Source organism: Mycolicibacterium cosmeticum (genome assembly GCF_000613185.1).
Taxonomy (GTDB): Bacteria; Actinomycetota; Actinomycetes; order Mycobacteriales; family Mycobacteriaceae; genus Mycobacterium; species Mycobacterium cosmeticum.
Window position 1 is genome coordinate 2,143,424 of sequence record NZ_CCBB010000003.1, and the last position, 113,875, is coordinate 2,257,298.

At 69.6% G+C, this 113,875-nt stretch carries 113 protein-coding genes (2 of these 113 cut by a window edge); 75 read left to right on the top strand and 38 right to left on the bottom strand.

Features of this window, described 5'->3' with window-relative positions:
* Positions 1-639: the beginning of a CocE/NonD family hydrolase gene (locus tag BN977_RS29640; protein WP_024455826.1), read on the bottom strand. Its footprint begins 1,089 nt before the window's first position; the window shows 639 of its 1,728 coding nt (coding positions 1-639); its start codon is at positions 637-639; its stop codon lies beyond the left edge, outside the window.
* Positions 640-700: 61 nt separating this feature from the next.
* Between BN977_RS29640 and BN977_RS29645 the strand changes: the two genes are divergently transcribed.
* A complete protein-coding gene (locus BN977_RS29645; protein WP_036403612.1) occupies positions 701-1,303 on the top strand; it encodes a TetR/AcrR family transcriptional regulator in 603 nt (200 codons plus the stop codon).
* A 41-nt stretch (positions 1,304-1,344) separates the two neighbouring features.
* Entirely contained in the window at positions 1,345-2,100 is a 756-nt protein-coding gene (locus BN977_RS29650) for a YebC/PmpR family DNA-binding transcriptional regulator (protein WP_024455828.1), read from the top strand.
* On the opposite strand, the gene BN977_RS29655 is transcribed toward BN977_RS29650, so the two are convergent.
* Positions 2,097-2,744: an NAD(P)H-binding protein gene (locus BN977_RS29655; RefSeq protein WP_036403614.1), complete on the bottom strand. Its 648-nt coding sequence runs from the start codon at positions 2,742-2,744 to the stop codon at positions 2,097-2,099. The genes BN977_RS29650 and BN977_RS29655 overlap by 4 nt on opposite strands.
* Positions 2,745-2,770: 26 nt before the next feature.
* On the opposite strand from BN977_RS29655, the gene BN977_RS29660 reads away from it, so the two are divergent.
* The 6 genes from BN977_RS29660 to BN977_RS29685 all read left to right on the top strand — a co-directional run bounded on the left by BN977_RS29660 (position 2,771) and on the right by BN977_RS29685 (position 6,428).
* On the top strand, positions 2,771-3,079 hold the full coding sequence (locus BN977_RS29660) for a hypothetical protein (RefSeq protein ID WP_036404898.1): 309 nt from the start codon (positions 2,771-2,773) through the stop codon (positions 3,077-3,079).
* Between the two features lie 80 nt (positions 3,080-3,159).
* Positions 3,160-3,717 carry a crossover junction endodeoxyribonuclease RuvC gene (gene ruvC, locus BN977_RS29665; RefSeq protein WP_024455831.1) on the top strand — a complete coding sequence of 186 codons (558 nt, stop codon included), beginning with the start codon at positions 3,160-3,162 and terminating at the stop codon, positions 3,715-3,717.
* On the top strand, positions 3,714-4,301 hold the full coding sequence (ruvA, locus tag BN977_RS29670) for a Holliday junction branch migration protein RuvA (RefSeq protein WP_024455832.1): 588 nt from the start codon (positions 3,714-3,716) through the stop codon (positions 4,299-4,301). The genes ruvC and ruvA overlap by 4 nt, the downstream gene beginning before the upstream one ends.
* Positions 4,298-5,353: a Holliday junction branch migration DNA helicase RuvB gene (gene ruvB / locus BN977_RS29675; protein ID WP_036403617.1), complete on the top strand. Its 1,056-nt coding sequence runs from the start codon at positions 4,298-4,300 to the stop codon at positions 5,351-5,353. The genes ruvA and ruvB overlap by 4 nt, the downstream gene beginning before the upstream one ends.
* Positions 5,354-5,358: 5 nt before the next feature.
* Entirely contained in the window at positions 5,359-5,742 is a 384-nt protein-coding gene (locus BN977_RS29680; RefSeq protein ID WP_036403619.1) for a DUF1304 domain-containing protein, read from the top strand.
* A gap of 62 nt (positions 5,743-5,804) precedes the next feature.
* Positions 5,805-6,428 carry a hypothetical protein gene (locus BN977_RS29685; protein ID WP_024455835.1) on the top strand — a complete coding sequence of 208 codons (624 nt, stop codon included), beginning with the start codon at positions 5,805-5,807 and terminating at the stop codon, positions 6,426-6,428.
* A gap of 3 nt (positions 6,429-6,431) precedes the next feature.
* Here the strand turns inward: BN977_RS29685 and BN977_RS29690 are convergent, their stop codons facing one another.
* Positions 6,432-7,865: an aminobutyraldehyde dehydrogenase gene (locus tag BN977_RS29690; RefSeq protein ID WP_036403621.1), complete on the bottom strand. Its 1,434-nt coding sequence runs from the start codon at positions 7,863-7,865 to the stop codon at positions 6,432-6,434.
* Positions 7,865-9,205 (bottom strand): 4-aminobutyrate--2-oxoglutarate transaminase, encoded by a 1,341-nt coding sequence (gene gabT / locus BN977_RS29695; protein ID WP_024455837.1) that lies wholly within the window; start codon positions 9,203-9,205, stop codon positions 7,865-7,867. Before gabT ends, BN977_RS29690 begins: the two co-directional genes overlap by 1 nt.
* Positions 9,206-9,519: 314 nt before the next feature.
* Here gabT and yajC point away from each other — a divergent pair, with 314 nt between their 5' ends.
* The 6 genes from yajC (at position 9,520) to BN977_RS29725 (ending at position 17,608) form a co-directional block, all read left to right on the top strand.
* The gene (gene yajC / locus BN977_RS29700) at positions 9,520-9,894 is read left to right on the top strand and encodes a preprotein translocase subunit YajC (RefSeq protein ID WP_036403625.1); all 375 of its coding nucleotides are present in this window, start codon (positions 9,520-9,522) and stop codon (positions 9,892-9,894) included.
* 81 nt (positions 9,895-9,975) lie between these two features.
* Positions 9,976-11,790, top strand: a complete 1,815-nt coding sequence (gene secD / locus BN977_RS29705; RefSeq protein ID WP_036403627.1) for a protein translocase subunit SecD — start codon at positions 9,976-9,978, stop codon at positions 11,788-11,790.
* Between the two features lie 3 nt (positions 11,791-11,793).
* The gene (secF, locus tag BN977_RS29710) at positions 11,794-13,047 is read left to right on the top strand and encodes a protein translocase subunit SecF (protein WP_036403630.1); all 1,254 of its coding nucleotides are present in this window, start codon (positions 11,794-11,796) and stop codon (positions 13,045-13,047) included.
* Complete coding sequence (locus BN977_RS29715) at positions 13,047-14,693, top strand: ABC transporter substrate-binding protein (RefSeq protein ID WP_036403633.1); 1,647 nt, start codon at positions 13,047-13,049, stop codon at positions 14,691-14,693. The genes secF and BN977_RS29715 overlap by 1 nt, the downstream gene beginning before the upstream one ends.
* 12 nt (positions 14,694-14,705) lie before the next feature.
* Complete coding sequence (locus tag BN977_RS29720) at positions 14,706-15,230, top strand: adenine phosphoribosyltransferase (RefSeq protein WP_036403635.1); 525 nt, start codon at positions 14,706-14,708, stop codon at positions 15,228-15,230.
* Positions 15,231-15,268: 38 nt separating this feature from the next.
* Entirely contained in the window at positions 15,269-17,608 is a 2,340-nt protein-coding gene (locus BN977_RS29725; RefSeq protein ID WP_036404903.1) for a RelA/SpoT family protein, read from the top strand.
* Between the two features lie 33 nt (positions 17,609-17,641).
* On the opposite strand, the gene BN977_RS29730 is transcribed toward BN977_RS29725, so the two are convergent.
* A complete protein-coding gene (locus BN977_RS29730) occupies positions 17,642-18,844 on the bottom strand; it encodes an MFS transporter (protein ID WP_036403637.1) in 1,203 nt (400 codons plus the stop codon).
* Positions 18,845-18,961: 117 nt separating this feature from the next.
* Between BN977_RS29730 and BN977_RS29735 the strand changes: the two genes are divergently transcribed.
* The gene (locus tag BN977_RS29735) at positions 18,962-19,246 is read left to right on the top strand and encodes a DUF4333 domain-containing protein (RefSeq protein ID WP_036403639.1); all 285 of its coding nucleotides are present in this window, start codon (positions 18,962-18,964) and stop codon (positions 19,244-19,246) included.
* Here the strand turns inward: BN977_RS29735 and BN977_RS29740 are convergent.
* The 3 genes from BN977_RS29740 to BN977_RS29750 all read right to left on the bottom strand — a co-directional run bounded on the left by BN977_RS29740 (position 19,243) and on the right by BN977_RS29750 (position 22,006).
* Positions 19,243-20,016, bottom strand: a complete 774-nt coding sequence (locus BN977_RS29740) for an HAD-IIA family hydrolase (RefSeq protein WP_024452909.1) — start codon at positions 20,014-20,016, stop codon at positions 19,243-19,245. The genes BN977_RS29735 and BN977_RS29740 overlap by 4 nt on opposite strands.
* A gap of 117 nt (positions 20,017-20,133) precedes the next feature.
* Positions 20,134-21,126 carry a peptidylprolyl isomerase gene (locus BN977_RS29745; RefSeq protein ID WP_036403642.1) on the bottom strand — a complete coding sequence of 331 codons (993 nt, stop codon included), beginning with the start codon at positions 21,124-21,126 and terminating at the stop codon, positions 20,134-20,136.
* Positions 21,127-21,130: 4 nt separating this feature from the next.
* Positions 21,131-22,006, bottom strand: a complete 876-nt coding sequence (locus BN977_RS29750) for a peptidylprolyl isomerase (protein WP_036403644.1) — start codon at positions 22,004-22,006, stop codon at positions 21,131-21,133.
* A 111-nt stretch (positions 22,007-22,117) separates the two neighbouring features.
* Here BN977_RS29750 and BN977_RS29755 point away from each other — a divergent pair, with 111 nt between their 5' ends.
* Both BN977_RS29755 and hisS read left to right on the top strand, forming a co-directional pair.
* Positions 22,118-22,783 carry an MBL fold metallo-hydrolase gene (locus BN977_RS29755; RefSeq protein WP_024452906.1) on the top strand — a complete coding sequence of 222 codons (666 nt, stop codon included), beginning with the start codon at positions 22,118-22,120 and terminating at the stop codon, positions 22,781-22,783.
* A gap of 9 nt (positions 22,784-22,792) precedes the next feature.
* The gene (gene hisS / locus BN977_RS29760; RefSeq protein WP_036404906.1) at positions 22,793-24,052 is read left to right on the top strand and encodes a histidine--tRNA ligase; all 1,260 of its coding nucleotides are present in this window, start codon (positions 22,793-22,795) and stop codon (positions 24,050-24,052) included.
* Here the strand turns inward: hisS and BN977_RS33410 are convergent.
* Positions 24,049-24,579, bottom strand: a complete 531-nt coding sequence (locus tag BN977_RS33410) for a hypothetical protein (protein WP_234709688.1) — start codon at positions 24,577-24,579, stop codon at positions 24,049-24,051. The genes hisS and BN977_RS33410 overlap by 4 nt on opposite strands.
* Before the next feature lie 23 nt (positions 24,580-24,602).
* On the opposite strand from BN977_RS33410, the gene dtd reads away from it, so the two are divergent.
* Positions 24,603-25,034: a D-aminoacyl-tRNA deacylase gene (gene dtd / locus BN977_RS29770; RefSeq protein WP_024452903.1), complete on the top strand. Its 432-nt coding sequence runs from the start codon at positions 24,603-24,605 to the stop codon at positions 25,032-25,034.
* 32 nt (positions 25,035-25,066) lie between these two features.
* Here dtd and urtE read toward each other — a convergent pair whose 3' ends face one another.
* From urtE to urtA, 5 genes are read right to left on the bottom strand one after another with little or no spacing between them, the layout of a single operon-like run.
* On the bottom strand, positions 25,067-25,759 hold the full coding sequence (gene urtE / locus BN977_RS29775) for an urea ABC transporter ATP-binding subunit UrtE (protein ID WP_024452902.1): 693 nt from the start codon (positions 25,757-25,759) through the stop codon (positions 25,067-25,069).
* On the bottom strand, positions 25,759-26,562 hold the full coding sequence (gene urtD / locus BN977_RS29780; RefSeq protein ID WP_036403647.1) for an urea ABC transporter ATP-binding protein UrtD: 804 nt from the start codon (positions 26,560-26,562) through the stop codon (positions 25,759-25,761). The genes urtE and urtD overlap by 1 nt, the downstream gene beginning before the upstream one ends.
* Entirely contained in the window at positions 26,559-27,689 is a 1,131-nt protein-coding gene (gene urtC / locus BN977_RS29785; RefSeq protein WP_234709689.1) for an urea ABC transporter permease subunit UrtC, read from the bottom strand. Before urtC ends, urtD begins: the two co-directional genes overlap by 4 nt.
* Positions 27,686-28,570 carry an urea ABC transporter permease subunit UrtB gene (urtB, locus tag BN977_RS29790; protein WP_024452899.1) on the bottom strand — a complete coding sequence of 295 codons (885 nt, stop codon included), beginning with the start codon at positions 28,568-28,570 and terminating at the stop codon, positions 27,686-27,688. Before urtB ends, urtC begins: the two co-directional genes overlap by 4 nt.
* Before the next feature lie 17 nt (positions 28,571-28,587).
* Positions 28,588-29,871 (bottom strand): urea ABC transporter substrate-binding protein, encoded by a 1,284-nt coding sequence (gene urtA / locus BN977_RS29795; RefSeq protein WP_036403652.1) that lies wholly within the window; start codon positions 29,869-29,871, stop codon positions 28,588-28,590.
* Between the two features lie 232 nt (positions 29,872-30,103).
* Here urtA and BN977_RS29800 point away from each other — a divergent pair, with 232 nt between their 5' ends.
* From BN977_RS29800 to BN977_RS29810, 3 genes are all read left to right on the top strand, one after another.
* Positions 30,104-30,535, top strand: a complete 432-nt coding sequence (locus tag BN977_RS29800) for an Rv2576c family protein (RefSeq protein WP_191262667.1) — start codon at positions 30,104-30,106, stop codon at positions 30,533-30,535.
* 97 nt (positions 30,536-30,632) lie between these two features.
* Complete coding sequence (locus BN977_RS29805) at positions 30,633-31,685, top strand: class I SAM-dependent methyltransferase (protein WP_036403657.1); 1,053 nt, start codon at positions 30,633-30,635, stop codon at positions 31,683-31,685.
* A 43-nt stretch (positions 31,686-31,728) separates the two neighbouring features.
* Positions 31,729-32,748 carry an Rv2578c family radical SAM protein gene (locus BN977_RS29810; RefSeq protein ID WP_024452895.1) on the top strand — a complete coding sequence of 340 codons (1,020 nt, stop codon included), beginning with the start codon at positions 31,729-31,731 and terminating at the stop codon, positions 32,746-32,748.
* 9 nt (positions 32,749-32,757) lie between these two features.
* Here the strand turns inward: BN977_RS29810 and BN977_RS29815 are convergent, their stop codons facing one another.
* From BN977_RS29815 to BN977_RS29825, 3 genes are all read right to left on the bottom strand, one after another.
* Positions 32,758-34,008, bottom strand: a complete 1,251-nt coding sequence (locus tag BN977_RS29815; RefSeq protein WP_036403659.1) for an acyl-CoA dehydrogenase family protein — start codon at positions 34,006-34,008, stop codon at positions 32,758-32,760.
* On the bottom strand, positions 34,005-35,141 hold the full coding sequence (locus BN977_RS29820) for an acyl-CoA dehydrogenase family protein (RefSeq protein WP_036403661.1): 1,137 nt from the start codon (positions 35,139-35,141) through the stop codon (positions 34,005-34,007). Before BN977_RS29820 ends, BN977_RS29815 begins: the two co-directional genes overlap by 4 nt.
* 88 nt (positions 35,142-35,229) lie before the next feature.
* Entirely contained in the window at positions 35,230-35,787 is a 558-nt protein-coding gene (locus BN977_RS29825; protein ID WP_234709732.1) for a TetR/AcrR family transcriptional regulator, read from the bottom strand.
* 139 nt (positions 35,788-35,926) lie between these two features.
* Between BN977_RS29825 and BN977_RS29830 the strand changes: the two genes are divergently transcribed.
* On the top strand, positions 35,927-36,826 hold the full coding sequence (locus BN977_RS29830; RefSeq protein ID WP_036403665.1) for an acyl-CoA thioesterase: 900 nt from the start codon (positions 35,927-35,929) through the stop codon (positions 36,824-36,826).
* Here the strand turns inward: BN977_RS29830 and BN977_RS29835 are convergent.
* Together BN977_RS29835 and ypfJ are read right to left on the bottom strand one after the other, a co-directional pair.
* Positions 36,804-37,361, bottom strand: coding sequence for a DinB family protein (locus tag BN977_RS29835; protein WP_036403668.1), 558 nt, complete (start codon positions 37,359-37,361; stop codon positions 36,804-36,806). The two genes, BN977_RS29830 and BN977_RS29835, sit on opposite strands and share 23 nt — an antisense overlap.
* On the bottom strand, positions 37,358-38,248 hold the full coding sequence (gene ypfJ, locus BN977_RS29840; protein WP_024452889.1) for a KPN_02809 family neutral zinc metallopeptidase: 891 nt from the start codon (positions 38,246-38,248) through the stop codon (positions 37,358-37,360). The genes BN977_RS29835 and ypfJ overlap by 4 nt, the downstream gene beginning before the upstream one ends.
* Before the next feature lie 68 nt (positions 38,249-38,316).
* On the opposite strand from ypfJ, the gene BN977_RS29845 reads away from it, so the two are divergent.
* Positions 38,317-39,792 (top strand): carboxylesterase/lipase family protein, encoded by a 1,476-nt coding sequence (locus BN977_RS29845; protein ID WP_036403670.1) that lies wholly within the window; start codon positions 38,317-38,319, stop codon positions 39,790-39,792.
* Positions 39,793-39,798: 6 nt separating this feature from the next.
* Here BN977_RS29845 and BN977_RS29850 read toward each other — a convergent pair whose 3' ends face one another.
* Complete coding sequence (locus BN977_RS29850) at positions 39,799-40,293, bottom strand: SRPBCC family protein (protein ID WP_036403672.1); 495 nt, start codon at positions 40,291-40,293, stop codon at positions 39,799-39,801.
* 30 nt (positions 40,294-40,323) lie between these two features.
* The gene (locus tag BN977_RS29855; RefSeq protein ID WP_036403674.1) at positions 40,324-41,205 is read right to left on the bottom strand and encodes an oxidoreductase; all 882 of its coding nucleotides are present in this window, start codon (positions 41,203-41,205) and stop codon (positions 40,324-40,326) included.
* Between the two features lie 61 nt (positions 41,206-41,266).
* Here BN977_RS29855 and aspS point away from each other — a divergent pair, with 61 nt between their 5' ends.
* Genes aspS through BN977_RS29870 form a run of 3 tightly spaced genes read left to right on the top strand, consistent with a single transcriptional unit; the run spans position 41,267 to position 44,891 of the window.
* Positions 41,267-43,048 (top strand): aspartate--tRNA ligase, encoded by a 1,782-nt coding sequence (gene aspS / locus BN977_RS29860; protein WP_036403676.1) that lies wholly within the window; start codon positions 41,267-41,269, stop codon positions 43,046-43,048.
* Entirely contained in the window at positions 43,041-43,487 is a 447-nt protein-coding gene (locus tag BN977_RS29865) for a nitroreductase family deazaflavin-dependent oxidoreductase (RefSeq protein WP_036403678.1), read from the top strand. The genes aspS and BN977_RS29865 overlap by 8 nt, the downstream gene beginning before the upstream one ends.
* Positions 43,488-43,532: 45 nt before the next feature.
* Entirely contained in the window at positions 43,533-44,891 is a 1,359-nt protein-coding gene (locus BN977_RS29870) for a hypothetical protein (protein WP_036404912.1), read from the top strand.
* A gap of 10 nt (positions 44,892-44,901) precedes the next feature.
* Here BN977_RS29870 and BN977_RS29875 read toward each other — a convergent pair whose 3' ends face one another.
* Together BN977_RS29875 and BN977_RS29880 are read right to left on the bottom strand one after the other, a co-directional pair.
* Entirely contained in the window at positions 44,902-45,765 is an 864-nt protein-coding gene (locus BN977_RS29875) for an NmrA family NAD(P)-binding protein (RefSeq protein WP_036403680.1), read from the bottom strand.
* 2 nt (positions 45,766-45,767) lie between these two features.
* Entirely contained in the window at positions 45,768-46,952 is a 1,185-nt protein-coding gene (locus tag BN977_RS29880) for a thiolase family protein (protein ID WP_024452881.1), read from the bottom strand.
* A gap of 104 nt (positions 46,953-47,056) precedes the next feature.
* Here BN977_RS29880 and BN977_RS29885 point away from each other — a divergent pair, with 104 nt between their 5' ends.
* From BN977_RS29885 to BN977_RS29905, 5 genes are read left to right on the top strand one after another with little or no spacing between them, the layout of a single operon-like run.
* Positions 47,057-47,527 (top strand): winged helix-turn-helix transcriptional regulator, encoded by a 471-nt coding sequence (locus BN977_RS29885; protein ID WP_024452880.1) that lies wholly within the window; start codon positions 47,057-47,059, stop codon positions 47,525-47,527.
* Positions 47,528-47,568: 41 nt separating this feature from the next.
* Positions 47,569-50,862 carry a transglutaminase family protein gene (locus BN977_RS29890; protein ID WP_036403682.1) on the top strand — a complete coding sequence of 1,098 codons (3,294 nt, stop codon included), beginning with the start codon at positions 47,569-47,571 and terminating at the stop codon, positions 50,860-50,862.
* Positions 50,862-53,552, top strand: a complete 2,691-nt coding sequence (locus BN977_RS29895) for a circularly permuted type 2 ATP-grasp protein (RefSeq protein ID WP_084172721.1) — start codon at positions 50,862-50,864, stop codon at positions 53,550-53,552. The genes BN977_RS29890 and BN977_RS29895 overlap by 1 nt, the downstream gene beginning before the upstream one ends.
* Positions 53,549-54,415, top strand: a complete 867-nt coding sequence (locus BN977_RS29900; protein WP_024452877.1) for a transglutaminase family protein — start codon at positions 53,549-53,551, stop codon at positions 54,413-54,415. The genes BN977_RS29895 and BN977_RS29900 overlap by 4 nt, the downstream gene beginning before the upstream one ends.
* A gap of 11 nt (positions 54,416-54,426) precedes the next feature.
* Positions 54,427-55,461: a zinc-binding metallopeptidase family protein gene (locus BN977_RS29905; RefSeq protein WP_036403684.1), complete on the top strand. Its 1,035-nt coding sequence runs from the start codon at positions 54,427-54,429 to the stop codon at positions 55,459-55,461.
* Here BN977_RS29905 and BN977_RS29910 read toward each other — a convergent pair.
* Together BN977_RS29910 and BN977_RS29915 are read right to left on the bottom strand one after the other, a co-directional pair.
* Entirely contained in the window at positions 55,439-56,470 is a 1,032-nt protein-coding gene (locus tag BN977_RS29910) for an SDR family oxidoreductase (protein WP_109790307.1), read from the bottom strand. The two genes, BN977_RS29905 and BN977_RS29910, sit on opposite strands and share 23 nt — an antisense overlap.
* On the bottom strand, positions 56,467-56,958 hold the full coding sequence (locus BN977_RS29915) for a MerR family transcriptional regulator (RefSeq protein WP_036403686.1): 492 nt from the start codon (positions 56,956-56,958) through the stop codon (positions 56,467-56,469). Before BN977_RS29915 ends, BN977_RS29910 begins: the two co-directional genes overlap by 4 nt.
* 112 nt (positions 56,959-57,070) lie before the next feature.
* Here BN977_RS29915 and BN977_RS29920 point away from each other — a divergent pair, with 112 nt between their 5' ends.
* The 3 genes from BN977_RS29920 to BN977_RS29930 are packed head-to-tail and all read left to right on the top strand — an operon-like array spanning position 57,071 to position 59,677.
* On the top strand, positions 57,071-57,913 hold the full coding sequence (locus tag BN977_RS29920) for a DUF3097 domain-containing protein (RefSeq protein WP_024452873.1): 843 nt from the start codon (positions 57,071-57,073) through the stop codon (positions 57,911-57,913).
* A gap of 20 nt (positions 57,914-57,933) precedes the next feature.
* On the top strand, positions 57,934-59,268 hold the full coding sequence (locus tag BN977_RS29925) for a replication-associated recombination protein A (RefSeq protein WP_036403688.1): 1,335 nt from the start codon (positions 57,934-57,936) through the stop codon (positions 59,266-59,268).
* A gap of 4 nt (positions 59,269-59,272) precedes the next feature.
* Complete coding sequence (locus BN977_RS29930; protein WP_024452871.1) at positions 59,273-59,677, top strand: secondary thiamine-phosphate synthase enzyme YjbQ; 405 nt, start codon at positions 59,273-59,275, stop codon at positions 59,675-59,677.
* Here BN977_RS29930 and BN977_RS29935 read toward each other — a convergent pair.
* Positions 59,674-60,294 (bottom strand): hypothetical protein, encoded by a 621-nt coding sequence (locus tag BN977_RS29935; RefSeq protein ID WP_036403690.1) that lies wholly within the window; start codon positions 60,292-60,294, stop codon positions 59,674-59,676. The two genes, BN977_RS29930 and BN977_RS29935, sit on opposite strands and share 4 nt — an antisense overlap.
* A 163-nt stretch (positions 60,295-60,457) precedes the next feature.
* Between BN977_RS29935 and alaS the strand changes: the two genes are divergently transcribed.
* Genes alaS through aroB form a run of 9 tightly spaced genes read left to right on the top strand, consistent with a single transcriptional unit; the run spans position 60,458 to position 69,599 of the window.
* The gene (gene alaS, locus BN977_RS29940) at positions 60,458-63,163 is read left to right on the top strand and encodes an alanine--tRNA ligase (RefSeq protein WP_036403692.1); all 2,706 of its coding nucleotides are present in this window, start codon (positions 60,458-60,460) and stop codon (positions 63,161-63,163) included.
* 4 nt (positions 63,164-63,167) lie between these two features.
* Positions 63,168-63,659 (top strand): Holliday junction resolvase RuvX, encoded by a 492-nt coding sequence (gene ruvX / locus BN977_RS29945; RefSeq protein ID WP_036403694.1) that lies wholly within the window; start codon positions 63,168-63,170, stop codon positions 63,657-63,659.
* Complete coding sequence (gene mltG, locus BN977_RS29950; RefSeq protein ID WP_036403696.1) at positions 63,652-64,893, top strand: endolytic transglycosylase MltG; 1,242 nt, start codon at positions 63,652-63,654, stop codon at positions 64,891-64,893. The genes ruvX and mltG overlap by 8 nt, the downstream gene beginning before the upstream one ends.
* Positions 64,883-65,686 carry a shikimate dehydrogenase gene (locus tag BN977_RS29955; protein WP_036403698.1) on the top strand — a complete coding sequence of 268 codons (804 nt, stop codon included), beginning with the start codon at positions 64,883-64,885 and terminating at the stop codon, positions 65,684-65,686. The genes mltG and BN977_RS29955 overlap by 11 nt, the downstream gene beginning before the upstream one ends.
* Positions 65,687-65,695: 9 nt before the next feature.
* Complete coding sequence (locus BN977_RS29960) at positions 65,696-66,127, top strand: prepilin peptidase (protein ID WP_036403700.1); 432 nt, start codon at positions 65,696-65,698, stop codon at positions 66,125-66,127.
* A gap of 16 nt (positions 66,128-66,143) precedes the next feature.
* Entirely contained in the window at positions 66,144-66,677 is a 534-nt protein-coding gene (locus tag BN977_RS29965; protein ID WP_051562055.1) for a GNAT family N-acetyltransferase, read from the top strand.
* Positions 66,678-66,682: 5 nt separating this feature from the next.
* On the top strand, positions 66,683-67,888 hold the full coding sequence (aroC, locus tag BN977_RS29970; protein WP_036404924.1) for a chorismate synthase: 1,206 nt from the start codon (positions 66,683-66,685) through the stop codon (positions 67,886-67,888).
* A 3-nt stretch (positions 67,889-67,891) separates the two neighbouring features.
* A complete protein-coding gene (locus tag BN977_RS29975; protein WP_024452863.1) occupies positions 67,892-68,527 on the top strand; it encodes a shikimate kinase in 636 nt (211 codons plus the stop codon).
* Positions 68,520-69,599, top strand: a complete 1,080-nt coding sequence (gene aroB, locus BN977_RS29980; protein ID WP_036403702.1) for a 3-dehydroquinate synthase — start codon at positions 68,520-68,522, stop codon at positions 69,597-69,599. Before BN977_RS29975 ends, aroB begins: the two co-directional genes overlap by 8 nt.
* A 3-nt stretch (positions 69,600-69,602) precedes the next feature.
* On the opposite strand, the gene BN977_RS29985 is transcribed toward aroB, so the two are convergent.
* Positions 69,603-70,106, bottom strand: coding sequence for a B-4DMT family transporter (locus tag BN977_RS29985; protein WP_024452861.1), 504 nt, complete (start codon positions 70,104-70,106; stop codon positions 69,603-69,605).
* A gap of 33 nt (positions 70,107-70,139) precedes the next feature.
* Here BN977_RS29985 and BN977_RS29990 point away from each other — a divergent pair, with 33 nt between their 5' ends.
* The 13 genes from BN977_RS29990 (at position 70,140) to BN977_RS30045 (ending at position 82,625) form a co-directional block, all read left to right on the top strand.
* Positions 70,140-71,234, top strand: a complete 1,095-nt coding sequence (locus BN977_RS29990; protein ID WP_036403704.1) for an aminopeptidase P family protein — start codon at positions 70,140-70,142, stop codon at positions 71,232-71,234.
* A 19-nt stretch (positions 71,235-71,253) separates the two neighbouring features.
* A complete protein-coding gene (efp, locus tag BN977_RS29995; RefSeq protein ID WP_024452859.1) occupies positions 71,254-71,817 on the top strand; it encodes an elongation factor P in 564 nt (187 codons plus the stop codon).
* A gap of 2 nt (positions 71,818-71,819) precedes the next feature.
* A complete protein-coding gene (gene nusB / locus BN977_RS30000; protein WP_036403706.1) occupies positions 71,820-72,296 on the top strand; it encodes a transcription antitermination factor NusB in 477 nt (158 codons plus the stop codon).
* Positions 72,296-72,823 (top strand): hypothetical protein, encoded by a 528-nt coding sequence (locus BN977_RS30005; RefSeq protein WP_024452857.1) that lies wholly within the window; start codon positions 72,296-72,298, stop codon positions 72,821-72,823. The genes nusB and BN977_RS30005 overlap by 1 nt, the downstream gene beginning before the upstream one ends.
* Before the next feature lie 179 nt (positions 72,824-73,002).
* On the top strand, positions 73,003-73,746 hold the full coding sequence (locus tag BN977_RS30010) for a GntR family transcriptional regulator (protein ID WP_024452856.1): 744 nt from the start codon (positions 73,003-73,005) through the stop codon (positions 73,744-73,746).
* Positions 73,747-73,758: 12 nt separating this feature from the next.
* Positions 73,759-73,986: a 4Fe-4S dicluster domain-containing protein gene (locus BN977_RS30015; protein ID WP_024452855.1), complete on the top strand. Its 228-nt coding sequence runs from the start codon at positions 73,759-73,761 to the stop codon at positions 73,984-73,986.
* Between the two features lie 8 nt (positions 73,987-73,994).
* Positions 73,995-75,353 (top strand): ABC transporter substrate-binding protein, encoded by a 1,359-nt coding sequence (locus BN977_RS30020; RefSeq protein ID WP_036403708.1) that lies wholly within the window; start codon positions 73,995-73,997, stop codon positions 75,351-75,353.
* Positions 75,350-76,192 (top strand): ABC transporter permease, encoded by an 843-nt coding sequence (locus BN977_RS30025; RefSeq protein WP_036403710.1) that lies wholly within the window; start codon positions 75,350-75,352, stop codon positions 76,190-76,192. Before BN977_RS30020 ends, BN977_RS30025 begins: the two co-directional genes overlap by 4 nt.
* Positions 76,189-76,929, top strand: coding sequence for an ABC transporter ATP-binding protein (locus BN977_RS30030; RefSeq protein ID WP_036403712.1), 741 nt, complete (start codon positions 76,189-76,191; stop codon positions 76,927-76,929). The genes BN977_RS30025 and BN977_RS30030 overlap by 4 nt, the downstream gene beginning before the upstream one ends.
* Positions 76,926-79,607, top strand: coding sequence for a fumarate reductase/succinate dehydrogenase flavoprotein subunit (locus BN977_RS30035; RefSeq protein ID WP_036403714.1), 2,682 nt, complete (start codon positions 76,926-76,928; stop codon positions 79,605-79,607). Before BN977_RS30030 ends, BN977_RS30035 begins: the two co-directional genes overlap by 4 nt.
* A gap of 214 nt (positions 79,608-79,821) precedes the next feature.
* On the top strand, positions 79,822-80,166 hold the full coding sequence (locus BN977_RS32125; protein ID WP_081664607.1) for a helix-turn-helix domain-containing protein: 345 nt from the start codon (positions 79,822-79,824) through the stop codon (positions 80,164-80,166).
* A 125-nt stretch (positions 80,167-80,291) separates the two neighbouring features.
* Positions 80,292-81,116, top strand: a complete 825-nt coding sequence (locus BN977_RS30040; protein WP_051562056.1) for an integrase core domain-containing protein — start codon at positions 80,292-80,294, stop codon at positions 81,114-81,116.
* A 21-nt stretch (positions 81,117-81,137) separates the two neighbouring features.
* On the top strand, positions 81,138-82,625 hold the full coding sequence (locus tag BN977_RS30045; protein WP_036403717.1) for an HNH endonuclease signature motif containing protein: 1,488 nt from the start codon (positions 81,138-81,140) through the stop codon (positions 82,623-82,625).
* A 9-nt stretch (positions 82,626-82,634) separates the two neighbouring features.
* On the opposite strand, the gene BN977_RS30050 is transcribed toward BN977_RS30045, so the two are convergent.
* From BN977_RS30050 to BN977_RS30060, 3 genes are read right to left on the bottom strand one after another with little or no spacing between them, the layout of a single operon-like run.
* Positions 82,635-83,825: an FAD-dependent monooxygenase gene (locus tag BN977_RS30050; protein WP_084172722.1), complete on the bottom strand. Its 1,191-nt coding sequence runs from the start codon at positions 83,823-83,825 to the stop codon at positions 82,635-82,637.
* Positions 83,822-85,021, bottom strand: coding sequence for a serine hydrolase domain-containing protein (locus BN977_RS30055; RefSeq protein ID WP_036404927.1), 1,200 nt, complete (start codon positions 85,019-85,021; stop codon positions 83,822-83,824). The genes BN977_RS30050 and BN977_RS30055 overlap by 4 nt, the downstream gene beginning before the upstream one ends.
* Positions 85,022-85,066: 45 nt before the next feature.
* Positions 85,067-86,737 (bottom strand): alpha-keto acid decarboxylase family protein, encoded by a 1,671-nt coding sequence (locus BN977_RS30060; RefSeq protein WP_036403722.1) that lies wholly within the window; start codon positions 86,735-86,737, stop codon positions 85,067-85,069.
* Positions 86,738-86,796: 59 nt separating this feature from the next.
* Here BN977_RS30060 and BN977_RS30065 point away from each other — a divergent pair, with 59 nt between their 5' ends.
* The 8 genes from BN977_RS30065 (at position 86,797) to pyrF (ending at position 96,749) form a co-directional block, all read left to right on the top strand.
* Positions 86,797-88,080, top strand: a complete 1,284-nt coding sequence (locus tag BN977_RS30065) for an MFS transporter (protein ID WP_036403724.1) — start codon at positions 86,797-86,799, stop codon at positions 88,078-88,080.
* A gap of 68 nt (positions 88,081-88,148) precedes the next feature.
* Complete coding sequence (gene pyrR / locus BN977_RS30070) at positions 88,149-88,730, top strand: bifunctional pyr operon transcriptional regulator/uracil phosphoribosyltransferase PyrR (protein ID WP_036403726.1); 582 nt, start codon at positions 88,149-88,151, stop codon at positions 88,728-88,730.
* Positions 88,730-89,686, top strand: a complete 957-nt coding sequence (locus BN977_RS30075) for an aspartate carbamoyltransferase catalytic subunit (protein WP_036403728.1) — start codon at positions 88,730-88,732, stop codon at positions 89,684-89,686. Before pyrR ends, BN977_RS30075 begins: the two co-directional genes overlap by 1 nt.
* Entirely contained in the window at positions 89,683-90,966 is a 1,284-nt protein-coding gene (locus BN977_RS30080; RefSeq protein WP_036403730.1) for a dihydroorotase, read from the top strand. The genes BN977_RS30075 and BN977_RS30080 overlap by 4 nt, the downstream gene beginning before the upstream one ends.
* The gene (locus tag BN977_RS30085; protein WP_024452842.1) at positions 90,963-91,466 is read left to right on the top strand and encodes a PH-like domain-containing protein; all 504 of its coding nucleotides are present in this window, start codon (positions 90,963-90,965) and stop codon (positions 91,464-91,466) included. The genes BN977_RS30080 and BN977_RS30085 overlap by 4 nt, the downstream gene beginning before the upstream one ends.
* Positions 91,463-92,587: a glutamine-hydrolyzing carbamoyl-phosphate synthase small subunit gene (carA, locus tag BN977_RS30090; protein ID WP_234709690.1), complete on the top strand. Its 1,125-nt coding sequence runs from the start codon at positions 91,463-91,465 to the stop codon at positions 92,585-92,587. Before BN977_RS30085 ends, carA begins: the two co-directional genes overlap by 4 nt.
* A complete protein-coding gene (gene carB / locus BN977_RS30095) occupies positions 92,587-95,931 on the top strand; it encodes a carbamoyl-phosphate synthase large subunit (protein WP_036403734.1) in 3,345 nt (1,114 codons plus the stop codon). The genes carA and carB overlap by 1 nt, the downstream gene beginning before the upstream one ends.
* The gene (gene pyrF / locus BN977_RS30100; RefSeq protein ID WP_024452839.1) at positions 95,928-96,749 is read left to right on the top strand and encodes an orotidine-5'-phosphate decarboxylase; all 822 of its coding nucleotides are present in this window, start codon (positions 95,928-95,930) and stop codon (positions 96,747-96,749) included. The genes carB and pyrF overlap by 4 nt, the downstream gene beginning before the upstream one ends.
* On the opposite strand, the gene BN977_RS30105 is transcribed toward pyrF, so the two are convergent.
* A complete protein-coding gene (locus BN977_RS30105; protein WP_036404930.1) occupies positions 96,737-97,792 on the bottom strand; it encodes a DUF2330 domain-containing protein in 1,056 nt (351 codons plus the stop codon). The genes pyrF and BN977_RS30105 overlap by 13 nt on opposite strands.
* Before the next feature lie 426 nt (positions 97,793-98,218).
* On the opposite strand from BN977_RS30105, the gene mihF reads away from it, so the two are divergent.
* The 8 genes from mihF to BN977_RS30145 all read left to right on the top strand — a co-directional run bounded on the left by mihF (position 98,219) and on the right by BN977_RS30145 (position 104,736).
* Complete coding sequence (gene mihF, locus BN977_RS30110) at positions 98,219-98,536, top strand: integration host factor, actinobacterial type (protein ID WP_011894593.1); 318 nt, start codon at positions 98,219-98,221, stop codon at positions 98,534-98,536.
* Between the two features lie 19 nt (positions 98,537-98,555).
* On the top strand, positions 98,556-99,134 hold the full coding sequence (gene gmk / locus BN977_RS30115) for a guanylate kinase (RefSeq protein WP_024452837.1): 579 nt from the start codon (positions 98,556-98,558) through the stop codon (positions 99,132-99,134).
* Positions 99,135-99,189: 55 nt separating this feature from the next.
* The gene (rpoZ, locus tag BN977_RS30120; protein WP_036403737.1) at positions 99,190-99,498 is read left to right on the top strand and encodes a DNA-directed RNA polymerase subunit omega; all 309 of its coding nucleotides are present in this window, start codon (positions 99,190-99,192) and stop codon (positions 99,496-99,498) included.
* Between the two features lie 22 nt (positions 99,499-99,520).
* Positions 99,521-100,759 (top strand): bifunctional phosphopantothenoylcysteine decarboxylase/phosphopantothenate--cysteine ligase CoaBC, encoded by a 1,239-nt coding sequence (coaBC, locus tag BN977_RS30125; RefSeq protein ID WP_036403739.1) that lies wholly within the window; start codon positions 99,521-99,523, stop codon positions 100,757-100,759.
* 112 nt (positions 100,760-100,871) lie between these two features.
* The gene (gene metK, locus BN977_RS30130; protein WP_036403741.1) at positions 100,872-102,080 is read left to right on the top strand and encodes a methionine adenosyltransferase; all 1,209 of its coding nucleotides are present in this window, start codon (positions 100,872-100,874) and stop codon (positions 102,078-102,080) included.
* Between the two features lie 135 nt (positions 102,081-102,215).
* Positions 102,216-103,208, top strand: a complete 993-nt coding sequence (locus BN977_RS30135; RefSeq protein ID WP_234709691.1) for a methionine ABC transporter ATP-binding protein — start codon at positions 102,216-102,218, stop codon at positions 103,206-103,208.
* The gene (locus tag BN977_RS30140; protein WP_036403744.1) at positions 103,205-103,906 is read left to right on the top strand and encodes a methionine ABC transporter permease; all 702 of its coding nucleotides are present in this window, start codon (positions 103,205-103,207) and stop codon (positions 103,904-103,906) included. The genes BN977_RS30135 and BN977_RS30140 overlap by 4 nt, the downstream gene beginning before the upstream one ends.
* Complete coding sequence (locus tag BN977_RS30145) at positions 103,903-104,736, top strand: MetQ/NlpA family ABC transporter substrate-binding protein (protein ID WP_036403746.1); 834 nt, start codon at positions 103,903-103,905, stop codon at positions 104,734-104,736. Before BN977_RS30140 ends, BN977_RS30145 begins: the two co-directional genes overlap by 4 nt.
* Here the strand turns inward: BN977_RS30145 and BN977_RS30150 are convergent.
* Genes BN977_RS30150 through BN977_RS30160 form a run of 3 tightly spaced genes read right to left on the bottom strand, consistent with a single transcriptional unit; the run spans position 104,722 to position 108,105 of the window.
* A complete protein-coding gene (locus BN977_RS30150) occupies positions 104,722-106,206 on the bottom strand; it encodes a flavin-containing monooxygenase (RefSeq protein WP_036403748.1) in 1,485 nt (494 codons plus the stop codon). The genes BN977_RS30145 and BN977_RS30150 overlap by 15 nt on opposite strands.
* A gap of 9 nt (positions 106,207-106,215) precedes the next feature.
* On the bottom strand, positions 106,216-107,172 hold the full coding sequence (locus BN977_RS30155) for an alpha/beta hydrolase (RefSeq protein ID WP_024452829.1): 957 nt from the start codon (positions 107,170-107,172) through the stop codon (positions 106,216-106,218).
* 3 nt (positions 107,173-107,175) lie between these two features.
* Positions 107,176-108,105 carry an alpha/beta hydrolase gene (locus BN977_RS30160; protein ID WP_036403750.1) on the bottom strand — a complete coding sequence of 310 codons (930 nt, stop codon included), beginning with the start codon at positions 108,103-108,105 and terminating at the stop codon, positions 107,176-107,178.
* Here BN977_RS30160 and BN977_RS30165 point away from each other — a divergent pair.
* Together BN977_RS30165 and BN977_RS30170 are read left to right on the top strand one after the other, a co-directional pair.
* Positions 108,104-108,802, top strand: coding sequence for a lysoplasmalogenase (locus tag BN977_RS30165; RefSeq protein ID WP_191262665.1), 699 nt, complete (start codon positions 108,104-108,106; stop codon positions 108,800-108,802). The two genes, BN977_RS30160 and BN977_RS30165, sit on opposite strands and share 2 nt — an antisense overlap.
* 50 nt (positions 108,803-108,852) lie before the next feature.
* Complete coding sequence (locus tag BN977_RS30170; protein WP_084172788.1) at positions 108,853-110,799, top strand: primosomal protein N'; 1,947 nt, start codon at positions 108,853-108,855, stop codon at positions 110,797-110,799.
* A gap of 3 nt (positions 110,800-110,802) precedes the next feature.
* Here the strand turns inward: BN977_RS30170 and BN977_RS30175 are convergent, their stop codons facing one another.
* From BN977_RS30175 to BN977_RS30190, 4 genes are all read right to left on the bottom strand, one after another.
* Positions 110,803-111,093 (bottom strand): DUF202 domain-containing protein, encoded by a 291-nt coding sequence (locus tag BN977_RS30175; RefSeq protein WP_024452825.1) that lies wholly within the window; start codon positions 111,091-111,093, stop codon positions 110,803-110,805.
* Positions 111,090-111,464, bottom strand: coding sequence for a YidH family protein (locus tag BN977_RS30180; protein ID WP_234709692.1), 375 nt, complete (start codon positions 111,462-111,464; stop codon positions 111,090-111,092). The genes BN977_RS30175 and BN977_RS30180 overlap by 4 nt, the downstream gene beginning before the upstream one ends.
* The gene (locus BN977_RS30185) at positions 111,461-112,501 is read right to left on the bottom strand and encodes an FAD/NAD(P)-binding protein (RefSeq protein ID WP_024452823.1); all 1,041 of its coding nucleotides are present in this window, start codon (positions 112,499-112,501) and stop codon (positions 111,461-111,463) included. Before BN977_RS30185 ends, BN977_RS30180 begins: the two co-directional genes overlap by 4 nt.
* Before the next feature lie 131 nt (positions 112,502-112,632).
* Positions 112,633-113,577, bottom strand: coding sequence for a LysR family transcriptional regulator (locus tag BN977_RS30190; protein WP_024452822.1), 945 nt, complete (start codon positions 113,575-113,577; stop codon positions 112,633-112,635).
* Between the two features lie 163 nt (positions 113,578-113,740).
* On the opposite strand from BN977_RS30190, the gene BN977_RS30195 reads away from it, so the two are divergent.
* Positions 113,741-113,875, top strand: the 5' portion of a protein-coding gene (locus BN977_RS30195; RefSeq protein ID WP_036403756.1) for a hypothetical protein. 72 nt of this gene lie beyond the right edge of the window; 135 of the gene's 207 nt are visible here — the first part of the coding sequence; its start codon is at positions 113,741-113,743; its stop codon lies off the right edge, out of view.

Here is a 113,875-nt window from a genome sequence, read left to right on the forward strand (position 1 = left end):
GAGCGGCACGCTGCGCCAGAAGTCGTCGCTGCGGGCGGCGGTCAACCCCATCATCGACAGGAACGGCGTGATGAAGGCCGAACTCACCAGGCCGTGGTGTGAGGCCGCCTCGAACAGGTCCGCGGTGACGGCCAGCGGGAAGATGGCCTTGAGGTGCGGAGGCCGCTCGACCGCGGCTTCCAGCTGGGTCATCGCGAAGTAGCTGATGCCGATCATCCCCACATTGCCGTCACACCACGGTTGGGCCGCGGCCCATTCGACGAGGTCGTGCATATCGCGCCGTTCTTGCCCGTCGAAGAAACCGAATTCGCCGCCCGATCCGCCTGTCCCGCGGAGGTTGGCGATCACGTGCGCGTAGCCGCGCGATACCCAGAACGGGGTGCTGCCGGCCTCGATGAAACCCATCGGTGCGCCGAGGTCCTGGATCTGTCGAGGGTAGGGCGACGCCGCGATCAGGGCGGGGAAGCGGCCGTCGGCGTCGGGCCGGTGTACGTCGGCCATCAACGAGACGCCGTCACGGACCGGCACGCCGACGTTGATGTCGCGCCGTATGTCGTACTGCGGCTCGCTCAGATTGCTGAAGGTGCGGCCGGTGGTCTGCGGCCCGTTGAGCGAGGTTTTCAGGGGGGACGTTGCCATAGTTTCACGCTACGTTGAAACTAGTCTCAACGCAACGTGAAAATATTGCTAGGGTGTGTCCATGGTGAAGAACGCGGTGCCCCCTGGGCCTCGAGATGAGCGGGGCGTCCTGCAGGCGCGCATCCTCGCCGCCGCCCGCGACGCGTTCGCGGACACCGGATACGCCGGGACGACGATCAGGTCGGTGGCCCGGGCGGCCGACGTGGATCCGGCGCTGGTCTACCACTACTTCGGGTCCAAGGATGGGCTGCTGGACGCGGCGACGACACCGCCTCCGCGCTGGTTGGACAACGTCGCCACGACCTGGACGACACCGCTGCCCGAGCTGGGCGCAGCGCTGCTACGGCTGATGCTCGGCGCCTGGGCCGACGACGAGATCGGGCCCGTACTGCGCTCGGTGCTCCAGACCGCGGCCCACGATCAGAGCACCCGGGAGAAGTTGCGCCGCGTGGTCGAGGGTCAGCTGATGGGGGTGGCGCAGCTGGGTGCCGACGAGCGCGATCGCAAGGTGCGCAGTGGCCTGGTGTCCTCGCAGATCATGGGTTTGGCGATGATGCGCTACATCTGGCAGATCGAGCCGGTGGCCACCATGACCGAGGAGGAACTGGTCGCTGCCGTGGCGCCGAACCTCCAGCGTTATATCGAAGGGGATCTGGCCACGTAGAATGGACAGCCGGAGTTTGATCAGAAAGAGGGCGTACCTGCATGAGCGGCCATTCCAAGTGGGCCACCACGAAGCACAAGAAGGCGATCATCGACGCCCGCCGGGGCAAGAACTTCGCCAAGCTGATCAAGAACATCGAGGTGGCGGCCCGCACCGGTGGTGGTGACCCGGGTGGTAACCCGACGCTGTACGACGCCATCCAGAAGGCCAAGAAGTCCTCGGTCCCCAACGACAACATCGAGCGCGCGCGCAAGCGCGGCGCCGGTGAAGAGGCGGGCGGCGCCGACTGGCAGACCATCACCTACGAGGGCTACGGACCGAACGGTGTCGCGGTGCTCATCGAGTGTCTGACCGACAACAAGAACCGGGCCGCCGGTGAGGTCCGCGTGGCGATGACGCGCAACGGCGGCAACATGGCCGACCCCGGTTCGGTGGCGTACCTGTTCTCCCGCAAGGGCATCATCACCCTGGAGAAGAACGGTCTGTCCGAGGACGATGTGCTGGCTGCGGTGCTCGAAGCCGGTGCCGAGGAGATCAACGACCTGGGCGAGAGCTTCGAGATCATCTCCGAGCCCACCGATCTGGTTGCCGTGCGCACCGCGCTGCAGGACGCCGGGATCGACTACGACTCGGCCGAGGCCAGCTTCCAGCCGTCGGTCAGCGTGCAGGTGGACCTGGAGGGCGCCCGCAAGGTGCTCAAGCTCGTCGACGCCCTGGAGGACAGCGACGACGTGCAAGAGGTCTACACCAACGTCGACATCCCCGAGGACGTCGCCGCCGCCCTCGAAGAGGACTAGAGCGCAGCGCCGATCGGCGTATCCCCGCCTATCAGCTCGAAGGTCCGGCCGGCGGTGTCCGGCCGGTCCAGCACGGCCAGCAGCACGCCCGCGACATCGGCGCGGGGGATGGTGCCGCGTCCCGTCGACTCCGCGACGGTCACCTTTCCGGTGCCCGGTTCGTCGGTCAGGCCGCCCGGCCGCACGATCGTGGCACGCAGGCCGGCACGTGCCCGCACATTCGCGTCCGCCTCGGACTTGGCCCGGATATAGGCGCGGAACACCTCGTCGTACCCCGCGTCCAGGCTGCGGTCGTCGGCGGCGATGGCCGACACCATGACATAGCGCCCGACACCGGCGGCCTCGGCCGCGTCGGCGAGCAGCACGGCAGCGTCACGGTCGACGGTCTGTTTGCGGGCCACCCCGCTGCCCGGCCCGGCGCCCGCGGCGAACACCACCGCGTCGGCGCCGCGGATGACCTCGGCGACCTGCTGCACCGACGCCCGCTCCAGATCGAGCACGACGGGCGCGGCGCCGGCGGCCTCCAGATCGGCGGCCTGGGCGGGATTGCGGATGATGCCGGTGACCGTGTCCCCGCGCGCGGCGAGCAGGCGTTCCAGCAGCAGGGCGATCTTGCCGTGGCCGCCGGCGATGACGATGTGCATGCCACCAGCGTGCCAGGATGTCCGTCATGGCTGTGGTCACGGACCCCAACGGCACGCAATGGTCGGTGCACCGGCGATGGTGGCCGTTCCCGGACCTCAGTGATGTCGTCGATCTCGATTGGTTCACCTGGTTGCTCGCCGCACCGTTCCTGCTGCTGTGGCCGTTCTGGCTGATGACCAAGGTGCTGGGCGCGCGGTGGCGGATTGTGATCCAACGCGGTGGGCAGGAAATGGAGACCGAACTGGTGCGCGGCTGGCGGCGCTCGGGTGCGCGCATCAACGAGCAGGCACTGCGGTTGGCCCAGGGCTGGCGGTCCGGGCACTACCAACTGTGAGCGAGCGTGTCCCTACCAGGCGGTGACGGACCGGGCCGCTAGGCTGATCGAACACGTGTTCTGTCGGTGAAGGGGTTGGCGTGCGGGTAATGGGAGTCGATCCCGGGCTGACGCGTTGTGGTCTGTCGGTGATCGAGACCGGGCGCGGCCGCCACGTCATCGCGCTGGACGTCGACGTGGTGCGCACACCCGCCGACACGCCGCTGCACCGGCGGCTGCTCACCATCAGTGACACCGTCGAGCACTGGATGGACACCCACCTTCCCGACGTCATCGCCATCGAGCGGGTGTTCGCCAACCAGAACGCCAACACCGCGATGGGCACCGCCCAGGCCGGCGGTGTCATCGCGCTGGCCGCGGCCAAGCGCGATATCGACGTGCACTTCCACACCCCCAGTGAGGTCAAGGCCGCGGTGACCGGCAACGGCAGGGCCGACAAGGCACAGGTCACCACCATGGTGACGAAAATCCTTGCCTTGCAACAGAAACCGACACCAGCGGACGCCGCCGACGCCCTGGCGTTGGCCATCTGTCACTGCTGGCGCGCCCCGATGATCGCGCGGATGGCCCAGGCCGAGGCCAAGGCCGCCGAAGCCAAACGTGCCTACCAGGCCCGGTTGAAGGCGGCCCGGGCATGATCGCCTCGGTACGCGGCGAGGTCGTCGACATCGCGCTGGACCACGCCGTCATCGAAGCGGCCGGTGTCGGCTACAAGGTGATGGCCACCCCGACCACGCTGGCGACGCTGCGCCGCGGCGAGGACGCCCGGCTGATCACCGCGATGATCGTCCGCGAGGACTCCATGACGTTGTACGGCTTCGCCGACGGCGAGGCCAGGGACCTGTTCACCACGCTGCTCGGGGTGTCCGGAGTTGGGCCCAAGATCGCGCTGGCCACCCTGGCGGTGTACGACGCGCAGGCGTTGCGCCAGGCGCTGGCCGACGGTGATGTCACCGCACTGACCCGGGTGCCCGGCATCGGCAAGCGTGGCGCCGAGCGCATGGTGCTCGAACTACGCGACAAGATCGGCGCCGTCGCCGGCGCGGGCCAGGCCGCCGCCGGTGGCTTCGGCGTTCGCGGACCCGTCGTGGAAGCCCTCGTCGGGCTTGGCTTTCCGGCCAAACAGGCGGAGGAGGCCACCGACAAGGTGCTGGCCGGTGATCCGGAGGCCAGCACGTCGGGCGCCCTGCGTGCCGCGCTGTCGATGTTGGGTAAGAAATGAGCCGGTTCGACGAGGACGCCGAAGCCCAGGAGCGCGAGGTCTCGCCCGCGCTGACCGTCGGTGAAGGCGACATCGACGCCAGCCTGCGGCCCCGCTCGCTGGGTGAATTCATCGGCCAGCACCGGGTCCGCGAGCAGCTGCAGCTGGTCATCGAGGGTGCCAAGAACCGCGGCGGCACCCCCGATCACATCCTGTTGTCCGGTCCGCCCGGCCTTGGCAAGACGTCGCTGGCGATGATCATCGCCGCCGAACTGGGCTCCGCGCTGCGCGTCACCTCCGGTCCCGCCCTGGAGCGGGCCGGCGATCTGGCCGCCATGCTGTCCAATCTGGTCGAGGGCGACGTGTTGTTCATCGACGAGATCCACCGGATCGCCCGGCCCGCGGAGGAGATGCTCTACCTCGCGATGGAGGACTTCCGGGTGGACGTCGTGGTGGGCAAGGGCCCCGGCGCCACATCGATCCCGCTGGACGTCGCCCCGTTCACCCTGGTCGGCGCCACCACGCGGTCCGGCGCGCTGACCGGCCCCCTGCGCGACCGGTTCGGCTTCACCGCGCACATGGACTTCTACGAACCCGGCGACCTGGAACGGGTGCTGGCCCGCTCGGCCGGCATCCTCGGCATCGAATTGGGTGCCGAGGCCGGCGCCGAGGTGGCCCGGCGCTCCCGCGGGACACCCCGCATCGCCAACCGGCTGCTGCGCCGGGTGCGCGATTACGCCGAGGTGCGCGCCGACGGTGTCATCACCCGCGATATCGCCAAGGCCGCCCTGGAGGTCTACGACGTCGACGAGCTCGGCCTGGACCGGCTGGACCGCGCCGTGCTGTCGGCGTTGACCCGCAGCTTCGGTGGCGGACCGGTCGGGGTGTCCACCCTTGCTGTCGCGGTCGGTGAGGAAGCCACCACCGTGGAGGAGGTCTGCGAACCGTTCCTGGTGCGGGCCGGCATGATCGCCCGCACCCCGCGCGGCCGCGTCGCCACACCACAGGCCTGGACACACCTGGGCCTGCAGCCCCCGGTCACCGGTCTGGGCCAGGCCGGGCTGTTTGAATAGACGGCATGCTGACCGCCGGTGTGACCGTCGCGGCCCTTGCCGCGCTGCTGCACGTGTACATCTTCGTGATGGAGTCGTTGACCTGGACGTCGGCCCGGACCCGGGCGACGTTCGGCACCTCCGCCGAAGAGGCCGCCGCCACCAAGGAGCTCGCCTTCAACCAGGGGTTCTACAACCTGTTCCTGGCCATCGTGTCCGGCATCGGCATCGCGGCGCTGCTGTCCGGCCATGACGCGGTCGGCGCGGCACTGATCTTCGCCGGCGTCGGATCGATGCTGGCCGCGGCGCTGGTGCTGCTGCTGTCGTCGCCGGACAAGGCGCGCGCCGCCATCACCCAGGGCGTGCTGCCGCTGATCGCGGTGGTCCTGGTGGCGGTGGGGCTGGCCTGAACCCGGCTCGGATTGGCCAGGCCGGCCAGCGGGTACCTCATGCCCAGGCATGAGGAGGAAACATGACTGAGAGCACTGCGACCACTGGGGCCCCGGCCCGCACCGGGCGATTGGCCATCCCGCGCAGCCGCGGCGCGGCAAGCGGATTCCTGGTGATGATCTTGGGGGCGTGGGGTGCACTCGCCCCGTTCATCGGCCCCTATCTGCACTTCGCGTACACCCCGGACCAGGCCTGGACCTGGACCGCGGCGCGCGGCTGGCTGGAGGTGCTGCCGGGTGCGGTGGCCGTCCTCGGCGGCCTGTTGCTGCTGACGTCGGGTAACCGGGCCACCGCCATGCTGGGCGGCTGGCTCGCCGTGGCCGCCGGCGCATGGTTCGTGATCGGCAGGTCCTTCACCGCCACGCTGGCGCTCGGCGATATCGGCGCCCCCGCGACCGGGTTGGACTCCCAGCAGGTGCTGCTGCTGGAGCTGACGTTCTTCACCGGGCTCGGCACGCTCATCGCCGTGCTCGGCGGCATGGCCGTGGGCCGGCTCTCGGTGCGCAGCGTCCGGGATATGAGCTACGCCCGCCGGCCGCTGACCACCTCGGCGCAGGTCGCCGACCCCGCCGAGGTCGGCGAGGTCAGGGACACCACCCCACGCCGCCGCGCGTTCTGGCACCGGCACACACCGGTGCCGCACTAGGCGTCAGCCGGTGTACACCATCACGTGCTTGATCCGGGTGTAGTCCTCGAGCCCGTACATCGACAGATCCTTGCCGTGGCCCGATGACTTGTAGCCACCGTGCGGCATCTCGGCCACCAGCGGGATGTGGGTGTTGATCCACACGCAGCCGAAATCCAGCGCGTTGGACATCCGGATGGCGCGGGAGACGTCCTTGGTCCACACCGAGGACGCCAGCCCGTACTCGACGCCGTTGGCCCAGTCCAGCGCCTGCTCCTCGGAGGCGAACTCCTGCACGGTGATGACGGGTCCGAAGATCTCGTTCTGGATCATCCGGTCGTCCTGGCGCAGGCCGCCCACCACCGTCGGCTCGACGTAGAAACCCTTGTCGCCCTGCCGCTTTCCGCCGGTTGCGACGGTGGCGTGGGCCGGCACGTCCTCGAAGAAACCGAGCACCCGCTGCATCTGGTCGACGTTGTTCACCGGCGGCACCCAGGCGTCCTCGTCACCGGCCGCCCGGCCGAACGTGGTGGTCGCCGCCTTGGCCTGCTCGGCCAGCGCGGCGGTCAGGTCGGCGACGATCGACGCCGGTGCCAGCACCCGGGTGGCGGCCGTGCAGTCCTGCCCGGCGTTGAAATAGCCCGCGGTGGCAATGCCTTCCGCGGCGGCGGCGATATCGGCGTCCTCGAAGACGATGACCGGCGCCTTGCCGCCCAGCTCGAGGTGGGTGCGCTTGAGGTGGCCGCCGGCGCTCACCGCGACGGCGCGACCGGCCGCCACCGACCCGGTGATCGACACCATCTCGGGCGTCGGGTGCGCGACGACGGCCGCGCCGGTGACGCGGTCACCGGTGACGACGTTGAGCACGCCGGCGGGGAAGTGCCGGGCGGCGATCTCGGCCAGCATCACGGTGGTCACCGGGGTGGTGTCACTGGGCTTGAGCACGACGGTGTTGCCCGCCGCGATCGCCGGGCAGAACTTCCAGATCGCCATCATCATCGGGTAGTTCCACGGAGCCACCTGGCCGATCACGCCGACCGGTTCCCGGCGGATCCACGATGTGTGGTCGGCCATGTACTCGCCCGCCGACTTGCCCTCCAGAACCCGGGCCGCACCGGCGAAGAACCGGATCTGGTCCAGCATCGGCGGGATCTCCTCGGCCGCCGTGACATGGTTGGGCTTGCCGGTGTTGCGGCCCTCGGCCGCCACCAGTTCGTCGGCGTGGCGTTCGACGTCGTCGGCGAAGTCCAGCAGCGCCTTCTGCCGTTGCGACGGGGTGGTGCGCTTCCACTCCTGGAACGCGTGCGCGGCCGCCGCGTACGCGTTGTCGACATCGGCCTCGGTGGAGATCGGGGCGGTGCCGTACTGCTGCCCGGTGGACGGATCGACCAGGGGCATGGTGGCCCCGCCGACGGAGTCGACCAGTTCGCCGCCGATGAAATTGCGGACGGTGGTCATCACAACGCCTTGAGGGCAGCCGCCAGGATGTCGAGCCCCTCGATGAGCAGCTCGTCGGAGATGGCCAGCGGCGGCAGGAAGCGCAGCACGTTTCCGTAGGTGCCGCACGACAACACGATCACGCCCTGGGCGTGGGCCGCCGCGCACAGCGCCTTGGTCAGGTCGGCGTCGGGTTCGGTGGTGCCCGGCTTGACCAGTTCCACGGCGATCATCGCGCCGCGGCCGCGGACATCGCCGATGCGGTCGTCGTCGGCCTGCATGCGGCCGAGGCGTTCCTTCATCAGCGTCTCGATCTCGGCGGCGCGGGCCACCATGTTGTCCGACTCGATGGTCGCGATGGTGGCCAGGGCGGCCGCGCAGGCCACCGGGTTGCCGCCGTAGGTGCCGCCCAGCCCGGAGACGTGCGGGGCGTCCATGATCTCGGCGCGGCCGGTGACCGCCGACAACGGCAGGCCGTCGGCGATGCCCTTGGCGGTGACGATCAGATCCGGCTCGATGCCCTCGTGCTCGCAGGCGAACATTCTGCCGGTGCGGGCGAACCCGGTCTGCACCTCGTCGGCGATGAAGACGACGTTGTTCTTGCGACACCAGTCCAGCAGCGTGGGCAGGAAGCCCTCGGCCGGGACGATGAAACCGCCCTCGCCCTGGATCGGTTCGATGATGACGGCGGCCAGGTTGTCCGCGCCGACCTGCTTGTCGATCACGCTGATCGCCCGCTTGGCGGCCAGTTCGCCGTCGGTGGCCAGTTCCTTGCCGAACTCCGCGTCGCGGAACGGGTAGGACAGGGGAGCGCGGTACACCTCGGGGGCGAACGGGCCGAAGCCGTGCTTGTAGGGCATCGACTTGGCGGTCAGCGCCATGGTGAGGTTGGTGCGGCCGTGATAGGCGTGATCGAAGGAGACGACGGCCTGTTTACGGGTATAGGACCGGGCGATCTTGACGGCGTTCTCGACGGCTTCGGAACCGGAGTTGAACAGCGCCGAACGCTTGTCGCCGGCGACGGGGGTCAGCCGGTTGAGCTGTTCGCAGACCGCGACGTACTCCTCGTAGGGAGTGACCATGAAGCAGGTGTGGGTGAACCGCCCGGCCTGGGCGGCGACGGCCTCCACGACCCGCGGTGACGCGTTGCCGATGGTGGTCACCGCGATGCCCGAGCCGAGGTCGATCAGCCGGTTCCCGTCGATGTCCTCGACGATGCCGCCGGCGGCCCGCGCGGCGTAGACCGGCATGGTGGTGCCGACGCCGCGCGAGACTGCGGCGGTCTTACGCTCGATCAGCGCCGACGATTTCGGGCCGGGGATGGTGGTGGCGAGATGACGGGTCTGCTCGACGGCAGTCACAGTTGACTCCTGATCGGTGTGCACAGCGGGGATGACACGCGATCCGAGCCTAATCGGCTACCCACATACGCGGGTGAAAACAGAAGTTGAACAGCTGTCTGACTTCGAATCGAGTGTTGCAGCGAGTATCTTGCCACGATTTCCGTCGCCGTGAATACATCCTGGGGGCGGATCCCCGCCCACCCGGAACTCGCCGCCGGCTCCGGGGCGGATCGGCGGGCAACCAGGGTGATGGCACACTGGTCTGCGACGAGGCACCGCGACCGAGTTCGCACCGCCATGCCCGCGTAACAACCACGAAAGACAGCCGTCCCATGGATTTGGTCGTATTCCTGCCGCTCATCATCATCATGGGCGCGTTCATGTTCTTCGCCTCGCGCCGCCAGAAGAAGGCCATGCAGGCCACCATCGACCTGCACGAATCGCTGCGGATCGGCGACCGCATCCACACCACCTCGGGCCTGCAGGGCACCATCACCGGCATCACCGACGACAACGTCGAACTGGAGATCGCGCCGGGAGTCATCACCACGTGGATGAAGCTCGCGGTCCGCGACCGCATCGAGGACACCGCCGACGACGACGCGGTCGATGACTCCGCCGACGACAGCGAGGTGGGCTACGCCGACGAGCAGTCCGGTGCCGTGGAACTCACGGATCGTCCGGCGCCCAAGACTGACGGCAACTGACCGCAACCGGTTCAGGCTGACCGCGTACCCTCCCGGTAACGCTCGTACTGTGTAGACCCCTTCCAAGGAGACCCAACAACCGTGGCATCGACTTCGGCGCCGGTGCATCCTGCCCGCTACCTGGCGCTCTTTCTGATCCTTCTGGTCGGCGTCTACCTTCTCGTCTTTCTCACCGGTGACAAGCAGGCCAAGCCCAAGCTGGGCATCGACCTGCAGGGCGGCACCCGCGTCACGCTGACCGCCCGCACCCCGGACGGCTCCCGGCCGACCCGGGAATCGCTGATGCAAGCGCAGGAGATCATCAGCTCCCGTGTGAACGGGCTCGGCGTGTCCGGATCCGAGGTCGTCATCGACGGGGACAACCTGGTCATCACCGTGCCGGGTAGCGATGGCAGCGAAGCCCGCAACCTCGGCCAGACCGCACGCCTCTACATCCGCCCGGTGATCCACGCGATCCCCGCGCAGGGACAGGGGCAGCAGCCGCCGCAGGGCGCCCCGGGCGCCCCACCGGGGGCGCCACCCGGCTTGCCGCCGGGTGGGCCGCCACTGCTGGCGCCCGCCGAGCCGGAGGCGCCGATCAAACCACCCACGCAGCCGGGAGCGCAGACCCCGGCGCCGCCGGCCGCACCCGCCCCGCCGGCCCAACCCCGGCCGTACCCGCAGGAGCCCGCCCCGACGCCGCCGCCGGCGCCCGGCACCCCCGCACCCGGCGCGCCCGCTCCCGGCGCACCGGCGCCCGCACCCGGTGCACCGGCGCCCGCGCCGCCGGGCGCCCCGGATGCCAAAGCCGATCTGGCCCAGCGCATCTCGGACGAAAAGCAGCTGCGGCAGAGCACCGATCAGAGCATCCAGCTGCTGGCACTGCAGTTCCAGGCCACCCGCTGCAACGACGAGGACGTACTCGCCGGCAACGACGACCCGAACCTGCCCCTGGTGACCTGCTCGACCGACCACTCCACGGTCTACCTGCTGGACAAGTCGATCATGAGCGGTGAGCAGATCGAGAGCGCCAGCTCGGGCCTGGACCAGCAGCGCGGCGACTACGTCGTCGACCTGCAGTTCAAGAGTGAGGGCGCCAAGATCTGGGCGGACTTCACCGCCGCCAACGTCGGCACCCAGACCGCGTTCACGCTGGACTCGCAGGTGGTCAGCGCCCCGGAGATCCAGGAGGCGATTCCCGGCGGCCGCACCCAGATCACCGGGCGGTTCACCCAGGACTCGGCGCGTGAGCTGGCCAACGTGCTCAAGTACGGTTCGCTGCCGCTGTCGTTCGAATCGTCGGAGGCCGAAACCGTTTCGGCCACACTCGGATTGACCTCATTGCGGGCCGGCCTGATCGCCGGAGCGGTCGGTCTGGCGCTGGTGCTGGCCTACGCACTGCTGTATTACCGCGTGCTGGGGCTGTTGACGGCGCTGTCCTTGGTGGCGTCCGGGGCCATGGTGTTCGCGCTGCTGGTGTTGCTGGGCAGATACATCAACTACACCCTGGATCTGGCCGGTATCGCCGGTCTGATCATCGGCATCGGCACCACCGCCGACTCGTTCGTGGTGTTCTTCGAACGCATCAAGGACGAGATCCGGGAGGGCCGGTCCTACCGGTCGGCGGTGCCCCGCGGCTGGGCCCGCGCCCGCAAGACCATCCTTTCGGGTAACGCGGTGACGTTCCTGGCCGCGGCGGTGCTCTACGTGCTGGCGGTCGGTCAGGTCAAGGGCTTCGCGTTCACCCTCGGCCTGACGACCATCCTCGACGTGCTGGTGGTCTTCCTGGTCACGTGGCCGCTGGTGTACCTGTCGACCAAATCCGCGACGCTGTCCAAGCCGGCGTTCAACGGCCTCGGCGCGGTCCAGCAGATCGCTCGCGAGCGGCGTGCCGCGCACACCACGGGACGGGGATGACAGATGGCTGCCAAACACAGCACTGACAGCAGCGACGTGGAGACCGGCGCCGTCGAGGCGCCGGCCCTGGACGCGGCCGAATCGTCGAACCTGCCGCACCACAGCTTCTTCGTCCGGCTCTACACGGGCACCGGTGCCTTCGAGGTCATCGGCAAGCGCAAGATGTGGTTCATCATCAGCGGCCTCATCGTCGCCGTCGCGCTCGCCGCGATCCTGCTGCGCGGCTTCACCTTCGGCATCGACTTCGAGGGCGGCACCAAGGTGTCCATGCCCGTCGACGGCGCCAAGGGACAGGCGACCGCCGAGCAGGTCGAAACGGTGTACGGCAAGGCGCTGGGCCACGCCCCGGAATCGGTGGTGCTCGTCGGCAACGGCGCGTCGGCCACCGTGCAGATCCGCACCGAGACGCTGAGCAATGCCGACACCGAGAAGCTGCGGGTGGCGCTGTTCGACGCGTTCGAGCCCAAGGGTTCCGACGGCAAGCCCAGCAAGCAGGCCATCAGTGATTCGGCCGTGTCGTCGACCTGGGGCGGCCAGATCACCAAGAAGGCGCTGATCGCGCTGGTGGTGTTCCTGGTGATCGTCTCCATCTACATCACCGTGCGCTACGAGAGGTACATGGCCATCTCGGCGCTGGCGGCCATGTTCTTCGACATCATCGTCACCGCGGGCGTGTACGCGCTGGTCGGTTTCGAGGTCACACCGGCCACCGTCATCGGTCTGCTCACCATCCTGGGCTTCTCGATCTACGACACCGTCATCGTGTTCGACAAGGTCGAGGAGAACACCCACGGGTTCGAGCACACCACCCGGCGCACGTTCGCCGAGCAGGCCAACCTCGCGGTGAACCAGACCTTCATGCGGTCGATCAACACCAGCCTCATCTCGCTGCTGCCGATCCTCGCCCTCATCGTGGTGGCGGTCTGGCTGCTCGGTGTCGGCACGCTGAAGGACCTGGCGCTGGTGCAGCTGGTCGGCATCATCGTCGGTACCTACTCGTCGATCTACTTCGCCACCCCGCTGCTGGTGACGATGCGGGAGCGCACCGATCTGGTGCGCACCCACACCAGGCGCGTGCTGCGCCGGCGTGCCGCGGCCGCCGGTGGTGGGCCCGCCAAGGGTGTCGTCGAGGACTCCGTCAGCGCCGTCGAGGACGCCGACGACACGGCCACCGTGACCACCCCGGCACCGGACAAGCCCGTTCCCGGGGCACGTCCGGCCCGGCCGAACCGACCGTCGGGCAAGCGGCGTCGCTAGTGCGTGGGCGGGCGATCACCCGGACCGGTGCGGCGCTGGCCGCGCTGACGCTGGTGGCATCCGCATGCTCGAGCGGGTCCGATCACGTCATCGACTACGCCGTCGACGGCACGCTGATCACCTACAACACCAACACGGTGGCCGGTGCGGCCTCGGGAGGACCGCAGGCCTTCGCGCGTGTGCTCACCGGTTTCACCTACCGGGGGCCCGACGGGCAGATCATCGGCGACCGCGACTACGGCAGCGTCGCGGTGGTGGGCCGGGCGCCGCTGGTGCTGGACTACGAGATCAACGCCAACGCGGTGTACTCCGACGGCAAACCGATCACCTGCGATGACATGGTGCTGGCCTGGGCCGCACAGTCCGGGCGCAATCCCGGCTTCGACGCCGCCAGCACCGCGGGGTACCGCGACGTCGCCACGGTGGACTGTGCCCCGGGCCAGAAGAAGGCCAGGGTCACGTTCGCACCGGACCGCGGCGTCCTCGACTACGGTCAACTGTTCGGCGCCACGTCGTTGATGCCCTCGCATGTGATCGCCGATCAGCTCGGCCTCGGCGACGGTGCGGTCACCACCGCCCTGCAGACCGGGGACGCCCCGCTGATCGACCGGATAGCGCAGACCTGGAACACGCTGTGGAACCTCGGGCCCGATATCGACCGCAAGCGCTTCCCGTCGTCGGGTCCGTACCAGATCGAGTCGGTGACCAAGGACGGTGCGGTGGTGCTCACCGCCAACGACAAGTGGTGGGGTGCCAAACCGCTCGCGCAGCGGGTGACGGTGTGGCCCAGGGGTGCCGACATCCAGGACCGGGTCAACCGCGGGGAGTTCGACATCGTCGACATCGCCGCCGGGTCGTCGGGAACGCTGAACCTGCCCGCCGGGTACAGCCGCGCCGACAGCGCGTCGGCCGGGATCGAGCAGTTGATCTTCTCGGCGCAGGGACCGATGGCCGCCCCGCCGGCCCGGCGTGCGCTGGCGCTGTGCACCCCGCGCGACACCATCGCCCGCAATGCCGGGGTGCAGATTGCCAACGCCCGGCTCAGCCCGACCGCCGACGACGCGCTCTCGGCGGCCGAAAGCGCTGGGGAGGCAGGTCAATTCGCGGTGGCCAACGCCGACGCGGCCCGGGCCGCGCTGAACAACCAGCCGCTCACGGTGCGGATCGGCTACCAGAGCCCCAACGCCCGCCTGGCCGCGACGGTCGGCGCGATCGCGCAGTCCTGCGCGGCGGCCGGGATCACCGTCACCGACGCATCCGGCGCCTCGGTGGGCCCGCAGAGCTTGCGGGACAACAACATCGACGTGCTGATCGGTAGCACCGGTGGCGCCGTCGGCAGTGGATCCACCGGATCGTCGGCGCTGGACGCCTACGATCTGCGGTTCGGCAACGGCAACAATCTGTCCGGGTATGCCAACGGGCGTATCGACGGGATCATCGACGCACTGGCGGTGACCGCCGATCCCAAGGAGCTGAGCCGGCTGCTCGGCGAGGCCGGCCCGATCCTGTGGGGCGATATCCCGACCCTGCCGCTGTACCGTCAACAGCGCACGCTGCTCACGTCGAAGCGGGTGTCGGCGGTGCAGTCCAATCCGACCCGATGGGGCGCCGGCTGGAACATGGACCGCTGGGTCCTGGGAGGATGAAAACGGTGAGCCATGTCTGACGCCGCGGCCGTGATCGCCGAGTTGACCCGCAACGTCGCCGACTTCCCACAGCCGGGCATCCAATTCAAGGACCTCACCCCGGTGCTGGCCGATGCGCGCGGGCTGGCCGTGGTCACCGACGCGCTGGCCGAGGCGGCCGACGGCGCCGACCTGATCGCCGGTATCGACGCCCGCGGATTCCTGCTCGGTGCCGCGGTGGCGCTGAAGCTGGGTACCGGCGTGCTGGCGGTGCGCAAGGGCGGGAAGCTACCGCCGCCGGTGCACGCCGAGCGCTACGACCTGGAGTACGGTTCGGCCACCCTGGAGATTCCGGCCGACGGTATCGACATGACCGGCCGGCGCGTGCTGGTGATCGACGACGTGCTGGCGACCGGCGGGACGCTGGCCGCGGCGGCCCGGCTGCTGGAACGCAGCGGGGCGCACGTCACCGGGGCCGCGGTGGTGCTGGAACTCTCGGGGCTCGATGGACGTTGCGCGGTACAGCCGTTGAGGGTCACCAGCCTGACCACGGTGTGAACGGCGTGAGGGATATCCTTTAACTCCAGGAGGTGAACATGGCCGACGAACCCGTCACGGGGCAGACCGTCGCGGTCCCGCCACAGCCGGGGGACACCGCGGCGCTGGACACCTCCAAGATCAGTGCCTCACGCCGGGTGCGGGCCCGGCTGGCCCGCCGGATGACCGCGCAGCGCAGCCTGGTGAACCCGGTGCTGGAGCCGCTGGTCGCCGTGCACCGGGAGTTCCACCCGAAGGCCGACCTGGCAATCCTGCAGCGCGCCTACGATGTCGCCGAGCAGCGGCACGCCAGCCAGATGCGAAAGTCCGGCGACCCGTACATCACCCACCCGCTGGCCGTGGCGAACATCCTGGCCGAGCTCGGCATGGACACCACCACGCTGGTGGCCGCGCTGTTGCACGACACCGTGGAGGACACCGGCTACTCGCTGGAGGCGCTGACCGCCGACTTCGGCAGTGAGGTCGGCCATCTCGTCGACGGGGTGACCAAGCTGGACAAGGTGGCGCTGGGCACCGCCGCCGAGGGCGAGACCATCCGGAAGATGATCATCGCGATGGCCCGTGACCCGCGGGTGCTGGTGATCAAGGTCGCCGACCGGCTGCACAACATGCGCACGATGCGTTTCCTGCCGCCGGAGAAGCAGGCGCGCAAGGCCCGCGAGACGTTGGAAGTCATTGCCCCCCTTGCTCATCGACTGGGCATGGCCACGGTGAAATGGGAACTGGAGGATCTGTCGTTCGCGATCCTGCATCCCAAGCGCTACGAGGAGATCGTCCGGCTGGTGGCCGACCGGGCACCGTCGCGGGACACCTACCTGGCCAAGGTGCGGGCCGAGATCGGCGCGGCGCTGAGCGCGATGAAGATCAGCGCGAAGGTCGAGGGCCGGCCCAAGCACTACTGGTCGATCTACCAGAAGATGATCGTCAAGGGCCGCGACTTCGACGATATCCACGACCTGGTGGGTGTGCGGATCCTGTGCGACGACATGCGTGACTGTTACGCGGCCGTCGGGGTGGTGCACTCGCTGTGGCAGCCGATGGCGGGCCGGTTCAAGGACTACATCGCCCAGCCGCGCTACGGGGTGTACCAGTCGCTGCACACCACGGTGGTCGGCCCGGAGGGCAAGCCGCTGGAGGTGCAGATCCGCACCAACGAGATGCACGACACCGCGGAGTTCGGTATCGCGGCGCACTGGCGGTACAAGGAGGCCAAGGGCCGCAACGGTTTACCGGCCGGCCACACCGCCGCCGAGATCGACGAGATGGCCTGGATGCGCCAACTCCTGGACTGGCAGCGGGAAGCCGCGGACCCGGGGGAGTTCCTGGAGTCGCTGCGCTACGACCTGGCCGTCCAGGAGATCTTCGTGTTCACCCCGAAGGGGGACGTCGTCACACTGCCCACCGGGTCCACCCCGGTGGACTTCGCCTACGCGGTGCACACCGAGGTCGGGCACCGCTGCATCGGTGCGCGGGTCAACGGCCGGCTGGTGGCGCTGGAACGCAAGCTCGAAAACGGGGACCAGGTCGAGGTTTTCACCTCCAAGGCCACCACGGCGGGTCCGTCGCGGGACTGGCAGACGTTCGTGGTGTCCCCGCGCGCCAAGGCCAAGATCCGGCAGTGGTTCGCCAAGGAACGCCGCGAGGAGGCACTGGAGGCCGGTAAGGACGCCATCGCCCGCGAGGTGCGCCGCGGCGGACTTCCGTTGCAGCGCCTGCTCAATGCCGAGTCGATGACGGCGCTGGCGCGCGAGCTGCACTACGCCGACGTGTCGGCGCTGTACACCGCCGTCGGTGAGGGCCACATCTCGGCGCGGCACGTGGTGCAACGCCTGGTGGCCCAGCTGGGCGGCGACGACGAGGCCGAGGACGAGATCGCCGAGCGGTCCACGCCGGCCACCATGCCGGTGCGGCAGCGCACCTCCGACGACGTCGGCGTCTCGGTGCCGGGCGCGGTCGGGGTGCTGACCAAACTGGCCAAGTGCTGCACGCCGGTGCCCGGCGACAGCATCCTCGGGTTCGTCACTCGCGGCGGCGGGGTGAGCGTGCACCGCACCGACTGCACCAATGCGGCGTCGCTGCAGCAGCAGTCCGAGCGCATCATCGAGGTGCACTGGGCGCCGTCACCGTCGTCGGTGTTCCTGGTGGCCATCCAGGTGGAGGCGCTCGACCGGCACCGGCTGCTGTCCGATGTCACCCGGGTGCTCGCCGACGAGAAGGTGAACATCCTGTCGGCGTCGGTGACGACGTCCAACGACCGGGTGGCGATCAGCCGGTTCACCTTCGAGATGGGCGATCCCAAGCACCTGGGTCACGTGCTGAACGTGGTGCGCAACGTGGAGGGTGTGTACGACGTCTACCGGGTGACGTCAGCGGCCTGAGCCGCAATCAAGCCTGAGCGGCGTGAGCCGCAATCAAGCCTGAGCGGCGCGACGGGTGCTCCATGCACCGACCCCCGCGGCCCCCAGGCAGGCCAGCGCCACCGCGCCGGCGAACCACGGGAAGACCGCGTGCAGCTCCCACTGCGTGGCGGCCCAGCCGGCGACGATGGTGGGCACCGCCATGGCGGTGTAGGCGAGCAGATAGAACGCCGACATCGTCTCGCCGCGGCGGTCGGCGGGCACCACGTCGGACAGGTGGCGCAGGGAGCCGCCGAACCCGAGTCCGAAGGTGGCGCCCAGCAATGCGGCGGCGGCGAACACCAGCCATTGGTTGTGGGTGGCCAGCACCGGGATGGTGACCAGCAGGGCCACCGCCATCCCGATATCCCCGTAGATGGCGGCCCGGTGGGCGGGCACCCGGGTGGACCACAGCTGGGCCAGCGCGGCCGCGAACGCCGTGGTGCCCACCACGATGCCGCCGAACACCAGGTTGTGCACGTGGGTCTGCTGGGCGGCCAGCGACGGGTAGAGCGAGAGCAGCACGCCGAGCACCGACCAGGAGGCGGCCGCACCCAGGGCGGCGAACCAGAAGTCGCCGCGGATGTGTGCGGGCACGGCGGGCCGGGCGATCCGGATGGGGCCGCGGGTGCGGGCTTGGTGCGGTTCGCGCAGGGCGACCACGCCGATGCCGACCACGGCGACGATGGCCGCCACCACCGCGTACGGCGTGCGCATGGGGTGCGGGGCGTACTGGGCCAGGATGGCCGAGCCCACGATGGCGACCGTCATGCCGATGTTGAACGCGACGCCGGACAGCTGACCGGAGCGCACCCGGTGGTGCGGCCGCAGATCCAGCAGTGCCGCGGCACCGGCGACCACGATGGACCCGACGGCCGCGCCGTGGATGACGCGGGCGAGCAGCAGCATGCCCATGCTGTCGGCGATCAGGAACACCCCGAGGCCGACGATCATGGCGACCAGCGCGCCGAGCAGCACCGGTTTGCGGCCGATCGCGTCGGAGATCCGGCCCGACACCAGCACGGCGCCGAGGGCGGCAAGCGCGTAGACGGCGAAGATGATCGTGGTGGCCAGCGGGGTGAGGTGCCAGACCTTCTCGTACATCCCGTACAGCGGCGCGGGGACGCCGGAGACACCCAGGGCGACGCCGCTCAGCACCAACAGCAGGGTGTAGGCACCCCGCTGAACCTCGACGGGGGCGGCCACGTCAGCCGTCACGTTGTCTCCTCACCCGGGTGTGGTTTCGACACAAGTTCTCCTGGCAACGCCCGCCGCGGCCGCGATCATCTCAACACGGCGGGTGACACGGGTCTCACCGGCTGCGATACTGCGACGATGCGTGCAGCCCTCGCAGTCGTCGTCGCCGGCCTGGCCGTTCTGCTGGCCGGTTGCGGCGCCACCATCAAGCCCGAGGGCGCCGCCGAGCAGGTGGTCAAGGTGGTGTCCAAGACCGGGTTCAAGCCGACCGACGTGAGCTGCCCGTCCGGTGTCAAAGCGGAGGTCGGGACCGAGTTCGACTGCCATTTCACCGGGCCCGACGGCTACTACACGGCCCATCTGAAGATCACCAAGGTCAACGGCGACGACGTCGAGTTCTACATCCAGTCCAAGCGCAACTAGATCAGCTCGATCGCCTCGGCGATGGACGGCAGCACCCGGCCCGGCCGGAACGGATAGCTGGTGATGTCGGCCTCGGTGGTGGAGCCGGTGAGCACCAGGATGGTGTCCAGGCCGGCTTCGATACCGGCGACCACATCGGTGTCCATCCGGTCGCCGACCATGACCGTCGTCTCGGAGTGCGCCGCGATGCGGTTGAGCGCGCTGCGGAACATCATCGGGTTCGGCTTGCCGACGAAATACGGCTCCCGTCCGGTGGCCTTGGTGATCATGGCCGCCACCGAACCGGTGGCCGGCAGCGGGCCCTGCGCGGACGGGCCGGTCACGTCGGGATTGGTGGCGATGAACCGGGCGCCGTCCCCGATGAGGCGGACGGCCTTGGTGATCGCCTCGAACGAGTACGTCCGGGTCTCACCGAGCACGACGAAATCGGGCTCGGTGTCGGTCAGGGTGTAGCCGATCTCGTGGAGCGCGGTGGTGAGGCCGGCCTCGCCGATGACGTATGCCGAGCCGCCGGACAGCTGGTCGTCCAGGAACGCCGCGGTGGCCAGCGCCGAGGTCCAGATGGCTTCCTCGGGCACGCTCAGTCCGGACCGGCTGAGCCGGGCGGCCAGATCGCGCGGGGTGAAGATCGAGTTGTTGGTCAGCACCAGGAACGGCCGGTCCTTCTCGGTGAGCCGGGCCAGGAACTCGGCGGCACCGGGCAAGGCGTGCTCCTCGCGCACCAGGACGCCGTCCATGTCGGTCAGCCAGCACTGCGCGGGCAGTCGCATCCGTGTCGACGCGTCGGCGGCAGCCGTAGTGGGCATGAGAATGGTTCTCCCGGTTGATGTTTCACTCGTAACGTCGGATGACGGGACGGTCCGGACACCAGCCTAGTCGCCGTCGCGCTACTGCACCCGCACTGTCGAGATGTTCACCGGGTCGGCCGGCTTGCCGTCGTCCCCGCCGCCGCCGACACCGCCGGCGGCGATCTGATCGAGCACCGCCAGTCCCGTCTCGTCGACGGTGCCGAACGCGGTGTAGGTGGGCGGCAGCTGCGAGTCCCGGTAGACCAGGAAGAACTGGCTGCCGTTGGTGCCGGGCCCGGAATTGGCCATCGCGAGCGTGCCGCGCGGATAGATCACCGGTGTCTTCACGGCCGGATCGGTCAGCCGGTACTGGTTGGTCGGGTACTCGTTGGGGAACTGGTAGCCGGGACCGCCCTTGCCGGTGCCGGTCGGGTCACCGCACTGCAGCACGCTCAGGTCGCTGCCGGTGGTCAGCCGGTGGCACGGCGTCCCGTCGAAGAAGCCCTGCGCGGCCAGGCTGGCGAAATTGTTCACCGTGCACGGTGCCTTGGCGTTGTCGAGTTCGACCGGAATGGCGCCGCGGTCGGTGGCGATCACGCCGGCCACCGTCGCGGGGGCGGTCGGCACCTTGCCCATCCGCGGCGGGGTCACCGGCCGGGCGGCCTTCTCGGTGGTGGGCAGGTACTGGCAGTTGCCACCCAGGTTCACCGGCGGCTTGAACGACGGCAGCGGGTTGCCGGCCGCTGGTGTGGCGGGGTTGACGGGATCCCAGTCGTAGCGGTCCAGCCCGTTGCGGAAGTCCTCCAGCACCAGCCGGGTGAGCACGATGCCGACCACCAGCGCCAGGGTGCCCAGCACCGTCACCACGTAGCCGATGATCAGGCCGGCCAGCGCCATGCCGCGGCCCTCCTCGCCGGTGCGCTTGATCTGCGACAGGGAGATGTGGCCGAACACGATGCCCAGCGGGGCGATCAGGAACGCACAGACGAGCGAGGCGATCGCCAGCGCGTTGGTGGGCCGGCCGGGCGGCGGGGGATACCCGGGCGGCGGGTAGCCGACCGGAGGTGGGCCGTACGGCGGGGGAACCGTCACCGACTCAGTCCAGCTGGATCGACTTCACCGTGACCTCTTGTGCGGGCTTGCCGTCCTGGCCTCCGCCCGCGACACCGGCCTTGGCGATCTTGTCCAGCGTCTCCAGGCCGGTCTTGTCGATGGTGCCGAACACGGTGTAGTTCGGCGGCAGCTGCGAATCCTGGTAGACGAGGAAGAACTGGCTGCCGTTGGTGCCCGGCCCGGCGTTGGCCATGGCCAACGTGCCGCGCGGGTAGAGCACCGGCTGCTGCAGCGCCGGGTTGTCGGGCTGGTACTGGTTGGTCGGGTACTCGTTGGCGAACTGGTAGCCCGGGCCGCCGGTGCCGGTGCCGGTCGGGTCACCGCACTGCAGCACCGCGAGCCCGCCGGTGGTCAGCCGGTGGCATTGCGTGTCGTTGAAGTAACCCTGCTGGGCCAGGCTGGCGAAGCTGTTGACCGTGCAGGGAGCCTTGGCGTTGTCCAGCTGCAGGCCGATATTGCCCTGGTTGGTCGCCATGCTGACGCTGATCTGCGGCGGGTCCGTCGGCACCTTGCCCGTCCGCGGCGGGTTGACCTTCTTGCTGGCGGCTTCGGTGGTCGCCGGGTACTGGCAGTTGGAGCCGAGGTCGGCGGGTGCGGCGAAGGCGGGCAGCTTGCCGTCGGCGGCCGGCTGCGGTGCGCCGGAGGTGGACGAACTGGGCGAGGCCGACGCCGTCGCGCTGCCGGAATCCTTGTTGGTGTAGATGACGGTGAACACCGCGGCGCCGGCAACCACGATCACGCCGACCACCGAGGCGATGATGGTGAAGAGCCGCCGCCTGCGGGCCTGTGCCGCCCGGCGCTCCAGCTGCCGGTCGAGCTTGCGCTTGGCCGTTTCCCGTCGCTGTTTGTTGGTCGGCACCGCCGCTGTCCTCCTACGTCAGGGTCATACTCGGCACCGAGTGTGCCAGGCGTTACTGGATGCGCGTGCCGCGACCCGCGGTCGCCCGAACGCGCATGGGAAAATGGCGCGGTGTTGATCACCGGATTCCCGGCCGGCGTGCTGGCGTGCAATTGCTACGTCATCGCGCCGCACGACGGTGCCGACGCGATCATCGTCGATCCGGGGCAGCGGGCCTCCGGACCGTTGCAGCGGATCCTGGACCGGCACCGGCTCACCCCGGCGGCGGTGCTGCTCACCCACGGGCACATCGACCACATGTGGTCGGCGCAGAAGGTGGCCGACACCTACGGCTGCCCGGTGTTCATCCATCCCGAGGACCGCGCGATGCTGACCGATCCGATCATGGACCTCGGTTCGGGACTCATGATGGGGATCGGGAAGCGGCTGGTGGGCGCGTTCTTCACCGAGCCCAAACAGGTGGTCGAACTCACCGGCGACGGCGAACTGCTCGACCTCGGTGGCATCCCCGTCACCGTCGACCACACGCCCGGGCACACGCCCGGGTCGGTGGTGTTCCGCATCGGCCAGAGCGCCTTCACCGGGGACACCCTGTTCAAGGGCGCGATCGGCCGCAGCGACCTGCTGGGCGGCAGCGGCCGGGCGCTGCTGACGTCCATCGTCAACAAATTGTTGGTGCTCGACGACGACACCGTGGTACTACCTGGGCACGGCCCGAAGTCCACCATCGGCATCGAGCGCCGCACCAACCCCTTTCTCGAAGGTCTGACCCTGTGAGTGAACGCCGTGCCTGAATTCAAAGCACCCAAAGGGGTGCCCGACTACCTTCCGCCGGACTCCGCGCAGTTCGTCGCGGTTCGCGACGGCCTGCTCGGCGCCGCCCGGCGAGCCGGCTACGGCGATATCGAGTTGCCGATCTTCGAGGACACCTCGTTGTTCGCCCGCGGCGTCGGGGAATCCACCGACGTGGTGAGCAAGGAGATGTACACGTTCGCCGACCGCGGTGAGCGGTCGGTGACGCTGCGTCCGGAGGGCACCGCGGGTGTCATGCGTGCGGTCATCGAGCACGGTCTGGACCGCGGTCAGCTGCCGGTGAAACTGTGCTACGCCGGGCCGTTCTTCCGGTACGAGCGCCCGCAGGCCGGCAGGTACCGCCAGCTGCAGCAGGTCGGCGTCGAGGCCATCGGCATCGACGACCCGGCGCTGGATGCCGAGGTGATCGCCATCGCCGATGCCGGGTTCCGCTCGCTGGGGCTGGACGGTTTCCGGTTGGAGATCACCTCGCTGGGCGACGACACCTGCCGGCCGCAGTACCGGGAGTTGTTGCAGGAGTTCCTGTTCAAGCTCGACCTCGACGAAGAGACCCGGCGCCGTGCCGAGATCAACCCGTTGCGCGTGCTCGACGACAAGCGCCCCGCCGTGCGGGAGATGACCGCCGATGCGCCGCTGATGCTCGACCACCTCTCCGATGTGGCCAAGGCCCACTTCGAGACGGTGCTGGCGCACCTGGATGCGCTCGGCGTGCCCTATGTGGTCAATCCCCGGATGGTGCGCGGCCTGGACTACTACACCAAGACGACGTTCGAGTTCGTGCACGACGGGCTGGGTGCCCAGTCCGGGATCGGTGGCGGTGGGCGTTACGACGGGCTGATGCGCCAGCTCGGCGGGCAGGACCTGTCCGGTATCGGCTTCGGTCTCGGCGTGGACCGCACCCTGCTGGCGCTGCGGGCCGAAGGCAAGACGGTCGGTGCGGCCGGTCGCGTCGACGTGTACGGGGTGCCGTTGGGGGAGGCGGCCAAGCTCGAACTGGCCAAGATCGCCGCGGCCTTGCGCGCCGCGGGCGCCCGGGTCGACCTGGCCTACGGTGATCGCAGCCTCAAGGGTGCGATGAAGGGTGCCGACCGCTCCGGGGCGCGCCTGGCCCTGGTGGCCGGTGACCGCGATATCGAGGCGGGGACGATCGGCGTGAAGGATCTGTCCAACGGCGAGCAGACCGATGTCCCGGCCGCGGATGTGGTGTCCGAGGTGCTGGCCCGGCTGGGCTAGCGTGCGGCGATGGCCGCGGTGAGCACCTGGTCCAGGTTACCGATACCTCCGCCGAACGGGTTGCCGCGCTTGAGGATCCGGGTTCCCGACGGGGTGACCGCGACCAGCATCGCCGAGCTCGAGGCGACCTGCATCCGGCGTTCGATCCGCACCTGGTCCAGCGCCACCACCGATCCTCGGGTCCCGCCCCGGTAGGTACCACGAGCCCGGTCGAACACCGCGACGGGCGTGAAGGTGTTCAGCGGCGCGGCGCGGCGCCGCCGGATCGACCGGACCAGGAACACCACCTCGGTCCCGAAGGCCAGACCCAGGCCCAGAAAACCGATGCCCACGCCGACGGGCAACTCGGGGGTGAACAACGCCACCACCCCGAAGCCGGCGCACACCAGCGCCAGTACCGCCACCACGAACGTCGCGATCTCCGTCGCGCCGCCGCCGCGGTCGATCACCAGAACCTCGGGACCGCGTTCGGCGATCACCAGCCCACCGTGCTCGGCCAGCACCCGTGGCTGCGGCGGTTCGGTCATCACCACACTCTAGGGTCGGGTTCATGCGAGTTCTGGTGCAACGGGTGACTTCGGCCCGGGTGGTGGTCGACGGCGAGACCGTCGGGCGGATCGAGCCCGACGGGCAGGGCCTGCTGGCACTCGTCGGCATCACGCATACCGACGATGCCGCTCTCGCGGCGAAGATGGCCGAAAAGCTGTGGCGGCTGAGGATTCTCGATGACGAGTTGGCGGCCGCCGATGTCGGCGCACCGATCCTGGTGGTCAGTCAGTTCACCCTGTATGCCAACACGGTGAAGGGGCGCAGGCCGTCGTGGAACGCCGCGGCGCCCCGCCCGGTCGCCGAACCGCTGGTCGACGCCTTCGCCGGTGCGCTGCGCAACCTCGGCGCGACGGTCGCCACCGGCGTGTTCGGGGCCGACATGGCGGTGGAACTGGTGAACGACGGACCGGTGACGGTGCTGCTGGAATTGTGACCGACGGGTAGATGGCGACGACGGCGGTGCCGTCAGATGGCAAGCGCCTCGCGGACCTGCGCCTCCGAGGCCGACCCGCCGGTCCCCGACGAGGTGACCCGCCCGGATTCCAGGATGTAGTACTGCTGTGCGGATTCCAGTGCGAAGCCGATGTGCTGCTCGACCAGCAGCACGCCCAGGTCACCCCGGTTGGTCAGGGCGGTGATGGCGGCCTCGATCTCGGCGACCACCGATGGCTGGATACCTTCGGTGGGTTCGTCGAGGATCAGGCATTTCGGGCCGGTGATCAGCGCGCGGGCGATGGCCAGCTGTTGGCGCTGCCCGCCGGAGAGCAACCCGGCCCGCCGGGTGAGCAGCTCCTTGAGCGCGGGGAACAGGTCCAGTTGTTCGTCGATGAGCGCTTTGGCGTTCTTGCGGCCATCGGCGACGACTTGCAGATTCTCCGCCGTGGTCAGCTGCCCGAACGACTGCTGCCCCTGTGGCACGTAGGCAAGGCCCCGGGCCACCCGCGCGCTGGGCCGCAGTTTGGTGATGTCGGCGCCGTCGAAAAGAACTTTGCCCGCAGTGCATTTCAGCAGACCCACCGCCGCCCGCAACAGGGTGGTCTTGCCTGCGCCGTTGTGGCCCATGACCGCGGCCACGCCGTCCGACGGCACCTCCAGGCTGACGCCGTGGATGACCTCGGAGCGGCCGTAACCACTGCGCACATCGACCAGTTGGAGCATCAGACCTCCTCGGAGTTTCCGGCCGCCGCGGTGCCGAGGTAGACCTCCTGGACCTTCGGGTTGGCCTGCACCTCGGCCACCGAACCCTCGGCGATCACCTGGCCGCGGGCCAGCACCGTCACCGAGGTCGCGAAGGCCCGCATGAAGTCCATGTCGTGCTCGACGACCACCACGGTGCGTTCACTACCGATGCGCCGCAACAGGTTTCCGGTCTCTTCTCGTTCCTCGTGGCTCATGCCCGCCACCGGCTCGTCGAGCAGCAGCACGTCGGCGTTCTGCACCAGCAGCATGCCGATCTCCAACCACTGCTTCTGGCCGTGCGCCAGCACGCCGGCGGGTTTGTCGGCCAGCGCCGACAGACCCGTCGTCTCCAGGGCCTCCTCGATCGAGGGCAGCACGCCCGAGCGTCGCCGCAACAACGTCCACGGCGAGCGGCCGGCGCCGGCCGCGATGTCCAGGTTCTGCAGCACGGTCAGCTGTTCGAAGACGGTGGCGGTCTGGAAGGTGCGGCCCACACCCTGGCGTGCGATCTGGTGCACCTTGCGGCCCAACAACTCCTTGCCGGACTTGCTCACCGACCCGGTGGCCGCGACCAGGCCGGTGATCGCGTCGATCACCGTCGTCTTTCCGGCCCCGTTGGGGCCGATCAGGAATCGCAGGTCGCCCTGGAACAGGGTCAGGTCGACATCGCTGACGGCCTTGAAGCCGTCGAAATCGACGGTCAGGCCCCGCACTTCGAGGTATTGCGTGCCCATGCCGACGTTGCCGCCGGCCACCGGCTGCGTGGTCTCGGCCTCGGTCATGTGGTGCTGCCCACCTTCTCGGGTTCTGGGTCCGGGTCCGGCGCGGCCTGGGGTTCCGCTTTGGTGCGTCGCCGTTTGAGGAACACCCCGAGCCCGGCCAGGCCGGCCGGGAAGAACCCGACGACCACGATGAACAGCAGGCCCTGGGCGTAGGTCCACGCCGACGGGAACTGTTCGGAGAAGGCGGTTTGCGCCCATGCGACGCCGATGGCGCCGAGCACCGGGCCCAACAGGGTGGTGCGGCCGCCGATCGCGACACCGATCAGGAAGGCGATGGACGGCACGATGCCGACCTGCGCGGGGGTGATGAATCCGATGATCGGCGCGAACAGGGCGCCGGCGATGCTCGCGAACAGCGCCGCCGTCGTGTAGGCCACCACCTTGATGTTGGCGGGGTCGTAACCCAAGAACCGCACCCGCTCCTCACCGTCGCGGACGGCCACCAGCAGTTCGCCGTACCGGCTCTGCATCAGCTGGCGCACCACGGCCACCACGACCAGCAGGACCCCTGCCGCGATGAAATACAGCATCTGCCGGTTGACCGGGTCGGACAACCGGAAGCCGAAGAAGGTCCGGAAACCGTTGAGCCCGTTGCTGCCGCCCAGGGTGGCCTGCCCCACGAGCAGGATGGCCAGCGCGGCCGCCAAGGCCTGGGACAGGATCGCGAAGTAGGCACCCTTGACCCGGCGCTTGAACACGCCGAGCCCGAGCAGGGCGGCGATCGCCGTCGGCACGATGACGATCGCCAGCAAGGTGAAGGCGGGGGAGGCGAACGGCTCCCAGTAGGCGGGCAGTTTCGGGATGCCGGCGATCTGCATGAAGTCCGGCACCGCCTGCTTGCGGATCTCGGCGTCGGCGATCTTGAGGTGCATGCCCATCATGTAGGCGCCCAGGCCGAAGAACACGCCCTGACCGAGCGTGAGCATTCCGCCACGGCCCCAGGCCAATCCGATACCCGCGGCGACGATGGCGTAACACAGGTACTGGCCGAGCAGGCCCAGCCGGAAACTGGACAGCACCGCAGGGGCGACGCCGAACAGCACCACTGCGGCCACCGCGAAACCGGCCCAGGTCTGCCAGCGGCCGACCCAGGCCGTTCGTGCTCCCCGCGTCCGCATCGCCCTCATACGAGACTCCTTGTCCGCACGGTGAACAGGCCCTGCGGCCGCGCCTGCAGGAAGACCACGATGATGACGAATACGATCACCTTCGCCAGCGATGCGGTGGTGCTGTACTCGATGAAGGAGTTGAGCAAGCCGAGGCCGAACGCGGCGATCACGGTGCCCTTGATCTGGCCGAGGCCGCCGACGACGACCACCAGGAACGCGTCGATCAGATAACTCTGACCGGTGGTGGGACTGGTTGAGCCGATCAGCGTCAGCGCCACCCCGGCCACCCCGGCCAGCCCCGAGCCGATGAAGAACGTGGTGATATCCGTTCTGCGCGAAGAGATCCCGCTGGTCTCGGCGAGGTCCCGGTTCTGCACGACGGCCCTGATCCGGCGGCCCATCGGGCTGGCCTTGAGCACGACGGCCAGCACCGTCACACACAGCACGGCCAGCACCAGGATGAAGATGCGGGTCTTCGGGACGACGGCGCCGAGAATCTCGATGCCGCCGGACAGCCAGGCCGGTGCGGTGACGTTGACCGCCGGTGCGCCGAAGATGTCGCGGGCCACCTGCTGCAGGATCAGGCCGACGCCGAAGGTGACCAGCAGCGTGTCCAGCGGGCGGTGGTACATCCGCTGGATCAGCGTCATCTCCAGCAGCACGCCCAGCAGGCCACCGACACCGAAGCCGACCACGAGTGAGATGAGCAGGGACGCACCGGCGTTGGCGATCAGCTGCTGCACCAGGTAGGCGGTGTAGCAGCCGGCCATGATGAATTCGCCGTGCGCCATGTTGATGACGCCCATCTGACCGAAGGTCAGCGACAGACCCAGCGCGGCGAGCAACAGGATCGAGCCGAGGCTCAATCCTGTTGCCAGCTGTCCGATCAGGACATCCACGTGTCAGTTACCCGTCGTCAGCCCGACAGGCCGGCGGCCCACGGGTAGGACTTCAGGTACGGGTCCGGGGTGATCGGGCCCTTGGACTCCCAGATCGTGTAGATCAGCCCGTCGGGATGGATCTCGCCGATGCGGGCGGTCTTGGTGATGTGGTGGTTCTCGCCGTCGATGGTGACCAGGCCCTCCGGGGCGTCGAAGGTGACCCCGCCGGCATTGTCCTGAATGGCCTTGGTGTCGAAGGCTTTCGCCTTCTCGGCGGTGTTCTTCCACAGGTACACCGAGACGTAGGCGGCCTCCATCGGGTCCGAGGTCGGCTTGTTCGCGCCGTAGGCCTTCTTGTAGGCGGCGACGAACGCCTTGTTCACCGGGTTGTCCACCGTCTGGTAGTAGTTCCATGCGGTGAGCTGGCCGGCGATGTTCTGTGCGCCGATCCCGGTGACCTCTTCCTCGGCGATGGACACCGACACCACCGGCATCTTCTGCGCGGTCAACCCGGCATTGGTGTACTCCTTGAAGAACGCCACGTTGGAGTCGCCGTTGAGGGTGTTGAACACCGCCCCGGCGCCCGAGGCGCGCACCTTGTTGACGATGGTGGAGAAATCGGTGGAGCCCAGCGGGGTGTAGTCCTCACCCTTGATCTCGATACCATTGGCGCCGGCGTAGGCCTTGATGATGCGGTTGGCGGTCTGCGGGAAGACGTAGTCACTGCCCACCAGGTAGAGCGACTTGACGCCCTTCTCCTTCAGGTAGTCCAGCGCCGGCACGATCTGCTGGTTGGTGGTGGCACCGGTGTAGAAGATGTTCTTGCTGGACTCCAGGCCCTCGTATTGCACCGGGTAGTAGAGCAGCGAGTCGTTGCTCTCGAAGACGGGGAGCATGGCCTTGCGGCTGGACGAGGTCCACCCGCCGAACACCGCGGCGACGCAGTCGTCCTTGATCAGCTTCTCGGCCTTCTGGGCGAACACCGCCGGATCCGATGCGCCGTCCTCACCGACAATCTGGATCTGCTTACCCAGCACCCCGCCTTTGGCGTTGATCTCGTCGACGGCCAGTTTGATGGCGTCGCGCACCGTCACCTCGGAGATCGCCATGGTGCCCGACAGTGAGTTCAGCGAGCCGACCTTGATGGTGGAGCCCGAGGTGTCCACACAGGACGCGGCCGCGGCCGCGGCCGTGCTGTCGCTCTCGCTGGCCTTGCTGCCACATCCGGCCAACACCAGGGCGGCCGCGGCGACCATACTCCCGGCTGCCAGGACGGACCTGTTGGCGCCTCTGCTGAGGGCGGGGCGTCGAAGTCGCATCTATTGCCTTTCCGTCGATTTCGCGTCGTGCGAGGGAATCGGGGAGAAATCGGTCACACGGGGACGTGTGTCGAATCGGCACGTTAGAGCTGGCAAGTTTCTGTGAAATTTCTGTATGTGACGAACAAATTAACCTGTTGGTCGATCGGTATTGGTCCGTTGTTCGCCGGCGCCGCCGAGGCGCGGATCCGGCCGGTGTAACGATCGGGTAGCGTCCGGCGATGTGACGGACATGCGAAAAGGTATGAGCAAGGTCGGGGCGACGGTTTCAGCGGTGCTGGTTTCGGGAGCGGCGCTCGCGCTGGGAACCGGCGTGGCCCAGGCCGAGCCGGCTGCGGGTCACCAAGTTCGCTACACGCTGACGTCGACGGCCCCGTACGACTTCCAGGTGCTGTATCTGACGGCCCAGCCGGCCGACAAGGCGGCGTACAACGCCGACGCGTACTCGTATGTGAAGCGCGAGACCATCAACGTCGCGCCGGACCGGCCCTTCGTCTTCGAGACCACGCTGGCCGATCCGCAGTGGGCGATCCTGCAGGTGAGCAGCACCACCAAGGGTGGTGTCGGCGCGCCGAACCCGCATTGTGAGGTCGCCGTGGACAACCAGGTCATCGTCGCGCAGGACGCGCCGTACAGCGTGGTGTGCCAGGGCTCGCAGTGGTAACTGCGCATTGAGCGAAATCTTTGCTCGAACTGCTCCGTCGGGGCACGCACGCGCGTAGCTTCGAAGGCGTCCATACCCATGGGCGAAGGAGCCGGCGATGGCCATCGACGAAGACAAACTCCAGGCGTTCCTGGGCCGGGCGATCGGTGATCTGGGTGCGGCGATGAGTGCCACGCTCGTTCTCATCGGGGATGAGCTCGGGCTTTACCGGGCACTCGCACGGGGACGGTTGACGGCCGGCGAGCTGGCCGCGGAAACCAGCACCGACGAACGGTACGTGCGGGAGTGGCTGGCCAATCAGGCCGCAGGCGGCTACGTCGAGTACGACGAATCCGGCGACCGCTATCACCTGAGCGAGGAACAGGCGCTGTGCCTGGCCGATCCGAACGGTCCGGTGGACCTGCCCGGTGGCTATGCGGTGGTGGAGGACCTCTTCCATGTGAAGGCGCGGGCGGTGCAGAACTTCCGCACCGGCGCGGGCATGGAATGGGGTGAGCACGATCCGTGCCTGTTCCGCGGCACCGAGCGTTTCTTCCGGGCCGGGTACCAGGCCAGCCTGCTGGACTCCTGGTTGCCCGCCCTGGACGGCGTCGTCGACAAGCTGACCGCCGGCGCCACCGTCGCCGACGTCGGCTGCGGGCACGGTGTCACCACAATCCTGATGGCGCAAGCCTTTCCGGCATCACGGTTCGTCGGCGTCGACTACCACGACGCGTCGATCGAGACGGCGCGCGAGCACGCGACGCAGGCGGGGTTGACCAACGTCACCTTCGAGGTGGCGGATGCGACGACCTACGGCGGTGCGGACTACGACCTGATCGCCTTCTTCGACTGTCTGCACGATATGGCCGATCCGGGCGGAGCGGCCCGGCATGCCCGCCAGGCGCTCGGACCGGACGGGCACTGCCTGCTCGTGGAGCCGTTCGCCGGTGACAGCGTCGCCGACAACCTCAACCCGGTCGGCCGGGTGTTCTACGGGGCGTCCTCGATGATCTGTGTCCCGGTGTCGCTGGCCCAGCACGGCCCGGCCCTGGGCGCGCAGGCCGGCGAGCGCCGGCTCAGGGAGGTGATGGTCGCCGACGGCGGCTTCACCCGGTTCCGGCGCGCCACCGAGACCCCGTTCAACCTGGTGTTCGAGGCGAGGCCGTAGCCGCCGCTTGACAATTCGTATCGAACAGTTGTTCGATATACCCATGCGGTGGGACGGGCAAAGCGTACGCGTCGATGACGGCGCCCTGCCCGGCCTGCAGCGCCTGGGGTTCGTCCGCAGCGTGCGCACCCCGCAGTTCGAGGGCATGACGTTTCACGAGGTGCTGTGCAAATCGGCGCTGAACAAGGTGCCCGATGCGTCGATGCTGCCGTTCCGCTACACCGTCAACGGGTACCGCGGGTGCTCACACGCCTGCCGCTACTGCTTCGCCAGGCCCACACACGAATACCTGGATTTCGATCCCGGTGCCGATTTCGACTCACAGGTCGTGGTGAAGACCAATGTCGTCGACGTCCTGGAACGTGAATTGGCCCGGCGGTCGTGGACGCGGGAGACGGTGGCACTGGGCACCAACACCGACCCGTATCAGCGGGCCGAGGGGCGGTACGCGTTGATGCCGGGCATCCTGCGGGCCCTGACGGCCTCCGGCACACCGTTCTCGATCCTCACCAAAGGCACCCTGTTGCGGCGGGACCTGCCGCTGATTTCCGAAGCGGCACAGACCGTTCCGGTGAGCGTGTCGATCTCGTTGGCGATCGGGGACCCCGACCTGCACCGCGAGGTGGAGCCGGGCACCCCGTCGCCGCAGGCGCGGCTCGGGCTGATCAGCGCGATCCGCGAGGCCGGGCTGAACTGCCATGTGATGGTGGCCCCGGTGCTGCCGCGGCTGACCGATTCCACCGAGCACCTGGACGACCTGCTCGGCCGGATCGCGGCGGCCGGCGCCACCGGGGTGACGGTGTTCGGCCTGCACCTGCGCGGCTCCACCCGTGGCTGGTTCATGCAGTGGCTGCAGGCCACGCATCCCGAACTCGTCTTCGAATACCGGCGGTTGTACCGGCGCGGCGCCTACCTGCCCGCCGACTACCGCGATGAACTCCGTACCCGGGTGGCGCCGTTGGTGGCCCGGTACGGCCTGACTGGGCGCGCAACGCCGCCCATGGCGGGCGCCGGTGCCGTTTCCTCCGAAGTCGCGGCACCGGCGCACCCCACCTTGTTCTGAGACGGGTTGCTAGCGACCGCGTTTCACCTGATTGAACGGCACCCCCCGGTCGGCGGCGTATTCACGCGGGAAGCCGAGCACCCGCTCGGCGATGACGTTGCGGGCCATCTCCGAACTGCCGCCGCCCAGCGAACCGGTCTGCCGGGACAGATACCGCACACCGATGTCCAGCAGCCCCGACCCGTCGTCCACCACCCCGGCCGTCCCGGCGATGGCCAACGCGGTGTCCACCTCGAGCTCGGTGGTCTCGGCGTGGAACAGCCGGATCAGCGTGCCGGCGTTGGGTGGCAGGCCGCCGTCGGCGATGGACGCCGAGACATGGTCGATCAGTTGCTCTTTGACGATGCGCCGGGCCAGGGCGCGTCCGGCGAGATCCTGTACCCGCGGATCGGACCCCTGGCCGGTTGCCTCGGCCAGGCCGATGTGGTCGGGCGGCATCTCGCTGGCGTTCTCGGCCCCGGTGCCACTGGCGAACTCGGATCCGCCCCCGACCGCGCGCCGTTCGTGGTGTAGCTGCCGGGTGGCCACCGTCCAGCCGTCGTTGACGGCGCCTACCACGGCGTCGTCGTCGAGCACCAGACCGTCGAAGAACTCTTCGCAGAACTCCTCGTTACCGTTGATCTCCTTGATGCGGCGCATCGTGATGCCCGGCGCGGCCAGCGGTACCAGGAACATGGTGAGGCCCTCGTGTTTGGGCACGGTCCAGTCGGTGCGGGCCAGCATCAGGCCGTAGTCGGCGGCGAACGCGCTGGTGCTCCAGGTCTTGGCGCCGTTGATGATCCACGTGTCGCCGACCCGGTCGGCGCGGGTGATGACACCCGCCAGGTCCGAGCCGCCGTTGGGTTCGGACAGCAACTGGCACAGCACCTCCTCACCGCGGATGGCCGCCGCGATGCGTGACCGTTTCTGCTCCTCGCTCCCGACGTCCAGGATGGTGGCCGCACAGATGGTGAACGACGGGGTGTTCAGGATCAGCGGCATCTCGTAGTTTCGGCATTCGACGTTGAACGCCTTCTGGTACGCGAGATCCAGGCCGAGGCCGCCGTATTCGCGGGGGAAGCAGATACCGGCGAAGCCGCCGGCGTACAGGCGCTGCTGCAGATCCTTGGCTCGATCCCAGGACTGCTGATCGGCGCGCACCATGAAGGGCGGATGGTCGGGATCGATGGGCGGCATGTTCTGTGCCAGCCAGGTTTTGGCGCGTGCGGCGAAGTCGGCCACCGACTCGTCGGTGCCGGTGGAGACGGCGGCGTCGGTCATGCGGGCACCTTTCGGCTCATGGCGTAGACGGCGCGGTGGTGGTCCTCGGGTGAGCCGTACATGGCCCGGTTGAGCACCGCCCGCCGCAGGTACAGATGCAGATCGTGTTCCCAGGTGACTCCGATGCCGCCGTGCAGTTGCACGCAGTCCTGCAGCATCACCGGAGCCCGTTCGGCGACATAGGCTTTGGCGACACTCACCAGCAGCGGAGCGTCCGTCGAACGGGCGCCGACGGCGGCTGCCGCACCGGCGGTGGTCGCCCGGCAGGCCTCGAACCACATCTTCATGTCGGCGTACCGGTGCTTGAGCGCCTGGTAGGACGCCAGCGGCCGGCCGAAGCTGTGCCGGTCGAGCAGCCACTGACGGGTGAAGGCCAGCACCGTGTCGAGGATCCCGACGGTCTCGGCGCATTGCAGCAGCAGCGCGATCTGGCGCTGGCGTTCGAGCACCGCGGCGGTCTGCTCGGCACTGCCCACCACCGCCGACGCGTCGATCTGCACCCCGTCGAAGCGCACGCGGGCGTGCTTCTTCACCAGGTCGACCGTCCGCTGCTCCGTCACGTCGACGCCCGGGATGCCGGCCGGGACCAGGAATTGCCGTGGCGTTCCGTCGCAGTCGGCGACCACCAGGAACACATCGGCCCGATCGCCGGCCTCGACACGGTCCTTCACCCCGTCGATGCGGTAACCGTTCGGGGTGCGGGTTGCGGTGGTACGGGGCGAAGTCGGATCGAACGGACGGCCCGGTTCGTACGTGGCCCAGGAGCCCACCGACCGGCCGGCGACGAGCGCTTCGATGGTCTCCTCGTGGCCGCCGGGGGTGTCTGCCAGACCGGCGAGCACCACGCTGACCGGGTGCAGGGGGCCGGGTGCGACGGTGCGTCCGGCTTGCTCGGCGATGAGCGCCAGGTCGGCCACCCCGTCACCGGACACGCTTCCGCCGCCCAGGTCTTCGGGGACCAGCAGGCCGGACCAGCCCAGTTCGGCGGCTCGCTGCCACCACGCCGATTCGAACGAGGCGTCGCGGGCGTGCAGGTCGCGCACGACGCCCAGCGACGCCTCCTTCTCCAGGAATGCCTGCGCGGTCGTGGCGAACAGCATCTGCTCGGGCACGTCGAGGATGCGTAAGGGCATACCCGCCTCCTGGAAATCTCATTACCGAATGACGGTAATGAAGTTACCACCTCACTGCGACGGAGGACACCATCGCGATCGACGCAGGTCAATCCGTGCCGCGCAGGCTGCGGACGCAGAAGGTGAAGATGTGCTCCCCGGTGATCGGGGTGCCGTTGAGTTCGGCGCCCAGGACCCGCAACCGCAAGGCCCCCAGCGCCACCTGCATGATCAGGGTGGCGGTGACATCGGTGTCCGCATCCGCCCGGAACACGCCCTCGGCGACACCGCGATCGATGATGTCGGCGATCAGCGTGTGCAGCGGGCTGAGCACCCGCGCGTACTCCCGCGGCAGGCTCTCGGCCAGGTGATCGTTGTAGAACGTCAACCCACGATTGATGCTGTCCTGCTTGCTCGACGCCGCCGGCACACTGATCGCGTCGACCAGGGCCCGCAACGCCGCGGCCGCGTCCAGGTCGTCGGTGTCGGCGCGCCAGCGGGCGGCCGACTCGGACATGATGGTGTCCACGAGTGCCAGCAGGAGTTCGTCCTTGGTGGAGAAGTGTTGGTAGAACGACCGCAACGAGGTCTTGGACCGCTCGACGACCTCCAGGACGGTGAAGTCGGTCCGGCCCGTCTCGCCGAGAATCGCCAGCGCCGACCTCATGAAGCGGGCAGGGCGGGATTCGGGTTCGGGGGAGTCGGCCACCGAGATCACCTTCCTCGAACATGTTGTGCGTCGCGCGAGAATGACGTTACCGTTTTTGCAGAGCGGGTAGCGGGGACTCCGGTGCCGGAAAGGACACATGACCAACTCGGGAACGACGACGGGGCAGGCCGCCGATCAAGTGGAGTGGACGCTGGAGGGTCTACTGGACCTCTTCGAACCCGAGCCGCACGGCGACGGATTCCTCGCCCAGACCGGCCTCGCCGGCGCCGACGACCGTCAGGTGGTGGAGGGTACGCAGGTGCTGGCGCAAGCGATCGTCGCTGCGGCCAGACGTTTCCCGGACAAATCGGTGCGCTCGGCGTACGCCGTGTTCGCCCGGGCGGTGCTGGTCGGTCCGCCGGTGCATCTCGATCTCGACGTGGTGTCGCAGGGCCGCACCACCGCGACGGTCGTCGTCTCGGCATCGCAGCACGGCAAGCGCTGCATCACCATCACCGTGCTGCTCGACGTACCGTCGGCTGACGTCATCCGCCATCAGCTGCCCAAGCCCGACGTGGTGGCGCCCGCCGGGGCGAACGTCGCGCACATGCCGATGACGGGCCGCGAATTGCGGCTGGTCGACATCGTCGACGTCAACAGTCCCGACGAGGTCGGGCCGCCGGAGATCCACGCCTGGCTGCGCTACGATCCCATTCCACAGCGCGCGGACCTTGCCAAGGCACTCATCGCGTATTTCACCGGACACCTGGGGATTTCGACGACCATGCGGGCACACGAAGGAATCGGCACGGCGCAGGCGCACCTCACCGTGTCCACCGCGCCGATGACCGTTTCGGTCAGCTTCCACGAACCCGTGCAATGGAACGGCTGGCTGCTGTACGGCCATGAGAGCACCCAGGTTGGCGCCGGGATGTCCTACGTCCGCGGTACCGTGCACACCGAGGAGGGGGAGTTGCTCGCGTCGTTCACCCAGGACGCACTGATCCGGCCGCTGCGCACCACCGACACCGACATCAACCACCAGTCGCGGTTGTAGCCGCACCCGCCGGGCCGACATCCCAGGCGTGGTGCACGATATCGTGCAAATGATAGACGGCGATCGTCGCGACGGTGAATTCGCTTCCGTTGCTGCGTAATCCGCGCCGGGACCAGGCGTCGTCGGGCACGGACCGGTAGGTGTCGGCCACCGTGGTGGCCGCCTCGAACAACTCCCGTGCCACCACCGCCGGATCCTGCGACGGGTAGTCGTCGGTCAGCGCGGTCGCGTCCTGATCCCAGTTCGGGAACCGCGGTTCGTCCTCGGAGAGCATCAACCGCACCCGTTGGTCGAAGATTCGGTGCACATCGCGGACGTGGCAGCCGTACTCCAGGATCGACCACACGTCGGGTGCCGGCCGGTCGCGAACCCCGGCCCGGGTGAGCCGGTCGACCCACTCGGTGGCGTCGGTGGCGATCCGGTCGGCGACCTCGGTGTGTCCCGTGCTCGCAGGGTCGAATCCGCAGTCCGGGCATGGTCGGGTGAGCACCCAGGTCCAGTCCTTGGTGTCCGGCACGATGGGGTCGGTGCTCATCCCAGATCGCGGGCGGCGAAGGTGTCGCACTTCTTCGGGTCGCCGGTCTGGTAACCGGTGGTGAACCACTTCTGCCGTTCGGCCGACGAACCGTGCGTCCACTGCTCCGGGTTGATCCGGCCGGTGGCGGCCTTCTGGATGCGGTCGTCGCCCACCGACGAGGCCGCCGACAACGCGTCGGCAATATCCTTGTCGCTCAACGGTTCCAGGAACGGAACGCCGGTGCTCTCCTGCTTGGTGACCGACGCGTAGTGCGCCCACACGCCGGCGTAGCAGTCGGCCTGCAACTCGGTGCGTACCCCGTTGCCCTCGGCGCCGCCGGGGCCCTGCTGGGCCCGGCCCAACACGCCGAGCAGGTTCTGCACGTGGTGGCCGAACTCGTGAGCCACCACGTACTCCTGGGCCAGCGGGCCGCCGCTGGAGCCGAACTGGTCGACCAGCACCCCGAAGAAGTCGGTGTCGAAATAGGCCGTCTGGTCCACCGGGCAGTAGAACGGGCCGACGTCGGTGGTGGCCGGGCCGCACCCGGTGTTCACCTGACCGGTGAACAACCGCACCTGCGGCCGGGTGTAGCCCTTGAGCAGCTGGCTCCACACCCCGTCCACCGAATTTCCGGTGGCGATGATGCGGCAGCCAAGGATGTCGTTGGCGTCGCGGCCCGTCTTGCACTGGGACACGTCGAATCCCGGGGTGACCGACTCCTGGTTCTGCGCGACCTCGTTCTGCCCGAGCACGGTGTTGGGGTCGACGCCGAGGAACATCGCCACCACCACGATCAGCAGACCGCCCAATCCACCGCCGATGGCGATACCGCGGCCGGGCCCGCGCCCACCGCCGCTGCTGGAGGCGGTGCTCGTATCGATCTGCATGCCTTCGTTGAAGGTCATTGCCCCCACCACCCCCATCTGCATGTCGGCACCCGGCTGGGCTCAGCTTTCCACACTACGATTGCGGTGTGTCCATCGTCGCCGAACTCCCGACGATCGTGACGACCTCGCATGGCCGGCTGCGCGGCGACACCGAAGGGGGTGTCGGGGTGTGGCGCGGGGTCGCCTACGCCGAACAGCCGTTAGGCGAACTGCGCTTCCGGGGACCCCAGCCGTTACGGCCCTGGTCCGGCGTGCGCGATGCGCTGGAGCACGGACCGCTGCCGCCGCAGGGGCGATCCTTCGTCGGCGGCGGCCGCGACGACCCCAAGATGCGGGACGAGGCCTGCCTCACCGTCACCGTGTGGTCGCCCGACGTGTCGGGCGCACTGCCGGTCATGGTGTGGATCCCCGGCGGCGCGTTCGTCTACGGAGCCGGGCAGTTGCAGCTGTACAACGGATCCCGACTGGCCCGCAACGGGGACGTGGTCGTGGTGAACGTCACCTACCGGCTCGGCGTGTTCGGCGGATTCGAGCTCGGTGATCTGGGCGAGGGGTTCGACGACAACCTGTGCCTGCGAGACCAGATCGCGGCATTGCAGTGGGTGCGCGACAACATCGCCGCATTCGGTGGCGACCCGCAGCGTGTCACCGTGTTCGGTGAATCAGCCGGGGCCACATCGGTATTGGCGTTGCTGGCCAGCCCGGCCGCCGAAGGGCTGTTCACCCGCGCCATCGCGCAGAGTCCCGCGCTGCCGCTGATCGCCGACCGGCAGACCAGGGCCCGGCAGGCGCGCGCCTTCCTCGCCGAACTCGGCGCCGACCCGCGCCACCTCAAGCAGTTGCCGCAACGGAGGTTGCGCCGGGCCGCGGGCATGATCCAGGCGGCCAGTGCCGCCGACACCCCGACGCTGGCATACGGACTCACCCATGGCGTGGACCTGCTGCCGCACCATCCCATCGAGGCGGCCAGGGCCGGTGCGGTGCACCGGATCCCGCTGATCATCGGAACCAACAGTCATGAGGCGTCGATGTTCGCCTGGGGAAAGCCGCCGATGCTGCCCACCACGCCGGCCGGTGTCGACGGCTTCTTCGCCCGCCGGGCACCGCAGGCCCGGGACCGGGTGCTGGCCGCCTACCCGTCCTACCCGCGCCGGCGGGCGCTGGTCGATTTCGGCTCCGATGCCATGTTCGGCGCGCCGACCTGGGCGTTCGCCGACGCCTACAGCGCCTGGGCACCCACCCACATGTATCGCTTCGACCACACCACCTGGACGCTGCGGGCGCTCGGCCTGGGCGCCACCCACGGCAGTGAGATCGTGCACGTCCAACACAGCTACGGCTCCTATCTGGGCCGCAAACTGCATCCGCTGGGCCGGCGCGTGCAACCGGGTGTGGGCAGGCGCATGCAGCGCACCTGGCTGGAGTTCGCCAGGGGCGGCCTGCAGGAGTGGCCCTACTACGACGCGCAGCGCCGGGCCACCCGGCTGATCGGCAGTGCGCGCGATGTCACCGTCGCCGACCCCGACGAGCGCCGGCGCGCGGCCTGGGCCGGGATCTACTAGCGCGCCTCAGGCGGTGAAGCGCCGGTCGGTGTACCGGCGCAGGTTGTGCAGGAAACGCTGGAACATCCAGGCCATCACCGGCCGGCCCACCGTCATGCCGAGCCGGGCGGCGATGCCGTTCGGTTTCATCGCCATCACCCAGGTGAGGTTGCAGCCATCCCCGGTGGGCACCACCCAGTAATCCTCGGCGAACGCCGCGATGCTGTTGGTGGAGGCCTGGTTGAACCGGAAAGCCATGTGGCTGTGCGGTTCCCAGGACAGGAATTCCTCGTCCCCGACGATGTGGCCGCGCATGTGCACGGTGCGGGTGGTGCCCACGCCGTAGGGCTGCGGGCTGGTCCAGGTGACCTTGGTGATCACCGACGCCCACTGCGGCCAGGAGTCGGCGTCGGCCAGCACCTCGAAGACCTGTTCGGGGGTGATGGCCAAGTCGACGGTGCTGACGAATCGGAACGGTGCCTCGGAGATGAAGTCCAGATCAACGGGTTCGCACGGATACATTCTCGGCACCCGTCGACCTTAGCCGTGGCGTTATCCGGGGCCGTCGCCCGCCGCCGCGAGCAGTGGCACCAACACCTCGCCGATCGGGGTCGGCAGCCCGAACCGGCGGGCCTTGCGCAGCACGACGCCGTTGCGGATATCCCATTCCAGCGGCCGGCCTGCCGCGCGGTCGGTGAGTATCGACGTGGTGAGATCGGGCGGGGCCTGGGCCAGCATGTCGACGATCTCGTCGACCACACGGTCGGCCAGCGCGGCGCCGTCGGCGCGGGCCACCGCCAGGCACTCGATCAGGTAGCGGCGCGCCAGCGCGGCGATATCGGCGCGGCCGAACATGCCGGCCCGGCGTCCGGTGAGCACCATCAAGCCCGCCACCGCGTTCATCAGCAGCTTGCGCCAGGCCGCCGTGACGAAATCGGCGTCCAGTTCGACGGTGCCGTCCGGGAACAGCCCGGCCACGGTGGCCGCGGCGGGGTCGTCCGGCAGCACCAGCCGCAGCGGATTCTTCAGCTGTATCCAGCCCTGCGGCATGGCCTCGGCGGAGAGCCAGACGGCGGCGGGCAGCACCGTGGACGACGGGCAGTACCGGCCCACCCGCTCGACCTGTTCGACACCGTTCTGCAGCACACACACGACGGTGTCTGCGTCGCACAGGCGGTCCAGCCACGGCGCGGCCTGTGCGGTCTGGGTGTCCTTGACCGCCAGGAAGACGATGCGGGCCGGCCCGGTGACCACTGCGGGGTCGGTGTGCACCGGGCCGGGGACGATGATCGGCGGCGCGTCGGTCGGGCGCACCTCGATCGACGCGCGCGGGGACCGTCCGTACACGCTGACGGGGTGACCGGCCCGGTACAGGTCGGCGGCGATCGCCGAACCGATGGCACCGGGCCCGACGACTGCGATCGGCACGTTCACAAGCGTCAAACCTACCGACGTAAACTGGCCACTCGTTCCACCCGACTTCAGAGGAGTTTTTGTGCTGCGCAGCCATGCCGCCGGTTCGTTGCGGTCCACCGACGCCGGTCAGACGGTGACCCTGGCGGGTTGGGTGGCGCGCCGGCGCGACCACGGCGGCGTCATCTTCATCGACCTGCGCGACGCTTCCGGGGTGTCGCAGGTGGTGTTCCGGGATGCGGCCGTGCTGGAGCAGGCGCACCGGCTGCGTGCGGAATTCTGCGTCGCCGTCACCGGCGTCGTCGAGATCCGGCCGGAGGGCAACGCCAACTCCGAGATCGCCACCGGTGAGATCGAGGTCAACGCCACCACGCTGACGGTGCTGGGGGAGAGCGCCCCGCTGCCGTTCCAGCTCGACGAGACCGCCGGTGAGGAAGCCCGGTTGAAATACCGCTACCTGGATCTGCGCCGCGAGGGCCCCGGTAACGCAATCCGGCTGCGCTCCAAGATCAATGCCGCGGCGCGGGGAGTGCTGGCCGAGCACGATTTCGTCGAGATCGAGACGCCGACGCTGACCCGGTCCACCCCGGAGGGCGCCCGTGATTTCCTGGTCCCGGCCCGGCTGCAGCCCGGGTCGTTCTATGCGCTGCCGCAGAGCCCGCAGCTGTTCAAGCAGCTGCTGATGGTCGCCGGGATGGAGCGGTACTACCAGATCGCCCGGTGCTACCGGGACGAGGATTTCCGGGCCGATCGTCAGCCCGAGTTCACCCAGCTCGACATGGAGCTCAGCTTCGTGGAGGCCGACGATGTCATCGCCGTCTCCGAGCAGGTGCTCAAGGCGGTCTGGGCGCTGGTGGGATACGACCTGCCGTTGCCGTTGCCGCGCATCAGCTACGACGAGGCGATGCGCCGGTTCGGATCCGACAAGCCGGATCTGCGTTTCGGCGTCGAGTTGGTCGAGTGCACCGACTACTTCTCCGACACCCCGTTCCGGGTGTTCCAGGCACCGTACGTCGGTGCGGTGGTGATGCCGGGCGGCGCGTCGCAGCCACGCCGCACGCTGGACGGCTGGCAGGAGTTCGCCAAGCAGCGCGGCCACAAGGGCCTGGCCTATGTGCTGGTCGGCGAGGACGGCACGCTGAGTGGTCCGGTCGCCAAGAACCTCACCGACGCCGAGCGTGACGGGTTGGCCGCGCACGTCGGCGCGCAGCCGGGTGACTGTGTCTTCTTCGCCGCGGGCACGCCCAAGGCGGGCCGGGCCCTGCTCGGCGCCACCCGGATCGAGATCGCCAAACGGCTGAACCTGATCGACCCGGCGGCGTGGGCGTTCACCTGGGTGGTGGATTGGCCGCTGTTCGAACCGGCCGACGATGCGACCGCCTCGGGTGACGTGGCGGTCGGTTCGGGGGCCTGGACGGCGGTGCATCACGCGTTCACCGCGCCGCAGCCGCAGTCGGTGGACACCTTCGACACCGATCCGGCAACCGCGCTGGCCGACGCCTACGACATCGTGTGCAACGGCAACGAGATCGGCGGCGGGTCGATCCGTATCCACCGCCGCGACGTCCAGGAACGGGTGTTCGCGATGATGGGCATCGACCACGCCGAGGCCCAGGACAAGTTCGGATTCCTGTTGGACGCCTTCACTTTCGGCGCCCCGCCGCACGGCGGTATCGCCTTCGGCTGGGACCGCATCACCGCCCTGCTGGCCGGGGTCGACTCCATCCGCGAGGTCATCGCGTTCCCCAAGTCCGGTGGCGGCGTGGACCCGTTGACCGACGCGCCCGCGCCCATCACCGCGGCCCAGCGCAAGGAATCGGGAATAGATGCCAAGCCCAAGGTCGCTGACAGCAAGCATGACTGACATCGACAAGGACAAGCTGCTCGCCGACACCGCGGCCCTCGACGAATTCAACCGCAATGTGGTCTCCGAATTCCGGGCCAACGGCGGCAAGGTCGCGGCCTTCGAGGGCGGCACGCTGTTGTTGCTGCACACCACGGGGGCGAAATCCGGTCAGCCGCGGCTGTCGCCGCTGGCGTCGTTGGAGGTGGACGGCAAGATCCTGATCGTCGGCTCGTACGCCGGTGCGCCCAAGGATCCGGCCTGGGTGCACAACCTGCGCGTCAATCCGCGGGCCCGCATCGAGATCGGCACCGACGCGTACGACGTCGTCGCGCGCGAGCTGCCGGCCGACGAGCGGGCCGCCGCCTACCCGAAGATCGTCGAACTGGCCCCGGTGTTCGCGGAGTACCAGGCCAAGACCAGTCGGGCCATCCCGCTGTTCGAGCTGCAGCGCGCCTGATCCCTTACGCTGGCGCAAGCAAGCCAGGGGGAATTGTGGGGGATCGTGTCAGACCGCGTCACCGACCGTAGCCATGGGGACAACACCGTCGCCTATATCGACCAGGCGTCCTACACCGCGCTGCGGGCGCTGGGCCGTGGGCCGGTCATCCAGTTCACCTGGATCTATGAACGGGGCGCCGATCTGGACGGCCTGCGGCGGCTGAGCCGCAATCTGGGCCGCACCATGCTGGGGCGCCGGCTGGAACGCTCGCCCTTGCCGTTCGGCAGGCACCGCTGGGTGGCCGGCCCCGGTGCGGCGACCATCGAGGTGATCGCCGCTGCGTGCCCCCGCAGCGATGTTTGGAAGTGGGTGACCGCGCGTTCGGCCGTGCCGGTCGATCCCGAGCGCGGCCCGGTGTGGCACCTGGCGGTGCAGCCCCTGGTGGGTGGCGGTGACGCGGTGTCACTCGTGGTGTCGCACACCGTATCCGATGCCGGCGGCATCATCGGGGCGATCGCGGACGCGGTAGAGGGCAGCGGGCGCGGTCTGGTGTATCCGCCGCCGCGATCGCGCAGCCTGGCCTCCGCGTTGCGGCAGGACCTCGGCGCCACGGTGCGAACACTGCGGCAGGCGCCGTCGGCGGTGCTCGGTGCCGCACGCATCGCCCGCGAGCAGAAGAGCGAGTCCGCCGATCCGGCGCCGGCGCCATCCCCGGCCCGGGCGCCCGCCGATCAGGTCGCCGTGGTGCCGACGCTGGCGGTGCGGGCCGACCTCGTCGAATTCGACCGGGTGGCGGCGGCCCTCGGCGGCACCCGCAACGTGCTGTTCGCCGCGGTGGCCGCACGGCTGGGACACATCATGGGGCGGGTCGACGCCGCCGGCCGGGCCATGCTGTCGTTCCCGGTCAGCGAACGGACCGACGGCGACACCACCGGTAACGCGCTCAACACCATCACCGTGCTGGCCGACCCGGAGGCGGTGCTCGCCGACCTCGGCGGGTTGCGCCGTGACCTGAAGCAAGCCCTGGTCGACATGGCCGAGACCCGGGACGCGTTGTTGGCGCCGCTGCCGTTGACGCCGTTCGTCCCGCGGCTGCTGGTGCGCCGGCTGGAGAAGATGGTGCTCAAGGTGGGTCAGCCGATCGGCTGCTCGAACATCGGTGAGCTGCCGCCCGCGGTGAACCGTCCGGACGGCACCGACGCGGACTACTTCGACGCCCGGATGGCCGAACCGGGTGTGACCGCTGCCGAATTCGCCGGGCGCGGCGGCCACCTCTGGTTGGCCGTCGCCTTCTTGCCGGACCGGATGTCGCTCAGTGTCGCGTCGTGGCGGGTGGCCGGGCCCAATTCCGCCGCGACGCTCGCGGACGCGGTCAGCGCGGCGTTCGCGGACTTCGGATTGTCCGCGACCGTCGAGTACTGACCGCGCCCGGTCACGCGAACAATGGGCGGTTCTGTGCGACGAACTCCTCGATCGTGGTGAGGCGGTGCCCGGTGATGGTGGCGGCCGCATCGCTGACCCCGGCCAGGCGGCCCTCGCGCAGGTCGATCAGCACCGCCTGGAAGTGGCCCGATTTGGCGGCGTCGCCCGGTATCCCGAGGAGCTCCACAAACGTTGTGGCGCTGACCTGTTCGAAGGCGAGGTCCTTCGACAGCAGGTGGCCGACGAGTGCGGACAGCTCGCGGTGGCTGTATTCGACCGGCCCGGTCAGCGTGTAGGTGCGGCCGGCGTGCCGCTGCGGCTCGGCCAGGATGGTGGCGGCCGTCGAGGCGATGTCCCGGGCAGTGATGGGCGCGAACCGGCTGTCCGGGTCGAACGGCATGACGTAGCGGCCATGCCGGATCAGCCCGGCGATGTAGGTCAGCCATTCCATGAAGAACGTGACGCGCAGGGTGGTGGCCGGGATCCCCGACCACGCGAAGACCTGCTCGGAAAGCCAGTGGTTCTGGGTGGCCTTGCTGCGTGCTGCCGGGCGCGACTGGATCTGCGACATGTTGACCACCGCTTCCAGGCCCTGTTCCTTGCCGGCCTGTGCGAACATGACGGCAGCTTCGACCAGGCCTTCGCCCACCGGGAAGTTGAAGTAGGCGCGTTGCACTCCGTCGAGTGCGGCGCGCACATCGCGCAGGCTGAGCAGGTCACCGACGACGACTTCGGCGCCGCTGTCGCGGAGCCGGTCGGCGCGCGCGTCGTCGGTGCGGACCAGGGCCCTGACCCGCAATCCCTTCCCGAGTGCGTGCTCCACCAGCGGGCGGCCGGTGTCGCCGCCCGCTGTGGTCACGAGGACCGTCGTCACGCCTACAGCCGTTCGATGATGGTGGCGTTGGCCATGCCGCCGCCCTCACACATCGTCTGCAGGCCGTAGCGGCCGCCGCGTTGTTCGAGCGCGTTCACCAGCGTGGTCATGATGCGGGCGCCGCTGGCACCCAACGGGTGGCCGATGGCGATGGCGCCACCGTTGACGTTCACCTTCGTCAGGTCGGCTCCCGTGTCGGCCGCCCAGCTCAGCACCACCGGCGCGAACGCCTCGTTCACCTCGAACAGGTCGATATCGGCCAGCGTCAAACCGGCACGGGCCAAGACCTTTTCGGTTGCCGGGATGACACCGGTCAGCATGTACAGCGGATCCGAGCCGACGACGGTGGTGGTGTGGATGCGGGCCAGCGGCCGCAGGCCCAGCCGGGTGGCCGTCGCACCGCTGGTGATCATCACCGCCGCGCTGCCGTCCGACAGCGGCGACGAGTTGCCCGGTGTGATCTCCCAGTTGATCTGCGGGAAGCGGGCCGCATACGCCTCGTTGTAGAACGCCGGCCGCAGCCCGGCCAGCGTCTCGACGGTGGTTCCTGGCCGGATGATCTCGTCGGTGCTCAGACCGGCGATGGGCGCCAGCTCGTTGTCGAACAACCCGGCCTTGGTGGCCGCGGCCGCCTTCTCGTGGCTGGCTGCGGAGAACTCGTCGAGCTGGGCGCGGGACAGCTTCCACCTGGCGGCGATCAACTCGGCGCTGATGCCCTGGGGGACAAGGCCTTCCGGGTAGCGGGCGGCCATGTCGCGGCCGAACGGATCGCTGCCGGGCAGCACCGAGGTGCCCATCGGCACCCGCGACATGGATTCCACGCCGGCGGCGATGACGATGTCGTAGGCGCCGGCCAGCACGCCCTGGGCGGCGAAGCTGACGGCCTGTTGGCTGCTGCCGCACTGACGGTCCACCGTCGTGCCCGGCACGGTCTCGGGGAAGCCCGCGCCGAGCAGCGCGTTGCGGGCGATGTTCACGGCCTGGTCACCGACCTGGGTGACGGCGCCGGCGATCACGTCGTCGACGAGGGCGGGATCGACACCGGTGCGTGCGGTCAGCTCCCGCAGGCTGTGCGCCAGCAGGTCGGCGGGCAGGACGTCGTGCAACGCACCGTTGGCCTTGCCCTTGCCGATCGGGGTGCGCACCGCACCGACGATGACCGCGTCACGACCTGAGTATCCGGACATGTGTGCTCTCCTCTGAGCCGGGCAACCTCTGCTGAGTATTGCAACCTATACTCAGATGTAACACCTGAGTATATTCACATCAACCCAGAGGTAGAGTGATGTGTATGACAGTTCTGCAAGGAGCGCTGGCGGACCGGGATGCCTGGTCGGCCGTGGGGCACTGCCCGATCGAGAAAGCCATGGGGCTGATCGGCACCAAATCGGCCATGCTCATCATGCGGGAGGCGTTCTACGGCACCACCCGGTTCGACGATTTCGCCCGCCGCGTCGGGATCACCAAGGCGGCCGCTTCCACGCGGCTGTCCGAACTGGTGGAGGCCGGCCTGCTGACCAAGCGGCCCTACCAGGAACCCGGGCAGCGCAGCCGCGACGAGTACGTGCTGACGGAGGCCGGTGCCGACCTGATGCCCGTGGTGTGGGCGATGTTCGAATGGGGCCGCAAACACGTCAAAGACAGCCCCCTGCGGCTCACCCATCTGGACTGCGGCGCGGAGGTGGCCGTCGAACTGCACTGCGCCGAGGGGCACCGGGTGCCGGCCGAGGAACTCGGCATCCGCATGAAGCCGCGGCGCTGACAGCGCTGCGAGGTCACCCACGGTGTGGTGGGATTCCCGTCATGGGAATCAAGGTGGCGCTGGAGCATCGCACCAGCTACACGTTCGACCGGCTGGTGGAGGTGTACCCGCACGTGGTGCGACTGCGCCCGGCACCGCATTCCCGCACCCCGATCGAGGCCTACTCGTTGCAGGTGGAGCCGGCCGACCATTTCATCAACTGGCAACAGGATGCCTTCGGAAACTACCTGGCGCGGTTGGTCTTTCCGAACCGGGCCAGCAGCCTGACCATCACGGTCGGCCTGATCGCCGATCTCAAGGTGATCAACCCCTTCGACTTCTTCATCGAGGACTGGGCCGAGACGGTTCCGTTCGCCTACCCGGCGGCGCTGGCCGAGGATCTCAAGCCCTACCTGCGGCCCGTCGAGGGATCCGACGAGCTGACCGCGGCGTGGGTGAAGAACTTCACCGTCGAGCCCAACTGCCGGACCATCGACTTCCTGGTGGCGCTCAACCGTGCGGTCAACGCCGACGTCGGCTACAGCGTGCGGATGGAACCCGGCGTGCAGGCACCGGATTTCACGTTGCGCACCGCGATCGGCTCGTGCCGGGATTCGGCGTGGCTGCTGGTCGCGATCCTGCGCAAGCTGGGCTACGCCGCGCGGTTCGTGTCCGGCTACCTGGTCCAGCTGACCTCCGACGTGGAAGCGCTCGACGGACCGTCCGGCCCGGCCGCCGACTTCACCGATCTGCACGCCTGGACCGAGGTCTACGTTCCCGGTGCCGGCTGGATCGGGTTGGACCCCACCTCCGGATTGTTCGCCGGCGAGGGACACATCCCGCTGTCGGCCACCCCGCACCCGGAGTCGGCCGCGCCGATCACCGGCGCCACCGGCCCGTGTGAGACCACCCTGGAATTCACCAATGTGGTGACCCGGGTGCACGAGGACCCGCGGGTCACGCTGCCCTACACGCCGGCCGCCTGGTCGGCCATCGTGGATCTGGGGGAGAAGGTCGACGCCCGGCTGGCGGCCGGCGATGTCCGGCTGACCGTCGGCGGAGAGCCGACCTTCGTGTCCATCGACAATCAGACCGACCCGGAGTGGACCACCGAGGCCGACGGTCCGCACAAACGGCAGCGCGCCTCCGCGCTGACCGCCCGGCTGAAGAAGGTGTGGGCCCCGCACGGCCTGGTGCAGCGTAGCCAAGGCAAGTGGTATCCCGGAGAACCGTTGCCGCGCTGGCAGATCGGATTGTTCTGGCGACCGGACGGCGAGCCGGTGTGGAGCGACCCGACACTGCTGGCCGACCCGTGGGCCGAAAGCCTGCCGACACCGGTTCCCGACGGATCCGACGGCCGGTTGCTCGCCGCCGTCGCGGCCGGACTGGGGTTGCCGCCGACCCAGGTGCGCCCCGCCTACGAGGACGCCCTGGGCCGGCTGGCTGCCGCGGTGCGCAGGCCGGCCGGGGATCCGGTGGTGGCCGCGGACGACCTGGCCGACGACGACGCGGACCGGCGCGGTGCCCTGCTGGCCCGGCTCGACGAGCCCGTCGTCGAGGCCGCCGCGTATGTGCTGCCCCTGCATCGCCGCGAGGACGATTCGGGTTGGGCCAGCGCGGACTGGAAACTGCGCCGCGGCAGGATCGTGCTGCTGGAGGGTGATTCGCCGGCCGGCCTGCGGCTGCCGCTCAACTCGATCAGCTGGCAGCCACCGCGCCGCACCTTCGAGGCGGACCCGCTGACGTCCCGCGGCGCGTTGCGGCGCGGTCCCGCACCGCAGCAGGCGCCCGTCGAGCAGACCGAGGACGCGCCCACCACGGCGCTGGTGGCCGAGATCCGCGCCGGCTTCCTCCACGTCTTCCTGCCGCCCACCGACACCCTGGACGATTTCACCGACCTGGTGTCGCGCATCGAGGCCGCCGCCGCGGAGATCGACACGCCGGTGGTGATCGAGGGGTACGGGCCGCCGCACGACGCCCGGCTGACGTCCATGACCGTGACGCCCGACCCCGGCGTCATCGAGGTCAACGTCGCACCGACGGGCACCTTCGCCGAGCAGCTGGTGCAGCTGGAGACGCTGTACGAACAGGCCCGGCTGGCCCGGCTGTCCACCGAGTCGTTCGACGTGGACGGCACCCACGGCGGCACCGGCGGCGGCAACCACATCACCCTCGGTGGGGTCACCCCGGCCGATTCACCACTGCTGCGCCGGCCCGACCTGCTGGTGTCGCTGCTGACCTACTGGCAGCGTCACCCGTCGCTGTCCTATCTGTTCGCCGGCCGGTTCGTCGGCACCACCTCGCAGGCCCCGCGGGTCGACGAGGGCCGCTCGGAGTCGTTGTACGAGTTGGAGATCGCCTTCGCCGAGATCGCGCGGCTCAACGAGATCGGCGCGTCGAAACCCTGGGTGACGGACCGGGCCCTGCGGCACCTGCTCACCGACATCACCGGCAACACCCACCGCGCCGAGTTCTGCATCGACAAGCTCTACAGCCCCGACAGCCCGCGGGGCCGGCTCGGCCTGCTGGAACTGCGCGGCTTCGAGATGCCGCCGCACCACCAGATGGCGATGGTGCAATCGCTGCTGGTGCGATCGCTGGTGGCATGGTTCTGGGACGAGCCCCTGCGCGCCCCGCTGATCCGGCACGGCGAGAACCTGCACGGCCGATACCTGTTGCCGCACTTCCTGATCCAGGACATCGCCGACGTCGCCGCCGACCTGCGGGCGCACGGCGTCGACTTCGACACCAGCTGGCTGGACCCGTTCACCGAGTTCCGCTTCCCGCGGATCGGTACCGCGGTGTTCGACGGGGTCGAGCTCGAACTGCGCGGGGGCATCGAACCGTGGAATGTGCTCGGTGAGGAATCCACCGCGGGCGGCACCGCGCGCTACGTCGACTCGTCGGTGGAACGGGTGCAGGTGCGCCTGATCGGGGCCGACCGGCACCGCTACGTCGTCACCGCCAACGACCACCCGGTCCCGTTGCTGGCCACCGACAAGGCCGACGTCCAGGTCGGCGGGGTGCGGTACCGGGCGTGGCAGCCGCCCAGCGCGCTGCACCCGACCATCACCGTCGACGCCCCGCTGCGGTTCGAGCTCGTCGACGTCCTGACCGGCACGTCCAAGGGCGGCTGCACCTACCACGTCGCGCACCCGGGCGGGCGGGCGTATGACACCCCGCCGGTCAACGCCGTCGAGGCCGAATCCCGCCGCGGGCGCCGGTTCGAAGTGGCCGGGTTCACACCGGGCCGGGTGGACCTGTCCGATATCCGGGAGAAGCAGGCCCGTCAGTCCACCGATATGGGCGCGCCGGGCATCCTCGATTTGCGCCGGGTGCGTACCGTTCTGCGGTAATGGTCCTTCGCACGAACGGCTCACCGGAGCCGAACATCGGTGTGACCGCCACCGCCCCGGGCTCCACCGAGGATGTGCTGGTGGGGTATCGCGCTGCCCGCGCGCAGCAGGCCCTCTTCGACATCCGCGGGATGGCGGGCAGTGGCTACGACGAATTCGTCGACCCCGCCGGCGGCATCCGCCCCACCTGGCAGGAGCTCGCCGAGTGCGTCGCCGACCGCGGCCGCGGCGGCCTGGACCAGCTGCGCGCGACGGTGCGCGGCCTGGTCGACGACGACGGCATCACCTACGTCCACGTGGACCCGTCCGCACCGGCCAGCAACGGTGTCGCGGTGCCCTGGCACCTCGACGCGCTGCCCCTGCTGGTGTCGGCGGGCGACTGGAACACCCTGGAAACGGGTCTGGTGCAGCGGTCCCGGCTGCTGGACGCCGTGCTGACCGACCTGTACGGCGACCGCCGGTCCATCACCAGCGGGGTGCTGCCACCACAATTGCTGTTCGCCCATCCCGGCTATGTCCGGGCCGCGCACGGTATCGAGGTGCCCGGTCACCATCAACTGTTCCTGCACGCGTGCGATATCAGCCGCGCCGCCGACGGCACCTTCCGGGTGAACGCCGACTGGACGCAGGCGCCGTCGGGCGCCGGATACGCGATGGCCGGCCGCCGCGTCATCACCCACGCCGTCCCCGAACTGTACGAGCGGGTGGGCCCGCGCCCGGCCTCACCGTGGGCGCAGGCCCTGCGGCTGGCCCTCATCGACGCCGCCCCGGACACCGCCGAGGAACCCGTCGTCGTGGTGCTCAGCCCGGGCGCGCATTCCGAGACCGCGTTCGACCAGGCCTATCTGGCTACCGTGCTGGGCTTCCCACTGGTGGAGAGCGCCGATCTGGTGGTGCGCGACGGCCGGTTGTGGATGCGCTCGCTGGGCACCCTGAAACGGGTCGACGTGGTGCTGCGCCGTGTCGACGCCGAATACGTCGACCCGCTCGACCTGCGCGCCGACTCCCGGCTCGGGGTGGTGGGGCTGGTCGAGGTGCTCCGCCGCGGCGGGGTGACGGTGGTCAACACCCTGGGCAGCGGCATCCTGGAAAGCCCTGCGCTGCTTCGCTTCCTGCCCGAGCTGGCCGAGCTGCTGGTGGGTGAGACACCGCAGCTGCACAGCGGCGGGGTGTATTGGGCCGGCTACCCGAACGAGCTCTCGCACATCCGGGCCAACCTGGCCGCCTTGCTCATCAAACCGGTCGACGGTGGGCGCACCATCGTCGGGCCGACCCTGTCGCCGGCCCGGCGTGAGGAACTCGGCGCCCAGATCGCGGCCACCCCGTGGCGCTGGGTGGCCCAGGAGTTGCCCGAATTCTCTTCGGCGCCCACCGATTACTACAAGGGCGGGCTGTCGGCGGCCAGCGTGGGCATGCGGTTGTTCACGGTCGCCCAGCGTGGCGGCTACGCACCCATGATCGGCGGCCTGGGATTCCTTCCCGCTCAGGGCAGTTCGGCGTACACCCTGAACACGGTCGCCGCCAAGGACATCTGGGTGCGCACCCCGGAGCGGGTCAGGGCGGTGCCGACACCGTCGGTGGAACCGGCTCCGACCTATGTCGCCGCCGAAGCGGCTCCGGTGATGACCCCGAGCCCGACCCGGGCGGTCAGCTCGCCGCGCGTGCTGTCGGACCTGTTCTGGATGGGCCGGTACGCCGAGCGCGCCGAGCACATGGCGCGGTTGCTGACCGTCACCCGCGAGCGCTACCACGAATACCGGTACCGCCAGGACATGGCGGGCAGCCAATGCGTGCCGGTGCTGCTCGCGGCGATCGGATGGATCACCGGCACCGACACCGGCGGCGGCGACGACCACGAGATGATCGCCGTCGCACCGAGCACGCTGTGGGCGGTGACCGCCGACCGGCGCCGGCCCGGCTCACTGGCGCAGTCGGTGGAACGGCTCGGCCTGGCGGCCCGCGGCGTGCGTGACCAGATGTCGAACGACACCTGGATGGTGCTGGCCGCGGTGGAGCGCGCCATCGGGCACCGGGCCGCCACCCCGCCGGAGTCGCAGACCGAAGGTGACGCCTATCTGGCGGCCGCGCACAGCCAGACGCTGGCGGGCATGCTGGCGCTGTCCGGGATGGCCGCCGAGTCGATGGTGCAGGACGTCGGCTGGACGATGATGGACATCGGCAAGCGCATCGAGCGGGGCCTCGGGCTGACCGCCCTGCTGCGCGCCACACTGACCGAGGTGCGCAGCCCCGACGCCGAACAGACCGTCACCGAATCCACCCTGGTGGCCTGCGAATCGTCGGTGATCTACCGCCGCCGGACCCTCGGTAAGGTCAGCCTGGCCGCGCTGGCCGACCTGGTGCTGTTCGAGGGTGAGAACCCGCGGTCGCTGGCCTATCAACTGGAGCGGCTGCGGGCGGGGCTCAAGCGGTTGCCGTCGGCCTCCGGCGCGTCCCGCCCGGAACGGCTCGTCGACGAGATCGCCGCCCGGCTGCGCCGCACCGACCCGCAGGACCTGGAGTTGGTCGCCGCGGACGCGGGTGGTGAGACCCGCGCCGAACTGGCCGACCTGCTCGACGGTATTCATGCCGGCCTGCGCGACCTGTCGGGCCTGATTACCGCGTCGCACCTGTCCCTGCCCGGCGGCATGCAGCCGCTGTGGGGACCCGACGAGAGGCGGGAGCTGCCGTGAGCTCACGCGGATACGAGATCACCCACCGCACCACGTACCGGTATTCCGACGTGGTCACCAGCTCCTACGGCCGCGGCTTCCTCATCCCGCGCAGCTCGTCCCGGCAGCGGTGCCTGGCCCACGACCTGCTGGTGGATCCCGAGCCGGCCGACAGCTCCACCGGTCGCGACGCGTACGGCAACATCAGCTCCTATTTCCACGTCACCCAACACCACCGCATGCTGACGGTGACCAGCCGTTCGGTCGTCGAGGTCGACGTGCCGTCACCCGACCAGTACGACGACGCCGAGCTGCGGCTGCCGTGGGAACGGGCCCGGCCGGCCGGGCTGGCCTGCGAATTCGCCATGGACCTGGTGCCGCCGGAGATCGACGACGCCGTCATCGCCTACGCCGCACCGACTTTCACGCCGGGGCGGCCCCTGATCGACGTCGTGCGCGAACTCACCACCCGCATCTACACCGACTTCAACTATCTGCCGGGATCCACCACCGTCTCCACCGGCGTTGCGGAGGTGCTGGCCGCCCGTGAGGGTGTGTGCCAGGACTTCGCCCGGCTGGCCATCGCTTGCCTGCGGGCCAACGGGCTGGCGGCCAGTTATGTCTCCGGATACCTGGCCACCGACCCGCCGCCCGGCAAGGAGCGCATGGTCGGCGTCGACGCCACCCACGCCTGGGCGTCGGTGTGGACGCCGGGGGACCGCTGGGTGGCCTTCGACCCGACCAACGACCAATTGATCGACGAACGCTACGTCGTCGTCGGGTTCGGCCGGGATTACGCCGACGTGCCCCCGTTGCGCGGCATCATCTACACCGACTCGGAGAGTAGCGTGATAGACGTCGCGGTCGACGTCGCGCCGTACTAGGGGGAGTGTGCATGCGGGACTTCACGTGTCCGACCTGTGGTCAGCGGCTCGCCTTCGAGAATTCGGTGTGCCTGTCCTGTGGTGCGGCGCTGGGCTTTTCGCTCGACGACATGGCGCTGCTGGTGATCACCAGCGGCGAGGCGAGTGCGAACGCCGGCGCGGTGCACCACGCCGAATACCAGCTTTGTGCCAATCTGCATCTGGCCGAATGTAATTGGCTGGTGCGGACCGCGGATCAACGACTCTGCGTGTCCTGCGCGCTGACCCGCACCCGGCCGGGTGACGATGACGCCAAGGCGCTGGCCGCCTTTGCGATCGCCGAGAAGGCCAAGCGGCGCCTGATCGCCGAACTGCATGAGTTGCGGCTGCCGATCGTCGGGCGTGACCTGGATCCCGACTATGGGCTGGCGTTCGACCTGCTCTCCAGTGAGCATCAGCAGGTGCTGACCGGACACGTCAACGGCGTGATCACCCTGGATCTCGCCGAGGGCGACGACGTGCACCGCGAACAGCTGCGGGTCGAGATGTCCGAGCCGTATCGCACCCTGCTCGGGCATTTCCGCCATGAGATCGGCCATTACTACTACTACCGGCTGGTCGAGGCGGTGCCCGATTACCGCAAGCGGTTCGAGGAGCTGTTCGGCGACCCGGATGCCGACTATCAGGCCGCGCTGGACCGGCACTACCGCGACGGCGCGCCCGCGGGCTGGGATGAGGACTACGTGTCGTCCTACGCCACCATGCACCCGGCCGAGGACTGGGCCGAGACCTTCGCGCACTACCTGCACATCCGCGACACCCTGGACACCTCGGCGGCGTTCGGGTTCGCCCCGGCCAGCGCCACCCTCGACCGGAAAGTCCTGGGGCCCAGCGGGTTCGATACCATCATCGAGATGTGGTTGCCGCTGGCGTGGGCGCTGAACATGGAGAACCGCTCGATGGGCAAGGACGACCTGTACCCGTTCGTGCTACCCCCGGCCGTCCTGGAGAAGATGCGCTTCATCCACACCGTCATCGACGAGGTCACGACGGCGGCGGCAGCGTGAGCAGGCTCTCCGCGGTGGCGGTCACGGCGTCGGCGGCCGAGCGTGGCTGCCAGCCCAGCTCGGCGGCCGCCTTGGCGCTGCTGACCCGTTTCGGTTCGCCGAGCAGCCCGGCGAACACCTCCAGCTCCGGCCGCTGCGCCGCGACGGCGCGGAACTCGTCGTCGTCGGCCACCCGGTCGGGGACCTGCGCGGCGCGCGCACCGAGGCGGTCGCGCAGGGTGGCCGCGATCTGCGGCAGGGTGACCGCCTCGCCGGCACTGGCCAGATAACGCTGCCCCGCCGCGCGCGGCGCCGTCATGGCTCGCAGGTGCAGATCGGCCACATCCCGCACGTCGACGACGGCGAAAGACGCCCGCGGCAACGGTGCGGGCTGGCCACGGAGCAGCGCCGCGATGATGCCCACCGAGCTGGACAGGTCGGGCCCGAGCACCGGGCCGAACACACCGACGGGATTGATCACCGTCAACTCCGGTGCGCCCGGATGGTCGGCCGCGAAGTCCCACGCCGCGCGTTCGGCGAACGTCTTGGACAGCACGTACGGGCTGTTCTCGTCGGAGGTGTCGGTCCAGTCCGCCTCGTCGTAGACCCAGCCCGAGGGCCGCGGGCTGTAACCGACGGCGGCGAACGACGAGGTGAGCACCACCCGCCGGACGCCGCACGCGGCGGCGGCGCGCAGCACCCGCAGGGTGCCCTCGCGGGCCGGCGCGATGAGCTCGTCGGGATCGTCGGGCTGCCGCGGCGGGAACGGCGACGCCATGTGCAAGACGTAGGTGGTGCCGGCCACGGCGTCGGCCCAGCCGGCGTCCTGCGCCAGGTCGGCGATGGCGAAGCTCAACCGGTGAGTGTCGGCGCCGGCCCGGCCCAAGGTGTCACGCACCTCGGCGACCCGGGCCGCGGAGCGCACCGTGGTGCGAACCGGGTGGCCCGCCGCGAGCAACTGCGTGATGGTATGTCCGGCAAGGAATCCCGAGCCGCCCGTGACGAGTACCAGCTGCTTGTCGTCGGTCAACGTTGTGCGCCTTCCTGCTGTAGTAGTCGATCCCCGAGCGCGACGAGTTCGGGGATCAGGCGTTCTTCGGTGTCGCGGTCACCGCGGTGGCGGGCCGCCCACATCTGCGCCTTGGCCGCGACGTAGCGCCGCCGCAGCTCCAAGCGGGCGATCTCGTCACCGAGCCGCCGTGCGTGCTCGGCGAACAGTCGGTGCTGGTCGGCCGCGGCTGCGCCGGCGTCGTCGTCGGGGCCGCCGCGCATGTTCTGGACGTAGCTGCGCATGTCCCGCACCGACATGCCGGTGCCGCGCAGGCAGGCCAGTGCCTCGGCCGCCGCGACGGCGTCCGGCGGGTATCTGCGGTGGCCGCTGCTCTCGTCCCTGGGCACCGGTTCCAGCAGGCCGACGCGTTCGTAATACCGCAACGCCGACTCCGCCAGCCCGGTGCGCCTGGACACCTGCGCGATGGTGAGGTCACCGGTGGTCCGCCCGGCCAGGTCGATCGCCATGCCACCACTCTGCCGAACTTGAAGCGCTTCAAGTCAAGCTCGTGTGTCACGGTCGGGCGACGAGGGCATGTCGCACCGTCGTAAAGCCGGCGCGGCTTCCTAAGATCGCCCGGTGACTGATCGCTACGGCTCCGACATCCTGGCCCGAAACCCGCACACCCCCAAGCGGGTTCGCTCCGTCGAGCACCCGGCGGACAAGGGCCTGGTGGTCGAGGAGCCGACCAGCGGGTTCGTCGGCGCGGTGGTGCGTGTCGGCAACAACCGGGTAGAGCTGGAGGACCGCCACGGCCGGATCCGGTCCTTCCCGATGGGCCCGGGGTTCCTGGTGGAGGGCAAGCCCGTCATCCTGACCGTGCCCAAGGTGGCCAAGGCCCCGGCCCGCACCGCGTCCGGCTCGGTGGCCGTCACCGGTGCGAAAGCCAAAGTGGCGCTGGCCAGCCGGATCTACGTGGAGGGCCGCCACGACGCCGAGCTGGTGGAGCAGGTGTGGGGCGCCGACCTGCGCATCGAGGGTGTGGTGGTCGAATACCTGGGCGGTGTCGACGACCTGGCCGCCATCGTGGCCGAGTTCCAGCCCGGGCCGGGCCGCAAGTTGGGCGTGCTGGTCGATCACCTGGTCGAGGGCTCCAAGGAGTCGCGGATCGCGCAGGCCGTCGGCAACGGCCCGTACGGTGCACACACCCTGGTGGTCGGGCACCCGTTCATCGACATCTGGCAGGCGGTCAAGCCGGCCCGGCTGGGCATGCAGCAGTGGCCGGTGATCCCGCGCGGCACGGACTGGAAGCACGGCATCTGCGCCGCCCTGGGCTGGCCGCACGCCACCCAGGCCGATATCGCCGGAGCCTGGCAGCGCATCCGCGGGCGGGTGCGGGACTGGAACGACCTGGAACCCGCGCTGATCGGCCGGGTCGAGGAGCTCATCGACTTCGTGACGGCACCCGCAGCGCTGTCGTGACGCCGTGGTAAGCAGGGAGCGTGTCTGACAGCCTGTTCGATGTGCCCGGCGGGGAGCCCTCGTCCTCGGCCCGCATCGACGCGCCGTCGGCCTCCAGCCCGCTGGCGGTGCGGATGCGCCCGGCCACCCTCGACGACGTCGTCGGCCAGCAGCACCTGCTCAAACCGGGCTCGCCGCTGCGCCGCCTGGTGGAGGGATCGGGCGCGGCGTCGGTCATCCTGTACGGCCCGCCCGGCACCGGCAAGACCACCCTGGCGTCGCTGATCTCCGGGGCCACCGGCCGGCGTTTCGAGGCGCTCTCGGCGCTGTCGGCCGGCGTGAAAGAGGTGCGCGCCGTGATAGATCAGGCCCGACGAGCGGCCATCCACGGCGAACAGACCGTGTTGTTCATCGACGAGGTGCACCGGTTCTCCAAGACCCAGCAGGATGCGCTGCTGGCGGCCGTGGAGAACCGGGTGGTGCTGCTGGTCGCGGCGACCACGGAGAACCCGTCGTTCTCCGTGGTGGCCCCGCTGCTGTCCCGCTCGCTGATCCTGCAGTTGCAGCCGCTGGGCGCCGACGATATCCGCACCGTCATCCGCCGGGCGGTCACCGATCCGCGCGGGCTGGGCGGCGCCGTTGCCATCGACGATGACGCGGTGGAGTTGCTGGTCAAACTGTCCGCCGGTGACGCGCGCCGGGCGCTGACCGCCCTGGAGGTCGCCGCCGAAGGGGGCGAACGGATCACCGTCGCGATCGTCGAGCAGTCGCTGGATCAGGCCGCGGTGCGTTACGACCGCGACGGCGACCAGCACTACGACGTGATCAGTGCGTTCATCAAATCGGTGCGCGGGTCCGATGTCGACGCCGCCCTGCACTACCTGGCCCGGATGCTGACGGCGGGGGAGGACCCGCGGTTCATCGCGCGCCGCCTGATGATCCTGGCCAGCGAGGACGTCGGGATGGCCGACCCGACCGCATTGCCGACCGCGGTGGCCGCGGCGCAAACCGTAGCGCTGATCGGCCTGCCGGAGGCGCAGCTCACGCTGGCGCACGCGACGGTGCACCTGGCCACCGCGCCGAAGTCGAACGCCGTCACCACCGCGCTGGGACAGGCGATGGCCGACATCCGGGCCGGCAAGGCCGGGCTGGTGCCGGCGCACCTGCGCGACGGGCACTATTCGGGGGCGTCCAAACTGGGTAACGCGATCGGTTACAAGTACGCCCACGATGCACCGGGTGGCGTTGCGCCCCAACAGTATCCACCAGACGAGTTGGTGGGAACAGACTACTACCGGCCCACCACGCACGGGGCCGAACGCGAGATCGGCACCCGGCTGGACAAGCTGAGGGCCATCGTGCGACGGAAGCGGTGAACCGATGAAAACCGAAGTGCTCGACATCGACACCACCCGGCGGCGGATCGTCGACCTCACCGGTGAGGTACGCCGATTCTGCGCCGCCCAGGGCGGCGACGGCCTGGTGCACGTGTTCGTCCCGCACGCCACGGCCGGGCTGGCCATCATCGAGACCGGTGCCGGATCCGACGACGACCTGGTGGATGCGCTGCAGCGCCTGCTGCCCCGCGACGACCGCTACCGGCATGCGCACGGTTCACCGGGACACGGCGCCGATCACGTCCTGCCGGGGCTGGTGTCCCCGTCGGTCAGCGTGCCGGTGGGCGACGGTGCACCGCTGCTGGGCACCTGGCAGAGCGTGGTGCTGGTGGACCTCAACCGGGACAACCCGCGTCGCTCGGTGCGGCTGAGCTTCCTGCGCGGTTAAACCAGCTCGGGCACCCGCAGGTGGGCGATCGCCAGCTCGAACTCCGCCTCGTCGACCTCGGAGGCACCCGCGGCCCGCATCGACGCCACCTTGAGTGCGGTGGCCTGGTCGCGGTTGTCCACCATGGCGTCGCGGCTGCTGAACGAGACCGACGACACCCCGCGCCCGGTGGCGCGGTCGATCAGCAGGCTGGCGCTGCAGAACCCGGGCAGGTGCTCCACCTGCGGCAGCACCGCCCCGCGGAAGTAGTCGATGCCCGCGTCCACCAGATCAGGAGGTACCGACACCCAGGTGGCCCGCACACAGGCGCGCCGATCCGAGCTGTGCTCCCGGTGCAGGACCGCGATCTCCCAGTTCTCCGCCCAGGCCGTGCCGCCGAACTCGCCGGCCGCCCGATTCCGCATCTGCGCGGTCTCCTCGAAACTGGAGCGCATCGCGTCCTCGGACTCCCAGGCGGTGACGATGATGCACCGACCGGATTCCCGGTCGGCCATCAGCGACAGGCCCACCCAGCCGGGCAGTTCTGGCAACGCCGGCATCACCTCGTCGCGGACATGGGCGATCCCGGCGTCGATCTTGTCCAGGCGCGCCATCACCGTGGTAGAACGTGCGAACACGGTCCACCCCCTTCGGGTCGGGGCAGCGCCCCGGTGGCGCCACCGGTCACCCACAACTGTCCTCCCGCGCCGCGCCACGCACAATGGGGTAAACGGCGCGATGAGCAGCCCGGTACTGTTATGCGGTCGACCACCGGCCCCAGCGAATTAAGGACAGCAGCACGTGCAGACACACGAGATCAGGAAGCGTTTCCTCGATCATTTCGTGAACGCGGGACACACCGAGGTGCCCAGCGCTTCGGTGATCCTCGACGATCCCAACCTGCTGTTCGTCAACGCCGGCATGGTCCAGTTCGTCCCGTACTTCCTGGGCGCCCGCACCCCGCCGTACGAGACCGCGACCAGCGTGCAGAAGTGCATCCGCACCCCCGATATCGACGAGGTCGGTATCACCACCCGGCACAACACCTTCTTCCAGATGGCCGGCAACTTCAGCTTCGGCGCCTATTTCAAGAAGGGGGCCATCGAGCTGGCGTGGTCGCTGCTGACCAACCCGGTGTCCGAGGGTGGGTACGGATTCGACCCCGAAAGGCTCTGGGCCACGGTCTATCTCGACGACGACGAGGCGATCGGGCTGTGGCAGGAGGTCGCCGGGCTGCCGGCCGAACGCATCCAGCGCCGCGGCATGGCCGACAACTACTGGTCGATGGGCATCCCCGGACCGTGCGGCCCGTGCTCGGAGATCTACTACGACCGCGGCCCCGAATACGGCATCGACGGCGGGCCGGAGGCCAACGAGGACCGCTACATCGAGATCTGGAATCTCGTGTTCATGCAGAACGAGCGCGGTGAGGGCACCTCGAAGGACAACTTCGAGATCCTCGGGCCGCTGCCGCGCAAGAACATCGACACCGGCATGGGTGTCGAACGCATCGCCTGCCTGCTCCAGGGCGTGGACAACGTCTACGAGACCGACCTGGTGCGGCCCGTCATCGACTTGGTCGCCGGCATCGCCCCGCGCGGGTATGCCCAGGGCAACCACGATGACGACGTGCGCTACCGGATCATCGCCGACCACAGCCGCACCGCGGCCATCATCATCGGCGACGGGGTCAGCCCCGGCAACGAGGGCCGCGGCTATGTGCTGCGCCGGCTGCTGCGCCGCATCATCCGGGCGGCCAAGCTGCTCGGCGTCGAGCAACCGATCATGGCCGAGTTGATGAGCACCGTGCGCGACGAGATGGGGCCGTCCTACCCGGAACTGGTCACCGATTTCGAGCGCATCAACCGCATCGCGGTGGCCGAGGAGACCGCCTTCAACCGAACCCTGACGGCCGGGTCGAAGCTGTTCGAGGATGCGGCGGCATCGACGCGTGCGGCCGGCAAGTCCACGCTGTCGGGCACCGACGCGTTCACCCTGCACGACACCTACGGCTTCCCGATCGACCTGACCCTGGAGATGGCCGCCGAGGCCGGACTGACCGTCGACCAAGAGGGCTTCCGCGGCCTGATGGCCGAGCAGCGCCAGCGCGCCAAGGCCGACGCCGCGGCGCGCAAACAGGCCCACGCCGACCTGTCGGCCTACCGCGACCTGGTGGACGCCGGCCCCACCGAGTTCACCGGTTTCGACGAATTGTCTTCCGAGGCACGGATTCTCGGTGTCTTCGTGGAGGGCAAGCGGGTTCCGGTGGTGGACCACGAGAGCGCCAAGGGGCAGCGGGTCGAGCTGATCCTGGACCGCACCCCGTTCTACGCCGAGTCCGGTGGGCAGATCGCCGACGAGGGTGCCATCACCGGCACCGGCGCCTCGGTCACCGCGAAGGCGGCCGTCACCGACGTGCAGAAGATCGCCAAAACGCTGTGGGCGCACCGCGTCACGGTGGAGTCGGGTGAGTTCGTCGAAGGCGACACCGTGACCGCCGAGGTCGACGCGCGGTGGCGCCACGGCGCCACGCAGGGCCACTCGGGCACCCACATGGTGCACGCCGCGCTGCGACAGGTGCTGGGGCCCAACGCCGTTCAGGCCGGCTCGCTGAACCGGCCGGGTTATCTGCGCTTCGACTTCAACTGGCAGGGCGCGCTGACCGATGAGCAGCGCGCCGAGATCGAGACGGTGACCAACGAGGCCGTGCAGGCGGACTATGCGGTCAACACCTTCAACACCGAGCTGGAGAAGGCCAAGGCGATGGGCGCCATGGCGCTGTTCGGCGAGAACTACCCGGACGAGGTCCGGGTGGTCGAGATCGGCGGGCCGTTCTCGCTGGAACTGTGCGGCGGCACGCACGTGCGCAGCTCCGCGCAGATCGGCCCCGTCACCCTGCTCGGCGAATCCTCCGTCGGCTCCGGGGTGCGCCGCGTCGAGGCCTATGTCGGGCTGGAGTCGTTCCGGCACCTGTCCAAGGAACGCGCGCTGATGGCGGGGCTGGCGTCCTCGCTGAAGGTGCCCTCCGACGAGGTGCCGGCACGGGTGGCCAACCTGGTGGAGCGGCTGCGGGCCGCCGAGAAGGAACTCGACAAGGTGCGGCTGGCGAATGCGCGGGCCGCGGCGGCCAACGCCGCCGCCGGCGCGGAGACCGTCGGCAAGGTGCGCCTGGTGGCGCAGCGGATGGCCGGCGGCATCTCGGCCGGTGACCTGCGCAGCCTGGTCGGCGATATCAAGGGAAAGCTGGGAGCCGAACCCGCGGTGGTCGCGTTGATCGGTGACCCGGGGAAGAGTGCCGGCGAGGACGATGCGGTGCCGTTCGTGGTGGCGGTCAACGCCGCCGCGCAGGATCTCGGGTTCAGCGCCAACGATCTGGTGAAGCAGTTGGGTGCTGCGGTCAACGGCCGTGGGGGCGGCAAGGCCGATCTGGCACAGGGTTCCGGCAAGGGGGCGGCGGGTATCGACGCGGCGTTGGCCGCGCTACGCGCTGAGATCGCCCGGAGCTGAGGGCGTGGGCGACACCGAGCGTCTGCCGGACAGGCCGGGTTCCGACGATCCCGGCCGGGGCCGCAGGCTCGGTATCGACGTCGGCACGGTGCGTATCGGGGTGGCCGGCTGCGATCCGGACGGGATCCTGGCCACGCCGCTGGAGACGGTTCGTCGCGAGCGCGACGGCCGTCATCTGCGCAGGCTGGTGAAGCTCGCCGCCGAACACGAGGTCGTCGAGGTCGTCGTCGGGTTGCCGCGCACCCTCGCCGACCGGGCCGGCACCTCGGCGCACGACGCCGTCGAGCTGGCCGATACCCTGGCCGCGCGGATCGCGCCGATCCCGGTGCGCCTCGTCGATGAGCGGCTGACCACCGTGAGCGCGCAACGCGCACTGCGGGATGCAGGTGTCCGAGCCAAGAACCAGCGGACCATGGTCGATCAGGTTGCGGCAGTATCGATTCTGCAGACCTGGTTGGACCAGCGCCGGTCCGCGCAAGGGATTGCCGATGACTGAAGACTGGAGTACCGACCGTCACGAACCGGTCGCGGTCGGACCGCCGCGGCGCCGGATGAGCCGGGCCGCGCGGGCCCGGGCACGCCGCATGCAACGCCGCAGGCGGTTCTTCAGCGGGGTGGCGGTGGCCGTCCTGGTCGTGGTGGTGCTGGGCGTCGTGTTCCTCGGCTCCAGGTTGTGGCACGGGATGTTCGGTGGCAACGACTTCGCCGGTGACGGCACCGCCGATGTGGTGATCGAGGTGCACAGCGGGGATTCCACCACCGCGATCGGCCAGACGCTGCAGCAAGAGAACGTGGTGTCCTCGGCGAAGGCGTTCGTCGAGGCGGCCACGGGCAACGACGCCATCGCGGCGATCCAGCCCGGGTTCTACAAGTTGCGCACCGAGATCCCCGCGTCGGGCGCGGTGACCCGGCTGGCCGACCCGAAGAGCCGGGTGGGACAGCTGGTCATCCCCGAGGGCCGCCAGCTCGACGACGTCGCCGATGTGAAGACCAATGCGGTGACCGACGGTATTTTCACGCTCATCTCGAAGGCCTCGTGCGTGGACATCAACGGGGAGCACCGGTGCGTGCCCGCCGAGGATCTCAAGAAGGCTGCCGGCTCGGCCGACCTGACCGCGTTGGCGGTGCCGGCCTGGGCCACCGCACCGGTCACCGCGATGGGGGCCGATCACCGCCGGCTGGAGGGGCTGATCGCCCCGGGCAGTTGGAACGTCAACCCGTCGGGCTCGGCGCAGGACATCCTGGGCAGCCTGATCAAGGCGAGCGCGGCGCAGTACGAGGCCAACGGCCTGCTGGACGCGGCCGCCACGACACGCCTGACGCCGTACCAGATTCTGGTGGTGGCCTCGCTGGTGCAGCGCGAGGCCAAACCGCAGGACTTCGCCAAGGTGGCCCGGGTGATCTACAACCGGCTGGCCGAGCACCGCAAGCTGGAGTTCGACTCGACGGTCAACTACTCGCTGGACCGCCAGGAGGTGGCGACCACCGACGCCGACCGGGCCCGGGTGACGCCGTGGAATACCTATGCCTCCGAAGGACTTCCGGCCACCCCGATCTGCTCGCCGGGCCAGCCGGCGCTGGCCGCGGCCGAGAACCCGGCGCCGGGGGACTGGCTGTATTTCGTCACCATCGACCTGCAGGGCACCACGCTGTTCACCCGCGACTACGAGCAACATCTGGCGAATATCGAACTGGCCAAGCACAACGGGGTTCTGGATAGTGCAAGGTAGGGGGGTCGGCCGGAAGGCTGCCGTCCTGGGCTCACCGATCAGCCACTCTCGCTCGCCCGATCTGCACCTGGCGGCCTACCGCGCGCTCGGCCTGACCGACTGGACCTACGAGCGCATCGAGTGCACGGCCGAACAACTGCCCGGGCTGGTCGGCGGCCTCGGCCCGCAGTGGGTGGGTCTTTCGGTGACCATGCCGGGCAAGTTCGCCGCCCTGCGGTTCGCCACCGAGCGCACCGCCCGCGCCGCGCTGGTCGGCTCGGCCAACACCCTGGTGCGCACGGACACCGGCTGGCGCGCCGACAACACCGATATCGACGGCGTGGTCGGTGCCCTCGTGGCGCATGTCGACGGCCCGCGGCGGGCCGCCGTGCTCGGTTCGGGGGGCACCGCCCCGGCCGCGGTGGTCGGCCTGGCGACGCTGGGCGTGCGCGAGATCGCCGTCGTCGCCCGCAACCCGGAGAAGGCGGCGCCGTTGGTCGCCCTGGCCGAACCACTCGGGGTAGCGGTGCGCTGGGTGCCACTCGGCACCACGGTCGACGCGGATGTGGCGGTCAGCACCCTGCCCGCCGGTGTCGCCGCCGAGTACGCGCCGACCGTCGCCGGGGTGCCCGTGCTGCTGGACGCGATCTACGACCCATGGCCCACGCCGCTGGCCGCCGCGGTGACCGCGGCCGGCGGCGCGGTGATCAGCGGCCTGCACATGCTGTTGAACCAGGCCTTCGCCCAGGTGGAGCAGTTCACCGGGCTGCCCGCCCCCAAAGAGGTGATGAGGCAGGCACTCGGCGGGCTTTAGCCTCGAAGAGTGGCGCTGCTGTTGTCCGGGTGCCTGGCGGTGGCATGGTTGATCGCGTTGAGCGGCTTCGATATTCGGCACCGTCGGCTACCCAATGTGCTGACGCTGCCCGGTGCCGCCGTGGTGCTGGGCGCGGCGGTGCTCGCCGGGCGTGGCTGGCCCGCGCTGGCCGGGGCCGCCGCCCTGACCGGGGCGTATCTGCTGGTGCACCTGGTGGCGCCGGCCGGCCTGGGTGCCGGTGACGTGAAACTGGCGATCGGGCTGGGTGGCCTGGCCGGGGCCTTCGGTGCCGACGTGTGGACGCTGGCGGCGATCGGTGCTCCGCTGTTGACCGGGGTGTACGCCGTGACGGCCCTGGTGCTGGGCCGGCACGGCCCGGTGCCGCACGGGCCGTCGATGTGTGCGGCGACGGCCGCGGCCGTGACGCTGGTCCTGGTGTAGGCCCTACGGTGGGCTCATGTCCGTGCGCGCCGCCACCACCGAGGATCTGCCCGCCATCGCCGCGATCTACGCGCACTACGTGACCACCAGCGTCGCCACGTTCGAACTCGAGGCGCCCGACGCCGCCGAATGGCACCGGCGATTCGCGGCGATCACCGACGCCGGACTGCCGTTCGTGGTGACCGAACACGACGGTGCGGTGGCCGGCTACGCCTACTGCGCGCCGTGGAAGACGCGTCCGGCCTACCGGGCCACCGTCGAGGACTCCATCTACATCGCGCCGTGGGCCGTCGGTAAGGGTCACGGGGGACGCCTGTTGGGGGCATTGCTGGACGCCGCCCAGACGGCCGGGGTGCGGGAGATCATCGCCGTGATCGCCGATTCCGGAGACCCGGCCTCGGTGCGCCTGCACCAGCGGTTCGGGTTCCGGACCGCGGGACGGCTGGAGCGCGTGGGGTACAAACACCAGCGCTGGATCGACACCGTGCTGCTGCAGTGGAGTGCACCGGTCGACGGATTGGGTCGGCCGGATGCCCGCATGGGAGAATGACACCCGTGTTGCGTTGGACTACCGCTGGTGAATCCCATGGCCGCGCCCTGGTGGCAATGGTCGAAGGCATGGTTGCGGGGTTGTCCGTCACCTCCGACGATATCGCCACCCAGCTGCAGCGGCGCCGCCTCGGCTACGGCCGCGGCGCCCGGATGAAATTCGAGAAGGACCAGGTCACCGTGCTGGCCGGGGTGCGCCACGGCGTGACCCTGGGCGGACCCATCGCCATCGAGATCGGCAACACCGAGTGGCCCAAGTGGGAGACGGTGATGGCCGCCGACCCGGTGCCGGCCGAACAGCTGGACAGCGACGCCGCCCGCAACGCGCCCCTGACCCGGCCGCGGCCCGGCCACGCCGACTACGCCGGCATGCTCAAGTACGGCTTCGACGACGCCCGCCCGGTGCTGGAGCGCGCCAGCGCCCGCGAGACGGCCGCGCGCGTGGCCGCCGGCACCGTGGCACGCGCCTTCCTGCACCAGGCCCTCGGTGTCGAGGTCATCTCGCATGTCATCTCGATCGGCGCCTCCAAGCCGTACGACGGTCCCGCCCCGCTGCCGCAGGATCTGGACCGCATCGACGCCAGCCCGGTCCGCGCCTTCGACGAGCAGGCCGAGCAGGCCATGATCACCGAGATCGAGGCCGCCAAGAAGGACGGCGACACCCTTGGCGGTGTGGTCGAGGTGGTGGTCACCGGCCTGCCGATCGGGCTGGGTTCGTTCACCAGCGGCGACAACCGACTCGACAGCCAACTGGCCGCCGCGGTGATGGGCATCCAGGCGATCAAGGGTGTCGAGATCGGTGACGGTTTCGAGACCGCGCGCCGGCGCGGCAGCGTCGCCCACGACGAGATGTACCCCGGACCCGACGGCGTGCTGCGCTCGACCAATCGCGCCGGCGGCCTGGAAGGCGGGATGACCAACGGTCAGCCGCTGCGGGTGCGGGCGGCCATGAAACCGATCTCCACGGTGCCGCGTGCGCTGGCGACCGTCGACATGGCCACCGGGGACGAGGCCGTCGCCATCCACCAGCGCTCCGACGTGTGCGCCGTGCCCGCCGCCGGTGTGGTGGTGGAGACCATGGTCGCGCTGGTGCTGGCGCGGGCCGCGCTGGAGAAGTTCGGCGGCGACTCGCTGGCCGAGACCAAGGCCAACGTCGACAGTTACCTGGCCGCGGTGCGGGAGCGTGAACCGGCCCAGCAGGCCTCGGGATAACCCATGGCGCCCAAGGCTGTACTGGTGGGGATGCCGGGATCCGGTAAGTCCACGATCGGGCGGCGCCTGGCCAAGGCGCTGCAGGTGCCGTTGCTGGACACCGACGCCATGATCGTGGAGACCACCGGCCGCAGCATCGCCGACATCTTCACCGACGGGGAACAGCAGTTCCGCCAGATCGAGGCCGACGTGGTGCGCGCCGCGCTGGCCGAGCACGAGGGTGTGGTGTCGCTCGGCGGCGGTGCCATCACCACGCCGGCCGTGCGCGAGGCGCTGGCCGGGCATACCGTCATCTACCTGGAAATCAGTGCCGCCGAAGGGATTCGGCGTACCACCGGCAGTGCGCGCCCGCTGCTGGCCGGTGACGACCCGGCGGAGCGGTACCGCACCCTGATGGCCCAGCGGGTACCGCTGTACCGCGAGGTGGCCACCATGCGGGTCAACACCAACCGGCGTAACCCGGGCGCCGTCGTCCGGCACATCGTCACCCGGCTGGACGGCTGCGGGCAGGGGCACCGTTCCCGGCGCCGGCGCCGCCCGCCGTGGCGGCGGCCCACCATCTTGAACCCGGCCCCCACCACCGATGCGCCGCCCACCCCGGCGGCGCTGGCCCGACGAGCAGAGGCGCGCAATGAGTGAACCCGTGACGGTGGACGTTCAGGTCGACCGCCCGTACCCGGTCATCATCGGCACCGGGTTGCTCGAAGACCTCGGCCGCGTCCTGGAGGGTAGGCACAAGGTGGCGGTGCTGCACCAGCCCACGCTCACCCAGACCGCCGAGGCTATCCGGAAGCACTTGCAGGACAAGGGGATCGACGCGCACCGCGTGGAGATCCCGGATGCGGAGGCCGGTAAGGAGCTGCCCGTCGTCGGCTTCCTGTGGGAGGTGCTCGGCCGGATCGGGGTGGGCCGCAAGGACGCCCTGGTCAGCCTGGGCGGCGGCGCGGCCACCGACGTCGCCGGCTTCGCCGCGGCCACCTGGCTGCGCGGCGTGGACATCGTGCACGTGCCCACCACCCTGCTCGGCATGGTCGACGCGGCCGTCGGCGGCAAGACCGGCATCAACACCGATGCCGGCAAGAACCTCGTCGGCGCGTTCCATCAGCCGCTGGCGGTGCTGGTGGACCTGGCCACCCTGCAGACGTTGCCGCGCAACGAGATCGTGGCCGGCATGGCCGAGATCGTGAAGGCCGGCTTCATCGCCGACCCCGTCATCCTGGACCTCATCGAGGCCGACCCGGAGGCCGCCATCGACCCGGCCGGGACGGTGCTGCCGGAACTGATCCGGCGCGCGATCGCGGTCAAGGCCGAGGTGGTCGCCGCCGACGAGAAAGAGTCGGCGCTGCGCGAGATCCTCAACTACGGGCACACGCTGGCGCACGCGATCGAGCGCCGCGAGCGGTACAAGTGGCGCCACGGCGCCGCGGTATCGGTGGGGCTGATCTTCGCCGCCGAGCTGGGGCGCCTCGCCGGTCGCCTCGATGACGACACCGCCGACCGGCACCGCCGGGTGCTGACGGCGCTGGGGCTGCCGGTCAGCTATGACCCCGATGCGCTGCCGCAACTGCTGGAATACATGGCCGGGGACAAGAAGAACCGGTCGGGCATCCTGCGGTTCGTCGTGCTCGACGGTCTGGCCAAGCCGGGCCGGCTGGAAGGGCCGGACCCGAGCCTGCTGGCCGCCGCCTATTCGGTGGTCGGGAACCCGTAACCGCTACTCGGCGCGCTCGGGCTGCACGGCCGCGAACACGTCCGTGTCGGCGCGTTCGTCACCCTCGCGGCGCCGCTCGTACGGCGGCGCCTTGCGATCGACCGTCCAGCGGCCGATGGTCACCGCCACGACACCGGCCAAGAAGACCAGCAGCGCGGTGAACGCCGCGAACGAGGTCAGCTCACTGATCAGGTTGCCGGTGTACACCGCCGGGTAGACCAGCCCGATGAACCAGGTGACCAGGTCGCCGAGCAGGCCGGCGACCAGGCCGGCCAGCAGCCAGACCATCGCCAGGTCGGCGCGCCGGTCCGGGTCGGACTGGGCGGTGGCATCCGCCCGGCCGTCCAGGTAGCCCCACACGAGCACGGGTACGGCCAGGAAGAGGCCCAGCGCCGGGCTGATCCAGCCGGCCTTCGTCGGGAAGGCGTCGACCAGTGCACCCTGGATCAATCGCAGGACCACCACCACCGCCGCGAACACGAGTCCGCGCAGCAACCACTTGCTCATGAGGGCACAGCGTAGCGAGTACCGTCAGCGGTCGTGACGATATCTGCGCGCCGAGTAAAGCTGAGAGCGGCGCTGGCCGCCGCCGATCTGGACGCGATGCTGGTAACGGACCTGGTCAACGTGCGCTACCTGTCCGGTTTCACCGGGTCGAACGCCGCGCTGCTGATCCTGGCGGACGACGACACGCCGGTCCTGGCCACCGATGGCCGCTATGTCACCCAGGCCGCCGCGCAGGCCCCCGACGCCGAGCTCGTCATCGAGCGCGCCTGCGGCCCGCATCTGGCCGCCCGCGCCGCCGGTGCCGGCATCCGCCGGCTCGGTTTCGAGAGTCACGTGGTGACCGTCGACGGCCACACCCGGTTGCAGCGCGCGGCCGAGGGGGTCGACCTGGTGCGGGCGCCCGGCCTGGTCGAGGGGTTGCGCGAAGTCAAGGATGCCGGCGAGATCGCCATGCTGCGGCTGGCCTGTGAGGCCGCCGACGCAGCGTTGCGCGAGCTGGTCGACGGTGGTGGGCTGCGGGCCGGGCGAACCGAGAAAGAGGTCGGCCGCGAGCTGGAGTCGCTGATGCTCGACCACGACGCCGACGGGGTGTCCTTCGAGACCATCGTCGCCGCCGGCGCCAATTCGGCGATCCCGCACCACCGCCCGACCGACGCCGTCCTGGCGCCGGGTGATTTCGTGAAGATCGACTTCGGCGCGTTGGTGGCGGGCTACCACTCGGATATGACGCGCACCTTCGTGCTGGCGCCGCTGGCGACGTGGCAGCGCGAGATCTACGACCTGGTGGCCACCGCGCAGCGGGCCGGCCGGGACGCGCTGGCGCCCGGCGCCGGACTCAAGGACGTCGACGCCGCATCACGGCAGGTCATCGCCGATGCCGGCTACGCCGAGAACTTCGGCCACGGGTTGGGCCACGGGGTCGGACTGCAGATCCACGAAGCGCCGGGAATCAGCGCGTCGTCCGTCGGTACACTGCTTGCTGGCGCTGCGGTGACCGTGGAGCCCGGTGTCTACCTGCCCGGCCGGGGCGGTGTCCGGATCGAGGACACCCTGGTCGTGGGCAGTGCGGACGCACCCACACCCGAGTTGCTCACCCGGTTCCCCAAGGAACTGGTCGTCATCAACTGATCTAGGAGCTGTACAGACCGTGGCATCAACCGCCGACTTCAAGAACGGACTCGTCCTCAACATCGAGGGCCAGTTGTGGCAGATCACCGAGTTCCAGCACGTCAAGCCGGGTAAGGGGCCCGCCTTCGTGCGCACCAAACTCAAGAACGTGCTGACCGGCAAGGTGGTCGACAAGACGTTCAACGCCGGGGTGAAGGTGGAGACCGCCACCGTCGACCGCCGCGACGCCACCTATCTGTACCGCGACGGCTCGGACTTCGTCTTCATGGATTCCGAGGATTACGAGCAGCACCCGCTGCCGGAGTCGCTCGTCGGCCGGCTGGCCGACTTCCTGCTGGAGGGCATGGTGGTGCAGATCGCGTTCCACGAGAGCGCACCGCTGTACCTGGAACTGCCGGTCACCGTCGAACTGGTCGTCACGCACACCGAGCCCGGCCTGCAGGGTGACCGCTCCAGCGCCGGCACCAAGCCCGCCACCGTGGAGACCGGCGCCGAGTTGCAGGTCCCGCTGTTCATCAACACCGGCGACAAGTTGAAGGTCGACTCGCGCGACGGCAGCTACCTGGGACGGGTGAACGCTTAACCATGGCTGACCGTCGCGGGGACCGCGGCAGGCATCAGGCTCGCAAACGCGCCGTCGACCTGCTGTTCGAGGCCGAGGCCCGCAGCATCACGGCCGCCGAGGTGGCCGACGGCCGCAACAAGCTGTCCCACACCCAGGCCGACATCACCGCGCTGAACCCGTACACGGTGACGGTGGCGCGCGGGGTCACCGAGCATGCCGCGCATATCGACGAGCTCATCTCCGCGCACCTGCAGGGCTGGACGCTGGACCGGCTGCCCGCCGTGGACCGGGCGATCCTGCGGGTGGCGGTGTGGGAGTTGCTGCACGCCGACGACGTGCCCGAGCCCGTCGCCGTCGACGAGGCCGTCGAGCTGGCCAAGGAATTGTCCACCGACGAGTCGCCGGGGTTCGTCAACGGCGTGCTCGGCCAGGTGATGCTGGTGACACCCCAGATCCGGGCCGCCGCCGCGGCGCTGCGAGGTTCGGAAGGGACCTGATGAACGCACCTCAGGACTGGGCGCCGTACATGAATGTCAAGGACGCCGCCGGTGTGTACCTGCGCGATCCCGAGCTCGCGCTGGAGCAGCTGAGGTCGGTCGTCGAGTTCCCCGGTATCGCGTCGTTCATCATGTCGCGCGGCGAGACCGAGGAGTCCTGGGGTTCGGCGCTGTGGCAGGAGGTCGTCGCCACCGACGGGAGGCGGCTGATCATGTGGCGCGCCGACGACGAGTACGCCGACGACCGCCGTCAGCTGGCGTCCTCGGTGCGCACCATCCTGCTGTCGACCATCACCGACCACATCCTGTCCACCCAGTTCGAGGTGCTCGACGACGGCACCCGGCGGCTGTCGGAGGTCCGGCTGCGGATGTACACCCAGCTGGTGACCCGGTCCAGGAAGACCTCGGCCACCGACAGCGACCTGTACTGCGAGTCGTTCCGCTACACCAAGTCCGTCGGCAACGGCGGGCTGGCGCAGATGGAACGCCTGCTGCAATTCGGCAGGGTGCTGTCGCGATCGATGTAGCGATCTTTCCGCTCAGCGCGATCTGAATGCCTGCGCCCGCGCAGCGGGTGGCGCAATAGCACGAACCCTCCCTCTTGTGGCAGGTACATCTGCCGGGCAGGCGGCGCAATCGGCCATCGCCGACATCGTGGCCGGTCAGCCCGCCGGGACGGACCGCCAGTCGCCCTTACGGTGAGTGCGTGGCAGCCGACAACCCACACCCCACCCCGATCCGCCGCACGCGCGCCGACCAGGCGCGGGTGGTGGCGGACGTGCTGCGGCACCACATCCATGCCGGTGGCTACCCCGACGGCTTACCCAGCGAGACCGACCTGGCGACGGAGTTCTCGGTGTCGCGCAACACCGTCCGGGAAGCACTCGCGGTACTCAAGGCCGAGGGGCTCATCGACCGCGGCACCAAGGTCGGCACCCACGTCGCGGTCCGCAAGTACGACCACGGCCTGGACGCGCTGGTCGGGCTGAAGGAGACCTTCAAGGACTACGGCGAGGTGCGCAACGAGGTGCGTGCGGTGCTGCGGATGGCCGCCCCGCCGACGGTGGCGCGCAAGCTCGAGCTGGAACCCGGCACGCGGGTGGTCTACATCGAACGGCTGCGTTATCTGGGCGATCTGCCGCTGTCCCTGGACCTGACCTATCTGGCACCCGATATCGGTGACCTGGTGGTCGAACACCCGTTGGAGACGAACGACGTGTTCGCCCTCATCGAACAGGTCAGCGGGCAGCGGTTGGGGTCGGCAAGCCTTGCGCTGGAAGCCATCTCGGCCGACCCGCATTCGGCGGCGACCCTGCAGGTGCCCGACGGTGCCGCCCTGCTGATGCTGGAGCGGCTCACCAGTCTGGGCGACGGGCGTCCGGTGGACCTCGAATACATCCGCATGCGTGGTGACCGGATCACCATGCGCGGCAACCTCTTCCGCAACTGATCAGGAGCTGAAATGGCTTTGGTGAACACCCGTGTCGACGTGCCGGTGACGATCGACGAATCCCTGTGTATCGAGGGCTGCACGCTGTGCGTGGAGATCTGCCCGATGGATTCGTTGGCCATCAACCCCGACAACGGCAAGGCCTACATGCATGTCGACGAGTGTTGGTACTGCGGGCCGTGCGCCGCCCGCTGTCCCACCGGCGCCGTCACCGTCAACATGCCCTACCTCATCCGCTAAGGACCCCCATGAAGAAACCGCTCGCGGTCCTGCTCGCCGCCCTCACGCTGTCGGGGTGCTCGCTGGACTCGACCACCAGCTCCGATGACGTGGTCGACGTCGTCATCGGCTATCAATCCAAGACCATCAACACCGTCACCGCCGGCACCCTGCTCAAAGCCCAGGGTTACCTGGAGCACCGGCTGGCCGACATCACCACCCGCACCGGAACCAAGTACAACGTCACCTGGCAGGACTACGACACCGGCGCCCCGATCACCGCGCAGATGGTGGCCGAGAAGATCGACATCGGCTCGATGGGCGACTACCCGATGCTGATCAACGGCTCCAAGACCCAGGGCAATGACCGCGCCCGCACCGAGATCGTGTCGGTCACCGGGTACAACCCCAAAGGCGCGCTGAACATGGTTGTGGTGGCGCCCGATTCGCCGGCCCGCACGCTGACCGACCTGGCCGGGAAAAAGGTGTCCGCCAGTGTCGGCTCGGCCGGGCACGGCACGCTGGTGCGGGCGCTGGCGCAGGCCGGCCTGGACCCCAAGACCGGTGTGGAGGTGCTCAACCAGCAACCCCAGGTCGGCGCGTCCGCCCTGGAATCCGGTCAGGTACAGGGGCTTTCGCAGTTCGTGGCGTGGCCGGGGCTGCTGGTGTTCCAGAACAAGGCCAAGCTGCTCTACGACGGTGCCGCGCTGAACTACCCGACCCTGCACGGGGTGGTGGTGCGGCGCGCCTATGCAACCGAGCATCCCGAGGTGCTCGACGCGTTCCTGCAGGCCCAACTCGACGCCACCGATTTCCTGAACACCAAACCGCTGGAGGCGTCCCGCATCGTCGCCGAGGGCAGCGGCCTGCCGCAGGAGGTGGTGTACCTGTACAACGGCCCCGGCGGCACCTCCTTCGACACCACCCTCAAGCCGTCGCTGGTGGACGCGCTCAAAGGCGATGTGCCGTACCTGAAGTCGATCGGCGATTTCGCCGAGCTGGACGTCCCGGGCTTCGTGCAGGACGGGCCGCTGCGGGCCGCGTTCGCGGCGCGCGGCCTGGACTACGACGCGGCGGTCAAGACCACCGGCACGCCGGCGGCCGGGGAGCTCTGGCTGCAGGGCGCCGACACCACCCAGCCCGCGGCCAGCCCCAACCAGCTGCTGCGTGCGGTGCGCGACGCGCAGGCCCGCGGTGCCACGGTGCGGGCGGCGTACGTGCCCGACACCGAACTGGGCACCCGCTGGTTCGCCGACAAGTCCATCTGGGTGCGCGACGGGCAGAACTATCTGCCCTTCGACACCGCGGCCGGCGCGCAGCGCTACACCGCCGCCCATCCCGGCAGCAGCACCGTCGACTATCAGCAGGCGCTGGCGGGGGCGGTATGACCACCCTGGCCAGTCGGCCCACCACCGAGGCCACCGTGCCGCGGGCCACCCGCGCTCGCGGTGGGTGGCGGCATCGCGCGCTGCGGGCGGCTTCGGTGCTCGCCGCGATCGGCCTCTGGCAAGTGCTGACCGCCAACGGCTTCCGGTTCTGGCTGCGCTTCGACACGCTGCCGACCGTCACCGAGATCGGCGCCGCGCTGGGCCACCGGCTGGGCACCGCCGCCTACTGGCTGGACCTCGCGCAGTCGTTGATCCGGATCCTCACCGGGTTCGGGCTGGCCGCGGTCGTCGGGGTGATCACCGGCATCCTGCTGGCCCGCTCGCCGGTGTTCGCCGACGTGTTCGGGCCGCCGGCCGAACTGCTGCGGCCGATCCCGGCCATCGCCATCGTGCCGGTCGCCATCCTGCTGTTCCCCTCCGATGAGGCCGGCATCGTCGCCATCACGTTCCTGGCCGCGTATTTCCCGATCATGGTGAGCACCCGGCATGCGGTGCGGGCGCTGCCGACCATCTGGGAGGACTCGGTGCGCACGCTCGGTGGCGGGCGCTGGGATGTACTGCGCCAGGTGGTGCTGCCCGGCATCCTGCCCGGCCTGTTCGGCGGGCTGTCCGTCGGGATGGGGGTGGCCTGGATCTGCGTCATCTCCGCCGAGATGATCTCCGGCCGGCTCGGTGTCGGCTACCGCACCTGGCAGGCCTACACGGTGCTGGACTACCCGGCCGTGTTCGTCGGCATCATCACCATCGGCGTGCTCGGCTTCGGCACCGCCGCGGCGATCGAGTTGATCGGCCGTCGGGCCACCCGGTGGTTGCCGCGCGGTGAGGAGACAACCCGATGAGTACCGCAGTGGTCCAAGGCCTACGCCTGGAACTCGACGGGGTCACGCTGTCCTACACCGGGGCTCCGGTGCTGCGCGACCTGACCCTGACGGTGCAGCCGGGGGAGATCCTGGTGCTGACCGGACCGTCGGGCTGCGGCAAGTCGACGGTACTGCGGGCGCTGGCGGGGCTGCTGTCCCCGGACGCCGGCCGGGTGCGCGCCGACGGAGCACCCGTCACCGGCACGTCGCGGGACCGGGGCATGGTGTTCCAGGACAGTGCCCTGCTGCCGTGGCGCAGCGTCCGCTCGAATATCGAACTGGCGCTGAAACTCCGGGGCGAACCACGGCCGAACCGGCGGGCGCGCGCCGAACGCTGGATCGACGAGGTGGGCCTGACCGGGTTCGCCGACTACCTGCCCAAGAGCCTGTCCGGTGGCATGCGCCAGCGGGTGCAGTTGGCCCGCGGTCTGGCCGGGGCGCCCCGCGCCGTGATGATGGACGAACCGTTCGGCGCACTGGACGCGCAGACCCGTGCCGCCATGCAACGGCTGCTGATCACCACGTGGCGGGCACACCCCACCACCATCGTGTTCGTCACCCACGACGTGGACGAGGCACTGATCCTCGGCGACCGCGTCGCGGTGCTGGGCGGTGGGGGCCTGCGCGTGCTGCGGGAGATCCCGGCGCCCCGCACCGAGAACGTCGACCGCACCGCATTACGCACCGAAATCATCGAGGCATTGGACAATTCATGATTCCCGCGCTATCTGACACCGTCCGGCTGGATTGTGACGTGCTGGTGATCGGCGGCGGCACCGCCGGCACCATGGCCGCGCTGACCGCCGCCGAGCACGGCGCCCGCGTGCTGCTGCTGGAGAAGGCGCACGTGCGGCACTCCGGCGCGCTGGCCATGGGCATGGACGGCGTCAACAACGCCGTCATCCCCGGCAAGGCCGAACCGGAGGACTACGTCGCCGAGATCACCCGCGCCAACGACGGAATCGTCAACCAGCGCACCATCTATCAGACCGCCACCCGCGGTTTCGCGATGGTGCAGCGGCTGGAACGCTACGGCGTGAAATTCGAGAAGGACGAGCACGGCGAGTACGCGGTGCGCCGGGTGCACCGGTCCGGCTCCTACGTGCTGCCGATGCCCGAGGGCAAGGACGTCAAGAAGGCGCTCTACCGCGTGCTGCGGCAGCGCAACATGCGGGAGAAGATCCAGATTGAGAACCGGTTGATGCCGGTGCGGGTGCTGGTCCAGGACAACCGAGCCGTCGGCGCCGCGGCGCTGAACACCCGCACCGGGGAGTTCGTCGCCGTCGCGGCCAAGGCGGTCATCCTGGCCACCGGGGCGTGCGGACGGCTCGGTCTGCCCGCGTCGGGATATCTGTACGGCACCTACGAGAACCCGACCAACGCCGGGGACGGCTACGCGATGGCCTATCACGCCGGTGCCGAGCTGTCCGGCATCGAGTGCTTCCAGGTCAACCCGCTGATCAAGGACTACAACGGGCCGGCGTGTGCGTACGTGGCCAACCCGTTCGGCGGGTACCAGGTCAATGCGGCCGGGGAGCGGTTCGTGGACTCGGACTACTGGTCGGGCCAGATGATGTCCGAGGTCCGCAACGAGATCGACTCCGCCCGCGGACCCATCTATCTCAAGGTGTCGCACCTGCCGGACGAGACGTTGACCGCGCTGGAGAACATCCTGCACACCACCGAGCGGCCCACCCGCGGTACGTTCCACGCCAACCGCGGCCACGACTACCGCACCCACGACATCGAGATGCACATCTCCGAGATCGGTTTGTGCAGTGGGCATTCGGCCTCCGGTGTCTGGGTCGACGAGCATGCCCGCACCACCGTGCCCGGCCTGTACGCGGCCGGTGACCTGGCCTGCGTGCCGCACAACTACATGATCGGCGCGTTCGTGTACGGCGACCTGGCGGGTGAGCACGCCGCGTCGACCCTTGCCGAAACGCCTGCGCCGGTCGACCTTCCGGGCGATCAGCTGGCCGCCGCGCACGAACTGATCTACCGGCCGCTGCGCCAACCCGACGGCCCGCCGCAACCGCAGGTGGAGTACAAGCTGCGGCGCTTCGTCAACGACTACGTGGCACCGCCGAAGACGGCGGCCAAGCTGTCCATCGCCGTGCAGACCTTCGACCGGATGCGCGACGAGGTCGCGGGCATCGGCGCGCGGACCCCGCACGAACTGATGCGCGCGGTGGAGGTGTCCTTCATCAGGGACTGCGCCGAGATGGCGGCGCGGTCCTCGCTGACCCGCACCGAATCCCGGTGGGGCCTTTACCACGAGCGTGCCGACATGCCCGCCCGCGATGACGACGACTGGAACTTCCACCTGAACCTGCGCAAGGGCGCCGACGGTGCGATGGAGTTCCTCAAGCGCCCGGTCGCCGAGTATCTCGTACCGGTGCCGGGCCTGGAGCACGTGCCCTCCGGTCACCTGGGCCGGCCGCCGGTTGTCGTCGATCAGCCGCCGCTGTTCGGCGGCAAGGCGCCGGCCTCGGTGGTGTCCCGGGTGGCGGCCGAACCGGCACCGCCGCCCTCTCCACGCATCGCAGCGGTGCTGGCGCTGGAGGAACCGGCGCTGGTGCAGCTGGCCGAGTTCCTCACCGATCCGGACCCGGGTGTGCGTCGCACCGCGGTGGCCACCCTGGTCGAGAATCTGCCCGACGGTTACGGCCCGGCCCTGGTGGCCGCGCTGGCCGATCCCGATACGACGGTTCGGCAGCAGGCCGCCGATGGCGTCAGGGAACTGGTCGAAGTGCTTCCCGAACCGGAAGCGCTTGCCGCACACCTGGACTCGTCCGATGCGGTGGTGCGCGCGGTGGCGCTGTACGTGACCAGTTCGCGGCGGGTGGCCGCGGACTTCACCGCCGCGCTCGATGACGGTGACCACCGGGTGCGCATCGAGGCGGTGCGGGCGCTGGTGTCGGTCGACGACGCCGACGGTGTCGCGCGTGCCGCGTCGGACGACAACCGGGAGGTGCGCATCGCCGCGCTGCGCGGACTGGCCACCCTCGGCGCAGGGGTGGCGACGGTGCGGGCCGGCCTGGCCGACCGCGATCCGTTGGTGCGGGCCGCGGCGCTGTCCGCACTGGGCAGCCTCGGCGGCGACGAGGGCGACATCGCGCATATCGAACGGGCACTGGGGGAGTCGGCCTGGCAGGTCCGCGAAGGAGCGGCCCGGGCGCTGTCGGGGGTCGCGCCGGAGATCGCCGTGCCCTCGCTGTCGCGAACGCTGTCGGATTCGCATCTGGATGTGCGCAAGGCCGCCGTGCTGAGCCTGACCCGGTGGGCGGCTTCGGAGGGGGCCGCCCGGGAGGCGCTCGGGTTGGCGCTGGCCGACGCCGACGCCGATGTGCGGGCCTACGCGCGCCGCGCCCTGGACGTGGTGAGCGCCTGACCGCGGTCCGGGGGTGGGTGTCATTGCCCGCCTCCGAGCGACTTTTCAGCGACAAAGCTCCAATTCTTCTGGGGCGGAGGTAAATCGGTCGTTGCTGTCGGTGGGCCGGGGTATGGTGAACGTATGTTCGATCCGGCTTTCCTCTACTGACTCATACTTTTTGGCAGGGTCGCAACTTGTGGATAACCGTGGCCGGGGCTGGAAGGTTGTGGATATGGCGCGATCGCGACGAACGAAGATTCCTGCCGAGGAGAAGACCCGGTTGGTGCTGGCGGTGCTGGCCGGGGAGATGACCGGCGCAGAGGCAGCCCGTCGGTGCGGGGTGTCCTCGACCCAGGTGACCAAGTGGAAACATCAATTCCTCGAAGCCGGAGCCGAACGAATGCAAGAGGTCCCCAGCGGACCGGCGGGCCAGGCTGGCAACCCTGAACAACGTCGACTTCGTCATGAGAACGAGGAACTCAAACTCGCGTTGGCCGAAGCGACGGTGCAACTGCGAATCTGGCAGCGGGGAGCGGCCTGGGCTGATCAAGTCCCTTCCCGGACCTCGAAGCCCTAAGACTGGCGGCGGGGCTGCCGGTTTCGAGGTTCTGCGTCCTGGCCGGCATCCCCGAACGCACGTATCGCCGGCGCCGAGCGCGACTACGCGCCGGTGAACTGCCCAAGGGTCCCTGGCCGGCACCCGTGGTCGATCGTATCGAAGCTCTGGCCGCCAAATACGCCGAAACCTGGCCAGCATGGGGCTACCGCAAGATCGCCGCGTTGATGCGTGCAGACGGGCACGAGGTCACCAACTCCTCGGTGCAACGCGCGCTGCGACGCCGAGGACTGCTACTGCCCCAAGGATTTCGAGCCGACCGCAAGTCCTGGGCGGTACTGCGACGCAAAGTCTTCCAAGACCCGCCCACTGAACGTAACCGGGTTTGGCAGACCGACTTCTCCGAGTTCGAAACCGCCTGCGGAGGTATCTGGCGCATCAGCGCGGTCGTGGACTACGTCGCCAAATACTGCCTGGCCATCACCGTCACCCCCACCAGTCGCGGCTCCGACGCGGTGCGCTGTCTGCAGTTGGCGATCGAAGAAGCCCAACGCATCCTCGGGCTCGACGATCTGCGTAATGACCGCGGCCTGATGGACATTCTCGACGCCGACGACACCGTCATCGGCCAGGCACCCGCTCCGATCGCCGTGGTCTCCGACAACGGACCCTGCTATCGCGGCAAGGCCTTCCAAGCATTGTTCGCCGACCACGACGACCCGCTGCTGCGTCACGTCCGAACCCGGATCAAGTCACCACAAACCAACGGGGTCATCGAACGATTCTTCGGCTCACTGAAATACGAACACCTCTACCGCGGCTACATCGGCGACGGTGACGCCCTCGACATGGAAGTCCACCGATTCTGGATCATCTACAACACCATCCGGCCACACCAAACTCTCGGCGACCGCACACCCCAACACGTCTACCTAAACCAACCCACCCACCAAAACCTGCCAAATACTTGACCCAAGACATTCCTCGGTGACGTGGAGCTGATCGATGCGTTGCGGGACAAGACGCGTTCGGAGGCGGTCGCGGCCGCCGAACGGCTGGCGCTGATCGCTGCCATCGTGGCCCGCCACTGCGATGACGAGGACGACGGTATCGCTCACGCCGTGATCGACGGATGGGAGTACGCCACCGCCGACGTCTGCGCGGCATGCGGATTGACCAAGCAGGCCGCAGCCGGGCAGATGCGCATCGCGATCGCCTTACGCGACCGGTTACCGAAAGTCGGGGCGTTGCTGGCCGCCGGCGAGATCTCGGCGAAAATCGCCGCCGCGATCACCTGGCGCACCCGCCTGGTGATCCACGAAGACGCCCTGGCTCTCATCGACGCCGCCCTGGCGGGCATCGCGCCCACGCTGGGAACGTTGTCGCAGAAGAACATCGAGGACAGCATCGACGTGTGGATCGAGAAATTCGATCCCACCGCGGTGTCGGGCGCCCGCAGTGCAGCCCAGTCGCGCTATCTGGAGTTCGGCGGCGCCGAGGACCCCGGCGGCACCACAGGAGTCTTCGGGCGGCTGCTGGCCACCGACGCCGCCATCCTGAAGGCCCGGCTCACCGCGATCGCGGCCACCGTTTGCGACGCCGATCCGCGTACGAAGACCCAGCGGCTGGCCGATGCGCTGGGCGTGCTGGCCGCCGATCCGCACGCCGACCGGCTGCCCTGTCTGTGCGGAGACGCGAACTGTGCTGCAGCGGGTAAGGATCCGCGCGCGGCATCGGTCATCGTGCATGTGCTCACCGACGCATCGCCGGATGCGAGCACGGATCGCGGCCCGGCCGAACCCGAACCTCGACCCGACCCGGCGCCCGACGGGGGGTCGGGCGGCCGGAAACCCGAACTGCGCACCCGTTCGTTCCCTGCGGCCGCGGCCAACGGCTCCCCGGGCGTGCTGCTCGGTGGTGGCGTGCTGCCCGCGCCGTTGGTGAGCGACCTCGTCGCCGCCGGCGCCCGCGTCACAACCGTCAGCGGCGTAGTCGACCTGCCCGCCGAACCCGGCTACCGGCCGTCGGCGAAACTCACCACCTGGGTCCGCACCCGAGACCTGGTGTGCAGCTTCCCAGGCTGCAACCATGCGGCCCACCGCTGCGACCTCGACCACTGTGTGCCCTGGCCGGCCGGCGCCACCCACCCCGGCAACCTCTCGGCCAAATGCCGCACCCACCACCTGCTCAAGACCTTCGGCGGCTGGGACGATTGCCAGCATCAGGACGGTACACACACCTGGACCAGCCCCACCGGCCACACCTACACCACTGTGCCGCTGAGCCGAATCCTGTTTCCCGACAGACCTCTTGACACCCCGGCACCGTCGTCCGCACCGGTCACCACCGCGGGCGACCGTGGGCTGGCCATGCCGCGGCGCCGGCGCACCCGGGCGCAGGCGCGCGCCGCGCGGATCAATGCCGCGCGCCGCCTCAACCGACAGGCGATCGACGAGAACGCCGAACCCCCGCCGTTTTGACGGCGCCGATCACCCGCGAGGGTAGTGCGGCAGCGCGATCGAGTCCGCGGTGGTGAACCACTTGCGCTCGGCGATCGGGCGAAACGGCCAGCGCTGCATCCACTTCATCACCTGTGCGGTCACGACGATATCGCCGTTGGTCTTCGGCAGGTAGCCGTCGATCCCGTTGGCCAGGGTCTGGCAGCGCTCGATATACGGGCGCAGCACCGTCTCATACCGGGTCAGGGCATCCGGAAGCGCTTCGGCGGCAAAGGAATCCGCCGGACCGAGTTCGCCGGCCAGCACGTACGCCCCCACCAGGGCCAGGCTGGTTCCCATCCCGGACAGCGGAGACGCGCAATACCCGGCGTCACCCACCAGCGCGACATTGCCCCGGGTAAACGAGTCCATGTGCACCTGCAGGAACGCGTCGAAGTGGAAATCGTCGGCGTCGGCCGCGGCGGCCAGCAACTGCGGGCAGTGCCATTGCGCGTCGGCGAATTGCCGGCGCAGCAGCTCGATCTGGGCACCCGTGTCACGCCGGTCGTAGTCGACGGGACCGGACCGGAACGCCAAGCCCGCCTTGGCCACCGCCGGGTCGTGCGACGGCCGCATCGAGGCATTCAGGCCCGGCTCCTGGTACAGCAGGAACCAGCCGTCCAGCCCGGCGGTGTCCGGCGCGCTGAACCACGCATGGTATCCGCCCAGCAGGGTGGTGAACTGGTCCTCGGGCCCGAACACCAGGCGCCGCACGGCCGAATGCGGTCCGTCGGCACCGACGATCAGGTCGGCGGTGACGGTGCTGCCGTCGCTGAGCGTGACGGTCGAGCCGTCGATGGCGGTGATGCGGGTGCCGAACCGGTATTCGGTGCTCGCCTCGGTGGCCCGGTACAGCACCTCGACCAGGTCGCCGCGCAGGATCTCCAGCTTGGAGACCAGGCCGTTGCCATGGAACGCCGTCACCGGCATCTCGGCCCGGCGCGAACCGTCGGCACGCACCCAGGCCGCCCCGCGCTGGTCCAGCGCCTTGGCCGTGACCGCGTCCAGCAGGCCCATCTGGGCGGTCACGTCGTGGCCCGCGCCCCGCAGGTCGACGGTCTGCCCGCCGGACCGGATACCCGGCGCCGTCTCCACCACCACGACGCGGTAGCCGGTGCGCGACAGCCAATGCGCCAACGCGGGCCCGGCGATCCCCGCGCCGCTGATCAGGACCGTCGTCACAATCCGAGTTCCTGGTAGGTCCGGCGGACGAATTTCGGTTGGGCCGACTGCAGTTTCGCGACCGACGTGTTCCCGCGGACGGCCGCGGCGTCGGCGCTCAGATCGGGATAGTTCTGGATCAGGTACAGCAGGATCACGTCATTGGCCGGATCGGCCTGCCACCAGGTGCCGAAGGCCCCCGGCCAGCCGAAGGTGCCCAGCCCACCCGGACCGAAGAACTGCCGCGACTGGTCCGGATCCGTCACCACCGACATGCTCAGGCCGAATCCGCGGCCGATCCAGAACGGTCCGCCGAGGAAGTTCTGCTGTTTCTGTTCGGCGGTCAGCCGGTCGGTGCGCATCAACCGGACCGACTCCTCCGACAGCACTCGAACACCGTCGACGGCGCCGTCGCCCAGCAGCATCCGGGCGAACTGAAGGTAGTCGTCGGCGGTCGACATCAGGCCGGCGCCGCCCGCGCAGAACTCGGGCGGGGTGAGCGCCGGCGGACCCATCACGTCGTCGCGGAGGCCCCCTTCTGTCAGGGCGTACATGGTGGCCATCCGTCGACGCTGCACCAGGGTGAGCGCAAACCCGGTGTCACGCATGCCCAACGGATCGAAGATCCGCTCGGAGAGCACCTGATGCAACGGCTTTCCGGTCATCCGGCCGATGGCGATGCCCAGCACGTCGGTGCCGTGACTGTAGGTCACCCGCTCGCCGGGCTGGTGGGCCAGTGGAAGCTGTGCCAGTTCGGCCAGCCAGCGGTCCTCGTTCTGCCGATGCGACAGCCGCGAATAGGCGCGTGCCAGCGGGCCGGTCACCGAGAACGGGTAGGCCAGTCCGGACCGGTGCGTCATCAGGTCCTCGAACGTGATGGGCCGGCGCAGTGGCACCGTGACGTCCACCGGTCCGCCCGGCTGGGCCAGCACCCGCACCCCGGCGAGTTCGGGTATCCACGGCGCGATCTCGTCGCGCAGCGTGAACGTGCCCTCCTCCACCAGGGTCATCGCGGCCGCGACGGTCACCGGCTTGCTCATCGACGCGATCCGGAACACGGTGTCGCGCTGCATCGGCAGCCCGGCCGCCACGTCACGATGGCCCAGTTCGTTGACCTGGACCACCTCACCGGCGTGCCAGACCAGGGTGACCGCCCCGGCCAGCAACCCGGAGTCGATGGCCTCGGTGATGGAGGCGCGGTTCGCGTCGAGACTCACCCGCGACACGATACTGATCGTGCGGTGTCAGCGGTCCCGACCGGGTCAACCGGCGGCGTTGGCGGCTGCGGCCGCGCGCGCCAGCTCGGCCAACAGCGGCGGCACGTCGGCCCGGTCGACGACCACCTCGATGACCGCCATCCGGTCCCGATTCTCGGCGGCCGCGGCCAGCGCGGCATCCAGTTCACCGACCGTGCTGGCGTGGGCGGTCAGGGCGTCGGGCACACCGAGGGCCGCCGGTAGCTCCTGCCAGCGCCACGTGACGATGTCGTTGTAGTAGGCCGCGGGACCGTGAATGGCCCGCTCCACCGTGTAGCCGTCGTTGTTGACGACGATGATCACCGGGGCGATACCCTCGCGGGCCATCACCCCGATCTCCTGCACCGTCAGCTGGGCGGCACCGTCGCCGATGAGCAGCACGATCCGTCGGTCCCGGTGCGCCAGCGCCGCGCCGAGCGCGGCAGGCAGGGTGTAGCCGATCGACCCCCACAGCGGTTGCCCGATGAACGTCACCCCGGCCGGCAGGCGGTGCGCGGCCATCCCGTAGAACGACGTGCCCTGGTCGGCCAGCACCACATTCCCCGGGGTCAGTGCGTCAGAAACCCGGTCCCACAACATCTTCTGGGTGAGCGCGGTGTCCGGGGCCGGGGCGGCGTCGCGGGCCGGCGCGACGGGGTCGGCCACGGCGGGAAAGCTGACGCCCCGATCGGTGAGGATGCCGGTCAGCGCCTCGAGCGCGGCGTCGATATCGATCGGGGCGAACACCTGTCCGGCGACGGTGGCCTGCACCGGTCCGACGTCGATGGTGCGGGCCGGGTCGATCTGCTGGGAGAAGAAGCCGCTGACCATATCGGTGAACTGCACGCCGGCGGTCACCAGCACCGGGGCCTCCTCGACGGCGCGGCGCACCGGCTCGGCGCTGGCCGCCCCGGCGTAGATGCCCAGGTAGTTGGGCGAGCTCTCGTCGAGCAGGCTCTTGCCCCACATCAGCGTCGCGTACGGCACGGTATCGGCGGCCAGCAGATCGGCCAGTTTGTCGACGGCGCCGAGCCGGTGCACCAGCAGGTCGGCCAGCACCGTCACCTGATGCTCACCGATGAGCCGCCGCGCCGCGGCGGTGAACAGGGCCAGGGCCCGCGGGCTGGTACCGCCGCCGTAGGTCGGCAACGGCGCCGACGGCGGGTCGACGGGAAAGCGGGCCACATCGGTGGCGAGCAGCAGATATCCGGGCCGCTTCTGTTCGCGGACCTCCGAGAGCACCCGGTCGATCTCCCGGGTGGCGGTGGCCGGGATCAGACTGGCCTGGGCGCAGGTGATTTCCCGGGCCATCCGGAAGAAGTGCTCGAAATCGCCGTCGCCGAGGGAGTGGTGGACCACCCGGCGGGCGGCCTGGGCGTCCTTGGACGGTGCGCCCACGATGTGCACCACCGGCACGTGCTCGGCAAAACTGCCGGCGACGGCGTTCGCCGCCGACAGCTCGCCCACGCCGAAAGTGGTGACCAGCGCGGCGATTCCCCGCAACCGGCCGTAGCCGTCGGCGGTGTAGCCGGCATTGAGCTCGTTGGCCCCGCCCACCCAGCGGATGGTGTCGTGCGCGAGCACGTGGTCCAGGAACTCCAGATTGAAATCGCCTGGCACCCCGAACACCTCGGTCGCGCCCAGCTCGGCCAGCCGGTCCAGCAGATAGTCGCCAACGGTGTAGTCGGTATCGGTCATCAGCCGAGCCTACGCACGGGTGCATACTTTTTCGGGTGACCACAGCAGCGCAGGCCCCGATGAAGAAGGTGGCCTTCGCCAGCTTCGTCGGCACCGCCATCGAGTTCTACGACTTCTACATCTACGGCACGGCCGCCGCGCTGGTGTTCCCGAAGATCTTCTTCCCCAACCTGAGCCCGACGATGGGCACCATCTCCTCGCTGGCCACCTTCGCGGCCGCGTTCCTGTCCCGCCCGGTGGGCGCGGCGGTGTTCGGGCATTTCGGTGATCGGTTGGGACGGAAGAAGACTCTGATCGCCACCCTGCTGATCATGGGCATCTCCACCTTCGCCGTCGGGCTGGTGCCCAGCGCGGCCTCGATCGGGATACTGGCGCCGGTCATCCTGCTCACCCTGCGGCTGTGTCAGGGCTTCGCCGTCGGTGGTGAGTGGGCCGGGTCGGCGCTGCTGTCGGCCGAGTACGCCCCCGATGAGCAGCGCGGCAAATACGGCATGTTCACCCAGCTGGGTGCCGGTGCCGGGTTGGCCACCAGCAACCTGGTGTTCCTGATCGCCAACGTGACGATCGGGGAGAAGAGCCCGGTGTTCCTGGATTGGGGCTGGCGGGTGCCGTTCCTGGTGAGCGGGCTGCTGGTGATCGTCGCCCTGTACGTGCGGCTGAGTATCGACGAGACCCCGGTGTTCGCCGCGGAACAGCGCCGCAACGCCGTGCCCCGGGCACCGCTGACCGAGCTGCTGCGCACCCAGACACCGCAGGTGCTGCTCGCCGCGGGCTGCATGGTCGGCATCTTCACCATGAGCTTCCTCGGCGGCACCTACCTGCTCAGCTACGCCGCCACCAAGATCGGCCACCCGCGCACCCTCATCCTGACCGTCGGGGTGCTCGCCGGTGTCGCGCTGATGACGTTCACCGCCATCTCGGCGGTGCTGTGCGACCGGTACGGCCGGCGCCGGATCATCCTGGCCGGTTTCGTCGTCGCGCTGCCCTGGGCCTTCCTGGTGATGCCGATGATCGACACCGGTTCGCCGTGGCTGTTCGCGCTGGCGATCGGCGGCATGTTCTGCATCTTCGGCACGTCCTACGGACCCATCGCCTCGTTCCTGCCGGAGATCTTCGCCACCCGCTACCGCTACACCGGTGCCGGGCTGGCCTTCAACCTGGCCGGCATCGTCGGTGGCGCGGTGCCGCCGCTGATCGCCGGGGTGCTGGTCAGCGATTTCGGCAGCTGGTCGGTGGGGGCGCTGATGGCGGTCTTCGTGGTGGTCAGCATCGCCTCGACCGTGGTGCTGCCGGAGACGAAGGGCACACCACTGGCCGACGACCCGGCCGAGGTGGCCTGCTAAGCTACCCGGCAGTTCGACGTCCTTTAACGATCCGTCCCGAGAGGCGGAGAAGGAGGTCCGGGTTAATCGTGGGCACCGCTGATGCCGCACACGCCGACCGGGAATTGATGTCCGCCGCCGATGTGAGCCGGACCGTTTCCCGCATCGCGCACCAGATCATCGAAAAGACCGCGCTGGACGCGCCCGACGCGCCGCGCGTGGTGCTGCTCGGCATCCCCACCCGTGGTGTCCTGCTGGCCAACCGGCTGGCCGAGAAGGTCCGCGAGTTCGCGGAGGTCGACCTGGCCCACGGCGCGCTGGACATCACGCTGTACCGCGACGACCTGAACATCAAACCGCCGCGGCCGCTGGAGGTCACCTCGATCCCGTCCGGCGGCATCGACGGTGCGCTGGTGATCCTGGTCGACGACGTGCTCTACTCCGGCCGTTCGGTCCGCTCGGCCTTGGACGCGCTGCGCGATATCGGCAGGCCCCGCGCCGTGCAGCTGGCGGTGCTGGTCGACCGTGGCCACCGCGAGCTGCCGATCCGGGCCGACTACGTCGGCAAGAACGTCCCGACGTCGCGCAGCGAGAACGTCAAGGTGCGCCTGCAGGAGAGCGACGGCTACGACGGTGTGAAGATCGCCCCCTACGGAGGACCGGCTCGGTAATGAAACACCTTCTCTCGGCCGCTGACCTGTCCCGCGACGAGGCGACCGCGATCCTCGACGACGCCGACCGGTTCCGTGAGGCGTTGCTGGGCCGCGAGGTCAAGAAGTTGCCGACGCTGCGCGGGCGCACCGTCATCACGATGTTCTACGAGAACTCCACCCGCACCCGGGTGTCCTTCGAGGTGGCCGGCAAGTGGATGAGCGCCGACGTCATCAATGTCAGCGCCTCGGGCTCCTCGGTGGCCAAGGGCGAATCGCTGCGCGACACCGCCCTGACCCTGCGCGCCGCCGGTGCCGACGCGCTGATCATCCGGCACCCGGCTTCGGGTGCGGCCCAACAACTCTCGAAGTGGACAGTGGAACCCGACGGGACCGGTCCGTCGGTCATCAACGCCGGCGACGGCACCCACCAGCACCCCACCCAGGCTCTGCTGGACGCGCTGACCATCCGGCAGCGGCTCGGCTCGATCGACGGCAGGCGGGTGGTCATCGTCGGCGACATCCTGCACAGCCGGGTGGCGCGGTCCAACGTCGAACTGCTGAGCACCCTCGGTGCGGAGGTGGTGTTGGTGGCACCGCCGACACTGCTGCCGGTCGGGGTCGCGGACTGGCCGGTCAGCGTGTCGCACGAGCTGGACGCCGAACTGCCCGCCGCGGACGCCGTGCTGATGCTGCGGGTGCAGGCCGAGCGGATGAACGGTGGCTTCTTCCCGTCGGCCCGTGAGTATTCGGTGCGCTACGGGTTGAGTGAGAAACGCCTGGCGCGGCTGGCCGAGGACACGGTGGTGCTGCACCCCGGCCCGATGCTGCGCGGCATGGAGATCGCGCACTCGGTGGCCGACGCGCCGCAATCGGCGGTGCTGCAACAAGTTTCCAATGGTGTCCATGTGCGGATGGCGGTGCTGTTCCACCTACTGGTGGGGGCAGAGTCCGAAAAGGCCGGGGTGGTTTCATGACGATTCTGATCAAGGGTGTGCGGCTCTACGGCGAGGGTGAGCCGGTCGATGTGCTGGTGTCCGACGGGCAGATCGCCGAGATCGGCACGGGCGCCTCGGGGGACACCGTGATCGACGCCGCCGGCCAGATCCTGCTGCCCGGTTTCGTCGACCTGCACACCCATCTGCGCGAACCCGGCCGCGAATACGCCGAGGACATCGAAACCGGTTCGGCCGCAGCCGCTCTGGGCGGCTATACGGCGGTGTTCGCGATGGCCAACACCGATCCGGTGGCCGACAGCGCGGTGGTCACCGACCATGTGTGGCACCGCGGGCAGCAGGTCGGCCTGGTCGACGTGCACCCGGTGGGTGCGGTCACCGTCGGGTTGGAGGGCAAGCAGCTCACCGAGATGGGCCTGATGGCCGCCGGGGTGGGGCAGGTGCGGATGTTCTCCGATGACGGCATCTGCGTGCACGATCCGCTGGTGATGCGCCGCGCGCTGGAATACGCCAGCGGGCTCGGGGTGCTGATCGCCCAGCACGCCGAGGAGCCGCGGCTGACCGTGGGTGCCGTCGCGCACGAGGGCCCCAACGCCGCCAAACTGGGACTGGCCGGCTGGCCGCGCTCGGCCGAGGAGTCCATCGTCGCGCGTGACGCGATCCTGGCCCGCGACGCCGGCGCCCGGGTGCACATCTGCCACGCGTCCACCGCGGGCACCGTCGAGCTGCTGAAATGGGCCAAGGGGCAAGGTATCTCGATCACGGCGGAGGTGACCCCGCACCACCTGCTGCTCGACGACGCGGTGCTGGCCGACTACGACGGGCGCAACCGGGTGAACCCGCCGCTGCGCGAGGCCAGTGACGTGGCCGCGCTGCGCCAGGCGCTGGCCGACGGTGTCATCGACTGTGTGGCCACCGACCACGCGCCGCACGCCGAGCACGAGAAGTGTTGCGAGTTCTCGCACGCGCGGCCGGGCATGCTCGGATTGCAGACCGCACTGTCGGTGGTCGTCGAGACGATGGTGGGACCGGGCTTGTTGAGCTGGCGCGACGTCGCCCGGGTGATGAGCGAGGCGCCGGCGGCCATCGTCGGGCTGCCCGATCAGGGCCGCCCGCTGGAGGTCGGCGAACCCGCCAACCTGACCGTCGTCGACCCGGACGCCACCTGGACCGTCAGCGGTCCGGCGCTGGCCAGCCGCTCGGACAACACCCCGTACGAGTCGATGACCCTGCCGGCCACGGTGACGCTGACCCTGCTGCGCGGCAAGATCACCGCACGGGATGGGCACGTCGCCTCATGAACACCCCCACGCTCATCGCGTCGCTGATCATGGCCGCCGTGCTGGCGGTGCTGATCGGTTTCCTGATCCGGCAGATGCTGCGCGGCTGGCTGCATCGCGCGCAGCGCCAGGCCGAGCTGATCGGGACGTTGCCGGCACTGCCGGACACGGTGGGGCCGGCGCTGATCGGCCCGACCAAGGGGCTCTACGTCGGTAGCACCTTGGTGCCGCACTGGAACGACCGGATCGCCGCCGGGGCGCTGGGTTTCCGTGCCAAGGGCGCGCTGACCCGCTACCCGGAGGGAATCATGGTGCAGCGCACCGGCGCCGGGCCGATCTGGATTCCCGACGAGTCGATCGTGGTGATCCGCACCGAGCGGGCCATGACCGGCAAGGCGCTCACCCACGAGGGCATCCTGGCGATCCGCTGGAAGCTGCCGTCGGGAACCGAGATCGATACCGGCTTCCGGGCCGACGACCGCAACGAGAACACCCAATGGGTCAGGGAGGAAGCAGCGTGACCAGCCAGAAGGCAGTGTTGGTGCTGGAGGACGGCCGGGTTTTCACCGGCACCCCGTTCGGCGCGATCGGGCAGACCCTCGGCGAGGCGGTGTTCTCCACCGGCATGTCGGGCTACCAGGAAACCCTGACCGACCCGAGCTATCACCGCCAGATCGTCGTCGCCACCGCACCCCAGATCGGCAACACCGGCTGGAACGGCGAGGACGCCGAAAGCCACGGCGACAAGATCTGGGTCGCCGGCTACGCCGTCCGGGATCCGTCGCCGCGGGCGTCGAACTGGCGCGCGACCGGCACGCTCGAGGACGAGCTGGTGCGCCAGGGCATCGTCGGGATCGCCGGGATCGACACCCGCGCGGTGGTCCGGCATCTGCGCAGCGCCGGCTCGATGAAGGCCGGGGTGTTCTCCGGCGAAAGCCTGGCCGACACCGATGAGCTGGTGGCGCGGGTGCGCAGCCAGCCGTCCATGCTGGGTGCCGACCTGGCCGGTGAGGTGTCCACCGAAAGCCGGTACGTGGTCGAGCCTTTCGGCGAGCGGCGGTTCACCGTGGCGGCCGTCGACCTCGGTATCAAAACCAACACCCCGCGCAACTTCGCCCGCCGCGGCGTACGCAGCCATGTGCTGCCGTCGGCGGCGACCTTCGACGAGATCGCCGACCTCAAGCCCGACGGCGTGTTCCTGTCCAACGGGCCCGGTGATCCGGCCACCGCCGACCACATCGTCGGCGTCACCCGCCAGGTGCTCGAGGCCGGGATCCCGTTGTTCGGCATCTGTTTCGGCAACCAGATCCTGGGCCGGGCGCTGGGCCGGTCCACCTACAAGATGACCTTCGGCCACCGCGGCATCAACATCCCGGTGATGGACCATGCCACCGGAAGGGTGGCCGTCACCGCGCAGAACCACGGTTTCGCCCTGGAGGGTGAGGCGGGCGAGGAGTTCGACACCCCGTTCGGCCGCGGCATCGTCAGCCACACCTGTGCCAACGACGGGGTGGTCGAGGGCATCAAGCTGGTCGACGGGCGGGCCTTCTCGGTGCAGTACCACCCGGAGTCGGCCGCCGGTCCGCACGACGCCGAGTACCTGTTCGACCAATTCATCGACCTGATGGCAGGGGAGAAGTAATGCCACGCCGTTCCGACCTCAACCACGTCCTGGTGATCGGGTCCGGGCCGATCCTGATCGGCCAGGCCGCCGAGTTCGACTACTCGGGCACCCAGGCCTGCCGCGTGCTGCGCGCCGAGGGGTTGCAGGTCACCCTGATCAACTCCAACCCGGCGACCATCATGACCGACCCGGAGTACGCCGACCACACCTACGTCGAGCCGATCACCCCGGCCTTCGTGGAGAAGGTGATCGCCCAGCAGGCCGAGCGCGGCAACAAGATCGACGCCGTGCTGGCCACCCTGGGTGGGCAGACCGCGCTGAACACCGCCGTCGCGCTGTACGAGAACGGTGTGCTGGAGCGCTACGGCGTCGAAATGATCGGTGCCGACTTCGACGCCATCCAGCGCGGCGAGGACCGGCAGAAGTTCAAGGACATCGTCGCCAAGGTGGGCGGTGAATCAGCCCGCAGCCGGGTGTGTTTCACCATGGACGAGGTCCGCGAGACGGTGGCCGACCTCGGGTTGCCCGTCGTCGTCCGCCCCAGCTTCACCATGGGCGGGCTCGGCTCGGGCATGGCGTATTCGGCCGAGGATGTCGAACGGATGGCCGGCGACGGCCTGGCGGCGTCCCCGTCGGCGAATGTGCTGATCGAGGAATCGATCTACGGCTGGAAGGAATTCGAGCTCGAGCTGATGCGCGACCACCACGACAACGTGGTGGTGGTGTGCTCGATCGAGAACTTCGACCCGATGGGCGTGCACACCGGTGATTCGGTGACCGTCGCCCCGGCGATGACGCTGACCGACCGCGAATACCAGGTGATGCGTGATCTGGGCATCGCGATCCTGCGCGAGGTCGGCGTCGACACCGGTGGCTGCAACATCCAATTCGCCATCAACCCGAAAGACGGCCGGCTCATCGTCATCGAGATGAACCCCCGGGTGTCGCGGTCCAGCGCGCTGGCGTCCAAGGCCACCGGCTTCCCGATCGCCAAGATCGCCGCCAAGCTGGCCATCGGGTACACCCTGGACGAGATCGTCAACGACATCACCAAGGAAACCCCGGCCTGTTTCGAACCCACGCTGGACTATGTCGTGGTCAAGGCGCCCCGGTTCGCCTTCGAGAAGTTCCCGGGTGCCGACCCGACGCTGACCACCACCATGAAATCGGTGGGCGAGGCGATGTCGTTGGGCCGCAACTTCATCGAGGCGCTCGGTAAGGTGATGCGCTCGCTGGAGAACAAGCGGGCGGGCTTCTGGACCGGACCGGACCGCGACGCCACCCTCGACGAGCTGCTCGCCGATCTGCGGACGGCCACCGACGGGCGGATCTACGACATCGAGCAGGCGCTGCGCCTGGGCGGCACCGTCGAGCAGGTCGCCGAGGCCTCCGGGGTGGACCCCTGGTTCGTCGACCAGATCGCCACGCTGGTGGCGCTGCGCGCCGAACTGGTCGACGCGCCGGTGCTGGACGTGGCGCTGCTGCGCCGGGCCAAGCACAGCGGTCTGTCCGACCGCCAGATCGCCGCGCTGCGACCGGAACTCGCCGGTGAGGCCGGGGTGCGGGCGCTGCGCGAACGGCTCGGCATCCACCCGGTGTACAAGACGGTGGACACCTGCGCCGCCGAGTTCGAGGCCCGCACGCCGTACCACTACAGCAGCTACGAGCTGGACCCGGCGGCCGAGACCGAGGTGGCCCCGCAGACCGAGAAGCCCAAGGTGCTGATCCTCGGGTCGGGCCCCAACCGGATCGGGCAGGGCATCGAATTCGACTACAGCTGCGTGCACGCGGCCACCACGCTGAGCGCCGCCGGGTTCGAGACCGTCATGGTCAACTGCAATCCCGAGACGGTGTCCACCGACTACGACACCGCCGACCGGCTGTACTTCGAGCCGCTGACGTTCGAGGACGTGCTGGAGGTCTACTACGCCGAGCAGGCATCCGGGGCCGGCGGCCCGGGCGTGGTCGGGGTGATCGTGCAGCTGGGCGGCCAGACCCCGCTGGGACTGGCCGAGCGGCTGGAGAAGGCCGGGGTGCCGATCGTGGGCACCAGCCCCAAGGCCATCGACCTGGCCGAGGACCGCGGCGAATTCGGTGAGGTGCTGCGCAGCGCCGGCCTGCCCGCGCCCCGGTTCGGCACCGCGACCAGCTTCGAGCAGGCTCGCCGGATCGCCGCCGACATCGGCTACCCGGTGCTGGTGCGGCCGTCCTACGTGCTGGGTGGGCGCGGCATGGAGATCGTCTACGACGAGGAGACACTGGAGGGCTACATCGCCAGGGCCACCGAGCTGTCCCCGGAGCATCCGGTGCTGGTGGACCGGTTCCTGGAGGACGCCATCGAGATCGACGTCGACGCGCTGTGCGACGGCACCGAGGTGTACATCGGCGGCGTGATGGAGCACATCGAGGAGGCCGGTATCCACTCCGGTGACTCGGCGTGCGCGCTGCCGCCGGTCACCCTGGGCCGCACCGATATCGAGAAGGTCCGCCAGGCCACCGAGGCGATCGCGCACGGTATCGGCGTGGTCGGGCTACTCAACGTGCAGTACGCGCTCAAGGACGATGTGCTCTACGTCCTGGAGGCCAACCCGAGAGCGAGCCGCACCGTTCCCTTCGTGTCCAAGGCCACCGCCGTGCCGCTGGCCAAGGCCTGCGCCCGGGTCATGCTGGGCACCAGCATCGCCCAGTTGCGTTCGGAGGGTGTGCTGGCCGCCGAGGGTGACGGCGCCACCGCGGCGCCGGACGCGCCGATCGCGGTGAAGGAAGCCGTGCTGCCGTTCCACCGGTTCCGCAAAGCCGATGGCTCCCAGGTGGATTCGCTGCTGGGCCCGGAGATGAAGTCCACCGGTGAGGTGATGGGCATCGACCGTGACTTCGGCACCGCCTTCGCCAAGAGCCAGACCGCCGCCTACGGGTCGCTGCCTGCCTCGGGCACCGTGTTCGTGTCGGTGGCCAACCGGGACAAGCGCTCGCTGGTGTTCCCGGTGAAGCGCCTCGCCGATCTCGGATTCCGGGTGCTGGCCACCGAGGGTACCGCGGAGATGTTGCGCCGCAACGGTATTCCGTGCGAGGTGGTGCGCAAGAATTTCGAGGAGCCGGGTGCCGGGCGGCCCGAGGTGTCCGCGGTGGACGCCATCCGGGCCGGTCAGGTGGACATGGTGATCAACACCCCGTACGGCAACTCCGGGCCACGGATCGACGGCTACGAGATCCGGTCGGCCGCGGTGTCGGTGAACATCCCGTGCGTGACGACGGTGCAGGGCGCGTCGGCCGCCGTGCAGGGCATCGAGGCCGGCATCCGCGGTGATATCGGGGTGCGGTCGCTGCAGGAGCTGCACAGCCAGTTGGGCGCGACCCCGTGAGCCCGTTCGGGACGCGGCTCGCCGAGGCCGTCGCGGCCCGGGGGCCGCTGTGCCCGGGCATCGACCCGCATCCCGAACTGCTCACCTCGTGGGGGCTGCCGGTGTCGGTGGACGGTCTGCGCCGGTTCGCCGGCATCTGTGTCGAGGCGTTCGGCGGGTTCGCGATCGTCAAACCGCAGGTGGCCTTCTTCGAAGCCTTTGGGGCGGCCGGGTTTTCGGTATTGGAAGAGACCATTGCCGGGCTGCGCGCCGCCGGTGTGCTGGTGCTCGCCGACGCCAAACGCGGTGACATCGGTTCCACGATGGCCGCGTACGCGCGCGCCTGGGTGGGCGACTCGCCGCTGGCGGCGGACGCCGTGACGGCCTCGCCGTACCTCGGCTTCGAATCGCTGCGCCCGCTGCTGGACACCGCCGCCGGCCACGGCAGGGGAGTGTTCGTACTGGCGGCCACCTCGAATCCGGAGGGCGCGACCGTGCAGCGGGCTCTGCTGGGCGGGCAGGCGGGCGGGCGCACCGTCGCCCAGTCCGTCATCGACGCGGCCGCGGCGGAGAATCGGGCGAATGCGTCCGGCGGCCCCGGCTCGGTGGGGGTGGTGATCGGCGCGACGCTGACCGAGCTGCCCGACCTGAGCGCCTTCGACGGTCCGGTGCTGGCCCCCGGGCTCGGCGCGCAGGGTGGCCGTCCCGAGGATTTGGGCCGGCTCGGCGCCAGGGTGCTGCCCGCGGTGTCCCGGGAGGTGTTGCGCGCCGGACCGGATGTGGCGGCGTTGCGGGCGCGCGCCGAGCAGTTGCGCGACGCGGTCGCCTACCTGGCCTGACGGCGGTGCCGGACGGCGACGATCAGTGCCGCCGCGGCACCCGCGACGAGCACACCCAGCAGCACCGCCCCGGTGAGGTCCCCGTGGTTGCGGGTGCGCAAGATCACCTGCTGGTAGTCGGTGTCGGTTTCGGCACGGGCGAACAGGTAGTCGTCGTCGATGTCCTGCGGGGCGTTCAGGTGATTGGTCCAGCGGGTCAGGTAGCGCCGGCCGTCCAGATACGGCGCCAGCACCGCACTGTCCACCGGACCCGCGAACTGCAGCGTGGGCGCGTTGCCGGCGACGGGCACCCGGATCGGATCCATCCGGTGCGCGGCCAGCAGGTAGAGGTCGACGGTCTGCGGGGCGGTGGCCGACCGGGACAGCCGCATCGGGTACACGACCTTGTCCGCCTTGTCCATGGCGAACGACAGCCGTAGCGGCTGCAGCGACCCGGTCAGTGCCGCGCCGGCGGCGCCGGGCACCAGCTGGACCGCGACGATCTCCCAGCCCTCGGCGACATACGGCGCCAGGTTGGCGTCGAGTCCGTCCGGGTGCGGGAAGCCCTTGTCGGCCAGCCACCCGGCCAGCGCGGCCGGATCGTCCCCGCGCAGTCTCGTCACGTCGAAAGGCCCGATGCGCTGGCTGGACAGCACGTGCACCCCGGCACCGGGTGCCGCCCCGGCCGTCTCCACGGCCCCGGTCGCGCCCTGCTGCAGCCAGTCGAAGGTCGGCCACCAGCTGTCCCGGTATTCGACGCGTGGCGCGGTGAGCCGGGCCAGCTCGCCGAAGACGGCGGTGTCCCCGAGGCTGACCTGCGCGGCCGACGGCACCGGCATCACCCAGGCGGCCCGGTCCGAGCTGCCCGTGACACCTAGCGACATCAGGATGTCCTCCCGCGACCCGTCCCAGGCGACCAGCGCCCGCTCGTCGACCACGGCGGCTCCGGCCCGGTCGGGAATGTAGGCACCGCAACCGCAGGCCCACGCCGGTGCGGCGGTGTGCGCGACGAGCGCGGCCAGCAGCATCAGTGCGGCACAAAACGACCGGTGGGCGACCCGCATCGGCATGAAACTACCGGTCGTGCGGCGCCGTGACGACCGGATCGACCGGCCGCCCGGCCCCCGTCGCACGGCCCCGACACGCCGACGCGCCGTGACCAGCAAGAATTTCTTATCCGACCGCCAGAATCGCCGGATCGGCGACGGCGCCGCGCGGCGGCGATGAACAGGCGACGTCGTCGCCGTAACGCGAAAAGCCCTGGATATGCAGGTAGATCGGGTGTCGGGGTTCTGACCCCGCGGTTGCCGCGGGCAGCCCCGGCTAAGGGCGGCATCCTCCCGCGCGCGCCCTACACGCTGGTCTTTTGGCCCCATTAGCCGGGGGTGGGGTTAGCTTTCGTCAGGATGCGTGGGTACGGTCGTCGTCGCTGGCTGGTTACGTAATCCAGCCGTGATGAAACAACAGATGGCGAGAGACGGAGGAACCCCGTGGCCCTTCCCCAGTTGACCGACGAACAGCGCGCGGCAGCGTTGGAGAAGGCTGCTGCCGCACGTCGAGCGCGAGCCGAGTTGAAGGACCGGCTCAAGCGCGGCGGCACCAACCTCAAGCAGGTGCTCACCGACGCCGAGACCGACGAGGTCTTGGGCAAGATGAAGGTCTCCGCGTTGCTGGAGGCGTTGCCGAAGGTGGGCAAGGTCAAGGCTCAGGAGATCATGACCGAGCTGGAGATCGCCCCGACCCGCCGCCTGCGCGGCCTCGGCGACCGTCAGCGCAAGGCCCTCCTGGAGAAGTTCGACTTCTCCTGAGCACGGACCCAACGAATAAGTGAACACTGGTGGAGGGCCGGGCAGGGCTGCCGTGGTGGTGCTGTCCGGCCCGTCCGCCGTCGGGAAGTCCACGGTGGTGCGCTGCCTGCGCGACCGGATTCCCGACCTGTATTTCAGCGTGTCCGCGACGACACGCGCGCCGCGGCCCGGTGAGGTCGACGGCGTCGACTACCGGTTTGTCAGCGCCGAGCAGTTCCAGCATCTGATCGACGCCGGTGAACTGCTGGAATGGGCCGAAATCCACGGCGGCCTGCATCGCTCGGGCACCCCGGCCGCGCCCGTCCGCACGGCCGTTGCCAACGGTGCGCCCGTCCTGATCGAGGTGGACCTGGCCGGGGCGCGCGCCGTCAAGGCGGCGATGCCCGAGGTCACGACGGTGTTCCTCGCGCCCCCGAGCTGGGAGGCGCTGGAGGAACGGTTGATCGGCCGCGGTACCGAGAGCCCTGAGGTGCAGGCCAGGCGGCTGGCCACGGCACGCGCCGAACTGGCCGCCCAGACCGACTTCGACGTGGTGGTGGTCAACAGCCAATTGGAGTCGGCGTGCGCGGAATTGGTATCCTTGCTGGTGGCCCGCTAACCGACTGGCTTTTCCGGCCGCCTCACGGCCACCAACTGCATCTTCTCTATCACCGATTACAGCCGGGAGAATCTCCGTGACCTCTGTCGAGAACCTCGACGCCGCCAACGCCTACGACACGCCGCTGGGCATCACCAACCCGCCCATCGACGAGCTGCTCGACCGGGCGTCGAGCAAGTACGCCCTGGTGATCTACGCCGCCAAGCGCGCCCGCCAGATCAACGACTACTACAACCAGCTCGGTGACGGCATCCTGGAGTACGTCGGCCCGCTGGTCGAGCCGGGTCTGCAGGAGAAGCCGCTGTCGATCGCGATGCGCGAGATCCACGGCGACCTGCTGGAGCACTCCGAGGGCGGCGAGTAAGCGCACGGCGCCGGCGGGACACATGACCGAACGCAAGCGCATCGTCGTCGGTGTCGCCGGCGGCATCGCTGCCTACAAGGCCTGTACGGTCGTCCGCCAGCTGGCCGAGGCCGGGCATTCCGTCCGTGTCGTCCCCACCGAATCGGCGCTGAGATTCGTCGGCGCCGCCACCTTCGAGGCCCTGTCGGGCCACCCGGTGCACACCGGGGTGTTCGAGAACGTCGACGAGGTTCCGCACGTCCGGATCGGCCAGGAGGCCGATCTGGTGGTGGTGGCACCGGCCACCGCCGACCTGCTGGCCCGCGCCGTCGCCGGTCGCGCCGATGACCTGCTCACCGCGACCCTGCTGACCGCGCGCTGCCCCGTGCTGTTCGCTCCGGCCATGCACACCGAGATGTGGTTCCACCCGGCCACCGTCGACAACGTCGCGACATTGCGCCGACGCGGCGCGGTGGTCCTGGAACCGGCCTCCGGGCGGCTCACCGGCGCCGACACCGGGCCGGGCCGGCTCCCCGAGGCCGAGGAGATCACCACCCTGGCCGGGCTGCTGCTGGAGCGTGGCGACGCCCTGCCGTACGACATGGCCGGGATGAAGGCGCTGGTGACCGCCGGCGGCACCCGCGAGCCGCTGGATCCGGTCCGGTTCATCGGCAACCGCAGTTCGGGCAAGCAGGGCTATGCGATGGCACGGGTGCTCGCCCAGCGGGGCGCCGATGTCACGCTCATCGCGGGCAACACCTCCGGCCTGGTCGATCCGGCCGGCGTGCACGTGGTGCACATCGGGTCGGCGGCCCAGCTGCGTGACGCGGTGTCCAAACATGCTCCCGACGCGAGCGTGCTGGTGATGGCCGCCGCCGTCGCCGACTTCCGGCCCGCCCACGTGGCGACCGCCAAGATCAAGAAAGGTGCCGACGAGCCGACGTCGATCGAGCTGGTCCGCAACGACGATGTCCTGGCCGGCGCTGTGCGTGCCCGCGCCGACGGCCAGCTGCCCAACATGCGCGCCATCGTCGGGTTCGCGGCCGAAACCGGTGACGCCAACGGCGACGTGCTGTTCCACGCCCGGGCGAAGCTGCAGCGCAAGGGGTGCGACCTGCTGGTGGTCAACGCCGTCGGTGACGGCAAGGCGTTCGAGGTGGACGACAACACCGGATGGCTGCTGGGGGCCGACGGCACCGAGGCGGCTTTGCCACACGGCTCGAAGACTTTGATGGCCAGCCGTATCGTGGACGCGATCGGGGCGTTCCTGACAACGGAGTGATCCCGCCGGTATCAACCTGCGGATAAGGGTTGCGCCGGTCGGGGGTTGCGGGTTGGCTCGCAGTGAGCGCGTATACGATTCGACTACCTAACTATCTGGAGGAAAAGGCACTGTGAGCACAGGTCGACTGTTTACCAGCGAGTCGGTCACCGAAGGACACCCCGACAAGATCTGTGACGCGATCAGCGATTCGATCCTCGACTCGCTGCTGGCCGCCGATCCCAAATCGCGTGTCGCAGTCGAGACCGCCGTCACCACCGGCCAGGTGCACGTCATCGGTGAGGTGACCACGTCGGCCAAGGAGGCGTTCGCCGACATCAACGACACCGTGCGCAAGCGCATCCTGGAGATCGGGTACGACTCCTCCGACAAGGGCTTCGACGGCGAGACCGCCGGTGTCAACATCGGCATCGGCCGTCAGTCACCCGATATCGCGCAGGGGGTCGACACCGCGCACGAGACCCGCGTCGAGGGTGCCGGCGATCCGCTGGACCTGCAGGGCGCCGGCGATCAGGGCCTGATGTTCGGCTACGCCATCAAGGACACGCCGGAACTGATGCCGCTGCCGATCGCGCTGGCCCACCGGCTGGCGCGCCGGCTCACCGAGGTGCGCAAGAACGGGGTGCTGGACTACCTGCGCCCCGACGGCAAGACCCAGGTCACCGTGCAGTACGACGGCACCACCCCGGTGCGGCTGGACACCGTCGTGCTGTCCACCCAGCACGCCGCCGGGATCGACCTGGACGGCACCCTCACCCCGGACATCCGGGAGAAGGTCGTCAACACGGTGCTGGCCGACCTCAACCACGAGACCCTGGACACCTCCGATTTCCGGCTGCTGGTCAACCCGACCGGCAAGTTCGTGCTCGGCGGCCCGATGGGCGACGCCGGCCTGACCGGCCGCAAGATCATCGTCGACACCTACGGCGGCTGGGCCCGGCACGGCGGCGGCGCGTTCTCCGGCAAGGATCCGTCGAAGGTGGACCGCTCGGCCGCGTACGCGATGCGCTGGGTGGCCAAGAACGTGGTGGCTGCCGGCCTGGCGGAACGGGTCGAGGTGCAGGTGGCCTACGCCATCGGCAAGGCCGCCCCGGTCGGCCTGTTCGTCGAGACGTTCGGTTCCGAGACGGTGGACCCGGCCCGGATCGAGAAGGCCATCACCGCGGTGTTCGACCTGCGGCCCGGCGCCATCGTCCGCGACCTGGACCTGCTGCGCCCGATCTATGCCCCGACCGCCGCGTACGGGCACTTCGGCCGCACCGATGTCGATCTGCCGTGGGAGCGGCTGGACAAGGTCGACGACCTGAAGGCTTCCGTTTAGTCAGCACTCGCGACCAGGCACAGAGTCCCGCGTTCTCACCCGAGGGCGCGGGATTTTGCGTCTGCTGGGCGAACTTTCGAGCGCGCTGAATACAACGGTGGTGTGGGCGGCCGATATCGGCGCTAATAGGCGATCGTGTCCATCCACACCGAAGACCTGACCAAGATCTACGGGTCGACCCGCGCGCTGGACGGCGTGTCGATCTCCGTCGGGCAGGGCGAGATCCTGGGCGTCGTGGGGGCCAGCGGCTCGGGCAAGAGCACCCTGGTGCGTACCATCGCCCTGCTGGAACGTCCCACCAGTGGCCGGGTGGTGCTGGACGGCCAGGATCTGACGGCGTTGTCGGAGAAGGAGTTACGTGGTGCCCGCCGGCGGCTGGGCAATGTGTTCCAGTCGGCCAACCTGCTCGACAATCGCACCGTTCGCGCCAATATCGAATATCCGCTGGAGATCGCCGGCTGGGACCGCAAGAAACGCTGGTACCGCGCGCAGGAATTGATCGAACTGGTGGGGCTGACCGGCCGCGGGGACGACTACCCGGCCCAGCTGTCCGGTGGCCAGCGCCAGCGGGTGGGCGTCGCCCGGGCGCTGGCGGCGCAACCATCGGTGATCCTGGCCGACGAGCCGACCAGTGCGCTGGATCCCGCCACCACCCAGGAGATCCTGGGTCTGCTGACCGATCTGCGTGACGAGCTCGGTGTCACCATCCTGCTGATCACCCATGACCTGGCGATCGTGCGGCAGATCGCCGACCGCGTCACCGTGCTGAGCCATGGCAAGGTGCTCGCCCAGGGCGGCCTGGCCGACGTGGCGGGCGATCCGGCCGCCGGCCTGTTGCCACCGCTGGAGGCCCCGCCGGCACCGGCCGGTGACGAGCTGATCGTCAACGTGCGCGCCGGCGCCGATGCGACCGCGTCCTTCATCAGCGCGCTGTCGCGCGAGCTGAACACCGATGTCCGCATCCTCGACGGCGAGGTGTTACGCCTTGGTGAGCAATCGGTTTCGCAGTTCCAGCTGGGCCTGACCGGAGTGGACCACTCGGCCACCGAACGCTGCGACGCCTACGTGCGGTGGCTGCAGCGGCACGGCCTGACCGTCGTCGCTCCGGCGGTCGGGGCGCCGGTATGAGCGGATCACTGCTGTTCACCACCGACGCGGTTCCGGTGGCCCTGTACCAGACGCTGCAGTTGGTGTTCATCCCGTTCGTGTTCGTCATCGCGTTCGGCATCCCGCTGGGGGTGGTGCTGTACGCCACGGCGCCCGGCGGGCTGGCTCCGGTGCGTTGGCTCAACACCGTCCTGGGGGCCATCGTGAACGTCACCCGGTCGCTGCCGTTCCTGGTCCTGGTGATCGCGCTGTGGCCGTTGGGCCGGTTGCTGGTCGGCTCCAGCCTGGGCACCGTCGCGGCGATGGTGCCGCTGACCATCGGCACCATTCCGTTCCTGGCCCGGCTGGTGGAGACCTCGCTGCGCGAGGTGGACGCCGGCAAGATCGACGCCGCCACGGTGGTCGGCGCCACCCGGTGGCAGATCATCACCAAAACGCTGCTGCCCGAGGCGATCAGCGGCATCATCTCGGCTTTGACCGTCACCGTCATCGCATTGCTGGGCTTCTCGGCGCTGGCCGGCGTGATCGGCGGCGGCGGGCTGGGCGACCTGGCCATCCGCTACGGTGCACGGTCCTACGACGGCCCGGTGCTGTGGGCGACGGTGCTGCTGCTGATCGTGTTGGCGCAGATCTTCCAGGTGGTCGGCGACTATTTCGCGCGGCGCACCGACCACCGTGCCCCCAACTCCGCAACCGAACCACGAAAGGTAACCTCATGACCACCCCGGATGGACCACCGAAATCCCGTAAGCCGCTGTATCTCTCGCTCGGCGCCGTGGTGATCGTCGTGATCGCCGTCGCCGCGTTCCTCACGCTGCGCGGCTCCGGTGACAAGCACAAGCTCACCGTCGCGGCCACCCAGGTGCCGCACGCCGAGATCTTGGAATTCATCAAGAACGGCCCCGCCAAGGATGCCGGCCTGGATTTCGACATCCGGGTGTTCGACGACTACTCGCTGGGCAACCGCTGGCTGGCGGAAGGCGATATCGACGCGAACTACTTCCAGCACAAACCCTATCTGGACGAGCAGGTCGCCGATTTCGGGTACAAGCTGCACGCCTTCCCCGGCGTGCACATCGAGCCGTACGCCGCGTTCTCGCAGAAGTTCACCTCCGCCGAACAGCTGCCCGACGGCGCCAGTATCAGCATCACCGATGACGGCTCCAACCAGGCCCGCGCGCTGAAACTGTTGGCTAGCAAGGGCTTGGTGACGCTGCCGGCCGGCGGACCGGTGAACGTGCACACCGTCGGCAACCCGAAGAACCTGCGGTTCGTGGAGGCTGCACCCGACCTGCAGGCCAAGGCCGTCCCCGACGTGGATCTGGCGATCCTCAACGGCAACTACTTCCTGGATGCGGGCTACACCCTCAAGGACGCGCTGATCGTCGAGTCGCTGCAGGACAATCCATACGCGAATTTCCTCGTCAGCCGGGCGGACAACGCGAACAACGCCGATATCGCCAAACTGGACGAGCTGCTGCACAGCGACAAGACCCGGGAGTTCATCAAGCAGCGCTGGCCCGGCGGGGACGTCTCACCGGCGTTCTGAACCGAATTCGTAATCGTCGAGCGGGAAGCGGCGGCTGCGCCAGTACGCCTCGGGGGTGCTGGCCGGCCGCAGCGGTACGTCACCGTTGCGGTCGAAGTAGTAGCTGTTGGCGGTCGAACAGCTGTCCTGCCAGAAGATCTGGCGGTGCCGCTTGCGCATCATCTCGGCGAAGTAGCGGTCGTTGGCCTCCCGCCGAACCTCGACCCGGGTCGCACCGGCACTGCGGGCCCGGCGCAAACAGCGCACGATGTGGTGGGTCTGGGTTTCGATCAACGCGAAGAACGACGAGCCCACATATCCGTACGGGCCGCACACGTTGAAGAAGTTCGGGAAGCCGGGCACGCTGACGCCCTCATAGGCCTGCATCCGCTGCGTCGACCAGAACTCGGCCAGTGATTGTCCGCCGGAGCCGAGCACGGGGAAGGTGCCCGAGTCGACGTCCATCACCTTGAAACCCGTTGCCAGCACCAGGATGTCGGCGTCGTGGACGGCACCGTCGGTGGTCGCGACGCCGTGCGGCCGGATCTGCGCGATGGGTTCGGTGACCAGCGTGACGTTGTCCCGGCTGAACGTGGACAGGTACGTGTTGTGGAATGCCGGCCGTTTGCAGCCCACCGCGTACGTCGGGGTGAGCTTGTCGCGCAACACCGGATCGGGCACCTCGCTGCGCAGATACCGGCGGCCCAGCGCCTCGGCACCCTTGGACAACGGGAACACCCCGTGATATTGCGCCGACAGCGGGAAGGTCACCTCGACATAGGCCTGGCTGAGGGCGCGCTGCACCGCGCTGCCGCCGGGCAGGCGCATCGCCCAGCGGGCCGGTGCGGGCAACGGCACGTCGAACTTGGGGAAGCACCAGATCGGGGTGCGCTGGAAGACCGTGAGCTGCTGGACGAGCGGGGCGATTTCCGGGATCAGCTGGACCGCGGAGGCGCCGGTGCCGATGACGGCCACCCGCTTGCCGGTCAGGTCGACGCGGTGATCCCAGCGTGCGGTGTGCACGGTGGTGCCGGCGAAGTCGCCGACGCCGTCGATATCGGGCAGCTTGGGGACGTTGAGGACGCCTGCGGCGTTGATCAGGTGCCGGGCGGTGACTGGTCCCGTGGAGGTCTCGACGCGCCACACGTCCTCGGTGTCGTCGAACACCGCACCCGTCACCTCGGTGCCGTAGCGGATCCTCGGGCCGATCCCGTACTTCGCCACGCAATGGTCGGCGTACGCCTTGAGCTCGTGCCCGTGCGCATAGGTGCGGGACCAGTCGGGGCTCTGCTCGAAGGAGAACTGGTAGGAGAACGACGGAATGTCCACGGCGATACCGGGATAGGTGTTCCAGTACCAGGTGCCACCGGCCTGCTCACCCGCCTCCACGATCAGGTGGTCCGACAGGCCGGCCTGGTCGAGTTTGATGGCGGCGCCGATGCCGGAGAAGCCGGCACCGACGATCAGGGTGTGCACATCCGGATCCGCCATGTCGTTCCCCTAGGGGTGCAGGGCCGCCCGTAACGCGGCCAGCCCGCGCTCGGTGGCCTCGGTCGCGGCGGGGGAGGCCAGTGCCAGGCTGACGTAACCGTGCACCATCGTGGGCTCGTTGCTGCGCTGCACCGGAACGCCCGCCGCGCTGAGCAATTCGGCGTACCGGCCGCCGTCGTCGCGCAGCGGGTCGTGCTCGGCGGTGCCGATGAACGCCGGCGGCAACCCCTGCAGCGACGCCGCGTTGGCCGGTGCCACATCGGTGGGCAGCGCGGCCGGGTCGTCGAGGTTCATCCCCGGCAGATACCACTCCAGGAAGGCCTCGACCACCTCGTCGTTGAGGATGTAGGCGTTCGGGTTCTCCAGGAACGACGGGGCGGTGCGGTCACCGACGGCCACCGGATACCACAGCAGCTGGAACACCAGCGGCGGCCCGCCGGCGTCGCGGGCCCGCAACGCCATCACCGCCGACAGGTTGCCGCCGGCCGAATCGCCGGCCACCGCGATCCGGGCCGGATCCCCGCCCAGCTCCGCGGCGTGCTCGCCGACCCAGCGCAGCGCCGCCCAGGCGTCCTCGACCCCGGCCGGGAACGGGTGCTCGGGCGCCAGCCGGTAGTCCACCGACACCACGATCGCCTCGGCGCCCACGGCGTGGGCACGGGCCACGTGGTCGTGGGTGTCCAGATCGCCGATCGCCCAGCCCCCGCCGTGGTAGAAGACCACCACGGGCAGATTGTCGTGCCGATCCACCGGCGGCCAGTAGATGCGCACCGGGATGTCGGTGAGTTCGCCGTAGGAGACGGTGCGCTCCTCGATCCGCAACTGCGGCAGCATCTCGGCCGGCGGGCGCACCGCGCGCATCCGCTCCCTGGCCACCTCCACCCCTTCGGCCTTGGTGAACACCATGGGCACGGCGTCCAGCAGCGCCTTGAGGATCGGGTCGACGTCGGGTCGGGTGGTGGTCATGCCTCAGGCTAGCGCGGCCCGCAGCGCGGCCAGCCCACGATCGACCGCCTCGGTCGCCACCGGCACCACGCCGTGGTAGCCGAGGTACCCGTGCACCAGGGTGGGGGCGTGATCCACCTGGACGGCTACCCCGGCCGCGGCCAACAGCTCGCCGTAGCGCACGCCGTCGTCGCGCAGCGGGTCGTACCCGGCCACGGCGATATAGGCCGGCGCCACGTCGGCCAGCGAGTCGGCGCGGGCCGGCACCAGCGTGGCCGGCGGGTTCTTCAGGTCGGCGTCGCCGGCGTACAGCAGGGAGAAGCCGCCGACGGCGCGGCGGCCGAGGATCGGGGCGTCGGCGTTCTCGGTGAACGACGCCAAGGTGGTGTCCCAGGTGGTGGCCGGGTACCACAGCAGCTGCAGGCGCGGTTGCAGGCCGGCGTCGCGGGCCAGCAGCGCCACCACCGCGGCCAGGTTTCCGCCGGCCGAATCACCGGCCAGCGCAAGGCGTTCCGGGTCGGCGCCGAGCTCGTCGGCATGCGCGGCGACCCATTGCGTCACCGCCCACACGTCGTCGACGGCGGCCGGGTAGGGATGCTCGGGGGCCAGCCGGTAGTCCACCGACACCACGACCGCACCGGCCCCGACGGCGTGCTCGCGGGCGGTGCCGTCATAGGTGTCGAGATCGCCGACCACCCAGCCGCCGCCGTGGAAGAACAGGACGACCGGCGGGCGCGACTCGGCGGTGTCGGGCCGGTACACCCGGACCGGGACACCGGCGATGGTGCGGTCCTCGGTGCGCAGGTCCTGGTGCACCGGGCGGCGGGGCAGCGCACGGAACCGCTCGCGGGCGGCTTCGGCACCACCCTCGGTGGTCAATTGGAACGGCACCGCTTCCAGTACCTTTTCCAGAATGGCGTCCAGGGCGGGTCTGTCGGTACCGGGTTCAGGCATGGCATCACCGTACGCAGCGCGCCCGACCCGGCTGCTGTGGGTGCTGGCGCTGCTGGCCGCCGCCGGATACGGCGTCTTCCTGATCACCGTGGCGCTGCGCGTGCCGGCCGGGGCCGAGCTGACCGGGCAGTTCGGCCTGCAGCCCGCCGTGAAGGCCGCCGCGGCGGTACTGCTGGCGGGCGCGGCGCTGTGGCACCCGGTCGGCCGGGAACGGCGCTGGCTGGTACCGGCGCTGATGTTCTCCGCGGCGGGTGACTTCCTGCTGGCGCTGCCCTGGTGGCCGCCGTCCTTCGTGCTCGGGCTGGGCGCCTTCCTGTTGGCGCACCTGTGCTTCCTGACCGCGCTGTACCCACTGGTCGGTCGCAGCACGCCGCGGCTGGCCGCCGCCGCGGTGGTGGTGGCCGCCTGCGTGGTGCTGCTGGTGTGGTTCTGGCCGGCGCTGCTGGAACAGGGCATGGCGGTTCCCGTGGTGGTCTACATCGGGGTGCTGGGTGCCATGGTCTGCGCGGCGCTGCTGGCGCGGCTGCCGACACCGTGGACGGCGTTGGGGGCGGTGTGTTTCGCGGTGTCCGACGGGATGATCGGGATCAGCAAGTTCGTGTTGGGCAGCGAGCGGCTGGCCGTGCCGATCTGGTGGTTCTACGCCGCCTCGCTGCTGCTCATCACCGCGGGCTTCTTCTTCGGCCGACAGCGGTGACGGCGAGCCCCCAGCCCGCCGAGCACGAGCCGATCGCGCGGGTGCTCCCGATGCTGTCGGTCCCGCACCTGGACCGCGAGTTCGACTATCTGGTATCGGCCGACCAGTCCGACGACGCCCAGCCCGGCGTGCGGGTGCGGGTGCGTTTCCACGGCCGCCTGGTGGACGCCTTCGTCCTCGAAAGACGCTCGGACACCGACCATTCCGGCAAACTCGGCTGGCTGGACCGGGTGGTGTCGGCGGAACCGGTGCTGACCCAGGAGGTGCGCCGGCTGGTCGACGCGGTGGCCGCCCGCTACGCCGGCACCCGCGCCGACGTGCTGCGACTGGCGGTGCCGCCCCGGCATGCCGCGGCCGAGAAACAGACGAGCCCCGACCTGCCGCCGCTGGGCGAGCAGCCCGTCGATGCGTCGGGCTGGGCCGACTACGGTCGGGGGCCGCAATTCCTGGATGCCGTGCGGCAGGGCCGCGCCGCCCGCGCCGTGTGGCAGGCGCTGCCGGGGGAGCGGTGGCCGCAGCGGCTGGCCGAGGCGGCCGCCGTGGCGGTGCATTCCGGGCGAGGCGCCCTGCTGATCGTCCCGGACCAGCGCGACGTCGACGCACTGCATGCCGCCGCGTGTGAGCGCGTGGACGAGTCCAGGGTGGTGGCCCTGTCGGCGGGCCTGGGCCCGTCCCAACGGTACAAGCGCTGGCTGGCGGTGCTGCGCGGGCAGGCCCGGCTGGTGATCGGCACCCGCAGCGCGGTGTTCGCCCCGGTGGCCGACCTGGGACTGGTCGCCGTGTGGGACGACGGCGACGACTCCCTGGCCGAGCCGCGCGCCCCCTATCCGCACGCCCGCGAGGTCGCCATGTTGCGCGCGCACCAACTGCGCTGCGCGGCACTGCTGGGCGGGTACGCGCGCACCGCCGAGGCGCAGGCGTTGGTGCGCAGCCGCTGGGCACACGATCTGGTGGCCTCCCGCGCGGTGGTGCGGGCCCGGGCGCCGCGGGTGGCCGCGGTGGACGACAGCGCGTTCGACCAGGAGCGTGATCCGGCGGCCCGCACCGCCCGGGTGCCCTCGATGGCGTTGCGGGCCGCCCGCACGGCGCTGGCCGCCGGGCATCCCGTGTTGGTCCAGGTGCCGCGGCGCGGCTACATCCCGGCGCTGGCCTGCGCCCGCTGCCGCACCGTGGCCCGCTGCCGGCACTGCACCGGGCCACTGTCGTTGCCGGACCGCGACGCCCACGGTGCGGTGTGCCGATGGTGTGCCCGCACCGAGCTGTCGCTGCGATGCGTGAGTTGCGGGTCCGACGCGGTGCGGGCGGTGGTGGTCGGCGCCCGCCGCACCGCCGAGGAACTGGGCCGCGCCCTGCCCGGTGCGGTGGTCATCACCTCCGGTGGTGACAGCGTGCTCTCCGCGGTGCGGGCCGGGCCGGCCGTCGTCGTCGCCACCCCCGGCGCGGAGCCCACGGCGCCCGGTGGATACGGGGCCGCCTTGCTGCTGGACGGTTGGGCCCTGCTGGGCCGGCAGGACCTGCGCGCCGCCGAGGACACCTTGCGCCGGTGGATGGCGGCGACCGCACTGGTGCGCAGCCGCGCCGACGGGGGCATGGTGGCGGTCATCGCCGAGTCGGTGATCCCCACCGTGCAGGCACTGATCCGCTGGGACCCGTTGGGGCATGCCGAAGCGGAGCTGGACGCGCGTACCGAGGTCGGCCTGCCGCCGGCCGTGCACCTGGCCGTGCTGGACGGTGCCCCCGAAGCCGTCGCCGCCCTGGTGGACGCCGCGACGCTGCCGGCCGAGGCCGAACTGCTGGGACCGGTCGACCTGCCGCCCGGCGCGCGACGGCCGCCGGGGGTCGCGGTCGACAGTCCCATCAGCCGCATGCTGGTGCGGGTGCCGCGCAGCACCGGTCTGGAATTGGCGGCCGCGTTGCGCCGGGCGGTCAACGCGATGTCGGCCCGCCACGACCAGCAGCCGGTGCGGGTGCAGATCGACCCGCTGCACATCGGTTAGTCGTCACCACCACACCGCGGCGGCGCAGCCGATGCCGAGCGCGGCGGTCACTGTCCCGGTCACGGGAATCACCCACCGCGCCGGCGCGACGGCGCCCCGCCCGCAGGTGAGCTCTGCGCGCCGAACCCGGTGTGCGGCACCGGCGGCCAGCAGGGCGATGACGGCGAGTCCGTGCGCCCACCCGGGCAGTTCGCGGGCGCGGAAGGCCAGCAGGACGGCCACCGCCAGGAATCCGAACACCGTTCTCTCCCAGCTGAGTTGCGTGCGCTCATGCTGCAGGCCGTCGGCTTTCACCCCGCCAGCACCGCCAGGATCAACACCGCCGCGCCGATGATGAGCAGAAACCCGGTCAACATCGCCGGCAGGTGTGTCGCCGGCAGGTCGGCGTCGGCTCGCATGGCCTGCTGCACGCGCTGCCAGCGCCGCACCGACGCGGCCGCCACCGCGGCTCCCGCCGCGATCAACGCGGTGGCCAGGCCGCGGCGTCCCCACGAGACGGCGAACGGTCCGAGCAGTTGCGCGACGGCGACGCCGCCGGCGATCAGGGCGAGCGCCGTCCGGATCCAGGCCAGGAACGTGCGTTCGTTGGCCAGGGTGAACCGGTAGTCGGGTTCGGTGCCGCCGTCTGCCGACGGCCGCGCGGCGGGCATGGCGGGCACCGTCATGCGCCGTACCGCAACCAGATGGGCAGACACTTGTCGAGCTGCTCCATGAACTTCTCCAGCCCGACGCGGTGCTCCCCGAATCCGGTGGGGTCGACCCGGTAACCCGGAAAGGCGATGCCGATCCCGAACAGGCCGGGGGCGATGATGCCGTTGGCGGGGTTGTGCCGCAGCGGCCCCCACTGGGGTGCCGCGACCCGCCGCGGCTCGAAACCCACCGTGTAGATCACCTGATCGCATCGGCCCAGCAACTCGTCGAACCGCGGGTCGTCCACGAGGCACCGGTGCAGCCGCTCGGGCAACCGTCCGTCCAGGTTGTCCCTGGCCCATTGGGCGGCATGGCCTTTCAGGCCGGTGTCGTCGAACAACGTCCAGTCACCGAAGTCGACGGCGTAGCGCAGCGGATGCTGGTAGAAGTTGATGATCTTCGCCACCGGCCGGCTCAGCAGATTGGGCAGCACCAGCATGGTCGAATGCGACGAGCCGAACACGGCGACCGTCGCACCGTCGAGCGGTTCGGCCGCCAGCTTGCGCGCATCGACCGCGACGTCGAGCGGAATCTCGCGCAGACCCGGGTAATCCAGGCTGCGGGCCTCGGATCCGATGGCCAGCACCACGTTGTCCGAGGTGAGTACCGACCGCTCGGTGTGCACGGCCCAGCTGCGCCGGGTCAGCTCCAACCGGGTGGCCGTGGTCTTGTGGGTGGCGACCCGCTCGGCGAGGCGGCCGGTGATCCATTGCAGTGGTTCGGCAACCGCTCCCAGCGAGCACGTCTGGCGTGGGTCGAGGCCGCGGATCGGGAAGTCCGGCGCCTCGCGGAACTCGAACGCCGCGGGTGTCTCCAGGAAATCCAGGAAGCCACTGACCCGGGTGTTGCTGGACACCACCGACCACCGGGTCCCGAAATCGCCGACGGCGAATTCCGGGTCCACCCAGGCGATCTCGTCGGGACGGATGCCGGAGTCGATCAGCCGACCGACTGTGGCTATGCCGGCCGGACCGGCTCCGATGATCGTCCACCGATAGTGCGTCGGATGCATGGCTGCGGGCTCCTTCGGATGTCTGTGTCGTGGTGCCGATCAGCACCACACACTCATCGTCGGCCCGGCCGTCGCCCGGCGGTACGGACCACATCGTTGTGAGCTCACAAACTCCGGTTGTGGGCCGGCGGTCAGTGCGCCGCTTGCCGTGTGCCGATGTGCCCGAGCAGGTCACGAACCGCGCCCGCCGGCGGCGTCCGCCCGCCGACCCAGATGGCGCGAAGCTCTCTGTGCAGGTCCAGCTCCGGCGTCGGCACCTCGCGTAACCGCCCGAACGCGAGATCGTCGGCCACCGCGAGCCGGCTCATCACGGCGGGGGCCTGACTGGCCAGCACCGCCGCCCGAACGGCCGCCGCGGAGGAAAGCTCCAGCAGGGGAGAGGCCTGCTCGGCGGGCTGGTAACCGGCCCGCCGCAGTGCGGCGATGAGGGAGTCGCGGGTACCGGAACCGGCTTCGCGGCAGATCAGCGGCGTCTGTGCCAGCTCCGCCGCACTCACCGGGCGTGACCGCCTGGCCCATTTGTGGCTGGGGGCCACCACGACCACCAGCTCGTCATGGGCCACCACCCTGGTTCGCACACCCGACGGCACCGCCGGACTTTCGACGAAGCCCACATCGGCCGCCCCGCCGGTGACGTCGGCAATCGCGTGATCGCTGTTCGTGGCCGTCAGCGTGACCTCCGGCGCGGGACTCCCGTTCTGTAGCGCGGCGGCGCGCAACGACACCAGCCAGCGCGGCAGCAACTGCTCGGCGATGGTCTGGCTGGCCGAAATCCTGATGCGGCTGCGGGTCTCCGCACGCAGCGACGCCAAACCGGCATCCACGTGGGTGGCGACGTCCAACAGTTGATGGGCCCACTCGGCAACCACCACCCCGGCCGGTGTCAACTGCGATCCGCGCGGTGTGCGGACCGCGAGCTTCACACCGGTCTGTGCCTCCATCGACGCCAGCCGGGCCGACACCGCCTGTTGGGTCACCCCGATCTTGCGGGCGGCCGCGCCCAGACTGCCCGTCTCGGCCACGGCCATCAGCACCTCGAACTCGGTGAGGCCGGGCATCCGCGAACTCAAAGCCATGGCCTCGATGAAAGCACAGCACGACCCGTATCGGCCCGGGTGAGCGTGCCTCCGGTCACAAACGATGGTTGTGAACCGACAGCAATCCAGCCACTACTGCGAGCTCCTATCACCGCGAAACATGAATGTCGTTCACACCCAACCGATACAGGAGGACGTAGAGATGACCCACATGACCAAGGTGACGATGCTGAGCCTGGCACCGGTGGCCGCGGCCGTCGCGATGGCACTCGCACCCGCAGGCGGGGTGGGTGTCGATCCCCAAACGCCCTACGGCACCAACCCGGCAACCGGCACC

What these genes read in the sequence shown, in the direction of transcription:
- BN977_RS29645 (WP_036403612.1), top strand. Translation starts at nt 701, where the DNA reads ATGGTGAAGAACGCGGTGCCCCCTGGGCCTCGAGATGAGCGGGGCGTC.
- BN977_RS29650 (WP_024455828.1), top strand. Translation starts at nt 1,345, where the DNA reads ATGAGCGGCCATTCCAAGTGGGCCACCACGAAGCACAAGAAGGCGATC.
- BN977_RS29655 (WP_036403614.1), bottom strand. Translation starts at nt 2,744, where the DNA reads ATGCACATCGTCATCGCCGGCGGCCACGGCAAGATCGCCCTGCTGCTG.
- BN977_RS29660 (WP_036404898.1), top strand. Translation starts at nt 2,771, where the DNA reads ATGGCTGTGGTCACGGACCCCAACGGCACGCAATGGTCGGTGCACCGG.
- ruvA (WP_024455832.1), top strand. Translation starts at nt 3,714, where the DNA reads ATGATCGCCTCGGTACGCGGCGAGGTCGTCGACATCGCGCTGGACCAC.
- ruvB (WP_036403617.1), top strand. Translation starts at nt 4,298, where the DNA reads ATGAGCCGGTTCGACGAGGACGCCGAAGCCCAGGAGCGCGAGGTCTCG.
- BN977_RS29680 (WP_036403619.1), top strand. Translation starts at nt 5,359, where the DNA reads ATGCTGACCGCCGGTGTGACCGTCGCGGCCCTTGCCGCGCTGCTGCAC.
- BN977_RS29685 (WP_024455835.1), top strand. Translation starts at nt 5,805, where the DNA reads ATGACTGAGAGCACTGCGACCACTGGGGCCCCGGCCCGCACCGGGCGA.
- BN977_RS29690 (WP_036403621.1), bottom strand. Translation starts at nt 7,865, where the DNA reads ATGACCACCGTCCGCAATTTCATCGGCGGCGAACTGGTCGACTCCGTC.
- yajC (WP_036403625.1), top strand. Translation starts at nt 9,520, where the DNA reads ATGGATTTGGTCGTATTCCTGCCGCTCATCATCATCATGGGCGCGTTC.
- secF (WP_036403630.1), top strand. Translation starts at nt 11,794, where the DNA reads ATGGCTGCCAAACACAGCACTGACAGCAGCGACGTGGAGACCGGCGCC.
- BN977_RS29720 (WP_036403635.1), top strand. Translation starts at nt 14,706, where the DNA reads ATGTCTGACGCCGCGGCCGTGATCGCCGAGTTGACCCGCAACGTCGCC.
- BN977_RS29725 (WP_036404903.1), top strand. Translation starts at nt 15,269, where the DNA reads ATGGCCGACGAACCCGTCACGGGGCAGACCGTCGCGGTCCCGCCACAG.
- BN977_RS29735 (WP_036403639.1), top strand. Translation starts at nt 18,962, where the DNA reads ATGCGTGCAGCCCTCGCAGTCGTCGTCGCCGGCCTGGCCGTTCTGCTG.
- BN977_RS29740 (WP_024452909.1), bottom strand. Translation starts at nt 20,016, where the DNA reads ATGCGACTGCCCGCGCAGTGCTGGCTGACCGACATGGACGGCGTCCTG.
- BN977_RS33410 (WP_234709688.1), bottom strand. Translation starts at nt 24,579, where the DNA reads ATGACCGAACCGCCGCAGCCACGGGTGCTGGCCGAGCACGGTGGGCTG.
- dtd (WP_024452903.1), top strand. Translation starts at nt 24,603, where the DNA reads ATGCGAGTTCTGGTGCAACGGGTGACTTCGGCCCGGGTGGTGGTCGAC.
- urtE (WP_024452902.1), bottom strand. Translation starts at nt 25,759, where the DNA reads ATGCTCCAACTGGTCGATGTGCGCAGTGGTTACGGCCGCTCCGAGGTC.
- urtD (WP_036403647.1), bottom strand. Translation starts at nt 26,562, where the DNA reads ATGACCGAGGCCGAGACCACGCAGCCGGTGGCCGGCGGCAACGTCGGC.
- urtC (WP_234709689.1), bottom strand. Translation starts at nt 27,689, where the DNA reads ATGAGGGCGATGCGGACGCGGGGAGCACGAACGGCCTGGGTCGGCCGC.
- urtA (WP_036403652.1), bottom strand. Translation starts at nt 29,871, where the DNA reads ATGCGACTTCGACGCCCCGCCCTCAGCAGAGGCGCCAACAGGTCCGTC.
- BN977_RS29800 (WP_191262667.1), top strand. Translation starts at nt 30,104, where the DNA reads ATGCGAAAAGGTATGAGCAAGGTCGGGGCGACGGTTTCAGCGGTGCTG.
- BN977_RS29805 (WP_036403657.1), top strand. Translation starts at nt 30,633, where the DNA reads ATGGCCATCGACGAAGACAAACTCCAGGCGTTCCTGGGCCGGGCGATC.
- BN977_RS29810 (WP_024452895.1), top strand. Translation starts at nt 31,729, where the DNA reads ATGCGGTGGGACGGGCAAAGCGTACGCGTCGATGACGGCGCCCTGCCC.
- BN977_RS29815 (WP_036403659.1), bottom strand. Translation starts at nt 34,008, where the DNA reads ATGACCGACGCCGCCGTCTCCACCGGCACCGACGAGTCGGTGGCCGAC.
- BN977_RS29820 (WP_036403661.1), bottom strand. Translation starts at nt 35,141, where the DNA reads ATGCCCTTACGCATCCTCGACGTGCCCGAGCAGATGCTGTTCGCCACG.
- BN977_RS29825 (WP_234709732.1), bottom strand. Translation starts at nt 35,787, where the DNA reads ATGAGGTCGGCGCTGGCGATTCTCGGCGAGACGGGCCGGACCGACTTC.
- BN977_RS29830 (WP_036403665.1), top strand. Translation starts at nt 35,927, where the DNA reads ATGACCAACTCGGGAACGACGACGGGGCAGGCCGCCGATCAAGTGGAG.
- BN977_RS29835 (WP_036403668.1), bottom strand. Translation starts at nt 37,361, where the DNA reads ATGAGCACCGACCCCATCGTGCCGGACACCAAGGACTGGACCTGGGTG.
- ypfJ (WP_024452889.1), bottom strand. Translation starts at nt 38,248, where the DNA reads ATGACCTTCAACGAAGGCATGCAGATCGATACGAGCACCGCCTCCAGC.
- BN977_RS29850 (WP_036403672.1), bottom strand. Translation starts at nt 40,293, where the DNA reads ATGTATCCGTGCGAACCCGTTGATCTGGACTTCATCTCCGAGGCACCG.
- BN977_RS29865 (WP_036403678.1), top strand. Translation starts at nt 43,041, where the DNA reads ATGACTGACATCGACAAGGACAAGCTGCTCGCCGACACCGCGGCCCTC.
- BN977_RS29880 (WP_024452881.1), bottom strand. Translation starts at nt 46,952, where the DNA reads ATGTCCGGATACTCAGGTCGTGACGCGGTCATCGTCGGTGCGGTGCGC.
- BN977_RS29885 (WP_024452880.1), top strand. Translation starts at nt 47,057, where the DNA reads ATGACAGTTCTGCAAGGAGCGCTGGCGGACCGGGATGCCTGGTCGGCC.
- BN977_RS29890 (WP_036403682.1), top strand. Translation starts at nt 47,569, where the DNA reads ATGGGAATCAAGGTGGCGCTGGAGCATCGCACCAGCTACACGTTCGAC.
- BN977_RS29895 (WP_084172721.1), top strand. Translation starts at nt 50,862, where the DNA reads ATGGTCCTTCGCACGAACGGCTCACCGGAGCCGAACATCGGTGTGACC.
- BN977_RS29905 (WP_036403684.1), top strand. Translation starts at nt 54,427, where the DNA reads ATGCGGGACTTCACGTGTCCGACCTGTGGTCAGCGGCTCGCCTTCGAG.
- BN977_RS29915 (WP_036403686.1), bottom strand. Translation starts at nt 56,958, where the DNA reads ATGGCGATCGACCTGGCCGGGCGGACCACCGGTGACCTCACCATCGCG.
- BN977_RS29930 (WP_024452871.1), top strand. Translation starts at nt 59,273, where the DNA reads ATGAAAACCGAAGTGCTCGACATCGACACCACCCGGCGGCGGATCGTC.
- mltG (WP_036403696.1), top strand. Translation starts at nt 63,652, where the DNA reads ATGACTGAAGACTGGAGTACCGACCGTCACGAACCGGTCGCGGTCGGA.
- BN977_RS29965 (WP_051562055.1), top strand. Translation starts at nt 66,144, where the DNA reads ATGTCCGTGCGCGCCGCCACCACCGAGGATCTGCCCGCCATCGCCGCG.
- BN977_RS29975 (WP_024452863.1), top strand. Translation starts at nt 67,892, where the DNA reads ATGGCGCCCAAGGCTGTACTGGTGGGGATGCCGGGATCCGGTAAGTCC.
- aroB (WP_036403702.1), top strand. Translation starts at nt 68,520, where the DNA reads ATGAGTGAACCCGTGACGGTGGACGTTCAGGTCGACCGCCCGTACCCG.
- BN977_RS29985 (WP_024452861.1), bottom strand. Translation starts at nt 70,106, where the DNA reads ATGAGCAAGTGGTTGCTGCGCGGACTCGTGTTCGCGGCGGTGGTGGTG.
- nusB (WP_036403706.1), top strand. Translation starts at nt 71,820, where the DNA reads ATGGCTGACCGTCGCGGGGACCGCGGCAGGCATCAGGCTCGCAAACGC.
- BN977_RS30005 (WP_024452857.1), top strand. Translation starts at nt 72,296, where the DNA reads ATGAACGCACCTCAGGACTGGGCGCCGTACATGAATGTCAAGGACGCC.
- BN977_RS30015 (WP_024452855.1), top strand. Translation starts at nt 73,759, where the DNA reads ATGGCTTTGGTGAACACCCGTGTCGACGTGCCGGTGACGATCGACGAA.
- BN977_RS30020 (WP_036403708.1), top strand. Translation starts at nt 73,995, where the DNA reads ATGAAGAAACCGCTCGCGGTCCTGCTCGCCGCCCTCACGCTGTCGGGG.
- BN977_RS30025 (WP_036403710.1), top strand. Translation starts at nt 75,350, where the DNA reads ATGACCACCCTGGCCAGTCGGCCCACCACCGAGGCCACCGTGCCGCGG.
- BN977_RS30030 (WP_036403712.1), top strand. Translation starts at nt 76,189, where the DNA reads ATGAGTACCGCAGTGGTCCAAGGCCTACGCCTGGAACTCGACGGGGTC.
- BN977_RS30035 (WP_036403714.1), top strand. Translation starts at nt 76,926, where the DNA reads ATGATTCCCGCGCTATCTGACACCGTCCGGCTGGATTGTGACGTGCTG.
- BN977_RS32125 (WP_081664607.1), top strand. Translation starts at nt 79,822, where the DNA reads ATGGCGCGATCGCGACGAACGAAGATTCCTGCCGAGGAGAAGACCCGG.
- BN977_RS30060 (WP_036403722.1), bottom strand. Translation starts at nt 86,737, where the DNA reads ATGACCGATACCGACTACACCGTTGGCGACTATCTGCTGGACCGGCTG.
- BN977_RS30065 (WP_036403724.1), top strand. Translation starts at nt 86,797, where the DNA reads ATGAAGAAGGTGGCCTTCGCCAGCTTCGTCGGCACCGCCATCGAGTTC.
- BN977_RS30075 (WP_036403728.1), top strand. Translation starts at nt 88,730, where the DNA reads ATGAAACACCTTCTCTCGGCCGCTGACCTGTCCCGCGACGAGGCGACC.
- BN977_RS30080 (WP_036403730.1), top strand. Translation starts at nt 89,683, where the DNA reads ATGACGATTCTGATCAAGGGTGTGCGGCTCTACGGCGAGGGTGAGCCG.
- BN977_RS30085 (WP_024452842.1), top strand. Translation starts at nt 90,963, where the DNA reads ATGAACACCCCCACGCTCATCGCGTCGCTGATCATGGCCGCCGTGCTG.
- carB (WP_036403734.1), top strand. Translation starts at nt 92,587, where the DNA reads ATGCCACGCCGTTCCGACCTCAACCACGTCCTGGTGATCGGGTCCGGG.
- BN977_RS30105 (WP_036404930.1), bottom strand. Translation starts at nt 97,792, where the DNA reads ATGCGGGTCGCCCACCGGTCGTTTTGTGCCGCACTGATGCTGCTGGCC.
- coaBC (WP_036403739.1), top strand. Translation starts at nt 99,521, where the DNA reads ATGACCGAACGCAAGCGCATCGTCGTCGGTGTCGCCGGCGGCATCGCT.
- BN977_RS30140 (WP_036403744.1), top strand. Translation starts at nt 103,205, where the DNA reads ATGAGCGGATCACTGCTGTTCACCACCGACGCGGTTCCGGTGGCCCTG.
- BN977_RS30145 (WP_036403746.1), top strand. Translation starts at nt 103,903, where the DNA reads ATGACCACCCCGGATGGACCACCGAAATCCCGTAAGCCGCTGTATCTC.
- BN977_RS30150 (WP_036403748.1), bottom strand. Translation starts at nt 106,206, where the DNA reads ATGGCGGATCCGGATGTGCACACCCTGATCGTCGGTGCCGGCTTCTCC.
- BN977_RS30155 (WP_024452829.1), bottom strand. Translation starts at nt 107,172, where the DNA reads ATGACCACCACCCGACCCGACGTCGACCCGATCCTCAAGGCGCTGCTG.
- BN977_RS30165 (WP_191262665.1), top strand. Translation starts at nt 108,104, where the DNA reads ATGGCATCACCGTACGCAGCGCGCCCGACCCGGCTGCTGTGGGTGCTG.
- BN977_RS30160 (WP_036403750.1), bottom strand. Translation starts at nt 108,105, where the DNA reads ATGCCTGAACCCGGTACCGACAGACCCGCCCTGGACGCCATTCTGGAA.
- BN977_RS30170 (WP_084172788.1), top strand. Translation starts at nt 108,853, where the DNA reads ATGCTGTCGGTCCCGCACCTGGACCGCGAGTTCGACTATCTGGTATCG.
- BN977_RS30180 (WP_234709692.1), bottom strand. Translation starts at nt 111,464, where the DNA reads ATGACGGTGCCCGCCATGCCCGCCGCGCGGCCGTCGGCAGACGGCGGC.
- BN977_RS30185 (WP_024452823.1), bottom strand. Translation starts at nt 112,501, where the DNA reads ATGCATCCGACGCACTATCGGTGGACGATCATCGGAGCCGGTCCGGCC.
- BN977_RS30190 (WP_024452822.1), bottom strand. Translation starts at nt 113,577, where the DNA reads ATGGCTTTGAGTTCGCGGATGCCCGGCCTCACCGAGTTCGAGGTGCTG.